Here is a 115,343-nt window from a genome sequence, read left to right on the forward strand (position 1 = left end):
CTAATTTCTTCATCAGATAGTTCATCAGGATTATTATTTCCAACTTTATACTTACCAGTCATTAAGTTTCCTGGTTTGTATTTTTCAGGATTTTTAATCCAGCTTACTAGGTTTTCTTTATTAAAGTCTAAGAAACCAGCGATATGACTACGGTCTCCAAATGCAGATAAGTTTGGTCCCATTGCAGTACCAGATGGCATACCAGTTACTGAAGAAACTGCGTGACATCCTAAACAGCTTGCAGCAAATGTCGCTTCACCTAAGTCTGCAGAATCTTTAGATGCAGTTTGACCTTCAGTTGCTTTCATTGATGCAACCCAAGCGTCAAATGCTTCAGGAGCTAAAGTTTTTACTTTGAAATCCATTAAAGCATGTGATGGACCACAAAGCTCAGCACATTTACCGTAGAATACTCCGTCTTTAAGACCTTCTGATTCTTCATCAAATTCTAAATAGAACTTGTTAATATTTTCAACGTTTGTATCCATTTTACCACCGATTGATGGAATCCAGAAAGAGTGCTTTACATCAGCAGCTAACAAGTTAAAGTAAACTTTTTCACCAGTAGGAACTACAAGCTCTTGTGCTGTTACAATTCCTAAATCTGGATATGCAAACTCCCACCAGTATAATTTAGCAGTAACATCAACTATTAAAGCTGTTTTATTACCATTTTCGTCAACGTGTTCCATTGCAGCTACATCTCCAAATTTATAAGTAGAGATTAATGTAGGAACAGTTAAAATTAATAAAAATACGATTGGAATGACTGTCCAAATTACTTCAAGTGTGTGGCTACCTTCAACTTGCTTTGGCATATAGTCCTCACCTTGTTTTGAGCGGCGGAACTTTAAGAAAGCATATATATATAGTACTGAAACCACAACTACAACTAACGCCATAATAGTAATAGAGAATAGCAATAAGTTAAATTGTTCTTTTCCGACTGCTCCAGCTGGTTTAAGTGTAGAAATATACTCTTCACCACAAGCAGAAAGGAAAACTGTCATAACAGCTAATAGCGAGAACAAACGCCATTTTTTAAGCCCTTTCATCATAGCTTAATAAAACCCCTCTTTCTTTGTTGTATTTTCATGTGTAACTCTGGACTTGGTATTTGCATATATGTGAATTCTATTAAAAGAAGAATCCCCTAAAAACAATTACTTCTAGAATAACCATAAGTTTTTTTCAAACTTAACACTAATCTAAATCGCAATTTTACTATAATACTTTACATAAAGATTGCGAAAATAATCATTAATACAAAGGTGATTGTTAAATAGTTTAATGAATAAACGAACATCTTAGATGCCCATTTAAGATCATCCTCAGTTTTGAAACCTCGAATAGCTAAGATTAGCCATCCTAAATTCAGCAACGTAACTAAAGCAATAAATGCTACACCTAGTTCTTTTAATAGAAAAGGTAATGGGAATAACAGTAGTATCCATAATAACATAGAAACCTTTGTCCGTTTAAAACCCTTTACAACAGGTAGCATTGGAATATTTGCAGCACTATATTCATTTTTCCGTCTCATTGCAAGTGCATAAAAATGAGGTGGTTGCCATGCAAACATAATTAAGAATAATGCTAATGCCCCAAAACTTAATGTTGGCTCTACTGCAGCCCAGCCTATTACAGGTGGAATCGCACCAGAGATACTTCCAATAACCGTGTTGCTTACATACCTTCTTTTAGCCCAAATAGTATAAAGAACTACATAAGCTAATATACCAATTAGTCCCCACATGCCGGCAGAAAATGAAGCCGTAAATAACAAAATTTCACCTACAATTAGAAATGAGAGAGAAATAGTCAATACGACATTTGGTTTAAATCTACCTGTAACTGTTGGTCTATTCTTTGTACGTTTCATAATTGGGTCGATATCTTTGTCTAGAAAATTATTCATAGCCGCAGATCCACCAATAATTAGCGCTGCACCGAAGATTGTGTAAGCGATTAAATTTATGTGCTGTAAAAAGTGACCACCTGTAAACTGAAAAGCCAACCACATTCCAGTAAATGTAGTAACTAAATTAGAATTTACTATTCCAATCTTAATAAGTGCAAGAAAATCTTTAATTATAGATTCAGTTTCAGGACCAGTTTTTCTAGTAGCACTCACAATCTGGCCGTTTGACATTTTACTCCTCCTTTCATTTTTGTAAGCATATTCCGCTAACACTAACTATATCGAAATTCTTTAGTTATTTCTAGATATTAAAGTGAAATTTAAATGAATTCGTCGAAATAGGGTGTTAGCGTGTTGTGTTAACACATTACGTCTATATTATCGCATTTCATGGATTTTTTTGTGAAAGTTACCATACAAAGTTGTGAACAATTTGTGAAATGGACTTGTGCTAACTTAAGTATCAATTGTTTGAAGTTGTCATTTGTCTTTTTATTCGATATCATCATAAAAGCAGAGACAATTTTAATAGTGTTGATAATAAAGTAGGTGGCGCGTTACATGCAATATAAACAAAGTAAAATATTAAAATGGATTGCTGTACTGACTACTCTTGGAATGTTGCTAATTCTATTAGGTGGGGCACTCGTTACAAAAACAGATAGCGGATTAGGCTGCGGTAGACATTGGCCTGGTTGTAATGGTGAACTAATACCAACTACCATTACTCCGGAAGTATTAATTGAATTTTCTCACCGACTAACAACTGGTTCCGTGTCAATTCTAGTACTGATTTTAGTTATTTGGACGTGGAAATCATTAGGACATATCCGTGAAGTTAAATTCTTAGGAGTACTAGCAATCTTCTTCCTAGTAGCTCAAGCATTAATTGGGGCAGCGCAAGTTTTATGGGGACAAGGTGACTTTATTTTAGCATTGCATTTCGGAATATCTTTAATTTCCTTTGCATCTATAATGTTACTAGCAATGATTGTTTTTGAAGTTGATACTAAATTTGATGCTGATAAAGTACATATAGGTAGTAAGTTAAAATGGCATACGATTGGTGTTACATTCTTCTCTTACATTGTTATTTATACAGGTGCACTTGTTCGACATACTGGTTCTAGTTTAAGTTGTTCCGACTGGCCGTTTTGTGATAACAGCCAACCGTTTGCATTACCTAATGGAATGTTTGAATGGGTACAAATGGGGCATCGTTTCGCGGTTCTATTAATTTTTATTTGGATCGCATATATTACCTGGCATGCAGTGAAACATTATAAAGATCAACGTGTAATCTATTGGGGATGGATTGTTGCTTTCATTCTTGTAATCTTACAAATTATTGCAGGAATGCTTGTTGTACTAACAAAGCTTGATTTAATCGTATCTCTATTACACTCATTGTTTATCACATTACTGTTCGGCTTATTCTGTTACAAAATACTATTGATTGCACGTAGCAATCACAACCAAAAGAATAATTAATTAATATGAATGGGGAACCTGCTTTATAGGATAGGGTTCCCTATTTTTATTTTTTACAGATGAATTACTTTACAGGAAATACTAGAGTTGCAATAGTTTTTGTTCATAATTTAGGGATGTAAGTTTCGAATAGCACTACCTTACGTTTCACTTCACTTGTTTTGACGGCTGAATGTTAAATTCGTGAAACCATGTCGATTAAATCAATTTTTCTAGACAGTCTCACAAGTTTTCTCCTAATTCTTTCTAGTAGACCGCTTCTACAAGACATTTCATAAGCAAGGTGCACTTATTATGCCTCATAAACCGCTTCTACTAGACACTTCATTAGCAAATTCCATTTATAATGTCTCATAGACCCCTTCTACTAGACACTTCATTAGCAAATTCCATTTATAATGTCTCATAGACCCCTTCTACTAGACACTTCATTAGCAAAGTCCACTTATTATGTCTCATAGACCCCTTCTACTAGACATTTCATTAGCAAAATCCACTGGTAATGTCTCATAGACCCCTTCTACTAGACACTTCATTAGCAAAATCCACTGGTAATGTCTCATACACCGCTTCTACAAGTCTTTTCATAATCTAAACTCACCATAGTGTCTCGTAACCATTCGTTTCATAAAACTTACTCAGTAAATTCACTTTCAATTATCTCTAACTTAAGTTTGTTGGACGCTTCTCCCTAAAACTAATACCAAAATCCTACTATTACTTCTTAGAAGATTACTATCTTAATTCACAAAAAAAACCGATCCATCATGAAATTCTCTGAAAATAGAATTCATTAAATAGATCGGTTTTTATGCGCCAAAAACAACTACTAATCTATAGCTATTCTTAAACCTTATTCAATCTCTATCAATAAATCGCCAGTTGAAATTGCATCTCCTGCTTGTGCAAAGACTTCTTTTACAACCCCATCTTTTGGAGCTTGTACAGTTGTTTCCATTTTCATAGCTTCTGTGATCATCAAATGATCACCACGCTTGACAGTGCTTCCCTTGGAAACTACAACTTTTAGGACAGTACCTGGCATCGTTGCACCGATTTGATTTGGATTACTTGGATCAGCCTTTAAAGTTATTTTACCATCTACTTCAACTGTCAAATCTTGAATTACTAATTCACGAGATTGACCATTTAATTCAAAATAGAGTGTACGTGTTCCATCATGCTGTGGTTCACCAATTTCAATCAGCTTGATGATTAACGTTTTTCCTTTTTCAATTTCTACTTCTATTTCTTCACCAAGCTTCAGACCGTATAGGAATGTCGGTGTATCTAACACAGAAATGTCTCCAAATGCATCGGTTGCTGCAATATATTCTTCAAACACTTTCGGATACAGTGCATAAGCTAGTACATCTTGTTTTGTTATCGTGCGATTATATTTCGTAGCTAACATACTTTCTATTTTTTCAAAATCAACTGGTTCAAGTAATTCACCCGGACGAACTGTAATTGCTTCTTTATCCTTTAAGACTATCTCTTGTAATTCTTTTGGGAATCCTCCATGAACTTGCCCTATATAACCTTGGAAAAATTCTACTACCGAATCAGGGAAATCAATCGTTAATCCACGAGTAAAAATATTATCTTCATTTAAGTCATTTTGAACCATAAACAAAGCCATATCCCCAACAACTTTAGATGAAGGTGTCACTTTTACGATATCACCGAACATTAAATTAACAGTTGAGTACATCTTCTTCACTTCGTCAAATCGATCTCCTAAACCAACTGCTCTAGCTTGTTGTTGTAAATTACTATATTGTCCACCAGGCATTTCATGAACGTATATTTCAGAGTGCGGACTCTTCATACCACTTTCAAAGTCACTATAGAAGCTTCGCACATCTTCCCAGTAATAAGATAATTGTTCAAGAGCATCGATATCTACTTTTAGTTCACGTTTACTTCCCTTCATTGCATAATATAATGAGTTAATGCTTGGTTGGGATGTAAATCCAGACATAGAACCTAAAGCTGTATCAATAATGTCTACACCTGCTTCGATTGCCTTGGCATACGTGTAAACTCCATTACCACTTGTGTCATGCGTATGGAGATGAATTGGTAAATTTGTTGTTTCTTTCAGCTCTGAAATTAGACGATAAGCTGCTTCAGGTTTTAACAATCCAGCCATATCTTTAATTGCTAAAATGTGTGCTCCAGCTGCTTCTAATTCCTTCGCCATATTTTTGTAATACTGAACGGAGTATTTAGCTCGCGAGTCATCAAGAATGTCTCCTGTATAACAAACTGCTGCTTCAGCAACCTTTCCAGTGTTACGTACTTCATCAATTGCAACTTCCATTCCTTTAATCCAATTTAGACTATCGAATATTCTGAAAACATCAACACCACTATTTGCAGACTCTCTAATAAATTCTCTGATTAAATTATCCGGATAATTTTTATAGCCAACTGCATTTGCCCCTCTAAGCAGCATTTGGAATAATACATTCGGCATTTTTTCTCGCAACGTTTCAAGTCTTGCCCAAGGATCCTCTTTTAAGAAACGATAGGCTACGTCAAATGTTGCCCCTCCCCACAATTCAAATGAGAAGAAATTATGCATCATCCGCGCATTATAGTCTGCAATTTGGTACATGTCTTGAGATCGTACTCTTGTTGCTAGTAATGATTGATGCGCGTCACGGAACGTAGTATCTGTAAGTAATACATCCTGCTGTTCCTTGATCCATTGAACGAGACCATCTGCACCTTTACTATCTAAAATCTGCTTTGTACCTACAGGAATTTCAGATTTTAAATCTAGTTTAGGTTTAGTAGGTTGGACTAAGATCGGTTTTTTACGTTTTTCTATTCCAGGGAAGCCGTTTAAAGTGATATTCCCAATATAGTTTAATAATTTCGTACCACGATCTTTTCGAATTGGAAATTCAAATAATTCAGGTGTAGTGTCAATAAAACTTGTATCGAAATCCCCAGTGATAAATTTTTCATGTAAAACGACATTTTCTAAAAATGGAATATTCGTTTTCACACCACGAATTCGGAATTCACGCAAGTTTCTATCCATTTTGGCAGCAGCATCTCGGAATGTTCTTCCCCATGTAGATATTTTCACTAGTAGTGAATCGTAGTATGGTGTGACAACTGCACCTTGGAATCCATTTCCAGCATCTAGACGAACTCCAAATCCGCCACTTGAACGATACACCATTAACTTCCCTGTATCTGGCATAAAGTTATTTGCCGGATCTTCTGTTGTTACTCGCGATTGAATCGCATATCCAAAAATAGGAATCTCGTTTTGTTTTGGTATATTCATATATTCCGAATAAAGTTCAGAACCTTCTGAAATTTTAATTTGTGCGTGTACAATATCTATTCCTGTAATCATTTCTGTAATTGTATGTTCCACTTGAATACGTGGATTTACTTCGATGAAATAAAACTCGTCACCTGCAACTAAAAATTCTACTGTTCCTGCATTCACATAATTTACATTGCTCATTAATTGAACTGCTGCTGCGCAAATTCGGTTACGTAGTTCTTCACTTAAAGTATTTGATGGTGCAATTTCAACTACCTTTTGGTGTCTACGTTGAATTGAGCAATCTCGTTCATAAAGGTGGATAATATTCCCTGAATGATCACCTAGAATTTGAACTTCAATATGCTTCGGTTTAATAATTGCCTTTTCTACATACACCTCATCGGAACCAAAGGCAGCTTTTGCTTCGGATTTAGCTCGCTCATAGCTACTTTGTAAATCATCTTCAGTTTGGACTAGTCGCATTCCACGTCCACCGCCACCAAGTGCAGCTTTGATCATTAGAGGATAGCCATATTTTTCACCAAAAGTCTTCAATTCTTCGATGGAAGAAACAGGTCCGTCACTACCAGGGATGACTGGAATATCAGCCTCAATTGCTTGTTGTCTAGCTTTCACTTTATCTCCGAATATATCCAAATGGTAAGAAGATGGTCCGATGAAAATTATCCCTTCTTCTTCACATCTTCTTGCAAAATGAACATTTTCAGATAAAAAACCATATCCAGGATGGATTGCATCCACTTCAGCATGCTTTGCAATTTCGATAATCCCTTCAATATCTAAATATGCATCAATTGGTTTTTTCCCAACTCCAACAAGATATGACTCATCTGATTTGTAACGATGATGGGATCCGCTATCTTCCCTTGAATAAATTGCTACTGTTTTAATATTCAACTCATTGCATGCTCGAAAAATACGAATTGCAATTTCCCCTCTATTTGCAACTAATATTTTACTAATCTTCTTCACTTCATCCACCCCTAAGTTTTTTCTTCGATTCAAGCTTCACATACATTGATACGTTTAACAATATACCCATCGCTAAAGACAACATTATAATGGAAGATCCACCATAACTGATATATGGTAAAGTTACCCCCGTTAACGGGATTAAGCCTGATACCCCTCCCAAATTGATGAAGGTTTGTATTGCAATCCAACTAGAGATACCCGCAGCTATCATTCTAGCAAGTGGATCTTCTGTTTTCATAGCAATCTGTAACCCTCTAAAAACGATAAAACCTAGTCCAGCTAATACAAGAATAACACCTAATACCCCAAGTTCTTCAGCAATAATCGCCATGATGAAGTCATTATGTGGTTCAGGTAAATAACCTAGTTTTTGAACGGATTGTCCTAAACCAACCCCTTCTAACCCACCAGCACCAATCGCAATATATCCGTTAATAATTTGGTAACCAGAGCCTGTTTCATATTCAAATGGATTTAAGAAAACTTTCAATCGGCCTAATCGATTTTCTGTGAAGATTTTATCTCCCTTCACTAGTAATATAAACGCGATTAAAAGTCCACCTAGAATTGCAAATACTGAGAAAAACTTTAAATAGGCTTTAAAACTCATTCCACTAGCGGCTATAACAGCAAAAGCAATCCCTGATAAGATCATAACAGCACCGATATCCGGTTCATTGGCAACGCAAAAAATAACAAAAATCCAAATTAGAATGGGATAAATAATATTATTTGGTTGCAAATTTTCTAATGGGTTATTTAAGCTTTTCCTGTAAAATGCACCAGCAAAATATAATATGATAAAGAGCTTCGCAACCTCTGAAGGCTGGAAGTTCATAAACCCTAAATCTAACCAACTTTTAGAACCAGTTTGTTCGAAGCCAACCCCGAAAATCCATAACCATATTAGTACTATGATCATTCCAAGTGTCATCATGACCATTAATTTTTTATTACTATAATGTTTATATGGAAAAAAGGCACCTATAATAAATGGAATTGATGCAACAGTTAAATTTATTAATTGCTTTATATAATAATAATCCGGAGCTTCTTCTTCTTTAACAATCGCCACCATCATACTCGAACTGTAGATCATAATTAGTCCGAACAAACATAAAAAAACATATGTAAAAAACAGTGGATAATCAAAATTTCTAATATAATAACCGATGTATTTTCTCATTGCTATAAAACCTCTTTTTAGAAAAAAAACTCAAATCGCGAACATAGGCGTTTTGAGTTGATTCTATTATTTGTTTGTATATGCTTCATGTAACAAAGAAAGTTCTTTTTCTAGCGTATCCAGAATTTCCTTTCCTCGTTCACGTGTTAATAATCCTAGCTTAACAGCAAAATCAATCTCACGTGATAAGCCAAACATTTGTGTATCAAGTACTTCTTCGTATAATGGACAGGATGGCATCGTTAGATGGTCCATCTGAACTTTTATTAACTTAGCAATTTTATCTGCATCAGCAAGCAATAATTCTAACGCTTTCTCGCTAAAGGAAGCTGGTGATTTCGTATCCACGAGGACGCCCCCATTTTTTTGATATTTCTTCTATTCTATCTTTATAAATTTTATCTTCATAAAGATAAAAAAGCAAGTGAATTCATTAGAAAAGCGAAGAACGCTCGCCCAGCTCCGCGTCGGCGAAAACGCAACTTCCTGTTGCATCGCCGACATGACCCACATCGTGTGGGCCGCAGCAACTGGCCGTCCGTAAACGCGACCTCCTGTCGCACTACCGGCACTCGTACATCCATGTACTTCGGAGAAACCGACAAAAGAGCGCTCTTTGCTCTTGCAGGCGGTTTTGAAGTTGCCGAGGAGCTAGCGTTTGGAGCTAGACAATGTCCAAATTCTCCAAAAATATATACTTTCATAACTACATGAATAATAGCTTTTAAACGATATTTCTTTATTAAATTGTACATGTAGCGGTATACTGTAATATGAGAAATAAATTAGGGGGATTGACTCACACATGGAAACTATCATTCCTATAACAGGTGCTGTAACATATAAAATAACTATAGATCCGACAGTTTGGATTTTTGATGACCGACGTTTAGACTTAAAAACTTACTTTACTCAAAAGGTCGAAGAAGACTCTGAAGATATGAAATACTTATTATCTATGGGTAAACACTGGTCACGCGAAATAATGGAAGGTGCGACATTCCCACCAACATTAAAAACAGAAAGAAAATTTGACCGCCAAGGTATGAAAACAGGTACCTTTGGAATGGAAATTAAATATTTCTTAAAAAATGCTGAAATTCATGAAGATGCAACACGTGTCGTTTTTGAATGTGAAGGTGGAACTGAACATGCATTTTCTATTGAAGATGCTACTCGTTTAATCTTTAAATTTAGTGAAGATGGTAAACCAATACTAGAAGATGGACCTGTACATTTATTATTACCAGATGGTTCAAATGTAGATAATCCTATTAAAAATATCCGTGCCATTCGTGTAGAATAGGAGGAACATAATGCGCGTCAAATGTGTGCTTTGTGATGCAATTAACAACTTAGACGAAGAATTACCGCTCTCAAAAAAATTACGTAATCGGCCTATTCATACTTACATGTGTTCTTCTTGTTATGATCGTATAGCAATAAAAACTGAAGAACGTGTAGCTACGGGTAAATTTCGTTTTTATCGTGATTCTCCAAAAAGTGCTGAGGATTACCTTTAAGAAATTAACCTACAATTATAAAGAAAAAACCTTGAACTTTTTTCGTTCAAGGTTTTTTATGTGCACTTTTTTAAAACTATTCATTTTTTATTAACCTTTTTTCAAGTAATTCTACTAATTGATACATAATGGTTGCAAAGACCGCAATGACGAGTAAAGACAATAATACGAGGTTAAAATTGAATACTTGGAATCCGTAAATGATTAGATAACCTAAACCTTGTGAGGATACGAGGAATTCCCCTACAATAACCCCTACCCAAGATAAGCCTACATTTACTTTCAAAGTTGATATAATCGTTGGAAATGATGCAGGTAATATTGCCTCTTTAAACATTTGTGTTCGTGATGCGTTAAAGGTTTGTAATACTTTTAAATAGTTTGAATCCACCGTTCTAAAGGCTGTATATATTACAATCGTAGAAATAATAACTGAAATTAATGCTCCCATAGTGATAATCGAACTCATTCCTGGACCTAATGCTACGATTAAAATCGGCCCAAGCGCTACTTTAGGCATAGAGTTTAATACTACTAAATAGGGATCCAGAACTTTCGATAAAAATGGAGACCACCATAATATTGCAGCTAAAATTGTTCCTACCAATGTTCCTAATATAAAACCAAGGACCGTTTCAAACAACGTATAGCTAGAGTGATAGAGTAGTGAATAATCAGCTACTTTTTCAACAAATAAATGACCTATTTTTGATGGGGAGCTAAAGATGAGCTGATCAATCCATCGTAATGTGGATGCTACTTCCCAAATTACAAAAAATAAAACTAAAATTAATAGCTGGTAGAAACGAACCCACATTCTTTCTTTTCTCAAACTTGCTTTGTAATCTTCATGAAGTTTATTAATGTTCAAGACTCTCCAGCTCCTTCCAAATAGTCTGGAATAGCGAAGAATACATTGGATTCGCACGCGCTTCAAAAGGCGTTAAATTTCTAACTTCTTCTGGCACTTCAAAGGTTTGATAAAGTCGACCTGGTTTTGCAGAAAATAGGAAAATGCGATCACTCATTGCAATTGCTTCACCTATGTCGTGAGTTACAAGTACTGCGGTTTTTCCATATTCCTTCATTAACTTATGAACTAAATCTTCAAGCTTTAATTTTGATTGGTAGTCAAGTGCTGAGAAGGGTTCATCAAGTAGTAGTATTTTAGGATCTACAGCTAACGTTCTTGCTAATGCTACCCTTTGTCTCATTCCACCGGATAGTTCCCTTGGATACTTCTTTTCGATTGATGGTAAACCTACATCGGCAAGTAGTTTCGAAGCAAGTTTTTCCGATTCATCTTTATTTACTTTTAATAGTTTTAAACCAAGCGTGACGTTCTCCTCAATTGTTCTCCAAGGGAATAAATAATCTTGTTGAAGCATATATCCAATCGACAAGTCAGCATTTGCAAAAACATCTTGTTCTTCAATTAGTACTTTTCCTGCTGTAGGTGGAAATAATCCCGCAAGTATTGATAAAAGAGTCGTTTTACCACAGCCACTAGGACCAATAAACGAAACAAACTCTCCTTTTTCAATCGTTAAATTTATATCTTGTAATGCTTCGGTTGCAGTTTTGCTAGAGAAATACGTATGATGAACTTTGCTGACGGTAAGAAAGCTCATTTTACTTCGACACCTTATCAGCGAAAGTCGTATTCACTAAGTCTTCATACGGTATTCTCGCAGGTAATTCTCCAGCTTCATCCATAATATTTTGTAAGTTATCCCATTCTTCCTGATCTAAAATTGGATCTTTTGCATAAGATTCTTGAGAACGATAACGATCGACAACCGTAGCTATCAAATCAACGTCGGTATTTTCAAAATAAGGAACAATTGCTTTTGCAACTTCTTCCGCAGAGCTTGAGTATACAAAATCTTGTGCTTTTTTAATCGCTCTTGTGAAGGCTTCAATTGTTTCAGGATTTGACGAAATCATACTATCCTTTGTCATAAATACAGTGTAAGGTACATGACCGGACTCTGTTCCAAATGACGCTACGATATATCCAACACCTTCAGCTTCAAAAATGCTAGCAGTTGGCTCAAATAATTGAACAAAGTCACCAGTTCCTGAAGCAAATGCTGTTGAGATATTAGCAAAATCAATATTTTGAATTAACTCTAAATCCGCATGTGGATCAATTCCATGCTGTTTTAATACATACTCCCCTACCATTTGCGGCATACCGCCCTTACGTTGACCTAGGAAAGTAGAATCCTTTAACATATCCCAAGTAAAGTTTTCAATCGGCTCACGGGAAACTAAAAACGTTCCATCAGTTTGTGTTAACTGTGCGAAGTTCTTAATCGGGTCATTTGCTCCTTGCGCTGATACATAAATGGATGTTTCAGCTCCAACAAGTGCTACATCGATGCCATCTGATAATAGGGCCGTCATCGTTTTATCTCCACCAGGAATCGTCGATAGTTCGATTTTTAGGCCTTCTTCCTCAAAATACCCTTTCTCAATTGCTACATATAGTGGTGCATAGAAAATAGAACGAGTTACTTCACCAACCTTTACAGTTTTAAGTTCTTCTTTTCCACCACATGCGGCAAGAACGAGAACCATTAAACTAGAAAAGACAACTAGTAACAAAGGCTTTAACCATCTTTTCACGCACACTTTCCTCCTCTTTATTTCGACTGTTTTATCTAGAGTAGAGTATGCTAGGCAAAGAAAATGTGTTAATTGCCTATATCTAAAGTAATGCGCGCTCACTTAATCTTTTTAAAAAAATTGTCTTCATCTTTTAATACATCACTTTTCAAGTTTGAAAATCGCTCACAGACGGAATTGACATACGACATATTGAAAATTAAGTGCAGTTTGCACATAATTCTGGATATGTCGTGTGTTATTTTTGGAAATACGGATGTTTATGAGAAATAGATCGCCTAGAATAATTGGTTTCTAGACAATTTTTTAATTTTTACTTAGATTTATTCCTTATAATTTATAACTGAGGCTTATCAAAGTCGATACGATTCTAATTTGTTGGGTTATTCAATTGGTCTTGAAGACATAAATTCATTTCCATTAGAATCCATAAAAATACGGGGGGCCACTTTTACTAATTCCATATAAAATTCACCTTCGCCGGTAATATAAAATGTATTACCTTTCGTTGTAATTTTTATATTATCAATTTCCATCTCAATTCGTTTTTGACTTAGTATTTCCTTTTCCTTTTCAGGATTCATTCCAGGTTTATAATTGTTCAAAATCGGATCTTCAATAACCTTTAACTTCCCCTTAAAAAATTCCAATTTATTGTGCTGATCAATTCTCCCAACTAATATGTTATCTTCTAGATCACTTTCTTTAGCTATATAATATGGTTCATTTCCTGTAGTTAGTTGATTTCCTTGATTCATATAGAAATAAATTAAACCAAAAGAAATGAATAGTACCAATGCTACTACTAGTTTAGGAATAAAGAATCTTTTCTTTTGATTCACCTGCAATCGATTATGAACAATCATTTTATCTCTCACTGTAAACTTTGGTTCTGAAAATATTGAGTCATCTAATGCCTGACGCAAGTTCTTTAATTGTTCATCCATTTAAATCGCTCCCTTCTAGTATCATTCTTAAAGATTCACGGGCCCTCATAAGTCTGGATTTAATTGTGTTTTGGTTTTTATTTAATACATTTGATATTTCTTTTATAGATAATTCCTCGTAATAATATAACAAAACCACTTCTCTATACTTTAATGGTAAGGATAAAACAGCTTGAACTAATTTTGACTGTGATTCATGATTTTCATATAGTTTCTCTGGTGAAGGTTGTTTTGATTGGATATGTGAGAAGAAATTATTTAATACAAGCACTCTTCTGAACCAAGCAGTACGTGTTGCATCCTTTGCTCGATTGATAGCAATACGGTAAACCCAAGCTTTATAAGATGTGATTTGCTTATGGTTTTCATAGTGATCATAACAAGTCACAAATACATCTTGTACTATTTCTTGTGCTTTTCCCCAGTCTTTCACATATGTGAATACTAAATTCACAAGAGCATTACCGTACTCATTCATAAGATCTTCCAACCACAATTCAGCTGTATCGAGTACATTTGAGTTTTCACTACGAGGCTGTGATAAGTCCATAATTAACTCAACTCCTCTCCTTGCGTTTCCCCTAAGACGAGTTAGCATTCGTTTTCGTTTCATTTTTTATGTAAATTTTAACAGATTTAGGTTTTCATCTTCCAATTTATTTAATACATCTTCATCACTTTATGAAGACCTTTTCTTTCACATATTTCAATTCAAAAGGTCTTCATCGCCTTATCAAGACCTTTTCCCTCGCATTTTCCAATTCAAAAGGTCTTCATCACCCTTATCAAGACCTTTTCCCTCGCATTTTCCATTTCAAAAGGTCTTCATCGCCCTTATCAAGACCTTTTCCCTCGCATTTTCCAATTCAAAAGGTCTTCATCGCCCTTATCAAGACCTTTTCCCTCGCATTTTCCAATTCAAAAGGTCTTCATCGCCCTTATCAAGACCTTTTCCCTCGCATTTTCCAATTCAAAAGGTCTTCATCGCCCTTATCAAGACCTTTTCCTTCACTTATTCCATTACAAAAGGTCTTCCCCCCTACGAAGACCTTTTCTTTCATATTCCAATACAAATACTTTTCATAACCTTTATGAAGTCTTCCTCCATCTTTATCTCATAACATTCAACAAAGATCGCATTATCTTAAAACAAAAAAAAACCGATTCCCCACAACGAGGAATCGGCCTTAACCAGCTTAATTGCTTTCTTGATTTGCAATTTTTTGTTCGCGTTTTTCACGCCATAATCGAGTTTTATATAGGAGTAATATGATTGCTGCCACAATAAGTCCTTCGATCATTGGCAAGAACAATGCTAAGAAAGTTAAAACGATACAACCTAAAAATAGGAAAATATAGATTACAACATTTTTCCAAAGGGGTAAATCATTTTTTGCAAAACCAAGTTTAAATACGATTGCAGACAAAATAAATACTAAGAAAAAGACAACATAACCAGCCGCTTGATAGGAAGGCATGTTTTCATAAATGTAGCGAGTAACACCCGACATCATACCGAATGCTTGATTCTCTGTCCAATTCAGAGGTGCAGATGCTTGTAAAACATTAAACGAACCTAGCCAGTTCATCTCCCACAACACCTTTCATCATTTCCCTAAAAATTATGCAAAATTAATCTTTATTATTGTTCAGCGTTTTTCATCTTTTTCGCAAGTTTTTCACGTTCGTTTTTATCTAAAATTTGTTTACGTAAACGAATTGATTCTGGAGTTACTTCTAAGTACTCGTCATCGTTTAAAAACTCTAACGCTTCTTCAAGCGACATAATTCTCGGCTTTTTAATGACATTTGTTTGATCTTTATTAGCTGAACGAATATTTGTCTTTTGTTTCATTTTCGTAATATTTACTGTGATATCATTGTCACGTGTATTTTCACCAACAATCATACCTTCGTAAATTTCAGTACCTGGTTCAACAAATAGTGTACCACGGTCTTCTACTTGCATCATACCATAAGTAGTTGCTTTACCTGTTTCCATAGACACAAGTGATCCCTGGTGACGTCCACCTACACGACCTGCAACAACAGGTTGATAAGAATCAAATGTATGGTTGATAATACCAAAACCTTTAGTTAATGACATGAATTCTGTTGTGTAACCAATTAAGCCACGAGCTGGTACCATGAAGATTAATCGAACTTGTCCATTTCCTTCATTGACCATGTCTATCATTTCACCTTTACGGTTACCAAGAGATTCAATAATTGAACCAACGCTATCTTCAGGTACATCAATTTGAACACGCTCAATCGGTTCACATTTTACACCATCGATTTCTTTAATGATTACTTGTGGTTTAGACACTTGTAATTCATATCCTTCACGACGCATGTTTTCAATTAGAATCGATAAGTGTAGTTCTCCACGACCAGAAACAGTCCAAGCATCAGGCGAATCCGTATCTTCTACGCGAAGTGATACGTCTGTTTGAAGTTGTGAAAGAAGACGTTCTTCAATTTTTCTTGAAGTGATCCATTTACCTTCACGTCCTGCAAATGGTGAATTGTTAACAAGGAAAGTCATTTGTAAAGTTGGTTCATCAATACGTAATGGAGGCAATGCTTCTTGCTTGTCTATAGGACAAACTGTTTCCCCTACGTTGATTTCTTCCATACCAGATACAGCAATTAAATCTCCAGGGTAAGCTTCTTGAATTTCTTCACGTTTTAAACCGAAGAAACCAAATAATTTCGTTACACGGAATTGTTTTACTGAGCCATCAAGCTTCATTAATGCAACTTGTTGTCCTACGTGGATTGTACCACGGAAAACACGTCCAATACCAATACGACCAACGAAATCATTATAGTCAAGTAATGCTACTTGGAATTGTAATGGTTCATCGCGTGTGTCGATTGGTGCTGGTACGTTTTCAATAATAGATTCGAATAACACTTGCATATTTTCTTGTTGAGTTGATGGATCTGGATCTAGTGAAGCAGTACCATTTACACCTGAGGCATAAACAACTGGGAAATCTAATTGATCTTCATCTGCTCCTAATTCAATTAGTAAATCGAGAACCTCATCTACAACTTCAAGTGGACGAGCAGCTTCTTTATCTACTTTATTTACAACTACGATAACTTTCAACTGTTGTTCTAATGCTTTTTTCAATACAAAACGAGTTTGAGGCATACATCCCTCATATGAATCAACTACTAGACATACACCATCAACCATTTTTAAAATACGCTCAACTTCTCCCCCGAAGTCAGCATGTCCTGGTGTATCTAAAATGTTGATTCGTGTGCCGTTATAATTTACTGCTGTATTTTTAGCTAGAATTGTAATTCCGCGTTCACGTTCAATGTCACCTGAGTCCATTGCACGTTCTTCAACGTGTTCGTTTGTACGGAAAGTTCCAGATTGTTTTAATAATTGGTCAACTAATGTCGTTTTCCCATGGTCAACGTGCGCAATAATCGCTATATTGCGTAAATCTTGACGTAAATTTGTCATTATTCCACTCCACATTCTTTTTTCGTATGATTAACTGTGTTATTATAGCACAAGATGATGTACTTGTCTTAAGAAGTTTTTTACCAATATAATATTTTAAATTTTTTAACAATTTCTTTACATAGGAGGTAATTTAAGTGAACTTAGCAAAATTAGTAATGTTTATATTTGCGCTAGCTGCAATATTATCAATGGTATCGATAGGCTATGCGATTGCTATCGCAAATGTTTGGGGTGCTATTTTAGCTGTCATCGCACTAGTAGTTGTATTCTTTACAGGATTTATGATGAAACGTAAATTCCGTGAAAGTGGTTTATTATAAGCAAGTAACTTTGCTTGTAATCTTATATTAAGTTATTTATCAAAAATCATGCATCCAAAAGCAAATCCACAATTACTAAGGAAATTTCCTTTAGCAATTGTGGATTTTTCATTTGACTTCAATATAATTATCTAAAATTAACTGGTGAATTGAAGGATTTGCAATAATAAAAGTATCATTTAATAATAAATTGCTGTCGCTACCACTTAAATTCGTTGCAATTGCTCCTACTTCTTTCGCAATAATAGTACCACCTGCAATATCCCAAGGGGACAATCTCATAGAAATATAAGCATCTAATTTGCCGCTTACAACAAAAGCAATTTCCATAGCAGCAGAACCATAGGATCTCGTTCCACGCACTTTTCTTACTAATTCAATTATCTTTTCGTGGTTTACTTTTTTATTAGGTATAACCCAACTAGCATTTATCCCAACAACTGCTTCCTCTATTGTGATAGGTTTTAGTTTCCTTAAAGGTGTATCATTATACCACGCACCTTCGCCTTCAATGGCAGAAAACAAATCTTCTCTCATCACATCAAATATGTAACCTAATTTACCAACACCATCAATAAAAAAACCGATTGAAATCATAAAATGTCGATGTTGTTTAACAAAATTCATAGTGCCATCAATTGGGTCAATGATCCATACAGGACCTTCAAGGGAATCTATTTCTTCTCCCATACCTTCCTCGCCCAAAACTTTATGCTGTGAGTTAAATTGTTTAATCTTTTCGATAAAAAAAGTTTCTGTCTCACGATCAATATTTGTCACTAAATCATTTGCATCTGATTTAGTTTCTACCACCATATCATAGGTAAACGATTCTCGTATTCGTCTTCCAGCTTCAACAATGATGCCCTTTGCAAACTGATCAATTTGATGTAAATCCATTTTCCCCCACCTTCCCACAGACAACTGATTAGCTGTAACCTTATTATAACAAAAAATCACTTGCAATTTTTTATTTTGCAAGTGATTTTTATTGGTTTTTCTGTTGATCATACATATGCATGTAGACCATCTAATTCGTCTTGAATCTCCTTTAGACGCTTTTTACACTTTTCCATCTCTTTCTCGTCATTACCTTGCATAGCGGAATAAAGTGAGGCTAATTCATAATCAAGTTCTAAACGTAAAACATGTTCGTATTGCTTTTCAATGTCGACTTTACGTATAATTTTAATCATCTGTTTCATATGAATCACTTCCCTTTCCTATTTAAAAAACTTTTAACGAAAAGCTATTGTTACAAAATTTTTCCCAAAAACTTAAGAAAATAAACATCATTTTTTGAAAGGTGGTAAGAAAATGTTAAATAATATTCAATGGACTGATGAAGATTTTAATGTTTTTAAAATAGATGGTTTAGAACAAAGAATGGAAGCATTATCTTCGATTATTCGTCCAAAGTTTCAAATTTTAGGTGAAAAATATTCAGACTATTTAAGTATCAATTTAGGAGAGGAATTTTTTCCACATATTGCAAAGCATGCTAGAAGAACGGTGAATCCACCTAAAGATTCATGGGTTGCTTTTTCGTCTTATAAACGTGGTTATAAATCACTTCCTCATTTTCAAATTGGTCTTTGGGACAATTATTTATTCATCATAGTTGCAATTATTTATGAAGCTCCTCAAAAAGATGTAATGGCAAGTCGGCTTCTTGAAGAAATAGAAATATTCAATACTTTGCCAAATCATTTTGTTTTTTCAGGTAATCATATGACTCAAGAAGTAATATCCTTAGAAGTAGGCCTGGAAGAACAGTTGGAGCAAGCACTAAAAAAGTGTCGAGATGTGAAAAAAAGAGATTTTTTAGTTGGACGCTATATTTCCAGAGAAGAGGCTGTTCTTTTATCTTCCGATGAATTTCTTGAACTTACTGAAGAAACTTTTGAGGCTCTTTTGCCAATCTACAACGTGATGGTTAATAAGTAATCTAAAGTTATAGTCTAATTTTTTGTGTTGTATAATTAATATGCACGAATGAATAGGAAACATTACATTATTTCTACTCTTTTACATGATTTATTTTTTATTCACATTTTATTGAAAAAATATAAGAGGGATGTTGTTGCTTTTTGAAAAACAGAACTTGGCCTAAATTAGCCTTTTTGATGTTTTTCAATTTGCGGATACCCCTTTTCAATCCGCAAAAAAGAATCAACAGCATCCCCTTTAATAATGTTATTTCTTTAAAACTTTAATAGTCTGTCCGTTTTCCAATTCTTTTGCTTGTTTCACTACTGTGTAGCTTACATAACCACTTTCTTCTTCGAACTCACGGAAAATAGATTTTTCTTCCGCTTGTGAAGGGACAACCTCTTTGAATTTACGATATCGAGTTAGCATTTCTTCCCGCATAATCCCTTTTTCGTATGCTTTTTCGATTCCCTCAAAAAATTGAACTACGGCTATAATTTCTTCTGTCGACCAATCTGGCGAAATTGGATAAGAATATTCCATAAAAATACCCTGCCTTTACATTTATTGTCCCCATTTTACTCGTATTGTCTCTGCTTGTGCAACCATACGTTGTATTAATTCTGATACAGTAGGAACGTCTTTGATCATTCCTGTTACTTGACCTGCCCAACCATATCCTTTAAATTCATCTCCGTCATATATAAACTTCTTGTTTGCTTCGCCACTAATATAAGCTTTTAAAGCTTCATAAGTAGGTGTGCTTTCTTCAATTTTTAAAATTTCATCTGTAAATGAATTTTTCAATGCACGAGCTGGTGCACCAATGGAGCGTTTTATAACAGTAGTATCTGTCTCACTACTATTTAGTAATGCATCGATGTAAGCTTTAGATGCGTGAACACATTCTTTTGTTGCAATAAAACGAGTGCCCATTTCAATTCCTTCAGCACCCAAAGCGAGTGCAGCCATCCATCCTCTCCCATCACCAATTCCTCCAGAAGCAATTACAGGAATTGAAACACTATCTACTACTTGAGGTACTAGAACCATTGTCCCAACATCATCACGACCTAAGTGACCCCCACCTTCTTGACCAACAACCATCACTGCATCAGCACCAAGTTCTTCCGCTTTTTGAGCTTGTCTTCGCGCTGCAACAAGAACTAACTTTTTTGCATTACTATCTTTTAGCAACTCAAACATCGGTGTTGGATTTCCACCCGTCATCGTAATTACAGGTACATCCTCGTCTAAAACTACTTCAACCATAGGCTCATAACCTTTTCCGTAATTACCAAATGCAAAATTCACTCCGAAAGGCTTATTAGTCTTTGCTCTTACTTTCCTAATTTCTTCTCTAAGTTGTTCTGGTGTTTCTAAAGTAAGCGCTGTTATTTGACCTAGTCCCCCAGCATTCGAAACTGCTGCAGCTAAATCTGAATAGGCTAAATAAGCCAATCCCCCTTGTATAATTGGATACTGTATTCCTAACAATTTCGTGACACGTGTCTCCCAATTCATCTAAAAATTCCCCCATTTTAACTTTTCTATTATCTTACTTGAATAGAAAATAAATTTCCTGTATTTTTATATAGTCACAGAGCTCAAGAGGTGCTATAATTCTTCTTGCTTTGTATTTTTATTTTAAATAAAGTGAGGTGGTACCTGCGTTGTCACAGTTAAACACTCCTTTGTTCGACGCATTACTCAAACATCGAAATAGACAACCAATCCAATTCCATATCCCTGGACATAAGAAAGGTCAAGGAATGGATCCCGCTTTTCGAGAGTTTGTCGGCGACAACGTTTTATCAATTGATTTAATTAATATTGCTCCGCTAGATGATTTACACTCACCAAAAGGTGTAATTAAAGAAGCTCAAAAACTAGCAGCTGAGGCCTTTGGTGCTGATCATACATTTTTCTCTATTCAAGGGACTAGTGGCGCCATTATGACAATGATACTCACCGTTGTAGGTCCTGGAGATAAAATTATCGTACCACGCAACGTGCATAAATCGACTATGTCGGCAATCGTATTAGCAGGTGCCATCCCAATTTTTATAGCTCCAGAAATTGATACAGAATATGGGATTTCTCATGGGATTTCAGCTGAATCGGTAGAAAAAGCATTAGATACTTATCCCGATGCTAAAGCTGTGCTTGTTATAAATCCTACCTATTATGGATTTGCAGCCGACTTGAAGCAGATTGTTGATCTTGCACATTCGCGTAGTATTCCAGTTATTGTTGATGAAGCACACGGTGTTCATATAAAATTTCACGATGAACTTCCAATCTCAGCTATGGAGGCTGGTGCAGATATGGCTGCTACTAGCGTGCATAAACTGGGTGGTTCAATGACACAAAGTTCTGTTTTAAATGTTCGAGAAGGTCTTGTTTCGATTAATCGCGTACAATCAGTATTTTCAATGTTAACTACTACTTCCACTTCATATCCAATCCTAGCCTCATTAGATGCCGCTAGACGTCAATTAGCCGTAAATGGATATGAACTAATCGATGAAGCAATTCGCATTTCAAAAGATGCGAGAAAACGCATTAATAAAATACCGCATTTAAAATGTGCAGGTCGCGATAAACTTAACTCAACTGCTACTTTTGATATGGATCCAACTAAATTGCTTATTAGTGTAAAAGATTTAGGGATTACAGGTCATCAAGCAGAAGAATGGCTACGCCAAAATGCAAATATTGAAGTTGAATTATCTGACCTATATAATATTCTTTGTATTATTACATTAGGTGATACGAAAAAAGAAGTAAACTTACTAATTAATGCACTACAACGTATGTCACAAGCTTATGATTCTGAAGCTACAGTAGTAGAATCGAATGTTCGAGTACCTGATATCCCAGCGCTTGCTATGTCACCTCGTAACGCATTCTATTCTCAAACAGAGATGGTACCATTGAAAGATTCAGCAGGATACATTTGTGCAGAATTTATCATGGTTTATCCTCCTGGTATACCAATCTTTATTCCAGGGGAAATAATTACTGAAGAAAATATTAAATATATTCAAATGAATATCGATGCTGGGTTACCTGTTCAAGGTCCAGAAGATCCGACACTAAAAACAATACGGGTTATTAAAGAACGTATGCCAATATTCTAATTTATATAAAATGGCGTCAGCTATTTAGTTTTATCAAAACTAGATTAGTTGACGCCATTATTTAATGTATTAGGCTTGGATATTTCTAAATAACCTTTTTAAAGATGAACATCGCGATTTCGTACAGTTTGCTTTGACATCCAAATAACTCTTTTTCTACCATATACAATATTTTTTTGTAATTATTTCCACTAATATATATTATATTACCTTAAATTAGTTGTGAAAAGATTTTATTTCAAAATGACTATTTTTTGGACTTAATGTACCTAAAAACTACCCTTTAAATGATAAGAAGTGCAAAGATTGGGCAGATTACCGCTCCAATAATTGCGCTTAGACTCATAGAAACAGAACCAATTGAAAGATCTTCTTCCCCATATTCAATTAGTTTTGATATACCAACACCATGACTAGCACTTCCCATTGCCATACCTCTACTAATCGAAGAATTAATTTTCGCTAATTTAAAAACAGAAGGCCCTAAAATGGCACCAGTAAATCCAGCAACCATAACTAATGCGGCAGTTAAAGGTGCAATACCACCTATCGTTTCACTAACTTGCATCGCAATCGGTGTTGTTAATGATTTAGGTAAAGCGGTTAAAATTAGCTCTTTTTCAATATTAAATAAAGCTAAGAAGACATAAACACTGATTAAACCGCTAATCATTGCGATAAACAAACCAGAAATAATACTATATTTATACTTTACTAATAAATGTCGCTGATTGTAGAGTGGATAAGCAAGACCAACAATTGCTGGCCCTAACAAATGCTGTAACCATTTTCCACCCTCCATATAAACCTCGTACGGTATATTTAAAACTAAAAGTCCAACGATTATTATAATAGAAGCAGTTACTACTGGGAGCAAGAAAGGGTAATTGAAACGTTTATAAACCTTTGCCATCAACAAATAAACTACAATGGTGCTAATGATTGATAGTATTATGTTCATTCTCCCCATCTCCTTTCGTCCCTTTTTCTGCGGTTAGATTTATATCCACTTCAACTTTTGTAGATTTCATTTTTAATAATTCCTCTTTCTTCTCTATTTTTTGTCCTAGAAAACTAGTAATAAATAGAGAAAACAGTGTGCTAATAATAACAGCACCAAATAATATAATTCCAGTTGGAGATAATAATTGTGGATATTCAATTATTCCTATTAATGGTGGAATGTAAAATATTAACATAAAACTTATTAAAAAAGTTGCTCCATCACGTATATATTCAACCTTTACCCAGTTTAATAGTAAACAAATAAATAATAAAATAAATCCTATGACACTTGGAGGTAATGGAATTTTGGTCAATGTAACAATGAATACACCTAAATAGTGAAAGCCATATAATAGTATAACTTGTGCAACTGTACGAATAACATGAATTGTTTTAGATTGAAATGATTCCTTTATAATGACCGACACCCCCTCATATATGGTCATTTTACGCCTGTTCCGGCTATATGTCTATTGACTTTAAAAGTAAACTACTAATGAAAAGTTATGTATCACTTAGTAGAAAATGCAAACAAAAAAATATGGACTCTTGCAATTAAGCAAGAGTCCATCGTCTATTATAATTATTTAGAAATAATATGAATTGGATTGCCAAGTAATACTTCAGCAGCTTCCATTGTAATTTCGCCTAAAGTTGGGTGAGGGTGAATTGTTAAAGAAACGTCTTCTGCAGTCATACCACCTTCAATTGCTAAAGCCATTTCTGAAATCATATCAGAAGCACCTGCTCCAACAATTTGTGCACCTACTAAAAGGCCATCTTCTTTACGAGCAACAAGTTTTACAAAGCCTTCTGTTTGGTTAAGTGCTAGAGCACGACCATTAGCCGCGAATGGGAATTTAGCAGCAATTACTTCTAAACCTTCTTCTTTAGCTTGTTCTTCACTATAACCAACTGTTGCCATTTCTGGATCTGTGAAACATACAGCAGGAATTGCTAAATAATCAACAACTGATTTTTCTCCAGCAATTGCTTCAGCAGCAATTTTACCTTCGTAAGATGCTTTATGAGCAAGTTGTGGTCCCGCAACGATATCACCGATTGCATAAATATTTGGAATATTTGTGCGGCATTGTTTGTCAACTTTAATAAGTCCACGTTCAGCATACTCGACACCGATTTGTTCTAAACCTAATTCATCAGTATTTGGACGGCGACCAACAGTTACTAATACGTAATCTGCTTCGACTTTTTTCTCCTGTCCACCAACTTCATAAGTAACGACAACACCATTTTCAGTTTCTTCTACACCTTTTGCAGAAGCGTTTACTTCAATTGTAACGCCTTTTTTCTTAAGGCCTTTTTTCACGATTTGAGTCATTGCTTTTTCGAAGCCAGCTAAAATGTCTTTTCCACCTTCGATAATTGTTACTTCTGAACCAAAGTTAGCAAATGCTGAACCAAGCTCGGTTCCGATGTAACCTCCACCAATAACAACTAATTTGCCAGGTAACTCCGTTAAATTTAAAGCGCCTGTTGAACTAAGAACGCGTTTAGAAAATTTAAATGTAGGAATTTCTACAGGACGAGATCCTGTTGCTAAAATAGCGTTTTTGAATGTGTATGTTTGAGCTGAATCGCCATTTACTACACGAACTGTATTAGCATCTACAAAATATGCTTCACCTTTTACAGTTTCAATTTTATTTCCTTTTAATAAACCAGCTACACCGCCAGTTAATTTATTTACAACACTATTTTTAAATTCTTGAACTTTTGTAAAGTCAAGTTTTACTTCAGAAGCGAAAACCCCCATATCTTCTGAATGTTTTGCTTGTTCAAAACGGTGACCAACTGAAATTAATGCTTTTGAAGGAATACATCCAACGTTTAAGCAAACCCCACCTACTTCAGCTCTTTCTACAACAGTCACTTTTTGACCTGTTTGTGCTGCACGAATAGCCGCAACGTAACCACCAGGGCCCGCGCCTACTACGAGTGTATCAATTTCAATTGCAAAATCTCCAACTACCATTTTATATTACGCCTCCATTAATAAAAGTTCCGGCTCGGCTAGCAAACGTTTTAAATGATTTAAAGCGTTTTGCGCAGTCGCACCGTCGATCATTCGATGATCAAAGCTCAATGATAATGCTAACACAGGTGCAGCTACAATTTCACCATTTTTTATAATTGGTTTTTCTGAAATTCTACCAATACCTAAAATAGCTACCTCCGGATGATTGATAACTGGAGTAAACCACTGACCACCAGCAGAGCCGATGTTAGTGATTGAGCAAGATGCGCCTTTCATTTCATTTGGTGCAAGTTTGCCTTCGCGTGCTTTAGTTGCTAGCTCATTGATTTCGGCTGAGATGCTAAAAATCGATTTACGGTCGGCATGTTTAATAACCGGTACAAGCAATCCTCTTTCAGTATCAGCAGCAATACCTATATTATAATAATGTTTCTGAATAATTTCACTAGTCGCATCATCAAGTGATCGGTTAAACTCTGGGAATTCACGTAAAGTAGACACTAATGCTTTAACTACATAAGGTAAATAAGTTAACTTAATGCCTTTTTGAAGCGCTACATCCTTGAATTTCTTCCGGTGAGCAACCAATTCAGTTACATCTACTTCGTCCATTAATGTAACGTGTGGTGCAGTATGTTTTGAATGTACCATCGCTTTTGCAATTGCTTTTCTAATACCAGACATTTTCTCTCTTGTTTCAGGGAATTCACCTTCAAGAGACACAGGGATTGGTGTTGGAGCTACTGTCTTGTCTTCTTGTACAACTTCCTGTTCAACAAACTGTTCTACCTCAGGCGTAACATTTCCACCTTTTAGGTAGTTTTTAATATCTTCTTTTAAAATGCGGCCATTTTTCCCTGTTCCATTTACTAATAAAATTTCTACATTGTTTTCACGAGCAAATTTTCGAACAGATGGCATTGCAATAATACGTTTGTTAGTATCAACCGTTGTCTCTGTAGTTGTAGCTACAGGTTGTGGTGTAGGCTCTGGTGCAAGTTTAATCTGTTCATGACTTTGTTGCACTTCAGGTGCTACTACTGGTGTTTCAGAGCGTTCTTCGTGATGGGCATCACCTTTAAGTTTTAAATTCTCGTAACCAGGAGCATCAATGCGGATTAAAACATCTCCAACAACTGCTACGCTTCCTTCACCAACAACGATTTCTTCAATTTTCCCCTCTACTGGAGACGGCATTTCAACAACAGCTTTATCATTTTGAATTTCACATAATACGTCGTCTTCTTTTATCGTATCTCCAACTTTTACAAACCATTTTACGATTTCACCTTCATGTATACCTTCACCGATATCAGGCATGCGGAATTCAAACGCCATAGTTTTCACCCTTTCAATGGTCAAATGTTAGTTTTCTTCCATCTTTTATAACTAGTGGACAAAAAGATTGGAATCTTAGAATGTTAATACTTTTTTCGCAGTTTCTATAATGTCTTTATAGTTTGGTAACCAAACATTTTCCGCTTGAGGGAATGGGTACACTGTATCTGGCGCTGCAACTCGTAAAACTGGTGCTTCTAAACTTAAAATTGCACGTTCTGTAATTTCAGCTACTACGTTCGCCGCAATACCAGCTTGCTTTTGAGCTTCTTGAACAACGATCGCACGATTTGTTTTCTCAACTGAAGCAATAATTGTTTCGATATCAAGTGGTTGTACTGTACGTAAATCAACAACCTCTACAGAATAACCCTCTTTTTCTAGTTCTTCTGCAGCTTTTAAGCTTTCGTGAACCATAAGACCGTAAGCGAAGATCGATAAATCTTTCCCCTCACGTTTTACATCTGCTTTTCCAATTGGAATTGTATATGATTCTTCAGGAACTTCTTCTCTGAATGAACGGTATAATTTTAAATGCTCTAAGAAAATAACCGGATCATTATCGCGAATTGCTGAAATTAGTAATCCCTTCGCGTCGTATGGAGTTGATGGAATCACCACTTTTAAACCTGGTGATTGTGCCATTAAGCCTTCTAAGCTATCAGAGTGCATTTCTGGAGTATGAACCCCTCCTCCAAACGGAGAACGAATTGTTACTGGCGCACTATATACTCCACCACTTCGATAACGCATACGTGCTAGTTGACCGCTAATAGAGTCCATCACTTCAAATACGAAACCAAAAAACTGAATTTCAGGTACTGGTCGATAACCTGTAAGAGCTAAACCTATCGCCAAACCTCCGATTCCAGATTCTGCAAGCGGTGTATCAAATACACGATCTACACCGAATTCTTGCTGAAGTCCTTCAGTAGCACGGAACACTCCTCCGTTTACTCCAACGTCTTCACCAAATACTAAAACATTTTCATCGTTTTTTAATTCGCAGCGAAGAGCATCTGTAATTGCTTGAATCATTGTCATTTGTGCCATAGGTTATCTCGACTCCTTCTCTTTATAGATTGAATATTGCTCTTGTAAGTTCACAGGTAATTCTTCATACATATTCGTAATTAGGTCTGTCACCGTTTGTTTAGGTGTTTCATCAGCGATTTTAATCGCTTCTTTAATTTCTTCTTTTGCTCTTTCAATAACTTCTTCTTCTTTTGCTTCAGACCATAATCCTTTTCCTTCTAAATAATTACGGAAACGAACAATCGGATCCTTAGCTGCCCACTCATTGTCAATATCTGTCGTTCTGTATCGTGTTGGATCGTCACCAGACATTGTGTGTGGACCATAACGGTAACAAACAGTTTCAATTAACGTTGGACCTTCTCCATTAATTGCACGTTCTCTTGCATCACGTGTTGCAACATAAACCGCTAATGCATCCATTCCATCTACTTGAACACATGGAATACCAGCTGCAATACCTTTTTGTGCAAGCGTTTTCCCAGCTGTTTGTAATTCGCGTGGCGTTGAAATCGCGTATTGGTTATTTTGAATGATGAAGATTGCTGGCGATTTAAATGCTCCTGCAAAGTTAATACCTTCATAGAAGTCACCTTGTGATGAACCGCCGTCACCTGTATAAGTAATCGCAACATTTTTCTTGCCGCGTTTTTGCAATCCTAATGCCACCCCAGCAGTTTGGATGTATTGTGCACCAATAATAATTTGAGGTGCTAATACGTTAACACCCTCTGGAGCTTGGTTTCCTACAAAATGACCTCTACTAAATAGGAACGCTTTTGATAATGGTAAGCCATGCCATACAATTTGAGGAACATCACGATAGCCTGGTAAAATCCAGTCTTCTTTTTCTAGCGCAAAATGTGAAGCTATTTGTGATGCTTCTTGACCTGCAGTTGGAGCATAGAAACCAAGTCTACCTTGACGATTTAAAGAAATAGAACGTTGATCTAGAATTCTTGTATAGACCATTCTTGACATTAGTTCTACCAATTCTTCATCAGATAGTTTTGGTTCATTTTCCTCGCTAACAATTTCCCCTTTTTCGTTTAAAATCTGGAACATTTGGAACTTTTCTTCCACTTCATTTAATACCGCTTTTGGATTATATTGATTTGAAAGTTTTTCTCCCATACGACACCTCTCCTTTATCTGTATCAGAATTTTTTCATTTTTTATTGGTACAACACATCTTGAAATTTAGTATATATAAATATTTCCAATCGGTCAATCACTTATTATTCTAATAATCATCATTTTTTTGTACTTAAAGACACTTAATAACTGTTATATATACTTTTATGTCTGTGTTATAACAGACCTGTTTTTCTCCTGCTATTCGTAAACTATATTTTAGAAAATAAAACCTAAACCAACTATATATTACCCTTTAAGGTCAACAATTAAAAAAAATTTCATAAGATTTCTTTTTTTTCATATGTTATTTTATATAATGGAAACCAATAGATTTCGACTTTTATATTTTATATAGTTAGTCAATTTTGAAAGGAAGAATTTTATGATTTTAATGGATAATATAATTCGTGAAGGTCATCCGACATTACGAGTGAAAGCAGAAGAAGTTAAATTTCCTTTAACCGAAGAAGATAAAAATTTAGCAGCTGACATGTTAGAATATCTTATTAATAGCCAAGATCCCGAAACAGCTGAAAAATATGGATTACGTCCAGGAATTGGTCTTGCAGCTAATCAAGTCAATGTATCAAAACGAATGTTTGCGCTTCATTTAGAAGATGAAAAAGGAGAACTATTAAGCTTTGTAGCAATTAACCCTAAAATTGTAAGCCATTCTGTTGAAAAAACTTACTTAACTGGCGGTGAAGGTTGTCTTTCAGTAGATCGACAAGTACCAGGTTATGTACCTCGATACGCTAGAATCACTGCTAAGTTTTTCACAGTTGATGGTAAGGAACAAAAAATGCGTTTAAAAGGATTACCTGCAATTGCTTTTCAGCATGAGTTAGATCATTTAAACGGCATTATGTTCTACGATCATATTAACGAAGAAAATCCATTTGCCTCAATTCCAGATTCAATACCATTTGGTGAATAGTACTCGATCAAATTCGCCTTGGCGTATTTGCACCTGCCGCAAGCTTTCGGTGCAGTCAAAACATTACCGCCCAGATTTTATCGAGCTTAGGCCAACAAAATCCCTTTTGCGACGAGGAGCTACCGCACCGCAGGAGCAGGATGTTGGTCACTTAGACGTTGCCACAGGACGTGGCGCTCTTAGTCTAAAGTTCATTTAATAAACCTTTGAAAATCTGTGGCATCCGCCGGAGGCTATAACTTCATTCAGTCATGGTTTGAATACGCACCCAAAGGTATTTCTTATGCATTAATCTCAACAATGATAGAAGTGGAAGACTTTTACTGAATGAAGTTAAACAAAAATAAGGAGATGCCCAAGCATTTGGCATCTCCTTACTTATAATAGTAATAAGGTTTATATTATTTTTAATTCCTTTAATACGTTAGCAAGTCCATCTTCATCAACATGACCTGCAATTACATCTGCAACTGCTTTTGCTTTCTCATGTCCATTACCCATTGCCACACTTATACCAACAGTTTGTAACATCTCAATATCATTTAAACCATCTCCAAAGCCGTATACATTCTCTAAAGGAATATTCATCTTATCAAGTATCTTTTGAATACCACGTGCCTTCGATCCATCTTTTGGAAGAATATCACAGGAAAACTCATGCCAACGTATAAATTTAACATTAGGGAACTGTTCCATATAAAGCAGCTCATCTTTTTCTTCCATAAAAATTAATGTTTGGTATACATTATTTGATCTATAAAATTGAGGATCAATAATTGGATATGGATGTTTTAAAGTTTCTAAACTAATCGTAATATTAGAATCCCCTTCAACAGAAGCAATCATTTTACTATCATCAATAAAAACAACCGGATGATTCCTTTCATGGCCAAATTCAATAATTTTCGTTAGCTGTTCCGCAGGTATTCCATCAGTAAAAATTACTTCACCTTTATATACAACATATTGACCATTAAATGTAACGTATGTATCTATTTCTAATTCATCGATAATCGGTTGAATCATAAAGGGTGCTCGACCAGTAGCAATCGCTATTTCATACCCATTTTCCCGTGCTTGAATTATAGCTTCTTTTGCAGATTCAGGTATCTTTTTCTCACTATTATATAGTGTCCCATCAATATCAAAAAATAATATTTTAGTCATTTACTAATCCTTTCCATGTATATTTCCTTGTTAACGAAAAACACTTTACATATATATTACTCTTCAATATAATGTAGTTAGGGAGTGATTTGCCATGTTAAAACGACTCAAAAAGAGAATTTTGAAACGATTAAATGGCATCCTCGGAAAAAAATCTATCGCTTAAGCCCTTCATTTAGAAGGGCTTTTCTTTATTTTAAATCAGTCACATGATAATATAAAGGAAATGCATTCTTTTTAACTTTGTTTAGTAAAATTCCCAACATTTTTATTTTATTATATAGCTTCGAAGTCTTGTTTTAAAATAATGTAAAAATGGGTTAGAACTTAAACTAAGCAATTACTATTTGTGAATCAGCAAATGGCAAACTAACTAAAAAACCTATATGCATTACAATAATTTTCAATTTTGGATTTGAATAGATTCACAAAATGTGGAAAAATTGAAAAAGATGCAAATTGTTCGTATCGAAGGAGAGAGAAAATGATTTACAAAGTTTATTATCAAGAAAATGCACATGAAGTACCAGTTCGCGAAAACACACAAAGTCTTTATTTAGAAGCTTCTTCAGAACGAGAAGTACGCCAATATTTAAAAGACCGTAATTACAATATTGAGTATATTCAATTATTAGAGGGCAATTATTTAGAGTATGAGCAAAATAGCCCGAACTTCCGATTGGAGAATGCTTAATCCACATGAAATTTGTAAAAAATGATCAAGCAGCCGTTTTCGCACTCGGCGGACTGGGCGAAATTGGTAAAAACACATATGCAGTACAATTCCAAGATGAAATCATCGTTATCGATGCAGGTATTAAATTCCCTGAGGATGATTTACTTGGGATTGATTACGTAATACCAGATTATACTTACTTAGTGCGCAATGCAGATAAGATTAAAGGTTTATTTATTACCCACGGACATGAAGACCACATTGGCGGTATTCCTTATTTACTTCGTCAAGTAAATATTCCAGTGTATGGTGGTAAATTAGCTCTTGGCTTATTACGTAATAAGTTAGAAGAACATGGTCTACTTCGTACGACTAAGTTAATTGAGATTAAAGAAGACGATGTCATCAAATTCCGAAAAACATCTGTTAGCTTCTTCCGTACAACTCACAGTATCCCAGACGCATTTGGGATTGTTGTTAAAACACCACCTGGAAATATCGTTCACACAGGTGACTTTAAGTTTGACTTTACTCCAGTTGGAGAACCTGCAAACTTAACGAAAATGGCTGAAATTGGCCGAGATGGTGTATTATGTTTACTTTCAGACAGTACAAATGCAGAGGTACCGAATTTTACTATGTCTGAAAGAAAAGTTGGCGAAAGCATCCATGATATATTTAGAAAAGTAGAAGGTCGTATTATCTTTGCAACTTTCGCATCGAATATTCACCGACTACAACAAGTTACTGATGCTGCCGCTCAATACGGACGGAAAATCGCCGTTTTTGGTCGCTCAATGGATAACGCGATTACAATCGGTCGTGAACTCGGGTATATTACAGCACCTAAAGAAACGTTTGTAGATGCGCAAGCTATAAATCGTCTTCCTGCAAATGAAGTAATGATTTTATGTACAGGCTCTCAAGGGGAACCAATGGCTGCGTTATCTCGAATTGCTAACGGTACTCATAGACAAATTCAAATTCAACCAGGTGATACAGTTGTATTTTCTTCGTCACCTATTCCTGGTAACACGACAAGTGTAAACAAAATTATTAACTTATTGTTCAGAGCTGGAGCAGAAGTTATTCACGGATCATTAAATAATATCCACACTTCTGGTCATGGTTCTCAAGAAGAACAAAAACTAATGCTTCGTCTAATCAAACCGAAATTCTTTATGCCTATTCATGGTGAATATCGCATGCTAAAAATGCATACAAATTTAGCGGTTGACTGTGATGTTCCAGCTGAAAACACGTTTGTCATGGAAAATGGAGATGTTCTTTCATTAAGTCCTAACGAAGCACATGTGGCTGGACGTATTCCTTCTGGTGACGTTTATATTGACGGAAGTGGAATCGGAGACATTGGAAATATTGTATTACGAGATCGTCGTATTCTATCTGAAGAAGGATTAGTCATTGTTGTTGTAAGTGTCGATATGAAAAAGCAAAAAGTAGTAGCAGGTCCGGATATTATTTCTCGTGGATTTGTCTATATGCGCGAATCTGGTTCACTAATTAGTGAGGCACAAAAAATGCTTGCTAGTCATTTAAGCGAGACAATTCAAGAGAAATCGACTCAATGGACTGAATTGAAAAACGAAATTAATGATGTATTAGGTCCATATTTATTTGAAAAAACAAAACGACGACCTATGATTTTACCAATCATTATGGAAGTTTAATAAAGAAAAGCGGAGAACGCCCGCTCAGCTCCGCGTCGGCGAAAACGCAACTTATCGCCGAAAACGCCACGTCCTGTGGCATCGTCGATATGACCAACGTCGTGTTGGCCTCTGTTGCATCGCCGACATGACCCACATCGTGTGGGCCTCAGCAACTGGCCGTCCGTAAACGCGACATCCTGTCGCACTACCGGCACTCGTACATCCATGTACTTCGGAGAAACCGACAAAAGGGCGCTCTTTGACCTTGCAGGCGGTTTTGAAGTTGCCGAGGAGCTGGCGTTCGAAGCTAGACATTACTCAGAAATGTTATACATTAACAGATAAAAGGTTTGCATGTTAGATGTCTTTCATCTACATACAAACCTTTTTTGTTTGTCTTCTTTCTTATATTATCCCATTGCTTTTTTTACAAATCGGTTAATATCCACAACCGCACCAATCACAAGCAATATGTCCCCTAATAGAATTTTTTCATCTGCTGTTGGAGAAATGATAATTGAATCATCGCGTTTTATCCCAACGATGTTTATTCCATAATTCGCTCGTATATCTAAATCTTTAATTGAGTAACCTGCTATTCGATCGTTTGCTTTAATTTCCATAATGGAATGCTCATCGGATAATTCTAAATAATCTAGAACATTACTAGACATTAAATTGTTCGCTATTCGAATACCCATGTCACGTTCCGGATGGATGATTTGATCTGCACCTATTCTCCCCAAAACTTTTGCATGATAATCGTTTTGAGCCTTGACTGTTACATTTGGAACACCTAGTTCCTTTAATATTAAGGTTGTTAGAATACTTGCTTGAATGTTTTCGCCAATCGCTACAATAACGTGTTCAAAATTACGAATACCTAGCGATTTAATTACTTCTTCATCTGTCGTATCTGCCACTGCGGCCTGTGTTGCAATTTTTGCGTATTCATCTACTCGTTCGGAATGAGCATCGATGGCCATTACATCGGCGCCAAGGCGAATAAGCTCATGCACAATGCTCCCTCCGAAACGTCCTAGACCAATGACTACGAATTCTTTTTTCATATTATACCTCCGCGAGAAATGAGTTAGTGCAAGAGTATTTTAACCCACACCTACTCCATTGTAAAAATGAGAATTCTATTTTCTGTTAACATAAATATTCCGTTTCGAGTTGTTTCTCAATAAATGCCCCATCAAATGCTGTTACATGATAGGCTTTTGCATTTGGTCTAGAGCTAACAATTTTATTGACTTCTCCATCTAAATAATGAATCCCAACACCATCATCAGCCGCAATACCCGGTTTTAGTCGGTTTGTTTGTATATAGTTTTGATAGGTTGGCCTTCTTAATTCTTCCCCATCATAATGTGGACAATGACTCCCTTTTAGTAATCCTAAACCATTAATAGGGTCTAACTGATCCCCATATGAATCTGTAAGCCCTTCTTCAAACCAGCAGATGGATCCTGCACTTAAGCCAGAAAGAATAACTCCTTGTTCATATGCTAATCTTACTATTTTATCTAATCCCCATTCGTTCCACAACGCGAGTAAATTTTTTGTATTTCCCCCACCCACATATAATATATCCTTTTCTAACACAAATCCCTCTAAATCTCTCGTTGGTGGTTTAAAAAGCGATAAATGAGAAGGTTCACATGGAAGTTTTTGAAACGATTCATAAAATCTAGCTATGTAGCCTTCAGCATCTCCACTAGCAGTAGGGATAAAACATATTTTTGGTTGTTTCTTATTTGATTGTTTAAGTATATATTCATCAAGTGCTAGATTGTTAGGTTCCATTGAAAAACCTCCACCACCAAGCGCAATGATTTGCCGCATTCTATTTCCTCCCTCTAATTAGTCAGTTATTCTTATTCTTTTAGTCCCACCACACAAATCCTTTTATAATCTGCAAGCCACTTCTTTCCGTCAAATAATTTTGGCTTTAATGAGCGTTCAACCTCACATATGATATTTTCTACTTGTTCTTGACTAATACCTTCAAATAACTGATTCCCGAACATTTTTATCCAATTTCTTAATCCATCTTCACCCTCTAAAGGTGTTGGTCGATCATAATGCTTTGCAAATAAAACTCGGAACCCAACACTCTCCATTAAACTAGCATACACTCCAATACTTGGGTAATACCATGGATTGTTTTTTACATCAAATTTATGTCCTGCGTTATTAATTTGCTTAATAATTTCATTTGTAATCGTTTGGACATTCCCCTTACCACCAAATTCTGCTACAAAGCGCCCAGTTACTTTTAAACTGGCATATATACATTCTAACGCCTTTTTAGGTGGTTGAACCCAGTGAAGGGTAGCATTTGAAAAGACTGCATCAAATGCATCTTCATACCTTAGTGATGTTGCATCTTGGATTTCAAACGCAATTTCTGGATACTTTGACTTTGCTTGCCCAATCATGTTTTCTGACTTATCAATCCCTATTACTTTTACACCACAGTCTAGCAATTTTTTCGCCAAATCTCCCGTACCACACCCTAAATCCAAAATGATTTCTCCTGCTTTTGGTTTAAGTAGTTCCAGTAACTGATTTCCATACTTAGATACAAACGAATGGTTCCCATCATATAAATTAGCGTTCCATTGGTCCTTCATTTGTTCGATTTTTTCCACAGTCTTCAAACTCCCATCAAATAAATTAACTTGATTATATTGAAAATTTCTCACAAAATGTAACACTATTTTTTGATGAGTCTTATAACCAAGAGTTATAAGACGAACTCCACTTTTTAGTAAATGAAAAAAGCTATTTAAAAAGATTATTTTCTAAATAGCTTTTTAGTACAAATTTTGAATTTTATTAGTAATGATTGTACTAATAGATATTTAATATCCTCTTAATACGATTTTCTAGCAATCTCATCCCACTTTCTCCTGCTTGATAGTGTCGTAAAACGCCGTACTCATCAAAAAGATAATATGCAGGTACTATTTGATTATCGAAACGATTTGTTATTATCATCTCATTATCAACTAAAATTGGTTGAGTTATGTTTAATCTCTTGGCCATTTCTTTTATATTAGCTAGATAGGTATCTTCGTCCGTTCGGGGCATATGCACTGAAATAACATTTAAGATATCTTTATATTGATCACGTATTTTGTTTATATCTGACATCGATTCTTTACAATAGTAGCAACTAACTGACCAGAAATGAACGAGAGTGGCTTTATCTCCAATTAGTTGTTCACGTTTTACCTCTCCATTAATCCACGTAGTAGGGCCACTTAGCTTTGGTAATGGCGAACGTAACTTCATCTACATGTTCCTCCTTAATAATAGTAAAAATCCAACAACAACAGATACTAATAATAAATTCAAAAACCTAAATTTCTGTTCATCAACTAATTCCAATTATGAATTTTTGGAAAAATTGCTAAAAAACATATTGAATATTACCATATTTTATGTATAATGATAATCGTTATTGTAAACTTTAGGTTTTGTATTTGTAAACTTCTTAAACTAAAAGTTTATGAAGACTAAACTTCGAAGGAGCAAGAATGCATGATGCAAATAGGAAGAAAAATCAAATCATTACGTCTAAAAAAAGGTCTAACACAAGAAGAACTTGGAGAAAGAACAGATTTAACTAAAGGGTACATTTCTCAACTGGAAAGAGATTTGAATTCACCATCCATTGACACACTCTTCAGTATATTGGAGGTTTTGGGAACTACTCCAAGAGAGTTTTTTGATGATTCAACAATTGAAGAAAAAATTGTTTATAACGAAGATGACCAAACAACCTTTTATGATGAAGAAAAAAAATACGAAATTAAATGGCTAATTCCTACTTCAAATGAAAAGGAGATGGAACCAGTCTACATAACACTAGAAAATGGTGGAGAATATAAATTATTTGAGCCCTCACTAGCTGAGACATTTATTTATGTTTTGAAAGGGCGCATTCGCGTCGTTATTGGAGATGAAGAATATATCGCCGGTGAAGGAAATGCAGTGTATTACGAAGCTTCGAGTAATCATCAATTATTCAATGCAAACAACGGAAAAACAGAGTTGCTTCTAGTAGCAACAGAATCATATTTATAGGCTTGGAGGCGAGAATATTGAGTAACACAATTATTCGTTTTGAAAATGTAACAAAATCTTATGATGATGAAGTTGTATTAAAAAATGTAAATTTTGAGCTTGAAAAAGGAAAGTTTTACACATTATTAGGTCCATCAGGATGTGGTAAAACTACCATTTTACGTATGATAGCAGGATTTACTGAACCAACAAATGGAAGTATTTATTTTAATGAAAAGAAAATTAACAATGTTCCAGCAAACGAAAGACAAGTAAATACCGTATTCCAAGATTATGCCCTATTTCCACATTTAAATGTTTACGAAAATGTAGCATTCGGGTTACGAATCAAGAAAATGAAGGAAATCGAAATAAACGAACGTGTATTAGAAGCATTGAAATTTGTAAACTTATCAGGTTTTGGTAACCGTGAAATATCAGAAATGTCTGGTGGTCAACGTCAACGTGTCGCTATTGCACGCGCAATCGTGAATGATCCTGAAGTAATTTTACTAGATGAGCCATTATCTGCCCTTGACTTAAAATTACGTTCAGAGATGCAGTATGAACTTCGCGAATTACAACAACGTTTAGGTAAAACATTTGTATTTGTTACTCACGACCAAGAAGAAGCTTTAGCGATGTCAGATGAAATCTTCGTGCTGAACGAAGGTGAAATTCAACAATCTGGTACACCAGTTGATATTTATGATGAACCAATTAACCGTTTTGTTGCTGACTTTATCGGTGAATCTAATATTGTTAATGGTGTAATGATTGATGACTTTAAAGTTCAATTTAATGGAAAAGTGTTTGATTGTGTTGACCAAGGGATGAAACCAAACGAAAAAATCGATGTAGTTATCCGTCCTGAAGACTTAGAAATTACAACAGTTGATAAAGGTAAATTAGTTGTTAAAGTGGATACTCAGCTATTCCGTGGGGTTCATTATGAATTATCAACTTACGATAGAGATGGTAATGAGTGGCTAGTTCATTCATTGAAAAAAGCAGATGTTGGAAAAGAAATTGGTTTAGACTTCGATCCAGAAGCAATTCACGTTATGCGTTTAAATGAAACAGAAGAAGAATTTGATAAACGATTAGAATCTTACGGGGAAGATGAAAATGGCAAATAAAGCAGCAAAAGGACCTCTATTTCCTTATATTATCTGGATCGCTCTTTTTGTAATCGCACCAATTCTATTGGTCGTATATTATTCACTGTTAGATTTAAATGGTAATTTTACGCTAGCAAACTATGCGAACTTCTTTTCTTCTGCTTATTTAACAATGACTTTAACTAGTTTCTGGTACGCATTTTTAATTACATTATTTACTCTTATCGTTGCTTACCCAACAGCTTACTTACTAACAAAAACAAAGCATAAACACTTATGGCTAATGTTCATCATCATCCCATCTTGGATTAACCTATTATTAAAAACATATGCGTTTATAGGCATCTTTGGATTATATGGCCCAATTAATGCATTTGCGCAAAGTTTTGGGATTGAACCGACACAAATTCTCTTTACAGATTTTAGTTTTATATTTGTTGCAGTTTATATTTTCATACCATTTATGATTATTCCTATTTTTAATGCACTAGACAAATTAAATCCAACACTTGTTTATGCAGCTAGGGACCTAGGTGCAAATCGAATTACAACGTTTCGCCGTGTAATATTTCCGTTAACAATTGAAGGGGTAAAATCAGGTATACAAGTTACATTCATTCCTGCCCTTTCACTATTCATGATTACACGTCTAATTGCTGGTAACCAAGTCATTACTTTAGGTACAGCAATTGAACAACAATTTTTAGTTGCTCAAAACTGGGGTATGGGATCAACAATTGCAGTATTCTTAATTTTATTTATGGTACTTATTATGTTATTCACCGGCCAAAAATCGAAAGGAGGTCGCGTATAGTGACAAAATTATCACCTGGTGCAAGAGTCTACTTAGGAATTGTCTTTATCATCTTATACGCGCCGATCTTCTATTTAATTTTCTATTCATTTAATAGTGGTGGCACGATGAATAACTTTGAATCATTTACTTTGGAACATTACCAAGATGTTTTTGATGATTCAAGACTTTTAGTGATTCTAATAAATACCGTTATTATTGCATTACTTTCAGGTTTAATTGCAACAGTTATAGGGACATTAGGTGCTATTGGAATCGTTTCAGTAAAGAATAAAAAAATGCGCAATTCAATATTGTCATTAAATAATGTGTTAATTGTTAGCCCAGACGTTGTAATTGGTGCTAGTTTCCTTATTCTATTTACAATGATTGGTGTGAAACTTGGATTTACTTCTGTACTTGTTTCACATATTGCATTTAGTATTCCAATAGTTGTATTAATGGTATTACCAAAATTACTTGAAATGAATACATCTTTAATCGACGCTGCGCAAGATTTAGGAGCTTCAAAAAGAGAGGTTCTAACTAGAGTCATTCTCCCTTATATCAAGCCCGGAATATTTGCCGGATTTTTCATGGCAATTACATATTCCCTTGATGATTTTGCGGTAACATTTTTCGTAACAGGGAATGGATTCTCAACATTATCGGTTGAAATTTATTCAATGGCACGTGCTGGAATTACACTAACGGTTAATGCAATTTCAGGTATTGTATTTATTGCCACAGTACTTATTGTTGTTGGTTACTATTTTGTAACAAATCGTACGAAAGTTTGCAATACGGGGGTGCAAGAATGAAATCATTAGTTCAAGCAACAATTGCAATCATTGTTACTTGTGCCCTGCTTTTCTTTGCTGCTCATCAGTTAGAAGCAGGTGGTACGCAAGGTAGTAAAGATACGATTACAGTTTACAACTGGGGAGAATATATCGATCCAGATTTGATTGCTCAATTTACTGAAGAAACGGGCATTAAAGTAATTTATGAAACGTTTGATTCAAACGAAGCAATGATGACGAAAGTTCAACAAGGTGGATCAGCATACGATATCGCTGTTCCTTCTGAATATATGGTGGAAATGATGAAAGAGGAAGATTTACTTATTCCCTTAGATCATTCAAAAATACCGAACATGAAAAATATCGATCCTTACTTCTTAGACTTAGCCTTTGATCCAGGAAACAAATATACAATTCCTTATTTCTGGGGAACTGTTGGTATCGTTTTTAACCCAACAATGGTAGAAGAACATTTAACTTTTGAATCGTGGGAAGATTTGTGGGACCCAACACTTGAAGGCAAAGTGTTTTTAGTAGATGGCGCTCGTGAAGTAATGGGAATGGGCCTCAACTCCCTTGGAGAATCATTAAATGCTAAAGATGATGTACTTTTACGTCAAGCAACGGATAGATTGATTTCTTTATCTCCTAATATTAAGGCAATCATAGGAGATGAAATTACTCCTTTAATGATTAATAATGAAGCAACAGTTGCTCTTACTTGGTCAGGTCAAGCTGCAGATATGATGTGGGAAAATGAGGATTTAGACTTTGCTGTTCCAGAAGAAGGTTCTAACTTATGGTTTGACAGCTTTGTTATCCCAAAAACAGCGGCGAATATTGATGGTGCACATGCATTCATTAACTTTATGTTAGATGCAGATGTATCAGCACAGAATAATGATTATGTAGGATACTCAACACCAAACGCAGCAGCGATGGAATTAATGGACCCAGAGGTTATTGAAGACGAACGCTTCTATCCAAGTGAGGAACTCCGTGAAAAATTAGAAGTATACGAAAACCTAGGTCTTGAATGGTTAGGTAAATACAATGAGTATTTCTTAGAATTTAAAATGTCCTTACGATAAGTAATTTGACTTGATTGGAAATCAAAGTGGCTGTTCTGCAAGCATGAGTAATGAATGACTCGGCTTCAGAGCGGCCTTTTTTATTTTTATGTATATTGTTGGGGTATTTGGAATAACTCGATTTATTCGCGGGTTCTGTTGGGGTAATTGCGAGTTCGTTCTAGTTACGTGCGGTTTCACTCGATTTACTTGCGATATTTGAAAGGTTAATTGCGCTTTAGTATTTATTCGCGAATTTCATCTTCTCATTTACTTAATTTACAAGACACTACATAGAATCTTATAATTACAATCTCCTATTCTCTTTTTAGCTCATTTGCATAATGGTAGTGCTTCCTGTCATTTTATGTTAAGCTAATGAGTATTACTTTTCTATAAAGACAGTTTTAGGATGACCACAAAGGGTAGGTGAACGTAGTGTCTCAAAAAGCCAAAAAGCTTGCCTTAATTATTTTAATGTTCAACATGTTTATCACAATGGGCGGTATTGGAATTATTATTCCTGTATTACCTTCGTATCTCGAGATTTTTGGTGTAGGTGGCCAGGTACTCGGGTTTTTAATTGCTAGTTTTGCATTAGCACAATTTCTATTCTCCCCAGTTGCTGGTGACTTGTCAGACCGCTACGGCAGAAAAAACTTCATCATCATTGGACTTATCATTTATGGTATCTCACAAATAATATTCGGATTAGCAAGTGAAGTTTGGGTCTTGTTCGTTGCAAGATTTTTAACTGGTCTAGGTGCAGCATTTATTATGCCACCAACAATGGCCTTTGTAGCCGATATTACAACACCAGAGGAACGTGGAAAAGGGATGGGTCAATTAGGGGCTGCAATCTCCCTTGGTTTTATGATTGGACCTGGAATCGGTGGTTTTTTAGCTGAAGTAAACTTACATTTTCCTTTTTATGCTTCGGGTATAGTTGCATTAATTACTGCCCTTCTCTCTTTAATCATATTGCCTAATGTACAAACAAAATCACAAGAGCAACAGCTTCAAGTAGATGTACAACGTCCTCCACGTGAAAATCTATTGCAGCAACTTGTACGATCAGTAAAAACACCTTACTTTATTTTATTAATTGTTGTCTTTACGTTTAGTTTTGGAATTGCGAATTTCCAATCTACATTATCCATGTTTTTAAAACTAAAATTTAACTATGCTCCAGCTGATATCGCAATCGTTATTACTGTTGGTGGCTTTGTTGGTGTCATACTTCAAATGTTCATAATCGATATATTATTTAAGAAATATGGTGAAATGAAAATTATATTAATTAACTTAGTTGCAGCAGCCATCACAATGTTCTTAATGATTTTTGTTAACGGCTATTTTGTCATATTAACAGTAGCGACACTTTTCCAAGTGGCGACAATTTTTATCCGTCCTGCCGTCAATACGTTAATATCTAAAATGGCTGATCGTGATCAAGGATTTGCTGCTGGCATGAACAATGCTTATATGAGTTTAGGAAATATGATCGGTCCTGCATTAGCTGGAATACTCCTTGAGTGGAGTTTACCTTCACCATTTATTTTTGGAGCGATTATTTTAATCGGCTGTTTCGTATTAGCCTATGGATGGAATCGAAAAAATGCTCCAACTTTGGTACAGTCAGAAGTGAAATCATAAATTTTATGAAGTTATCTTGAAATCAAATTTCAATGATAGCTTCTTTTTTATACTTTCTAAAACATCTGCTAGAAACTTATCTTCTCTCATAGTATATAAAAACACTATATAAGCACGAGGTGACTTGAATGGGAGAATGCATTAAAAATCTATCGCCTAAAGTTATAGAACAAATATTAGAAACTTCCTTTTCTTGGTTTGTTGTTGTCGATAAAAATGCAAGGATTATTTATATCAATAAAGAGTATTGCGATTTCCTGGAGGTAGAGCGTGAAAATGTAATAGGTAAATATGTAGGAGAAGTTATTGAAAATTCAGAGATGCATCTTGTTATAGAAAAAGGAGTAGCTCAAATTGCTGCACCACATTATATAAAAGGTAACTATATGCTACCAAATCGTATTCCAATTTATGTTGATGGCGAAATTGTTGGAGCATTTGGTAGCGTTATGTTTCGAGACGTCAATGACTGGAAAAAACTAAACTCTCACGTTCAAAAAACTTTAGAAAAAATTGATGAAAATATGAAATCAACAATGGAAAGCCTCAATAGTTTACCCAGTTTAATAGGATCTTCAAATGCAATTCGAAAAATAAAGGAAACAATTTCAATCATAGCACCTACTAAACTTCCTGTTTTAATTGAAGGTGAAATAGGTTCTGGTAAAGAATTATGTGCAAGAAGTATTCACCATTTATCTGATCGGTATGAAAAGCCGTTCGTTAACATTAATTGTTCTATTATTCCAATTGACTTGTTAGAAGTTGAATTGTTCGGGAAGTGGGATGGAACAAACTTAAAGAAAGGTAGACTTTCACTTGCAGACGGCGGAACTATATATATCCAAGAAATTAATGAACTGCCATTTACAATCCAAGCAAAACTATTGAAAATGATTCAAGAAGGCACAATACAACCAGTCGGTACCGATCATGAGATTTCTATTAACACAAGAGTACTAGTAAGTTCCAATATACCACTCTTAGATTTAGTAAAAGCGAAGAAGTTTCGAGAAGACTTATTTTATCGAATTCAATCGATCACGCTACTTGTCCCTCCCCTTCGTGAAAGAATTGAAGATTTACCTGAACTTATTCAAACATTTATTAACAAATTTTGTGCCGAAGCAGGAAGAAGAACGATTAAAGTTCACCGTAAAGTTTTGTGGGCATTACAAAACTATGACTGGCCAGGTAATGTTCGCGAATTACAAAACATCATTCAAGCAATTGTCCATCTAGCGGATGGTGAAGAAATAACCGAAGATTCTTTACCTTTTCATCTACGTCGGAAACCTTCTAATTTTATTCGTTCGAATGGCACATTGGAGGAAATATTAAGCCACGTCGAAGGTCAAGTAATTAAAGAGTATCTCGAAGTTGAAAAAGATAAAAATAAAATTGCAGAACAACTTGGTATTAGTCGTTCCACCCTCTACGAAAAAATTAAAAAACACAACTTATGACCCAATTTCCAATATTCCGGAAGGCTTTCCGAAATGTTGGATTTTTTTTGCTCTTTCTAAATAGGTTTGCAAAATACATCAGCAAAAAACAATCCGGATTTCTGGAATTCCTAAGTAAAACCACGTTCACATTTTTGAAACATATTACTGCATATAGTGGATTATCTTCAATTCAATATCCTTTGTAAGCGTTTCTAATCTAGAAAAGTAAAGGAGTGATTCTCAAAACTAGACTTTAGACAAGCGTAGATAACGTATTGCGAATTTTTCTTACTTATATTCAACAATTATTAAATTTCAAACTGATTTAATTTAAAGGGGGTTTATAAATGGATACTGCTCTTATTTTCAGTATGATTGGGCTAATTGGAGGTCTTATTCTACTTATTTGGCTAACTATGAAAGGTATTAACATTATTATAGTAGGGCCTCTCTCGGCCCTATTTGTCGCAATATTATCTGGAATGCCATTATTTCCACAGTTGGCTGAAGAAGGTATGGCGAACTTTGTAACGAGTTACATGTCAGGTTTTACTGGATTCATAATGTCTTGGTATTTAATGTTTCTACTTGGAGCAGTTTTTGGTAAAGTTATGGAAGATAGTGGTGCTGCAGATGCCGTTGCCAAATTCATCGTCGATAAACTAGGGATGAAATATGCAGTAATCGCAATTGTTGTTGCCTGTGCGGTCTTAACATATGGTGGTGTTTCATTATTCGTAGTAGCATTCTCAGTTTATCCAATGGCAATTTCTTTATTTAAGCAAGCAGATTTACCACGCCGCTTTATCCCTGCTACATTAGCTTTAGGGTCCGTTACATTTACTATGACATCTGCAGGTTCTCCAGAAATTCAAAACTGGATTCCTATCGAATATTTAGGGACAACTCCATATGCTGGTTGGGAAGTTAGTATTATTGTAGCAGTCTTTATGGCGGTATTTGGTTACTGGTGGTTAAAACGCCTTATTCAAAAAGCTGTTGATAAAGGTGAGAAATTTGTTGCTCGTAAATCAGACCCTACATTTGATACGACACGTGCATTACCAAATCCAATAGTTTCATTTATTCCATTAGCAGTTGTGTTAATTATTTCATTTATTTTCCACCATGATTTAGCGCAATCCGCACTAATCCTTGCCCTTTTAGGTGGTATTATTGCGACATTTATCGTTAGTTGGAAATACTTCAAAGATCCTTGGGAAGCTGTATCACAAGGTACAATTGGTGCGATTATTGCTATTGGAAATACGGCAGCAGTTGTAGGATTTGGTGGTGTTGCAAAAGCTGTACCAGCATTTAATGTGGCAGTTGAGGCAATGACAAGTATCCCAGGTTCTCCGTTAATTGGAGCAGCAGTTGCTGTTTCCGTCATTGCAGGGATGACAGGTTCTGCTTCTGGTGGTCAGTTGATTGCTTTACCATTAATTGCACCGGGATATATTGAAGCTGGAGTAAATACAGAAGCTCTTCATAGGGTCGTAGCCATTTCTTCAGGAGCATTAGACTCTTTACCACATAACGGTTATGTTGTAACAACTATTCAATCTGTCTGTGGAGAAAAACATAAGGATGCTTACTGGTCTATGGCTGCAACAACTGTTGTAACTCCAGTAATTGGCGTAATTATTGCAATTGTCTTATTCTCATTTGGTTTAGGTTTATAATTTATTTTAAAATCCGCGCAAAAGTTCTTTTTAGGGGGTATGTTTCAGTTGGTAGAAAATAGAGTTGTGTTCATTACAGGTTCAGCACAAGGAATTGGTTTTGAAATTGCAAAAGCATTTTATTCCAAAGGGGCAAAAATTGTCCTAACCGATAAAAACGAAGAAAAAGTAAAAGAAGCGGCATCTTCACTTGGTAACCAAGCAATTGGTCTTACATGTGATGTAACTAGTGAAGAAGAAATTGTTCAATCTATAAATGCTACCATCGATCATTTTGGGAAGATTGATATATTGATTAATAATGCGGGGATGCAACACGTTGCAATGATCGAGGATTTTCCAACAGATCGTTTTGAACTATTAATTAAAATTATGTTAACCGCACCATTTATGACAATCAAACACGTTCTTCCACATATGCGAAATCAAAAATTCGGACGAATTATTAACGTTGCATCCATTAATGGTTTAGTTGGATTTGCTGGTAAAGCTGCATATAACTCTGCTAAACACGGCGTTATTGGTTTAACAAAAGTTGCTGCACTAGAAACTGCAACAGATGGCATTACAGTGAATGCTATTTGTCCTGGATATGTTGATACACCTTTAGTGCGCAACCAACTATCTGATTTAGCAAAAACTCGTAATGTACCTTTAGAGAGTGTTTTAGAAGAAGTCATTTATCCACTCGTTCCTCAAAAACGTTTGCTTGATGTTTCAGAAGTGGCAAATTTAGTATTATTCATTGCAAGTGAGGATGCAAAGGGCATGACTGGTCAAGCTGTCGTATTAGACGGCGGGTATACAGTGCAATAATAAAAAGGAGAAGAAAACAAACACATATCTGTTTTCTTCTCCTTTGATTATTATAAAGTTCTAAGAAATTGTTCAACGAATTTCGCGTTAACCTGAAGTAACTTTTCATCTGGCGAAATTTTTGCATGATGTAAACCGTATTCACAGTTTGCCCCCGCCCAGAATAGCGCTCCTGGAATTTCTTTTAGGAAATATCCAAAATCCTCCCCTGTCATTGCAGCAGGACTCAAAACAGGTATACAATCTTCAAATTGCTCTGCGAATGATAAAAGTTTATTCGCACATTCCTCATCATTATTCACTTCATAATACATTGAACCATAATCGATAGAAATGGAACATTCAAACGAAGCTTCTATTCCCTTACATATTGCTTCGATTCGTTTTTTCACATCATTCATGGCATTAGCATTTAACGTACGAATGGTTCCTTCTAATCTAGCATTTTCGGCAATAATATTTTGTACAGTTCCTGAAGTCATCTTACCAATAGTGATTACTGCACTTTCCATTGGGTCGACATTTCGACTAATAACTGTTTGTAACTGTAGGATCAAATTTGCCGATGCAATTGTCATATCTCTTGTTTTATGAGGATATGCAGCATGACCACCTAAACCTTTTAAATCGATAAAAAGTTCAGATGTATTTGCAAAAAGCAATCCAGGACGCGTTGCAACTGTACCAACTGGGTGCTCAGGTGCAATATGTAGTGCATATATCTCATCTGGCAAAAGATCAGGACGCTCAAGCTTTATCCATTCAAGCATGGGCTCAGCTCCACCAGGTCCTTCTTCAGCTGGTTGAAAATAAACTATTACGTTTTGGTTTGGTGGATTCAAAGCAAGGGATTTAACTAAGGCTAATGCTATAGTCATATGGAAGTCATGTCCACAAGCATGCATTCTTCCTTCATGAGTTGATGTAAAGGGTAAACCTGTTTCTTCTATAATTGGTAATCCATCCATATCAGTTCGCCAACCAATTGTTTTTGTCGGGTCCTTACCGACTATTTTAACGATAATTCCTGTTTTCCATGTTGTAATAGTTAAATTGTCTTGTGGAAGTTGACTTAGCTGGTCTAGTAAATATTTTTGAGTTTTATATTCTTGAAAGCCGAGCTCTGGTATTTGGTGAAGATCTCTACGTATCTGAATAAGGGAATCCATAGTTTACACCTTCTTATATATTTCTTAGAGCATCGATAATTTCAGTTTTTGATTTTGTTTTTTCGTCGATTTTCTTAATGACTTTCGCTGGTACACCGCCAACTACTGTATAAGGTTCTACATCTTTAGTGACAATTGCTCCAGCAGCTACAACAGCACCTTGTCCTACACGAACACCTTCTAAAACCACTGCATTAGCACCAATTAAAACTTCATCTTCAATGATAACTGGCGCTGCAGACGGTGGTTCAACGACACCAGCTAAAACAGTACCTGCCCCAATATGACAGTTTTTACCTACTATCGCACGGCCACCTAAAATTGCTCCCATATCTATCATTGTTTTTTCACCAATTTCAGCACCGATGTTAATAATTGCTCCCATCATAATAACTGCCTGATCGCCAATTGTAACTTGGTCACGAATAATTGCTCCTGGTTCAATACGTGCATTTTGATATTTTAAGTCAAGTAAAGGTACTCCTGAATTTCTACGATCATTTTCAACGACATAGTCTGTAATCAGATTGGCATGTTGTTTTAAAGCAACTTCAATTGTTGCCCATTCCCCAAAAACAACCGCGCTTGAACCTTCACCGAATACTTTTGTATTTTCACCGTACGATAATTGCGCAACGTTTTCACCTTGAATATATACTTTTACAGGTGTTACTTTTTTAGAATTTGAAATAAAATCAATAATTTCTTGTGCATTTAATTTTCTGTTCACAAAGATGCTCCTCTCATTCTTAAAACATGTTAAGATTGTACAAAAAATCAGTTAAAATAGCACGTATTTTTTTCTATTTTTTTCAATTTAATTCTATTAAATTCCATATTTTCTCATTATTTATAAATTGTACTTGCATGATCCTTTACTACATCTACGAAAGCATCAACTTGTCTTAGTTCAAAAGAAGATTCGTAACCGATTAGCCAAGTATCTCGTGTCAGTCCTATATCTTTCTCACTAGTTGACAATGGTATTTTATTTACATTTTCTTCACCATTTAACGTAATCGAGGGTAATATTGCATAGCCAATACCATTCATTGCCATTTGTTTACAAGTTTCAATTTGGTCAACAATAATTTGTCTACGTGGGTTAGAGGAAAAGTGACGTTGCCACCAAAGTTGAATTTCCTGATAATAATTTGAATCACTCTTAAATTGTATAAATGGCCGATCCGTCGTAAGTACTTCATCAATCTTAGTAATTTCTTGATCGACTAGGTACATCATATCCTGGAATAAATGAATTTTTTTCCCCTTCCACTCTGCTTGTCCTCGTACAATACCAATATGTGCTTCCCCTTCATATAAGGCTTTAACAATTTCAGAACTCCATCCCGTGATTAAAGATATTTTTGCATCGGGATATTTTGTGACGAAATCTTTTAATACTTTCGGTAACCAGTTATGGCCAACAATAGAAGCACACGCAATTTTTAATGTTCCATGTACTTTTGAATTCATTGCTTGGATTGTTTCAAAGACTTCCTCTTTTTTTGTAATCGAATCAATGGCGTATTGGATGACTAACTCTCCTGCTGGTGTTGGAGTTAAGCCTTTTTGAGAACGTATAAATAGCTTTGCTCCCCAATCTTTTTCAATCGATTGCAAACGTTGGGATAAAGCAGGTTGAGTTAAAAATAATCGTTCTGCTGCTTTTCTCATGTTTTTTTCTTCAGCAAGTATTTTTATAATTTCAGCTTCAGTTGTTGTCACTTATGCTCCTCCTATTTGATACTTCTTTAATTTAACCATAATTTTTTGAAATATCGTTTTTTCGTTACATCTTTAATAAATCTTACATTACATAAGGTTATTGTTAAAAAAAATCGACAAAACCTTTTATAGGATTTTGCCGACTCTCTATTTCTTATTCTACTAATCTACTTGATAGATATATTTTTTTAATTGTTTTAAAATCACTCGTCTTGTCAATATCCCAACGAATGTTCCGTCCTCATCGACTACACATAAAAAAGCGTGGTTAATCACCAAATCTAGTGCTCTTTGAAAAGTATCAGTATTTTTTAAATGTACTACATCCGTATCCATCACATCATCAACTTTTATGGAAGGAAGTTTATCATATTCAATTCGTTCTAATCCTAGGATTGATTCTGTAATCATTTTCATACCGAGTAGGCCATGAAGTCTATATTTAACATCTAAGACGGGTATAGATGAATAGCCAGTTTTTGTTAAGACAAGAAGTGCATGCTCAGCACTATTTCCAATCTGCACATGTGCAACTTTCTCCGAAGAAATGATAAAATCACTGATTGGCCGTTCTAATAATGCTTTTGTATTTGTAGAAATCATTTCCCATTACCCCTTTTTGCGTCCTTTTCAGAACTGCTACTACTATTATTATCATATCATATATGACCAATTTATGACCATGACAATAAACCACGGTTATTTGTATACATTGAAAACGTTTTCAAAAAACATTAACAAAAAAAAAACAAGCAATAGAATTCATCAGTGAATGACTTCTATTACTTGTCCTAATATCAAGTTTTATTCATTAACAAAATTAGTACTTGTATCGTGCCCAATAATAGAAAATCATAATGCCTGTAAACAATCCAAAAATAATGTACATAATAATAATTGGGTTCATCAAAATTGGATGTTCACGAACATTTTTACTAATAGGAGTATCCGAGGCTGTCGCTCTATGGGCTGTCCTTTTCATTACACCAACTGTCATATAATAGGATATTCCCACGATTATAACACCAGTAATAATGAGCGGTATTGTCCACATTCCCATTTGTATCACTCTCCTTTTGATTTTATAAGTAGTATTCAACAGGAGTGATTTTTTATTCCGAACCCAAATTTAAAGGAAAACTTTCCATACTAAAAAGCCGACAGATTCTGCCGACTTACATTAGAATTAATTTATTAAATATTCCTCAATAATTTGGTCAACTGGTAGTGGTTTATTGTATAAGTAACCTTGACCCTTTTGACAATTATGTTGTTTTAAGAACTGTTCTTGCAGTTTTTCTTCAACACCTTCAGCAACAACATCCATTCCAAGGTTTTGAGATAATGTAATGATTGCTTTTATAATTGCTTCATTTTTTTCATCTTTGCTAATATCTCTAATGAAGGACTGATCAATTTTAATAATATCAATAGGATATTTCTTTAAGTAACTTAAACTCGAATAGCCAGTACCAAAATCATCAACTGATACAAAGACACCAAGTTGTTTTAATTTAGTAAGGATTGTATGGGTTTCATTTACATTAACCATCGAACTTTCTGTAATTTCTAATTCTAAATATTTCGGCTCGATATTATATTTAGATAACAAATGTTCAATTTTCAACGCAAAGTTTTCCTCTTTAAATTGCTTAGGTGAAATATTTACTGCAATTCTTACCGGGCGGTACCCTTTTTTCTTCCATTGCTGCAAGTTTTTACACACTTGTTCTAATACCCAATCACCTATTTGGATAATTAAACCAGAACTTTCAGCAATTGATATAAATTGTGATGGTGGTACGTAACCAAATTTACGATTATTCCAACGTATTAATGCCTCAAAACTATCAATCATTTTTGTATGCAAATCAATTTGTGGTTGTAGGTGAATGGATAATTCGTTAAATTCAATCGCTCGTTTTAAATGAGCTTCCATTAATACTTCATTAGGAAATGCTTGACTCATTTCACTTCTATAAAATCGATAGTGGAATCGTCCATTTTGCTTTGCATAATATACTGCTTGCTCTGCTTGGTGTAAAACCGATTCTAAGTCATTATTATGGCCAAAAGTACTAAGTGAAATTCCAATCGATGTAGTAATAAAATATTCTTGTTCATCTAGTATAAAAGGATCTTTGAAAGCTTGCAGTATTTTATTTGCTAAAGCTTCGATTTCATCTCTCGAATAATACCTAAGGATAAAAACAAATTCGTCACCATTATATCGATAAATTTCACAAAACTCATTTCGTAATTTTGCGAATCGTCTACTCACCATTTTTAATAACAAATCAGAAGAATTCTTACCTAAGGATTCATTATATTTTTTAAATCGGTCTAAATCGGCAAGAACTAATGCGATGTTTAGCCCATCTTTGAAAGTGCTAATTTCTTCATTCCATTGTTCATTTAATGCTTTGCGATTTAATAGTCCTGTTAACTCATCCTGATAACTTATTAATTGGTATGGACTGCCATCACCAATAAAGAATTCATTAATGGTTTTAAGAATAATATGAATACCGATTAATTGGTTGTTCCAATAGGTAGGAATAGTCATTATATTAAATGACTCTTGAGTGAAATGTTCATGTTTTATGACCAATTTAGGCATCCCCATCGGGAAACCTTTTAAAGTATTTTTAATTAATATATTAAATTGCATATTGTATTCGTCATCAATTATTTTAAATACATTTTGTCCAATAATTGATGAATTATCTTCAAACAGTTTTTCAGACGCAGCATTATTTGTATAAATAACTGTGCCATCTAAATCTATTGTAATAATTGGATCTACATACTGCTCAACAAATAGTAAATGTTTGGCAGTAGCTTTATTTGTTTCTTGGCGGATTATAATTGAAAAATATGGTATTTCTCCAATCATAATAGCTTGTACACAGATTGCATATGTTTGCTCATTTTCATTATGGATGAAGTACTCTACTTCACCTTCAGTTCGATTAAATAACCTCTCATATTGATCCAAATCAATGAAATGGAAGAAATCTTTTGCAGGAATCTCTTTTTCAAAAGAGTGAATTGTCGTTGAAAGTGTTAGAGCTTTTGCGTTCATCATTTCAATTAATAAACTATCGTTGATTTTTTTGGCAAGAACAACAGCATCAAATGGATTTAGTTTAATAATTTCGCTATAAATTTGCTCAACATTTTCTTGGTGTTTATGTGGCATAGATTTTCCTCCAGTAACGGCGAATGAAAGCTTTTAGTAGATTTTTGGACGTAGAACTTAAAATTTTCACTATTTAATTCTAATCCTCGACTATAACTCTACTCATTGCTTCTTCTATAAACAATTCTTGACTATTAATAACAAGGCCATTTCGTTCATCTTTATAGTGATATTTACCTGTTGCATCTTGCACTCTGGCTTTCACATTATCCGATAGCTGAGTAAGTAAGATATTCATTAAGCGCTCTTTTGTTTCTTTTGCATATATAGGGAATAATATCTCAACTCGTTTTACCATATTTCTCGTCATCATATCTGCGGAAGATAAGAAGACTTTTTCTTCACCATTATGGTGGAACCAATAAATTCTTGTATGCTCTAAAAATCTTCCAACAATACTAGATACAGTAATACTTTCACTAATGCCTGGAATACCAGGACGTAGACAGCAAATACCACGAACTAGTAATTCAATTTGCACTCCATTAATGGATGCCTCATACAGTTTCATTATAATATCTTTATCGGTTAAAGAATTCATTTTTAGACGAATATATCCATTTTTATATTTTTTATGGCACTGAATTTCTTCATCAATTAATTTAATAAACTCATCTCTAATATCAAATGGAGAGACAACAAGGTGATTGAATTTAGGCTTTTCAGTATACCCACTTAAATAATTAAAGAAGTTCGTTGCATCCATCCCGAATTCTTTATCTGTTGTTATGATTCCCATATCCGTATATGTTTTAGCCGTTGCATCATTGTAATTTCCAGTTCCAAGGTGGACGAAACGTTCAATTCTTCCTTGGCTTCTACGAACAACAAGTGTAATTTTTGAATGGGTTTTTAAATTATTCATCCCATAAATTACAAGACATCCTGCTTGTTCAAGTTCTTTTGCCCAATGAACATTATTTTCTTCATCAAAACGCGCCTTTAGTTCAACTAGTACAGTAACTTGTTTACCGTTCTCAGCAGCTTGCTTTAATGCTTGGATAATTGGTGAATTCCCACTCACTCGGTATAAAGTTTGTTTTATAGCGAGCACTGTCGGATCTATCGAAGCATCAGCAACAAAATCAACTATCGGTTCAAAGGATTCATATGGATGATGGAAGAATATATCTTGCGTTAACGCTTTTTCGAAAATATCCTCATCCAATTGTAAATCTTTTGGATGTTGTGGTATAAAGCTTTCATAAACCAAATGTTCACGACCAATAGATATCTTCTTCACAAAACCAAACAAAAAAGTAAGATCAAGTGGCCCATCAATTTTATAAACATCAGATTCTTCAATTTCAAATTCATCTAATAGATAATCCAGTACCTCGTCGCTCATTTCGCCATCTCTGACTTCCAAACGGCTTCCGACTCCCCATTTGCGTTTCTTTAATTCTTTTTCAATTTCAACGAGTAAGTCTTGAGCGCCTTCCTCATGAATTGTTAAGTCTGCATTTCTTGTTAAGCGGAAGGCTTGAGTAGATTTCACTCTATATCCATAAAATAATTGGTCAATATGGCTTGTTATGACATCTTCTAATAATACAAAGACTTTTTCTCCATCTTGACTAGGAACTTCAATAAAGCGGTTCAAAACTGATGGTACTTGCACAATAGCTACACGCTCACTATGCTCAATACCCGCACTGTGATCCTCAAGCATTACTAATAAGTTTAGTGTCTTTCCTAATAATGTTGGAAATGGTCTATAGGCATCTACCGCTACTGGTGTTAATACTGGGAAGATTGTTTCCTCAAATAACTCAGCGATATATCTTTTTTGTTCATCGTTTAATGCTCTAAATTCCTTTAAAAATACATTTTCTTTTGGCAATAAATCAAAAATCAAATGTCGAAATACTTCCATTTGTCTTTTTACGAGCTTTTGCGTACGTTCTGCAATTTTAGTTAATTGCTCTGTAGGTGTAAAACCAGCTTTGTTTTCTGGTTTATGGTAACCAGCACGAACTTGATCTTGAAGACCTGCAACTCTGACCATGAAAAATTCATCTAAATTAGAACTAAAAATAGCAGTAAATTTTAATCGTTCTAATAATGGATTACTTTTATCTTCAGCTTCCTCTAAAACACGCTCATTAAATGCTAACCAACTTAGTTCACGATTATTATAATATTCAGGTTTTGCTATTTCGTTTAATATCTTTAGCGAGTGTTCCGAGTGATCATCATTATCTAAACTATCATCATAATCTTTACGTGTATCAATTGAACTTTTTTCAAGTTCCGTATTCATCGTTCTTGCACCCTTTCAAAAGTAAATTGAATCGTTATCGGTTGTTTAAAAAGCCGCTCTAAATGCTTTTTTTGTCGTTCAGCTTGATATTTTTCTGTCCAAGCACTTTTTTCAGCAGTAATCTTTACAGTAATGCCATTTTCGTTTCGCTCTAATTGCAAATATTTTACAATATTACGTTTGGAAATATTTAAAGCATAGACAAATTTCAATAATGCTCCATAGTCCTTAAGCTTTTTCATTTCTTCTTTAGAAATCCAAGACTCAAATGGAGTTGAAAAACGTCTAAAATAATCTCGATTTTTATAAGACGCGAGTAAAGCCAATTTTACCCGATCTTTATGATTCAGTCCTTCAATGGATTGGTTCGTTATAATGTAAAACGTATGTTGACTAGCCGAATCAAGTTCAATATATTCTCCAATTGAGTATATCTTCGCCGCTTTTCTAATCAATTCGTAATCATTAATGTTAAATTCTAATAAATTTAAATCACAGCTCTCCTGATATAACTGGTTTGCTAATGAGATTAAGTTTTTAGATTCTTCTTCAGATCGACCATACTCAAAGGCAAGTCGCCTGGAGTTTTCCTCAAATACATTATACTTATCAAAGGCTCTTTCATTGTCTTGAAGTACGCGATGAATAATAACACCTTCACGCAATCCTTTTTTACTTACTTGAAAGGATTTCGTTCCCACAATATCCATTAGTACTAAAAATACATCCATTGCTACACCAATAATGTCCGCACGATCGGATGATAAGCCATCTAATTGTCTTAACTGCTCAAGACTCATTTTCCCAAGATAATTATTTAAATTGTCTAACTCGTCTTTTGCAATTTCATAATGATGAACACCTGATATTGGGTAGTCAATACGATGCTGATGAATTTGCACAACATTTCTCGCGCTTCCACCAATTGCAACGATTGGATAATTTACATTTTGAATCCAAGGAATACTCTTAAATTGTTCCTTTATAAAATCCCGTAGTAATTTTCTTTCAGAATCATTAATTAAATCGCCACTTATAAAGTTTTGCTTTAGTGACACCGTCCCAAAAGGAAAACTAAATGATTTTTGAAGCTGTTTATCAATATATAATGTTATTTCAGTAGATCCTCCACCAATATCAATTGTTACTGCTGAAGGTGTCTCCATTGAATGGGCTACCGCCAAGAAACCAAAGTAAGCTTCCTCTTCTTCGGATAATAATTCGATTTTTATGCCGGTTTCTTTTTTCATTCTAGAAATGATTTGATTTTTATTTTTTGCTTGACGGATTGCAGCTGTCGCAACTGCTTTAATATCCGTTACTTCATAGTCATCTATAATTTGTTTAAATGAGTTTAATGTATTTGTAAGTAACTGTATTCCTTCTTCAGACATCTTGCCATCTGATTCAATATAGTTCCGCAATCTTGCAACTGTTTTTACATTCCCAAATTCACGTAACCCTTCATTCTTTTCGTATTTATAGAGTACAAGTCGAATTGTATTGGAGCCAATATCAATAATCGCAGTCTTAAGTCTTCTCATACTTTCACTTCTCTCTTTTAACAAAATTTAATATGTATTTTAACTTATGAAGGGTGGACTAAAGCTTAATACATAAGAAATGGTTACTTATAGTCCAATGAAGCTAATTAGCCTGCGGTAAATCACTTTATGTATAGAATAGGGCAATTCTTTCCAAATTAAACTGGTAAAGAACAAAAAGTCGGAAGCCTTAAAAGGTATCCGACTTTTTGTTCAATCCATATAAAATCTATCGACACCCAAATGTAGAAAAATTCATCTTATAAGATAAGTTCATCTACTTTTAATATTAGCTCTGCTATTTCTGGTTTACTAATTTGAGCCTCTGCACCAACTTCAATCCCTTTATGTCTAAGATCGTCTGTGATTAAACTTGAGAAAATAATGACTGGTAGTGCCTGCAAATCAGTATTTGTTTTTATTTTCTTTGTTAAGTGATGTCCGTCCATTTGTGGCATTTCAATATCTGTTACAACTAATTGGACTCTTTCTGTTATTTTAGAACCTGATGTTGTAATAGATTCTAAGTATTGATAGGCATCCTTACCGTTTTCAAAGAACTCTAAATTTACATAACCAGCTTCATTGAACGTATCGTTTAATAATTTTCGGAGTAATGGTGAGTCCTCAGCAACGACAATACGTTTTTCAGAACGTTCACGTTTACCTAATTTCTTAACTGAGTCGATATTAATACCAGAATTAGGATTGATATTCACCATAATTTTTTCAAAATCGAGCATTAAAATCATTTTGTTATTTTGTTTAATGACACCAATTACCTGAGATGATCCACCTTGATACATGTCTGAAGGTCTTTCTATATCTTCCCAAGAAATACGATGGATTTGCGTCACATTATCTACATGAAACACAACTTTTTGTTTATTAAACTCAGCTACTATATATTTTTGTTCTGCACTATAATTCACATTTGGAATTCCTAATACTTTTAACATATCAACTACAGGCAATACTTCACCGCGGAGTTGTACAATTCCTTCAACATGTGGATGTGCGTGAGGTATAAACGTCACAGGAATCGGTTGTATGATTTCTTTAACTTTTATGACATTAATTCCAAAATTATTATTTGCAACATGGAATTCAACGATTTCTAATTCATTTGTTCCGCTCTCTAGTAAAATTCCTTTTGGTTCCACAGGCGAGTGCCCCTTTCTTAATAATACCTTGGACAATTATTATACCTAAATTGTATCATAGGCTAATATTTTCTCCTACAAGCTATTTTCATTACTTTTAACCTGTAAGTGAACAATTAGACCAATAATTGTCATAATTATTAGTGAACCAAAAGCTATTCGACTCGCTAGTGCTCCATATTCCGCAAGAGTAAGCGTAATCGTTCCGTAAATCGCTGGTCCTATTATTGCTGACACCTTACCTGAGAAAGCGAACAAACCAAAGAATTGCCCCCGTTTATCATCAGGTGTCATTTCAACAATTAACGTTCTAGAAGTAACCCACATGGACCCTAAAGAGACACCAAACATACTACCAGCAATCCAAAACATCCATTTTGCATTTGCAAAAACACCAATTGTTAGCGCAATAATCATGATCACTGCAACGATTGAAACGGATCTTCTAGCCCCAATTGATTTTGCAATGTAACCAAATATGAATGAACCTATCACAGAAGCTACCGTACTTACTAAATACAGAATGATAAATTCGCCTGAAGTAAATCCGACGATTGCTGTTGCATATACTGTCATCATTGCAATGGTAGTTGCAATAGCATCGTTTAAGAAAAAATAAGCAATCATAAATATGAAAATAGGTTTGTAGGTTTTCATATCTTTAAAGGTCTTAAATATTTCTTTATAGCCATCAAAAAATCCAATTTTTTTACGTTCACTCTTTGGGACTGGATTATCTTTATTTATAAAAAATAATGGCAGTGAGAAAAGTAAAAACAAAATAGCAGTAGGAATAAATGCACGATGATAGTTTCCATCAGCCACGATTAAATAAACTAATAATCCAACGATTGTTCCTAAATATCCTAATGCAACGCCAAATCCTGAAATTAATGGCATCTCTTTTTTTGTACCGAGATCTCCCATCATGGAATCATAAAATACTAAACTTGAATTATAGAAGAACTTCGCAATAACAAAACTAATAACAACTAGTAAAAAACTTAGTGGAATTCCGCCTACTAAAATATTATTATCAATTTCTGCAAGAATCCCCATTAAGAATGTAAAGAAAATTGAACAAGAAGCAAACCATACAATAAACCGTTTTTTGTAACCTGTTTGGTCAATCCAAACGCCAAATAACGGGGAAAACAAAACAATGAAGAAGCTGGCTACTGCATTCGCATAGGATATAAACGTACTCGCCACTTGTTGCATTACTTCATTTGTTCCTAATACTTCATTCGTATAAAATGGAAAAAATACGGTTGTAATGTTAGACGAAAAGATTGTGTTTGCAAAATCATAAAAAGCCCACGACAATATCGGTAACGACATATACAATGCCAATTGACTTCGTTCACCTGGCATACCTTTTTTAAAAGATTTCCCCAATTGTTTTCGCTCCTCGGTTTATGACTTACTATCATTCTATGAGTGCACAGTTCAATTCAGTTGTAAGTATTAGTCTATATAGTACTTAATTAAGCCTTGCGTACCATAATCACCAAACCCTCGTTCTAATAGAGTGTTATATAATTCCTTAGAAAGTTTAACTCCTGGTAGATTAAGATCCATTCTTTCTGCTTCATCGATTGCAATTTTCATATCTTTAATAAAATGCTTTATATAGAATCCCGGATCATAATTGCCATTAAGCATTTTCGGTCCTAAATTGGATAATGACCAAGAACCTGCCGCTCCAGTAGATATAGATTGCATTACTTTGTCCAAATCAAGTCCAGCTTTTAGTCCATATGAAATCGCTTCACAAACACCTATCATATTTGTAGCAATTAATAGCTGGTTACACATTTTTGTATGCTGACCGCTACCTGCTTCTCCTTGATACACTATGTTCGAACCAAAGTTTTCTAATACCGGCAGAAGTTTATCAAAAGCTTCTTGATCGCCTCCAACCATGATGGATAAAGTTCCATTCTGTGCCCCAATATCCCCACCTGACACAGGTGCATCTAAAGATGAAATCCCCTTTTCCATTGCCAGTGCATAAATTTTCTTAGCTAGAGTTGGTTCTGATGTTGTCATATCAACAACAATTGCTCCTTGTTTTGCAACTTGCAAAATACCATTTTCACCACAATATACATCTTCGACATCCTGTGGAAAGCCTACCATTGTAAATACGATATCCGCCTCTTTAGATGCTTCTGCTGGTGTTTGTGCCCATTTCGCACCTAGGTCGATTAAACTTTGAGCTTTTTCCTTTGTCCGTGTATAAACCGTTACATCATATTGTGAGGCTAGCAAATGTTTTACAATACTAGCTCCCATCACACCTGTCCCGATAAAACCTATTTTCTCTTTTTGTAACATACTTTCACCCCAAATAAATTCGTTATGCTAGTATTTTAGCAAATAATAGTGGCCTTGTTATATATTTCAAAAAATTTACTCGAATTTTACAAAGTGGGCGTCTGAAAAGTCCTTTTGAGACGACCGCTTTGCGCCGAGGATGGTGACATCTTGATGTGACCACCGCAGAAGCATAAATTTTAGATGGTAATTGTTAATAAGGAAAAATGGGGGACTGATAAAATTTTTGAGTAACAAAACAAAAAAAAGAGAGCTGAAAACCAAAGTTTTCAACTCTTAAAGGGGGAAATGAGAATGTTGCTGTGTTCAATTATAATATAGCCAAAAAAATATTTATTAAACATATAAATAAAAGTTTTTTTAACTAAGTGATTCTTTATTATTCATATTTTCCTCATCCTCAAATTGATTCATCATTTGATCTAACTCACGACTTAAACGAATCGTCTTCGGATTTTGCAAACCATTTTCAATCCCAGATTGAATCATCAATTCTCGCTTTATTTCCAGTTTGTCTAAAGCTTCTTTGTTCACAAACTCCCTCCCTTAAAATTGTCATTACTTTTTATGCTCTAGGTGTTTCCATAAATGTATAAACTACATTTCCACCTTGCTTTCCTTCACCGTGGAAGTGTTTAAACAATTCATCCTTTACTAGGATTTCCCTAAATAGCAAAAATTCTTCTTTACTAATTTCGATAGTATTAATTTCCCCATTTTTTAACTGTTCAATCAAATTTTTATACTTTTCCATATAAAAACACCTTTCTTTGAAATTTTAAATTAGTCATTAACGATTAATTATTCAAAAAAGTCTTTACATTTCCAGACTTTTCATGCTAACTTTTTTAATATTATCCCATGAAGGAGCTGCTGGTTATGAAAATAGCTGAAGTAGGAAATATTATTGAGTTTAAAGATGGTCGATTACAAGGAATTGTTGAAAAAGTAAATGAAAATTCCGTAATTGTTGACCTAACTATTATGGAAAATTTCCACGACCTTGAATTAGAAGAAAAAACAGTAGTAAATCATAAAAAATATAAAATTTTAAATAAAGATCTTTTTTAAATTTAGATTTCCCATTACATCGCAAATGATGATTGGGAAGTCTTTTTTTGTGTTAGTATAAGTAACGAGGAGGTATTAACATTTGAAAAAACATAAAAAATTAATCTTACTCCTACTCTCGTTAGTTTTCTTTTATGCGGTTATTTACTACTCATTCGAAGAATCTGAAATTTTTTGGTATTTATATCCGTTTATTATTTTGATTGGAGTAGCTATTTCATTTCTTTCTGCTGAACAAAAAGATGAACTTTCCATCTGGAAATGTTTAATATACGGGATTGGATATGGCGTTATTCTCTATGGAATTACTCGCCTTTTCTATACCATTCTAAAATTGGTTAGCAACGAATTTTCTATTTCTATAACTAAGTATATCTCAACTTTTGGTCCAAGTAATATTTGGCACTATTTACTATTAATTTTCATTATCATCGTAGGAGAAGAAATATTTTGGAGAGGGTTTATACAAGAAACGATTAAAAGTTGGACTTCTCCACTACTTTCAATTGTATTAACTAGCCTGCTATTCGCAGGTCCCTTTATACTCAGCGGATATTTTTCCTACGGGTTATTGACGTTCATTGTTGGACTTTTGTTAGGCTTAATTTACGAATGGAAAAAGAGCATTCCACTTACAATAGTAGCTCATGAAGTATATATCTTATTACTTTTCCTACTAATTCCTTTTTTTTAGTAAAAATCTAAATGCACCAAATCGTTGAAACTTTCATCGAAATGATACGTTTAATTCTTTGAGGAGGTAATCATCATGAAAAAACAATTTAAATTTCTTTCCACACTATGTATTGCATTACTTATGCTCGTTGGATGTGGTACTGCAAAAGAGCAAGATACTACAGAAGTTCCAACAAATTCAGAAGGAACAAATGCAGGTACTGACAACACAACAGTAGAAGAGAAACCAAATGAATCAAGTGAATCATCAGAAAATGACTCAAAAAGTATCACATATACAACGAACAATGTAGAAAAAACTGAAGAAACAACAACAGCAACTAGTAATGAGCAACATTACACTATTCAAATCTTACCAAGCTTTACTTTAACTGCGGAAGAACCAGGTAAAGATATGCTTTATTTAACTGAAAATGACTCTATTTCAATGCGTATAGAAAACATGTCAGTTAACGATTTAACGTTTGAAGATCTACAAAAGAATACTGAAGAAATGATGAGCTTTGTTGCTGAAAATGTTGATTATACAGAATTTGACATTCAATCATATGTTAATGAAAGTATCGTTAAGTATGCAGCATATAAAGTTGATTTAACTGACCAAACTGTCACTGCAGTTATATTTGAAAAAGAAAACCAACTTGTTCGGTTAACAATTTTCGATAACCCTGCAAAAGATTTAACTGATGCAATGATTAAAATGGGATTAACAATTACAAAAACTAATTAGTAAACTGTATGTAAACGAATGCTTGTTCAAATACAAAAAAAGAAAAGTGTCTAAAAATCAATTACCAATGGTTTTTAGACACTTTTTCGCAAAATAAAAGGCCTGTCCAGTGTTCGCTACTCTGGACAAACCTTTTAGATAGTAAATTTAGTCGTTAAAATCATGTTCAAATCGCTAAGTGCGGCAGCGAAAATGAACATTTAACAACTTCACTTTAGAGGCTATTAATAAGATAAATCTTTTATCGATAAACCTAATTTTTTCAACAAGTTAATAGCGATATCTTTTTCTTCTGGTGTCAATGCACTTAACAATTCATGTAAGTGTTGTTCATGTTCTGGAAAAAGTTTATCCATAAAATCAGAGCCTTCTTGCGTGATTTCCGCGTAGGTAACACGACGATCTGTTGGGCAAGATACTCTTGTCAAGAAGCCTCTTTTTTCAAGTTTGTCAATTACATAGGTAATTGAGCCACTAGCGAGCAAAATTTTATTTCCTATTTGTTGTAACGGTTGTCTACCTTTATGATAAAGTAATTCTAATACAGCAAATTCAGTTGGATTTAGGCTGTTCTGTTGAAAAAATTGATTTGTCACTTCGTTAATAGCCTTATTTGCACGTGATAATACGATATAAAGTTTTAAAGTTTGTTTAATTTCTTCTGAAGTCATGACAAATCATCCTTTTTTCCTAATAACAATATTATATCGGCAAGCTATGAGTTTTGTCAAAAATACAATAATCTGAAATTAGAGTAGCTTATCTTTTGCTATTCTTTAAAGAATATTTTATTGATTTGTTACATGTTGGTTGGTAATTCAACAACAAAAGAAGTTCCAACATTCAAAGTACTTTTTACATAAATTATTCCATCATGTTCTTCTACTACCTGTTTAACTAATTGCAACCCAAGACCTGTCCCATCTTTTTTTGTTGTAAAATATGGTTTAAACAAATTAGGAATATCTTCTTTTTCAATTCCTCGTCCTTCATCACAAACAATGATTTGGATTTTTTCTTTCACATTCTTCAATGAAATTGTAATTGAACCACCCTGGCACATTTCTTCAATTCCATTTTTCACAAGATTCATTAGCATTTGTTTTATACGATTAGGATTACCCAATATATTTGAGTCAGAAGGCTTGTCAATCTTTAAGTCTATTGTAATGTTATGGAAATTTGCCAATGGTGACATTATTTCTTTTATTTCATTGATAATTTTTGCAACTGAAACTACTTCAAACTGTCTTTCAACAGGCTTTGATAAATATAGAATTTCCGAGAGGATCTGATCCATCCGATCCAATTCTGATTTAATAATGCTTAAATATTTCTTATTTTCTTCTGTGGAATTTATTTTAAGTAATTCTATAAAACCATTTATTGAGGTCATTGGATTTCGTATTTCATGCGCAATTGTCGCAGCCATTTGACTAAGCAACTTTAAATTATTTTGATGATCTATTTTTTCTTGTAGTTTCACCATTTTTTGAAACACACATCCTTCCAATTGTACTTCCCTTTACCAGAAAATAATTTCATATTTTAAATCTATTATTCTACTTCGAGTAATATGACATTTATTAATATATTTATGTAAATTTTTAACTAATCATAACGTAATTTGTGAAAAGAATTCACTAAATAATGCATTTAAAGATAATTTTTCATTGATGATAATGACAAAAGGCCTAATTAAACTACTAATTTACTATATTAAATTTTTAAAAATAACTATGTATATAGTAGTGTTTATCATCTTTCAATCATATAAATTTTATAAAAGTATGAAAATATTGTCAAATTAATTGTTTTTATATAATTCTGAAAAGTAAAGTAGGTTAGCATTACTTTGCCAACCTACTCGTTTGTCGAATCGTATATGATTAAAAGAGAATGAACACAACTTCTCTAGTTCTTTGTTTTTCTATTAATATATGCCAATGCATAACTAAGTAACTGGATATCATTGTATTCATCAACCTTTTCATGTTTTTCATGAAATAAATTTTCCTTAACACCACGACGGATCATTTCTTTAGCTTCATTACGTCCAGTCTCATTTAAAAATTGTTGAGGCATTTCCTGTACCTCCTTGTTGACAAATGCAATTTTTTTCAACCCCACAAAATTGGCAAAGTTTTGTGCAACCATTCTTCCAACCTTTTCTAGCACTTGGTCATCTCTTAGTTTTTTTATATCAATTCTCGAGTCCATGAATCCACCTTCTATTAGAATAGACGGCATGTTCGTTTCTCGTAATATATGAAAATTCGCTTCTTTGATTCCTCTGTCTCTTAATCCATATGCATTTACCACTGCCGGATGAATTGCTGCAGCAAGTTTCCCACTAGTAGTTGACTTATTTCCTAAGTAAACATAGGTTTCTACTCCCGTCCAATCTCCCCAACGTGAAGTATTAGCATTATGATGAAACGAAATATAATAATCTGCACCCCATTGATTTGCACCATCTGAACGTTCTTGTAATGAAATATCTCTTTGTCCTGTCGGATCATCGAACCTCCTACTAGTTACCCTTTGGTATAGGGCTAATTCATTCGCAAAAGCTTTAGCAACTTTATCGTTAAATGTCCATTCCCTCTCATTATCAGGAGTTCGTTTTCCTAATGTTGTAAGAGCATGCCCAGCATCAAATCCAACTTTTATCATTTTCATCACCCTCAAAATATTATATGTCCATCTACTATTAGGATAAGTACAATTAGCGGAAATTGAGACAATAATAGTAATAAACAGTAAATTACTCCTACTCATTACAAAGTAGCTAAAGTAATAGACATAAAAAATAGGATTAAATGATGTATTCACACCATTTAATCCTATTATTCTTAACCAATAATTACACGCTCTTTCGGATAGTGGAAATTGGTTTTATTTGCTTTACCTCCAAGTGAAAATAAGAATGAAAGGAGCCCTACACGTCCAATAAACATTAAAATCATAATAATAATTTTACCAGCTGGAGACAAGTTTTCCGTAATCCCCAAACTCAAGCCACATGTTCCGAATGCAGAGGTTATTTCAAAGATCACTTGGTTTACCGAAGCATACGGTTCTGTTATCAATAGAAGCATCGTAGCAAACAAAACCATAAATGAAGCTAATATAATAACAACGAACGAGCGATAGACATCAGTCATATGAATTTCTCGTCCAAAAACTTGGATTTCATGACGACCATTTGCAAAATTGATTAAAAATAATATAGCCACTGCAAATGTCGTAGTTCGAATACCCCCACCAACCGAACTTGGAGAAGCGCCTATGAACATTAATAAGCTAAGGAAGATATCAGTCGCTTCATTAAAGGATGAGATATCGTATGTTGCTAGTCCCCCAGAACGTGCAGAAACAGCATGAAACATAGATGCAAACAATTTTTCATGCCAAGGCATTCCTTTAAATGATTGAAACGATTCAACTAAATATATAGTGATCGCACCTACTAAAAATAAGATCCCGTAAGTTGTAGTTGTTATTTTTGTAAATAAGCTAAATCGAAACGACCGATCTTTCCTAGATAAATACTTTTTTATCTCCACTAGCACTGGAAAACCAATTGCTCCTAAAACAATAAGAATCATAACCACAAATTGTACAAAATAATCTGCACTAAATGGCTGGAGACTGTTATAAGTTAAAGTAAAACCTGCATTCGTAGTAGCCGAAATGGAAGTAAAAATTCCATGCTTTAAAGCTTCCCCAAAGCTATCATAATACCTAAGAAAATGAACAGAAAGAACTAAAGCCCCTATGAACTCAATAACAAACAATATCTTAACGATTTCCTTTAATAAATGAACAACACCTGATAAATTATATTGGTTATGGTCAATCATAATTAATTGTCGACCACGCATACCTATTTTTCTACCGAACAAAATCCAAATAAAGGTACCAATTGACATAATTCCTATAGCACCAATTTGAATAATAAAAAGAAAAACAATAATTCCAAATGGCGTAAAAACATCTACAATATTAAAAACGCTTAATCCTGTAACACTAATAGCACTAATAGCAGTAAAAAGGGTATCAATATATGAAACCTCTATTCCTTCTTTGTATACTGCTGGGATACGTAATAGTAGAAAAGATATTGCAATCGCCATAAAGTAAAAAGTTACAATTAATTGAAAAGGTGTAATGGTGTGCTTCCGCTTTGTTATAAGTTTAGCCATTTTGTCGCCTTCTTTGTATTTTCAATAATCGTAATTATACACCTTATATTAGAAATTTACAGTAGAAAAGAGGAACAGGATAACTGTTCCTCTTAAATTATTTGCTATATGAGAATGCTATCTAATGCCCTGTTACCTCTTTTTTCTTTTTGGCAACACTCGTTAACCATGAACCAACTGCAAGGGCAAGTAAGACAACCCAGAAAGTAATTTTCCAAGGAGTTGAATGAGGGAAATCATGTGGTAAAATACCAACACCATCATGAGCTAATGTTAATACCGCTAATTTTACCCCAACCCATCCAACGATTAAAAAAGCACCTGTTTCTAAATCTGGATAGTTGTTTAACACCTTTACAAACCATTGGGCAGCAAAACGCATAATAATCATACCAATGATACCACCAAAGAACATAACACCAAATTGTCCTGCATTAATACCACCAATATCAAAATTACCTAACGCTGGTAATGTAACTGCAATTGCAACAGCAGCTAACATAGAGTCCACAGCAAAGGCGATATCTGCTAATTCCACTTTTGCTACAGTTGCCCAGAAACCTTTACCCTTTTTAGGTGCAGTATCCTCATCGTGGACTTCTTCTTCCGTCTTAAACTTGGAATCATAAATATGTTTTATCGAAATAAATAATAAATAAGCTGCGCCTATCGCTTGAATTTGCCAATAATTCACTAAAATTGTTATTAAGAATAATGCAACAAAACGGAATATAAATGCACCTAATAAACCGTAAAATAATGCTTTTTTCTGTTGCTCGCTAGGAAGATGTTTAACCATTACCGCCATAACAACCGCATTATCTGCTGCAAGTAAACCTTCTAAAAATACTAGTACTACGAGCACCCATAAATACTCTAAAAGAATTGCTTCCACTGTTAAACCTCCTTAGGTTTTGTATACCCAAAATACAGGTATTTCAAAATGTAAAATTTTTCAGTTGAACACCATATTAGGCTAGAAAAGCTTTGTTGCCCAAATAAGTCTGAGTTAATGCCTTTTTAACGGGAATTTTTGCAAAAAGAAAAGACCTCTGCCTATACAGGCAAAGGTCTTGCTAAGCAAATTCACATTTTCGATTACACAAGGTATCCGAAAAAACAGTGCTGTGCTTTCACACCCGATGATAAGTTAATATCATGTAATGACGAATGTGAAGTAAGTATTATGCAATACTTATAGCTACTCCCCTTTGACATAAAGTCAATGGTTATTCAGTTGAACTACTTGTATGATTATATATGAATTTTATTATTAATTGCAAGAATTTTATTTAATTTCTATGTGATACTCTTTTTTATGTTTGTATTTGTTATAATATTTCACCATAGTCGGCATTGTTTCCAAAAAATCCGGACACTTTATCTTTCCTTTTGATAACAGCTTTTTTGCTTCACTACAGTCAAAATACCCTTTCCATGTTAAATAGTCTAAAGTTTCTTTTTCAACACCTAATTTTTTTCTTACCTGTTTTATTTGTAAGAATTTTTTCGTTAAAGTAAGTGGAAGTCTTCCTTTAGGAAATTTATTTGTCATTTGCTTTACCATCATTCGATAAACTTCTAACACTGGATGTGGATGTGGGTCAGTAAGATGTAGGGTTTTCCCAACAGCATCTGGCTCTTGGCTAATATATGCACTTGCCTCGATTACATAATCAATTGGAACCACATTAATAACTGCATTGGAACGACCTACATAAGGAATGTATGGCATGAATTTCACCTTATCGATCATATTTAAGAAGAAATATGGCCCATCAAATTTTTTCGTTTCCCCTGTTAACGAATTTCCTCTCACAATGCCAGGACGAATGATTGTAGTTGGAACGAATGATTTATTTTCTTCTACTAGTAGTTCAGCTTCAAATTTTGTTTCTTCGTAATAGTTTTTGAACGCTACTGGTCGAATAAGTTCACTTTCTAAAATAACCCCTTCTCTTTTCCCAGCAACATATGCAGTACTGAAATACATATATCGTTTTAAATTTGGTAGGAGCTGAACAAATTCATTCACATTCTTTGTACCATCAACATTTACCTTCCATGCAATCTCTCTTGGTACTGCCAAATCATAGATTGCAGCTAAATGCCATGCTACCTCGATTTTATGCATAAATTCATCAAGCGTCTCTTGTGTAATCCCTAATTGAGGTAAAGTAATATCCCCTTCTATTATCGTGATTTTCCTACCAGGAAAAGTTTCCATGATTCGCAAACTCTCGTCTTGTGCCTTTTCTATTTCTGTAGGTAACACAATTGCATAAACATGATCTGCGTAACTTTTTCTAAATAATTCTCGTACTAATTGGCTAGATATTAATCCCGGAAAACCAGTAAATAAATGAACTCCCATAACACTCCCCACCTTTATGTAAGTAATCATTCTATATTGTTTAATTTACGAATTATTTTACCTTTTGTTTCATAAAACGATTAAATATTTTTAAAGTTGCATGATATTGACACGAAATAGATTTTGACCTTTATTTGATGAATGAACTGTGAAATTTCGCTCAAAGATTTCCTAATAGTTAATAACTTTGTATAGGAACTATAATGTTAAAAGGCCGCCCAGAAGTACATATATTCTGAGCAGCCTTTTGATAATTTTATAATAGACTATATAATTTTATGTCCTCATTTTTCTCAGAGAACCAACGCATTGCAAATTCATTTTCAAATAAAAATACTAAATTGTCGTAACGGTCTTTTACTAACATAGAACGGCTTGAAGACATAGATTCTTTTACCGATTCTTCGTTTTCAATCCAACGGGCAATTTTCGATCCAATTGCTTGCATTTGAACTTCAACATTGTATTCGTTTTTCATACGATGTTCGAATACTTCAAATTGTAATTGTCCTACAGCACCAAGAATTACTTCTTCTGTATGAAGGGTTTTATAATATTGGATTGCCCCTTCTTGTACGAGCTGTAGTATACCTTTATGGAATTGTTTTTGCTTCATAACATTTTTTGCAGTAACACGTACAAATAATTCAGGCGTAAATTGTGGTAATTTTTCAAATTGGAATGATTTCTTACCGCCAACGACTGTATCACCAATTTGATAAGTCCCTGTATCATACAAACCAATAATATCACCAGCAACTGCTTCATCCACTGTTTCACGATCATCTGCTAAAAATTGTGTTGACTGGGTAACTTTGAATGATTTACCTGTTCTCGAGAGCATCATACTCATACCGCGTTCAAATTTACCAGATACAATACGAACAAAGGCAATACGGTCACGGTGAGCAGGGTTCATGTTTGCTTGAATTTTAAAGATAAATCCAGAAAAATCATCATGCTCAACTGGTTCAATATATTGTTCATCTTCAGTAAGTCTTGGTTGTGGAGCTGGAGCAAATTTTAAGTACGTTTCTAAGAAAGTTTGTACACCAAAGTTTGTTAAAGCCGAACCAAAGAATACTGGTGTTAGCTCTCCACGACGAATCTTTTCTTCAGAGAACTCATTTCCTGCCTCGTTTAATAATGTTATATCATCCATAGCCTGAGTGTAATACGAAGTTGCCTTCATCGGATGTTCAACTGCTAACTCTCCATCTTCATCAATCGGTAAAAAGCGATTATCTTCATCAGTTCTGAATTGTTCGATACGGTTATTGTAACGATCATATATACCAAGGAACTCTTTCCCCATACCAATTGGCCAGTTCATTGGATAAGCGTTAATACCTAATACTTCTTCCAATTCTTCGATGATTTCAAGAGGTTCTTTACCTTGACGGTCTAATTTATTAATAAAAGTAAAGATTGGAATCCCACGCATACGACAAACTTTAAATAATTTAAGGGTTTGTGCTTCAATCCCTTTTGCAACGTCAACAACCATGACAGCACTATCAACCGCCATTAACGTACGGTATGTGTCTTCTGAGAAGTCTTGGTGCCCTGGTGTGTCTAAAATATTTACGCGAAAACCATCATAGTCAAATTGCATTACTGAAGATGTAACGGAAATCCCACGTTGCTTTTCAATTTCCATCCAGTCAGATGTTGCAAATTTTCCTGTCTTTTTCCCTTTAACTGTACCTGCGTCGCGAATTGCACCACCAAATAACAGTAACTTTTCTGTAATCGTCGTTTTCCCAGCATCGGGGTGGGAAATAATCGCAAATGTGCGGCGCGATAATATATCTTGTTCTAATTTTGAAGTCATGTTTCGAATCTCCTTTTTCTACTTCCTAATAATAAAAGAAAATACCCTTTATATACAACCTTTTTATATTGTGAAAAACTTTTAAAAGAAGAAACCCTCTCTAAGTCATTCATGTGTTAGAGAGGGTCCTCATTTTTAGTTTACAAACTTTAACTGGCCAGCATTAATCGCAATTTCTGCATCGCTGTGTGGATATTTTGTATTACCGATTATTTGATAATCTTCGTGTCCTTTACCAGCAAAAATAATAATGTCACCAGGTTCCGCGATTGCGACTGCATGTCGAACAGCTTCTGCTCTGTCACCAATACACGCATAATTTTCGTGAAGCATACCTTTTGCTAAATCACTTGTAATACTATCATATTCTTCATAACGTGGATCATCTGTCGTTAAAATAACATAATCAGCACGTGATGCTTTTTCAGCCATTGCAGGTCGTTTTGATTTGTCACGATTACCGCCTGTTCCAATTAAAAAGATTAGTTTATTGTCTTCCCCTTTATATGGGTGTGCAGCATTAATTGCCTTCTCAATTGCATCTGGCGTATGGGCGTAATCGATGAAGATCTGAATAGGTAATTCTGTTTTAACTCGTTCCATTCTACCTTTAATTGGATTTAAGTCCTCAATTTGTTCGATAATAGCTTCAATAGGGAAACCGCGTCCATAAAATACAGCAGTCGCCGCTAAAATATTATACACATTAAATTCACCTAATAACTGCATAGATACCGGAAATGTCCCTTCTGGTGTAATCATATCAAAAGTGGTAAATCCATTATCATAGTTGCAATTTTCTGCCCTAAAGTTTGCACTAGTTTTAAGTCCATATGTCCACACTGGATATGGTGTTATGTTTGCATACTTTTCTGACCATGGATCATCTGCATTTAACACGACATATTTATTCTTTGATAAATCTTGACCCATTTGCGAAAATAGTAAACCTTTTGCTTGACCATATTCTTCCATCGTCCCATGAAAATCTAAGTGGTCGTGTGTTAAATTCGTAAAAACAGCAACATCAAAATCAACACCAGCCAATCGGCCTAGTGCGAGCCCGTGCGATGATACTTCCATTACCATTGCACGACAGCCTTCCATTTTTGCACGGAAAATCATTTGCTGTGTACTAAGTGCATCACTTGTTGTGTTTGCAGACTCGTATAACACACCATTTAAATTAAAGCCAATCGTTCCTGTTAATGCAGATTTTTCACCCATACCAATAAGCATATGGTGAATAATTCCTGAAACACTCGTTTTTCCATTCGTACCCGTTACACCAATCATCGTTAAATCTTTTGAAGGATTGTCAAAAAATCTCGCAGCAAGTAATCCTAGTGCTCGATTCGTATCCGCAACAATGACCTGGGCAACTTGACCTTCTAAGTCAAGTTCTTTTTCTGTAACAATAACTGTAGCTCCAGAATCAACGGCTTTTTGTGCATAATCGTGACCATCCACTGTATAGCCTTTAATACATATAAATAGACTTTTTGGTTGCACACTTCTAGAATCGATTGATAAATCTTTCACATTACTTGGTAATTGCCCAATAACCTTTTTTAAAGGGATTACACTTAACAATTCCTCTGTATACATCCTCATTTCCTCCATTCAACACTTCATAAATTACAAATACCGACTACAATATGTATAAAAATGTTTTATAAAATTTTCGAATAAACTTATTTATAAGAAAAGGAATTTTTACTGAATGAAATTAATCATATCAAAAATTCGTTAAATCTACATTATATTTTATTTTCAATTTAATAAATTCCTTAGAAAAACACAACTCGACCAAAATAGGTCGAGTTGATTTCTTTTCTTATGCGGATTACCGTTAAACATATACTTTCCTATCCGCCAAGAAGTGCTAGAACCCTTCTGGGAATTTATTCATTTTAATACCATTCTTACTAGTTTTACTTTTTCTTTATATGGCGGATATAAAAGTTCATTAGTAATCTTTGTGGAACGTTGCATAATCGATTTGGGATGTGTAAAATTCTCAAAGCTTGCTTTCCCATGGTAGGCATTGACACCTGATGGACCAACACCTCCAAATGGTAAGTGGATATTCCCTACGTGAGTAATCGTATCGTTAATACAACCTCCACCGAATGGCAATTGCTCTAAGAAATAATCTATTGCTTTTTCATGCTCCGAGAAAAAATAAGCCGCAAGTGGCTTAGGGAGCTTTCTAACTTGATCTATTGCGGATTGAAGTTGGTCATATGGCATAATTGGTAGTATTGGACCAAAAATTTCATCTTCCATAATTGGACTTGTCCAATGAATGTTTTCTAAAACAGTCGGTTCAATATACCGGTCTTCTATATCATATTTCCCCCCGTAAGTTACCTGTTCTTTTTCAACATTTAATAACTGTACAAGACGTTCAAATTGTTTATGATTGATAATTCTTCCATAATCCTTACTTTTTCGTGCATCTTCCCCAAAAAATTGTTTAATTGTTTTCTTTAACAATTGAACAAACTCACTATAAACAGACTGTTGTACTAAGACATAATCTGGTGCTACACAAGTTTGACCATTATTATTAAATTTTCCCCAAACAATCCGTTTAGCTGCTAATTCTAAATTAGCAGTATGATCGACAATCGTAGGGCTCTTTCCACCAAGTTCTAATGTAATTGGTGTAAGTCTTTCTGCAGCCGCACGCATAATTACTTTTCCAACTCCTACACTTCCAGTGAAAAAAATATAATCAAACGATGAATGAATGAGAGCTGTTACTTCTTCTTTTTCTCCTTCAACCACACTTATATATTGTGGGTCAAAAGTTTCTTCGATTACTTTTTTTATAATAGCGCATGTATGAACTGCTGATTCCGACGGTTTTACAATTGCAGTATTCCCACCAATTATTGCTCCTATTAATGGTTCCATGACTAATTGAAATGGATAATTAAATGGTGCAATAATTAAAGTAACTCCATAAGGTTCTCTAACAATAAAGCTTTTCGCAGGCTGTAATGATAGTGGAGTTTTAACCTCAGTTGGTTTTACCCATTCATCAATATTTTTTAACATATAACGAATGCTACTTAATACAATACCAACCTCATTTGTGTATCCTTCAAATTCGCTTTTTCCTAAATCTAAATTTAAAGCCTTTAAAATTTCCTTTTCATATTTCTTAATGGAATAAGCTAAATTTTCAAGTTGTTTTTTGCGAAATTCAACAGTTCTCTGTTCTCCATTATAGAAAAAAGCTCTTTGTATGGATATTAGGTTTTCAATATCATGAGAAGTAATGGTCAAACGAATCATCCTTTCTAAAATTTTATAATAATACATAAAACAAAATCAGATTGTTCATAATAATAGTGTACATTTACTACAAAATGTAGTGATTATCCTTCTATAGCATAACGTAGGTTTGCTTATTTCAAGCGAATATTACTAAAATACGCCTTGGCGTAAGTAGTGGCCTAAACTTCATTCGGTTGAAAGTATATTCAATTAAAAATCGTATCTTTGGCAAAATCTTATCACAATTATTTAACAAGAGACTACTTCTGGATAGAAGTTCATGCTATAGAGCAAGGGGTACATTTTAAAAAAGGGGGCAATTTTATATGATTTCGACTGATACTTGGTGGGAGCAAATATTTTCTGGACCATTGTCCGTTGGTCTAAATGAGGAAAAAACACATCTATTAGAAGACGAATCTTTTTTATTCTTAACAGAAGAACAATTGCCACATGAAGAAACACAAACTGAATAGACATTGATTAAGTTGATTTTAAAAAATTAATAGGATTTGCTATTATTTCCTCCTCGTTATTAATATAATTTAATATGAGGAGGGATAATTCTGTGAGAAAATTTAATTTAATTTTTATGTTAATATTGACGCTATTTATCGTTGTTGGATTAGTTGGCGTTTTCATTAATGATACAGACCCGTTTACAAATTTAAATGACTTACCAGAGATAGAGTCTATGAATAGAGCACCAGGATATTCTACAATGATGACAGTAGCATCAATTGTTGAAAATGAAATATCTGAAGATGCAATTCTCGATTTGCAAGTGTCTCCAACAGGTGAAGAAGAACATGTGTCGTTAAAACTCCTTAGTAAAGACATTTTAACTGAAGAAAACTTATTAAGAGAAACTTATCCAATTTTACTTCAATCCTCAGAGGTCGAAAAGATTACCTCAATAACAGTGTCATGGAACTTAGATGAAAAACTCACTGTGATGTCCTTAACTTTAGACAAATCTGATTTAGAGCATATTATGTTAGAAAACTACTCTACAATTCCATCTATTGCTGAAAATTATTATAAACATGAATCTATGGACTAAAAAAACAAGGTTCCCTAAGTTTGGGAAACCTTGTTTTATTTAGAGCAAACAGGCTGGGACATAAGTGAAAAGGTGCGGTCCATCAATATAGATTGTATCTTTTTGATATAGTGACGTTCGTTTCCGATGCATGTCTTCGCGCATCCAAGGGAAGCCATGAGCCTCCGGGAGCTAAAGCTCTCCGGGGTCTCATGACTGCTTCTACGTCCTGCAGGACAAGGAATGCTTCCTTGAATAATCATCGCAACGAGAAAATGCTTTAGCATTTTCGAGAGAGTCTTCGCATGCCTCGGAAGCGACGCCTTTCTAATAAAGCGTTAACAGATTTTTATTATACGTAATACGGACTTTTGGTTGAAAACTATCTTTTGTCCCAGCCTGTATCAAATACTTTCTTCGTCTGTATCTAAAGCCACTGGTGGAACATCTGCGAAAGTGTCTCCTTCTTCTTCTAGGTCACGCATATTATGTGCGATTCTAGAGGCAGCACTAGCAGCAATGCTTGCAACAAGATCATCTAAAAATGTATTAACTGATTCTCCGGCTTTTGTATCTAATTTCTTGATAATGCCAATTTTCTCTTTATCTAAATGACCGTAAGTTGTGAGTGCGATGCTCCCATAAGTTAAAACGGATCCAAGTGCTAATGTCTCATCAACACCAAATAACCCCTCATCAGACTCCACAATTTGTTGCAATGGATAAGATAACATTTTCTTTTCTGCAAGTTCATCAAGTTCAACACCAACTAAAACTGCATGTTGAACTTCCCGTTTACGTAAAACCCGAGATACCGATGTGATACAATGCTCCAATTCCAGTCCATCATTGTATTTTTTTTGCATTTCATAAACGATTTCCGCGATATCTTCGATTTTCACACCACGTCGCTCTAGAGCATCTTTTGCAGCTTTCGTAACATCATTTGAATGTACGCGCGAATTTTTATCATCCATTAAAATTACCTCTCTTTAGTTTTATTTAATTTCCGTACATATAGCCTATCTCTATAGTACACGTCAATAATTCAATGTGATACAATTAATCAAATGCGCCTTGGCGTATTTGAGCCCAGATTTTATCGAGCTAAGGCCAACAGGATGTTGGTCACTTAGACGTTGCCACAGGACGTGGCGCTCTTAGTCTAAGTTCATCTTTTCAAACTTTAAAAATCTGTGGCATCCGCCGGAGGCTAACTTCATTCTGTTCGAACCCCCAAGCAAATAGATTTAATGTTTGCATACAACTCACCACTAATAGAAATTAGTAACTTAAGCTGAATGAAGTTAAATAGTACTTATGTAAGGAGGCATGAATGTGGAAAAGGGAACGATTAATGACATTGCTTTTTACAGTGAATCGCTACAAGAAGAAATTGAATTATTAGTATATGTTCCAGCGAATTATACACCTCTAAATAAATATAACATTTTACTTGCTTCTGATGGAAAAGATTACTTCCAATTAGGAGGTATTACAAAATTAGCTGACGAATTGATTAATGAATTTGAAATTGAGAACATAATTATAGTTGGAATCCCATATAAAAATATACATGACCGAAAAAGTAAATACATTCCAACTGGCGAAAAACACGAAGCTTACTTACGATTTTTAGCTCATGAACTTGTACCCTTTATAGATAGAGAATATTCAACACTACAAATGGGGTCAACCCGTGGGCTAATTGGAGATTCGATGGCAGCAACAGTATCATTATTAGCAGCTTTAAAATATCCAAACATATTTAGTAAAACTATTTTACAATCACCTTACGTTGACGAAAATGTATTAGAAATTGTTCAAGAGTCTCAAGCTCATAATCACATCTCGATTTACCACATTATTGGTAAAGAGGAAATTGAAGTACTCACAACAGATAAAACGATCAAAGATTTCTTAACACCAAACAGAAAGCTACATCAACTTTTAACCGAAAAAGGATATAAAACATTCTATGAAGAATTTGAGGGAAATCATACTTGGAAATATTGGAAGCCAGATTTACGAAGGGCATTAATAGAAAATTTTTCTTACTAGAGGGCTATAAATTTCGTATCTAGAGTCACTTTTGTTATACTTAAAATTAAGAAAATTCAAATAAGGAGGTATAGTTATGAAATATGGAATTGTTGCTTTTCCTTCAAAAAAAATCCAGGATTTAGCGAATACTTATCGCAAGCGTTATGATTCACACTACTCTAAAGTAACACCTCATATAACATTGAAAGAAGCATTCGAGGTGGAAGATGTAGATATTCAGGCTATCTCTGAAAAAATATCATCTATTGCAAAAAAATATGCACCGTTAAAAATCCATGCCTCACGCATCAGCTCGTTCTTCCCTATTACTAATGTAATATATTTCAAAATTGAACCTACTGAACAATTAACTAATTTACACGATGAGTTACACAGTGAAATTAAAATCGGTAAACCTAGACATGTTTTTGTACCGCATATTACAATCGCACAAGACATCACTGCATCTGAGCATGATGATGTTTACGGACAATTACGCATGGTTGGTGTTAACCAACAAGATACAATTGACCGTATCCATTTACTTTATCAGCTTGAAGATGGATCATGGACAACTTATGAAACCTATAAGTTAACTGGAGATGAAATTTAATAGTGTATACAGTAGAAAAAGTCGAAACAAAACAACAATTGGAACTTGCCTTTAAAGTTAGAAAAAAAGTTTTCGTAGATGAACAGGGCGTTCCTGAACATTTAGAATTAGATGAATATGATAAAACTGCAACGCATTTCATTATTCTTGATGGCGATCAAGTAATAGCAGCCGCACGTATTAGAGAATATGAACCTAAAGTTGGTAAAATCGAAAGAGTATGTGTGTTATCTGAGTATCGTGGAAAAAGAATTGGTATTCTAATGATGAATGAAGTGGAAAAATATGCAATAGAAAATAATTTTAGCAAACTGAAGTTAAATGCTCAATCATACGCTATTCCCTTCTATGAGAAATTGAGCTATGTCGTTAGCTCTCCAGAGTTTTTAGATGCTGGGATACCTCATCGTTCAATGGAAAAATCACTTTTAGATGCCCATAGTTCCACTGAAAAATTAGCAAATTAATACGCTATAATTTTCTTTGATTTCCCTTTTATAAAAAGCAAAGGCTGCTGCTTAAAAGCAACTGCCTTTTTTTGGTGTGACTAACAATCGCGAGCGCCTTCCACTTTTCGTTTGTCTAGTTCCAGGCGCTAGCTCCTCGAAAACTTCAGAACTGCCATCAAGGGCAAAGAGCGCGCCCTTGTTGGCAGTTCTTCCAGTTTTTTTCGGAGCTGGGCGAGCGCCTTCCACTTTTAGTTATTGTTTCATCATTTTTTCAATTTTGCTGAAATCTAATGCGTTTCCATCTTTTACAATAGATTGCACAATCTTATCTTCTAAATCTCGCGTAATTGGTTTTTTTGCTAATTTACTAACACGTTGAACAATTTTACGAACTTGTTTCTCGTTTTTAAAATCTGCATTTTGAATCGCATTAGCTAGTTCAAAAATATCTTCCATTCCTACGCCTGTTTTATTTTCAATTTGTTTAAAAAAAGGGTTTTGCATTTTCTCCCTCCTAACAATAACCCTACCAGCAAACAACACTTCCAACGATGATTAAAAGAATAAATAATACTACGATTAATACAAACATTGAGTTGTTTTTGCCGCCATGATCACAGTAATCATTCCCCATATCATATGCAGGACTTACTTGATTGCAACCACAAAAATTGTTATTCCACATAAAAAAATCCCCTCCTTTCACTTTTTATCCTATGCAAGGGTCAAAGTAAAAGTCGGGGTATTCGTCTAGTTTGCTTTTCCTTTTGGTTTAAAAATAAATGCTGCGATAAATCCAAATACGATTGCCGCGCTAATTCCAGAGCTTGTCACTTCAAACATACCTGTAAGTACACCTACCCAGCCATGCTTTTGGGCTTCTGCAATTGCGCCTTGAGTTAGAGAATGTCCAAACGAAGTAATTGGGATAGTTGCACCTGCTCCTGCTAGATCAATAAGCGGTTGATATAAACCAAGACCTGAAAGAATCGCACCAGCAACTACTAAAATTGAAAGCGTATGCCCAGGTGTTAGCTTTCCAAAGTCCATTATTAACTGACCAATTAAACAGATGAACCCTCCAATTACAAACGCTAAGAGAAAATCAATGAATATCATGTTTTGCCTCACTCCATCGTTAGTTCAATTGCATGTGCAGTACATGGGATAGATTCACCTTGTTGGAAAGAAAGTGGTGAAAGTAGTGCACCTGTGGCACATAATAATACCCGTTTAAATCGACCACTTTTCAATTGTTGAATAATGTAACTAAAATACACAGCTGCAGAACATCCTGCACCACTAGCACCTGCTTGAAAGGCTTGATCTTCTCCATAGAACTCCGCGCCTGCATCTCTTAGTAACTGTAACTCCTCTGGTGTTACTCCTGCTTGTGCGAACATCGCTTTCAGTATTTTTAATCCAATTTTCCCTAAATCACCAGTCATAATCAGGTCATAATCTTGAAACTTTTGATTTCGCTTTTTCAGATGGGCAACGATGGTATCATAAGCAGCAGGGGCCATTGCGCCACCCATATGAAACGGATTTGTATCTCCATAATCAACTACCTTCCCAACTGTTGCAGCTACAATAGAGGGATATTCTGGATTGTGTTTCCCTACTAACGCATATCCTGCAGCTGTTACAGTCCATTGTGCAGTTGCTGGCTTTTTAGCACCATAATAATTCGGATATCGGAATTGCTTTTCAATCGCATTATGTTGGCTTGCAGCCCCAGCAATAGCTAATTGGGATGCTCCCAATTCTGTTAACAAACTTGCAATAATAACAGAAGAAACTGAAGTAGCACATGCCGAAAATAATCCTATAAATGAAATAGCGAGTTCCCTTGCTGCAAAATTTGATGGTGTCATTTGATTGACTAAATCTCCACTTAGAAAAAAATCGACATCTAAATTTTTAATATTCGCTTTCTTCATGACAATATCACATGCATCTAAAATCATCGTGGAGTGACCTTGTTCGTTAGTCTTTTCATTCCATCGTTCATCTTCGACAATTGAGTCAAAATACGAATAAAAGACACTTTTCTTTTCTAAGGGACCTGCAACAGCGCCATTAGCTAAAATGGAGGGTTTAGATTTAAATTCGATTACCATTGTACAACACCTATCGTTACGAGTATTAGTTTAATGAGGGCAACAAAAAAGGCAGATGCTACCCCAAATAGGATTACTGAACCGGCTAGTTTAAAGATGTTTCCACCTATACCGAGAACAACTCCTTCTGTACGATGCTCAATTGCAGCTGATATTACTGCATTACCGAACCCTGTAACAGGAACCGCACTACCTGCTCCAGCAAATTGACCTAATTTTTTATATAATCCAAACCCAGTTAACAACATTGATAAGAATATCATAGTAGAAACAGTTGGATTACCAACAGTCTTTTCAGTAAAGTCAAAGAAGATGATATAAAAATATGTGATTGCATGTCCTATAGTGCAAATAATTCCACCTACAAAAAATGCTATTAAGGCGTTCTTCATATAAGGTGTTGGAGGAGTAATCTGCTGTTCAAGATTTTTATACTGTTCTTGTTCCATTACGTTTCCTCCTTTTCTAATTCTTTTAATTTCTTTACTTTGTCATTTACTTTTTGTTGATCTTTTTCTTCCATAAGTTTGTTCGCTTCCCAAAATAACTTATAATCTGCAGAAACTAATACATCAAACTCTGTAAAACGTTCTTCAAACTGTTTGGTTAACTCTTTTTCGATTTTTTCTTTTTTATAGTCTAGCCATGGTTTCGCTTGAACGGCTACAAGCAATTGTTGATCTACAAATATTGCAGTTCCACTATAAACATCTTCATTACTATCCAGCACTTCTCGTACTTCAACACGTTTTTGTGCATCATCCAAAACGTCATATACTTCAATCGTTTTCTCATTACCAGAACAGCCTGTTAGTAATAAAGGGACGAAAAAGAAAAATGCCATTTTTTTCAAAATTCAACCCCCTTTTTGTAGTTATTATTCTCGTTTTAGAAAGAATCTATTCTATATATATTTGCAATTACATTTACATAAATATTTAGGCCAAAATTTAGCGCCTATAGTCAAACGCCCTGTTTCAAATTTCAAAACGACATATTGTAGATTGAAGCAAATAACAAGAGGGGTGAATTTAAAATGGGTTGTGGTAGAAACCAAGATAGTAGTTCTTTCCATGGTGATAAACATAATGACCGTGGGTGTGTTTGTGAAGTTGTGAAATCCATCTTAAAAATTCAAAATGCGGCAGTAAGACATGATTGCGATACTTGTGGAACAAGTTGCTTCCTTGAACCACTTGGAGGACTTTCGCATCGTTCAAAAAATGCCGATACACGAGTTTTTATGTTGCTAGATGAATTAGGAAGACCATTTAAAGTAATGGCTAGAAGAGGCTATAACTTCTTCCCTACAATTTTCTTCCGAGTAGAAGATGTATTTGGTGACTGCTGTGCTACTCTACGCGCGCTTGAATACGTAGTAGTACCAAATGGTTCGGCTCCAAGCGGAGGTGGATCAGGTGCAGGTTCAGATATGGCAGACGGTTTTGATGTAGATAATTCTGTAGTTGATCTTGAAAATAATAATATTAATCCAGAGATTTTTGCTGACATTAGAAAATTCAAGAAAACAGAAACTTGTGTAACAGTGGATCTTAATAACTTTACAGCAATTCAGTGTGTTGCAGACTGTGACTTAAACATTTGTGACTAAATTAAGAAGTGGCTAACTCTACCTAGAGTTGGCCCTTTTTATTTATAACTTCATTTCACTTGGTGAGTTTAGCCCGAAAAAAAACGACAAATCCTTTATTTAGAATTTGCCGTTTTACTAATCGTTATTACAATCTATTTGAAATTGTTATTGCTTTTATTTGGTTTCCATTTATTATTTCCAAGTTTGTAGATGTTTTTACTTTTACATTAAGGCCATCCACTTCTACAATAGCACCAACTATTTTCCCACCATCTTCCATATGAAAAACATAATTACGACTTCGATAAAGAGGTTGGGAGAAATAATTTAATTGTCTTAAAATGACATCGTTTTGAATTTTTTCAACTTTTTCTGATCTCGCAATTTCGTAAACTGATGTACTTTCATCAAAGAAAGTATTCTCCTCTCCAGGAGATTCTTTTACTTCCACATAATAGAATGGTGGACTTTGAATAAAAAGTTTTGGTTGTTGCAGTTCCAATTTTGCACATCCTTTTTTTCCTATAAATATGCAAAACGAAATTTTTCGTGACATAAACCTAGGGAAAAAGCTTCTTTCAAAATGTTTTTCTTAACTTATTTGGGAAATAAGGGTAGTTGCTAATCCTAAATAAATTAATATACTCGTAATGTCATTTAATGTTGTTATAAATGGACCAGACGCTACTGCCGGATCTACACCTAATTTGTGTATAAGTAAAGGAATGAAAGATCCTGCTATGGTTGCTACAACTATTGAACAGCATATTGCAGCTCCTACAAGTAAGCCAATAATAAGGGAATGTTGCCAAAAATAAATAATTCCAACTACAACGATTCCACAGACTATTCCAGTAATAAGTCCAGTACAAATTTCTCTAATCAATAATTTAAATTTATTTTTCCCGTCAATTTCACCCGTAGCAATCCCGCGCACGGCAACGGCTAACGCTTGAGTACCGCTATTACCAGAAGTACCTGAGATTAATGGAATAAAAAGTGCCAAAAGTGCAACTTGATCTAAGGTTGCTTCAAATCTAGACATTAATGAAGCTGTTAATGTTCCTAAAAATAGCAACATGATCAGCCAAGGCAATCTTTTTCTTGCAGCCCTAAATGGATTTACATCAACGTCATCTACATCTGAAATACCAGCTAACTTTGAATAGTCATCAGATGCTTCTTCTTCAATAACATCGATAATATCATCAACGGTAATTATTCCAACTAATTCATTATTTTCACTGACAACCGGCAATGCTAAAAAGTTGTAATCTTTAATGAGTTGAGCAACTGATTCTTGATCATCTGTTACTTTCGCAAACACGACACGTTCTTTCATAATTTCTTTTATAATTGTATCTTCGTTTGAAATAATTAAGTCTCTTAATGAAAGAACCCCAGTCAAACGATGGTCATCGTCTACAACAAAAACATAGTATATAGTTTCAGCATTGGGTGCTTCTTTTCTAAGCACTGCCATTGCTGATCGAACCGTTGAATTTTCTAAAATAGAAACATACTCAGTGGTCATAATTGCCCCAGCAGTATATTCCGCATAAGCTAAAAGCTCATGAAATTCTTCAACTGTCTCGCTATCCATCATCTCTAAAAAACTATCACGATGATCTTCATCAAGTTCATTTAATACGTCAACCGCATCATCAGTATTCATGTATGAAAGCATACCTGCAGCATAGGACGTTTCCATCTCATTTAAATACGCTTCATATTCATCATCTTCAATTTCTAGTGCCTCGAAGATTAAGGCCATTTCCTGAGGAGACAAAAATTGATAAATCTTTTGTCGTATATCAGGTCCCACCTTTTCATAGAACTGAGCCTGATCATACTCATGTAGTGTAAAAAAGTTCTCTCTAAATTCCTCTATGTGGTCTAGTTGCAACAATTCCTTTAAGAACTCTTCGTTTAACTCCACAGCTGTATCGTTAAGATTTTCTCTCATACTTGTCCCCTCCTTTCAAATTAGGTTAAATAATCACGAACCTTCGAACAGTTCATTATTTATTAAATTTCTCATAGTTTCAAGTAGTTCACTAGAAAAATTTATTTTATGTTCTGTTAAAGGATGTATGAATTCTAAAAAAACACAATGAAGGGCTTGTCTTTCAAAAAGCTCTCTACTTCCACCATATAGGTCATCACCGACCAAAGGATGACCTATATGCGCCATATGTACCCTAATTTGATGTGTTCTTCCAGTATGCAGTTGTAATCTGACATGGGAAATTGGTTCTCCATTGCAAAAGCCCTTTTGTAGAACCTTTACATCTGTATGCGCATATTGCCCACTGTCCCTTACTTCTCTTTCAATAATACTTGTTTCTTTTCGACCAATCGGGGCAATGATTGATAGCTCAGATTCGGTGACATGTCCATGTACAATCGCTTCATATTGCTTATCGATCTGTTGTTGTTTTTGTTGAACTCCCATTAAATGGTGTACATGACTGTGTTTAGCAATACATACGATGCCTGAGGTATCTCGATCTAATCGGGTCACAATATGAACAGTTGAATGAATCCCTTTTTCTAAGAAATAGCCACAAACAAAATTAGCCAAACTGCCTGTAGGGTGTTCTCTTGAAGGGATTGTATTCATAAAAGCTGGCTTATTGATGATTAAAAATGCATCGTCCTCAAAAATGATGTCCAACTTCCCCTTTTCGGGGATTAATCCATCACTTACTTCCTCTTTGGGAAAGACAATGGTGATTTCATCATCTTTCTTTAACTTATAACGTACTGTTTTTTCTTCACCGTTGACAAGTATATTTCCACCACGATATTTAATCGCCGTTAAGCCACGTTTTGAAATACCATGACGTTCTATAGCTTTTCGGAGAAGTTCACCTTCTTCGTCAGCTGTAAATATAATAATAAATCTTTGATCCATGATTACTCCATTTATTCGTTTGCAATAAATGATTCATGGACACGTTCCCAAAATGGGAATGGTCTGAATCTTGCAAAACGTACTTTTTCTGTGGCAACCTTAAATGTTATTGATTGTAGGTCTGTTTGTTCGAGTTGGATATGATCTACAGTCATCATAAATTTCTGATCCGTAACCGGCCTTAAAATACATTTATGATGTGCAGGTAAAACTAGTGATGAACCCACTGTACGGAATACACGATTATTGATGGATGCCATTTCAGTTAACTGAAATGCTTGTAAAGTTGGGTGGATAATGGCTCCACCCAGTGCTTTATTGTAGGCTGTACTTCCAGAAGGCGTTGATAGACACAATCCATCCCCTCTAAAACGTTCAAAATGATTCCCGTTTAACTCAATATCCATAACAAGAGTTACGTCAGGTGATTTCACTGTGGACTCATTTAGTGCTAAATAGGTATTTGTATCGGAATTATTATGATGTACTTTAATTTCTAATAATGGGTATTCAACGACATTGAATTCTTTTTTCGCAATCGACAAGACTAGTTTTTCTAGTTCAGAAGGTTTCCAATCTGCATAAAAACCTAAATGTCCTGTATGAATCCCTACAAACGCCACCTCATGTAATCGATGTGTATGACGATGAAACGCGTGTAATAACGTTCCATCTCCTCCAATTGAAATAACTATCTCAGGTTCTTCTTCATCAAAAGTAAGACCAAAATCTTGCAAGTATGTTTTTGCAAGATTACTTAATTCATTGGATTGAGAATCTCTCCGTGATTGAATGGAAAATTTCAAGTTTATTCACGCTCCTGTTCTTGTGTAGTAGGAATCGTTGGGTTTGTTGCTTCTTTAACCTCACTAAAGTATGCTTGGGCCTCTTGTATTTCACTACGAATAGATGACATTTCTTCATCTAATTGAAATGCTGCTTCTGCTGCTCTTTGTAAACGATTATTAATTTCCTCTGGAAAAACACCTTGATATTTATAGTTTAGTGAATGTTCAATAGATGCCCAAAAGTTCATCGCTAATGTACGAATTTGTATTTCAGCAAGCACTGAAATTCTCCCATTAATTGTCTCCACTGGGTATTCAACAATCATATGATATGACCTATAACCACTTTGTTTTTTATGAGCAATATAATCAATTTCTTCTACTACTCGCAAATCGTCTCTTTGTCGAATTAACCTCGTAACCGTAGATATGTCATCTACAAATTGACACATAATACGAATTCCAGCAATATCTTGCATTTGCTCTGCTAATTGCTCAGATGGCTCAAAAGGAATTCCCTTTTCGCGCGTTTTGTCGTATATACTCGCTAATGGTTTTACTCTCCCAGTGACAAACTCAATAGGAGAGGTATTGCCTTGTATTCCAAATTGAGTACGCATACCCTTTAATTTTATTTTTAATTCATCAACTGCTTGTTTATATGGACTTAAAAATACATCCCATTGTCCCATAAATTTTCCTCCCAGCAAAAAAGACTGTTCACCATTTCATGATGTTGAGGCACTAATTCCCCGTATTAGTAATCTAGAAATTATGTGTAAAATAAATTATTCTTGTTCATTTGTTAAGAGCGGTTCAAATACGCTTTCAACTGCGCTTACGAAATCTGCTCCGTAGTTGTCATTGCCTTCAATATTAAATAGGAGCGTTCGTAATTCCTCATTAAAGTTGCTTAATTCAATCAACTGATTGCTTACTTGTAAGTAAGGGTCTTGTTCTGTTTTAAGTAGTTCCACTAATGATGGCCAAATTGATTGTGGAATTTTTAAATAACTGTACTTATTTTCTTCTTCAATTAGATAGATGAAAGAAAAATCATCCGAATCAACTAGTACTTGACCTGCAGGTAGAAATTGTTTTTCCTTAGCATCTTCGTTTAAACTAAAGTGAAGTTTGTTTTCTACAAATTGAATTTTTTCGATTATATATGTATTACGCATATGTTAACATCCCTTCATGCTCGCTTTTCAATCATATTTTAACATAGCGCAAAGTATTGCGAAAAAGAATAATGGAAATCATGTGAAATGTTTTTAACAGAAAGGAAGTTAGTTCAAAATTGAGTCAAGAAATTGAAATTGAATTTAAAAACCTTTTAACAAAAGAACAATACGAAAGGTTACTAAAGGAATTCAACATCGAAAAGCATTTAATAAAGCGCCAGGTGAATCATTATTTTGATACGCCTGACTGGCATTTAAGGAAATTATCTAGTGGTTTAAGAATACGTGAAACAATTTCAAAAACTGTTTGCACATTAAAAGAAAAAACATCCGACCATACGCATTTAGAAACAACTGACATTTTAACAGCAGATCAAGCATCACTTATGTTACAAGCAAAAGGCTTTTATGCACCTGATGTCGAGTCAAAATTAAAGCAACTAAATATCCCTATTCACGAATTAACAGTATTTGGTACGCTAACAACTGATCGAGTTGAAATATCCTATGAGGATGGGACACTTGTCCTTGATCACTCATTCTATTTAAATTGCGATGATTATGAAGTTGAATATGAAACAAATAATGAAATTATTGGTTCAACAATTTTCGACAACTTTTTGATAAAATATGAAATAGAGAAACAAACTACCGATAAAAAAATCGCTCGGTTTATGAAAGCACTCCATTCACAGAAAGGATGATTTCTTTGGATGCTACATCTATGAAACGACTTCTTGAAATACAAGCACTTCAATCCATCGGGTCTTCTACAAATCAAGTAAGTAATATAAATGGAAATAGCAACTCAATTTTCACCCAAATTTTAGAAGACTTAACCTTGGATTCTACTAACTCATTAGGCAGTCATGCCTCTGCATTATTGGGTAGTCAATCTTCATCGAATTTAGTTTTTAATCAAGAATCTGATTTAACAAATTTCGAATATCAATACATGTTAAATTCACAAAATCAGTCATACATCCCATCAGCGTATTACAATATGCTAATGGACCGAACTGCTACAACCTCGAATATTAGTTATGACGATATTGGAGAAGATTACCAAGGACATGCCTTTGAAGATATCATCTCGAAGGCTTCTAAAACATATGGTATACCAGAAAATTTAATTGCAGCAGTAATTAAACAAGAGTCCAATTTTAACCCCAATGCGGTAAGTTCAGCAGGAGCTACAGGTTTAATGCAGCTAATGCCTGGAACAGCCCGTTATTTAGGTGTTGCAAATTCAAGTGATCCCGAACAAAATATTATGGGTGGTACAAAATATTTAAGCGAAATGCTTAGTCAATTTAACAATAATATCGAACTTGCACTTGCTGCTTATAACGCAGGTCCTGGAAATGTAAAAAAATATGGAGGCATACCACCTTTCAAAGAAACGGTGAATTATGTAAAAAATATAGTAAACTCTTATCGTGTTTAACAGGACATATAATAGTCTTTCCATTCAAGGGAACATTTCATCATGCGATTTGTTTGTGAAAAAAAGGCTAGGTTGTTAGAATGTATATAACACTTCACAAAAAACTTTATGAAGTAATGTTTTTTTCATAAAAGAAAGAAGGAGTTACACCTATGAATCGAAAATACACGATTCCTTACGAGGAACTTGGTCCTGAAAAACTTAAAGAGCTCATATATGCTTTTTATAGACGTGTTGATAAGCACCCATTGTTACGACCTTTGTTTCCTGATGATTTATCGGAAACGGCACGTAAACAAATTCAGTTTCAGACCCAGTACCTAGGTGGGCCAAATCTATTTACTGAAGAACATGGTCATCCAATGATGAAAGCACGTCATTTGCCATTTAGAATCACACAAGATCATGCACAGGCTTGGCTTGAATGTATGAGTGAAGCAATGGATGAAGTTGGTCTTGAGGGTAAGTTTAGAGAGGTTTATTATAAGCGACTAGTTTTAACTGCTCATCATATGGTAAATACACAGGTAGTAGATGAGGGGGAATTTTAGTGAATAATATCCAATTATTATCTGAACCTATTGCACCTTCACAAATTACAAAGCCTATAGAATTGTATATCTTTATTGATCCCTTCTGTTCAAAAGCAGTAAAAATGCAAACCATCTTAAGAAAGCTTCAAATTGAATACGATCATTACTTTACATGGCGGATTGTAATTAGTACGGATCTTACTACTTTGAATAACAATAGTCGGAGTACAAAAGGTTGCTTTTCAGGTGCTGAACTGGATATTTCACACCCTGTTTTACCTTCTATTGCGATCAAGGCAGCGGAACTACAAGGAAAACGTGCTGCTCTTCGTTTTATTCAAAAACTACAAGAACATATTATTTTACAAACAAAAGATGTTCAATTGTACTCTACACTTATTGACATTGCTATTGAGTGTCAATTGGATATTAAAGAGTTTATTGCAGACTTTGGTTCAAAAGAAGCCTCCCGCGCATTTCAATGTGATTTACACATAACACGTGAGATGGAAATCGATGAAATACCAAGTATTGTCTTTTTCAATGAATGTATTGAAGATGAAGGACTAAAAGTAAGTGGACTTTACGCATACGATGTATACGTTCAAATATTAAAAGAATTACTAAATAAAGAGCTTATTAGAAGTCCGCTTCCATCCTATGATGAGCTTTTTGACCGTTTTAATACAATGTCAACCGAAGAATTTGCAGAAATCTACTCTATGCCTCTAATTGAAGCAGAACGTGAATTAAAGAAACGTATGTTACAGCAAAAAATTGAATGCCTACGTAATGAAGATGTTACCCTTTGGCGTATGAAATTATAAATTTATTTATTCATAGACTCATATATTATTAGATTCAATAAAAAGCAGCCATAATGGCTGCTTTTTTATTTTTACTATGATGTAAACAAACAAAAAAGAGGCGTCATTATTCTGAATAATAATGACGCCTCTTACACAAAGGGGATGGGAGAAATGTTCACGTTCAAACAAAGGGGTGTATGTTTGTTATGTGATTTATTTCACGTATTAAACTTACCATAGATTAAGAGGTTAGTGCAATAAAACGACAACTATTTCACAAATTCGTCAAATAGAAAGCGATTTCATCATATAATTGCGAGAACTTAGCGCAAAATGTCGAATTTTCACGTAAAAAAAGACTACAGATTTCTCTGTAGCCCATACACATTATTTTAATAATAACGATTCAAGTTCAGCTAATTTTTCCTCGAAAACTTTGCAAGCTTCTGCAATCGGTTGAGGTGATTCCATATCAACACCTGCAGCTTTAAGTACTTCGATTGGGAAATCTGAACACCCAGCTTTTAAGAAGTTGTTAATGTAACGATCTACAGCTGGTTGACCTTCTTCTAGAATTTGTTTACTTAATGCAGTTGCTGCACTTTGACCTGTTGCATATTGATAAACATAGTAATTGTAATAGAAGTGCGGAATACGTGCCCACTCTAAACCAATTTCCTCATCAACAGTCATTGCATCACCGAAATACTGTTTATTTAAGTCATAATAGATTTTCGTTAATCCTTCAGCAGTTAATGCCTCGCCACGTGCATCCATTTCATGAATAATATGTTCAAATTCAGCAAACATCGTTTGACGGAACACTGTACCGCGGAATCCATCTAACCACTGATTTAATAAATAAATCTTCATTTGAGGATCTTCTGTATTTTTTAATAAATAGTCAAACAATAATTCTTCATTACATGTCGAAGCCACTTCAGCTACAAAGATGGAATAGCTCGCATAAGGATATGGTTGATTTTGTCTAGTGTAGTAACTATGCATACTATGGCCAAATTCATGCGCTAAAGTATAAAGGTTATTTAAATTATCCTGCCAGTTCATTAATACATATGGGTTTGTTCCATATGTTCCAGATGAATAAGCCCCACTACGTTTCCCTTTGTTTTCAAGAACGTCAACCCAACGGCTATCAAGACCTTTTTTCACTAAAGTTTGATATTCTTCCCCAAGTGGAGCAAAGCTTTTCACCATTGTTTCTTTTGCTTCTTCATAAGGAATTTCAACATTCAATTCTTTTACTAATGGCACGAACAAATCGTACATATGGAGCTCATCCACACCTAATACTTCTTTGCGTAGCGCAACGTAACGGTGTAGAACAGGAAGAAACTCATGTACTGTAGAGATTAGTTGATCGTACACTTTTTCAGGAATATTGTTATTGCTAAGTGCTGCATGTCTTGCGGAATCGTATTTACGAATTTTCGCACTTACATTATGAGATTTCACATTTCCTGAAAGAGTTGAAGCAAATGTATTTTTAAACGTACCGTAAGTTTCATAAACTGCTTTAAATGCTTCACGACGAACATCGCGATCATAACTTTCTAAGAAAGAAATATAGTTTCCGTGAGAAAGCTGTACATCTTCCCCTTTATCATTTTTAATAACAGGGAATTGTAAATCCGCATTGTTTAATGCGCTAAATGTACCGCCTGATGCACCTTTAACTTCTGAGAACTGAGCTAACATTTCTTCCTTTTCCGCAGATAATACATGTGGACGTTGTAAGTTTAACTCTTTTAACATTTGTGAATATAATTGTAAAGGTTCATATTCTGTTAAAAAGCTATTAATTGTTTCTTCATCAACAGAAAGAATTTCTGGAGTCGTAAATGACCAAGCTGCACCTAATTTTGCACCTAATGATCTTACTCTTCCATCCATTGCTTGGTATCTACTGTTTGCAGTATCTTGATCGTGTTTTAAATGACTATAAACATAAAGCTTCCCGAATCTTTGGGATAATTGGTCACTAAATTGCAGTGTTTCATATAAGCTTTTCGCACTTTCAGTTACTTTCCCTTTAAATTTTTCAGCTTCTGGTAACAATTTTTCGATTTCTTTAAACTCGTTTTCCCAATCTTCATCTGTTGTAAAAATCGTAGTTAAGTCCCATGTTAGTTCAGCAGGAACTTCTTCACGAGATAATAGTTTTTTTGCCATACAATAGCCTCCAAACAAATTAGAATAAAACTCTCTATTATTTTCTCAATTTCCAGAATATTATGCAAGAAATTGTGTGTATAACAAATCTATTAAATTTACAGGTTTCATTGAACTATAAACATGTTGAATTTCAATCTGTTTCAACAGCTTACAATAATCTAGAACTAATGCTATGGATTCGTTTGTGTTACTTAGTTTTGCCCAATCTAAAAAATACTGAATCGCTCTTTTATCCAACAAATCTATTTCTAGTTTATTTACATGTGCAAAATAAAATAATGCAGTCTGCCACTCAACTGCAAACATTTTTAAAGATTCATTCCCTTTCAATGGTAATCCAAGAAAAGGTGGTAAAGATGATAAAGATAATCGTAATTCATAAACGCTTCTTAAAAATAAGTCATTAATCCCCTTCTTGCTAATTAATAGCCGATAATTTAAAAAGTTTTCTTTCGAAACAAGATATGTCTTGTAGTAATGCAAAAATTCATTTCTCTTTAAATTTTTTGGCTGATAAAATGGAAATAGTTGCTTTTCCAAAGGTAAATTTTGAACTTTAGTTAGATATAGGTTGTCCTTAATATGGAGCAAATTAGAGAAATAGATAAATTGTTGTTGATGGGGATTGTAGGTTAATAAGTATCGTTGATTTTGCGTTGTTTGAACAAATTGTTGAAGTTGTTCACTTAAGGAGATTTTTAACATTCCAGTAGATAAGTTTTTTCTTGGTGGCGTACTCGGGATCCAGATTGGTTGAATATTTTCAGATTGATAGCCTTTATTCCTCGATAAGAAATATTCTTTTGAAATAGTGCTACATTGGAATTCAATTACAATGCATTTTCCACTTTTCATCATTACAAGTAAATCGGGTCTTTGTTTAAGTGTCGGTAAGTAACTCTCTAACTCAACATCATATCCTAACTGTTGAAACAATTGATATAAATGATGTTTTCCCAAAAGATGAGTGACAGTCTCTCCCTCTGAAAATTGACTCTCGCAATCATTTTTTGTTAAATGGGCAAAGTGAGGGATTTTAATGGATCCAATTTTTAATTGAACATTACTTTTGCATTGGGGACAGAAAAATAGTCTTTCTTTTCGAAGTTGTTTTAGTAGGTTTTTAGACATAGCTGCTTGGAGTACAAATCTTTCATTTTGGTCAGTCATTGCGACTAGCATAATTTCCCTCCTTTTCAACTATTCTATAAACCCGAGTATCTTTTGGCAATGAAATCTTTCATAAACGCTGAAAGTTATGATTTAAGCCATTTTTGAGGCAAAAAAATAAGCCAAAATCCTAAAGAATTTTGGCCGTTCAACTAATCAAAATATTGAGTGACTGTTTGGAAACAATTATCCTGCATTATAAGTTCTCCATATTCCGCAAGTCGATAAATTGATAACTTTGAGCTATTCAAATACTCATTAATAATTGCTTTTATATTTTGACGTAATGTTTTATCTTCAATTGTAGTAAAATCAACAGCAAGGTAATAACTGTTATCAAATTTATATAAAGATGAAGGAATACCGAAAGAAATGGCACGTCTTGCTAAAGGAATTATTTCATCAATATCTCTGAATTTGTAAGTGTAAACGCTCGTGAACTGTTGGTAACCATTTACTGACTCTTCATCCATTGAATCAAATAAAGAATTCTTATCTTTAAAATCCGAGGATTCGTCATAGTTCGGAGGTAATTGAGGGTCACCGTCAGAAGTAATGTTAGCACGAGTTACGATCACTTCTAATCCTGTTTCAGATGCATTGACATGAATCCAAATTGGGCCATCAAGATCAAAATAATCTTCGGTATTGATTTCGCCAATCATATCCCAAAAAAGTTCCTCGCCTTTTGCTCTGTTGTACCATATTTCTTCTCGACTATATCCACGGTCCTCAATATCCCGATAAGAAATAAATAGTTTTAGTGTATTTTCATTCACGCGTTCGATGTCCATTAAACTTCAACTCCCTTCTAGTCTTCGTTGAAAAACACGGAAAGCGTTATTAGTATTTGAAATCGTTAACTTTTATATGTTAACAATTCAAAATAAAGATTGAACCACCAATTAAGAAAAAAGCTATTCTTTTTAGGGGTGATTCTATAACTCTATTGTATGATGTTTGGACTTAAAATGGAAAGGAAAAACATCTATAAAAATAAATTATTTGAATATTGAAATTGTAGTTGAGTATCACTACGAAATCAAGTGATAATTCCATCAAACCATGGTTAAATTTATACAAAATTTCGACATATTTCTATGTATAGAAAAAATCGATAAAACCCTAACGTTTGGATTTTACCGATTTAATTGTTACTAAACTAATTGACCATTTTTTGAGCTTCAAGTAATTGGAAAGCACGTACTTTCCTAGGTAAGAAACGACGAATCTCGTCTTCATTATAACCAACTTGTAAACGCTTCTCATCGATAATAATCGGACGACGTAACAATCCAGGATATTCCTGAATTAACTCGTATAATTGTTGTAAAGGTAAACTTTCAACATCAACATTTAGTTTTTGGAAAATTTTTGAACGTGTTGAGATAATTTCATCTGTTCCATCTTCAGTCATTCTTAAGATTTCCTTAATTTCACTGATAGATAAAGGTTCAGAAAATATATTACGTTCTCTATATGGAATTTCATGTTCTTCTAACCATGCTTTAGCTTTTCTACATGACGTACAACTAGGTGAAGTAAATAAAGTTACGATCATTGTTTACACTTCCTTTCAAGATATGATTATCTATCACAAATTTTTATTAATTTAGAATTAATTTAATTAAGAAGAATGTAATTATTATACAACAATAAACCGCTTTTGAATATAGCAACTTAGAAAAACAACTTGATAAAATTAAAATAATTAACGTGTTTTCTCTTATATAATCATTATTCTTTCTTAACGAACAATTTCACATATTCATTTATACCCTTTTTTTGCTGGAATAAAACATCTAATTTTCCATTAACTTATTCTCAATTAGATTATTTCAATCGAGAAGTATCATAACATTCTGTAAACTTTTATACTTTTTTGGCATATGCTAACTTACTTTAAAAGATTGCCCATTCATACAATTTTTCATTCTTTTGTGATAAAGAAAATTTATTTGCAAACATTTTTAATTTTTTATATAATCGTTTCAATATGGAAAATCGATGACAAAGAGTAGTACATTTGAATTTCGTGCATAGAGAATCTGTGGTTGGTGAAAACAGAGGACGAAACAAATGGAATGGACTTTGGAGTAGCTTTATGAACGTTAGTAGTAAAGCTCGTTAGCTTCACGTTACGAAGTCTAAGTGGTCGAGCAATCGACAAGCTGGGTGGTACCGCGGATTTTAAACATCATTCGTCCCATTACGTTATTACACGTATGGACGCATGATGTTTTTTTTATTTGCGGATATTTATGAACAAAACTTGGAGGTAATTATATGATTAAAAACATTTTTTCAGGTGTTCAACCAACAGGTGTCATTACACTAGGAAATTATATCGGAGCATTTATGCAATTCCCCTCTCTGCAAGATGAGGGCAATACTGTCTATTGTATTGTTGACCAACATGCAATCACTGTACCTCAAGATCCAAACGAACTTAGTAAAAACATTCGTACATTAGCTGCTACGTATTTAGCAACAGGAATTGACCCTAAGAAATCTACTCTATTTATACAATCTGAAGTACCAGCACATGCACAGGCAGGATGGATTTTACAATGTGTAGCTTCTATTGGAGAATTGGAGCGCATGACTCAATTTAAAGATAAATCAGAAGGTAAAGAGTCAGTAACAGCAGGATTATTAACTTATCCACCTTTAATGGCAGCGGATATCTTACTTTATAACTCTCATATTGTTCCTGTTGGGGACGACCAAAAGCAACATTTAGAACTAACAAGAGACTTAGCTGAGCGATTTAATAAGCGTTACGGAGAAGTTTTTGTCATTCCTGATATTCAACTGCCTAAAGCAGGCGCACGTATTAAATCATTACAAGAACCAACAAAAAAAATGAGTAAATCAGATCCAAATACAAAATCAACAATTCGTTTCTTAGATACACCGAAACAAATCGAAAAGAAAATCAAATCTGCCGTAACTGATTCAGATGGCTTTGTAGCTTTCGATGAAGTAAACAAACCAGGTGTTTCTAACCTGCTAACGATCGAGTCAGCTGTTACTGGCCAATCGATTGATGCATTAGTTAAAAAATATGAAGGGCTTGGCTATGGTGCGTTTAAAGAAGGAGTTGCGACAAGCCTAATCGAGCATCTATCACCAATACAAGCACGCTTCCAAGAACTAATTGAATCTCCAGAGCTTGACCAAATTTTAGACGAAGGAGCAGAAAAAGCAAACACAATTGCTAGCGCTACCCTTAAGAGAATGGAGAACGCGATGGGTTTAGGCCGTACACGCAAATAAACAAAAAGATAAACGAACCAACAGCTATATAAAATTCATTGGTACTTAGGATGAACGTCCATACTGCATGCCACGAGTAACCAAGAGCACGATAATTTAAATAGAGAATGATGTTCCCTACTGACATTACACACATTCCATAGAAAAACAAGAAAATCATAAATCGTAATAGAATAAGACCATCCTTTACTTTAATAAGTAGTGTAACAATAATTATTAAATTCCTATACTAAATCATATAAAAAAGCCCTCAGCGATATGCTAAGGGCTTTTATTAACTACCTAGAAAAAAACAACAACCGGGTCTTTTTTGACCTAGTTGTTGCCTTATCGTTAGTCTACTTTTTTCAATAATATACTAGCGTTATGTCCACCAAATCCAAGAGAATTACTCATTGCATATTCAATGTTAGCTTGTCTTGCTTCTCCTGGAACATAGTCTAAATCACATTCAGGATCTGGTTCTGTTAGGTTAATTGTTGGAGGTAAAATTCCCTCTTTTAATGCAAGTGCTGTAAAAATTGCTTCTACACCACCGGCTGCACCTAATAAATGACCAGTCATTGATTTTGTAGAGCTCATTGCTAAGTTATACGCATGATCTCCAAATACTGTTTTTACAGCCATTGTTTCATACAAGTCATTATATTGTGTACTTGTTCCATGAGCATTAATATACCCTACTAGAGTTGGATCTATGCCACCATCTTCTATTGCTTGTTTAATAGCGCGAGCTGCACCTTCACCATTCGGAGCTGGGGCAGTAATATGATAAGCATCTCCTGTCGCACCATAACCAATGATTTCTGCATAAATTTTTGCGCCTCGAGCTTTAGCATTTTCATATTCTTCTAATACAAGAACTCCTGCACCTTCAGCAATAACGAAACCATCGCGATTCGCATCAAATGGACGAGAAGCAGTTGTTGGATCTGTATTTAATGATAATGCAGTACTTGCACAGAATCCTGCAACAGCCATATTCACTATTGGTGCTTCAGCTCCGCCAGTAATCATCACATCTGCATCACCACGTTGGATCACCTTAAATGCATCACCAATTGAGTTTGTTCCAGATGCACAAGCTGTTACCGAACAAGAGTTAATCCCTTTAGCACCTAAATGAATTGAAACTTGGCCAGAAGCCATGTCTGGAATCATCATTGGTACAAAGAATGGACTTACACGGCGAGCACCACGTTCTTTAAATACCTCAAATTGGTTTTCGTACGTCTCCATTCCACCAATTCCAGAGCCAATCCAAACGCCAACACGGTTAGCATTTTCTTCATTAATTTCTAAATTTGCATCTTTTACAGCCATAATAGCAGAAGCTAGAGCATAATGAGTAAAACGGTCCATTCTTCTAGCGTCTTTTCGATCAATAAATTGTTCAATATCAAAGTCTTTTACTTCCGCAGCAACTTTTGCTGAGAATTTTTCTGCATCAACACGTGTTAACGGCCCCACTCCGGATTTACCAGCTTTAACGTTTGACCATGTTTCTTCAGCTGAATTACCTAGAGGAGTGACGGCACCAATACCCGTAATTACTACTCTTCTTTTCATAATCAAGTTTACCCCCTATTTAGTAACCATACTCTAAAATTACTAAATTGATTCTATGAAATCAATTTATTTACCCCATTTGATTACTGCAGCACCCCAAGTTAAGCCGCCGCCGAAACCAACTAAAACTACTATATCATCATCTTTAATATTACCAGATTCAATTTCATCTGTTAAAGCAATACCAATTGAAGCAGATGATGTATTCCCGTATTTGTGAATATGTTTAGATAGTTTTTCTTCAGGTAAATCTAAACGTTCACGAGAAGCCTCCATAATACGTATATTCGCTTGATGTGGAACTAAGAAGTCAACATCTTCTTTTGTTAACCCTGCTTTTTCAAGGACAGATACTGCGGATTCACCCATTTGGCGAACTGCAAATTTGAAAACTTCACGGCCATTCATTGAAATGAAGTTTTGTTCATTTGTCGATAAATGTTTACCACCAGTACCATCTGCACCTAATTCGAATGCTAAAATTCCACGACCTTCTGAAACTTTTCCAATTACTGCTGCAGTTGCTCCATCACCGAATAATACTGCAGTGTTGCGATCTTTCCAATCAGTTATTTTGGATAGTTTTTCAGCACCGACGATTAATACATAATCATACGCACCACTTTCAACAAATTGTTTCGCAGTAGCAAGTGCATAAATGAAACCAGAACAAGCAGCAGAAATATCCATTGCTGCAGCATTTGTAGCATCTAATTTTTCTTGGATTTGACATGCAATCGTTGGAAAAGCTTGATCTGGTGTAACTGTCGCAACTAAGATCAATCCAAGTTGACTTGGAGAGATTTGGGCATTTTCTAATGCTTGAAGGGCAGCTTTATACGCTAAATCAGACGTTTCTTCCCCTTCTGCAATTCTTCTTTCTTGAATACCAGTTCTTGTTCGAATCCATTCATCATTTGTATCTAAAACTTTTTCTAAGTCAAAATTTGTAACCACTTTTTCAGGAACATATTTACCTAAACCAATAATCCCTGCGTTCATATTCTTTCCCCCTCATATAGTCAAAACATTAAACAGGTGTAAAGAACAACAATCAGTAGAAATAACTCCACATTGAAGTTCCCTTCACTTTATGACTAACATTTAGTACTTGGTCTTAATTATAGCTCACATTTTTATAGCCGACAATAGTAATCTTTGTCATAATATGAAAACGTGTTGTTATTTTTTTAAAACATGTGGTATGATATTTTAGGGTAGAAAAGCATTACTTATTTAAAGTTTATTAAGTTAATGTATTTTCTTTCGCGGATTTATAAAAAATATAAAAAACTATTTAAAAAGTTCGTTAGAGGTGAAATCGATGCAATATATCGCAACATTCTTCTGGTCTTTCTTGCTAGTGACAATGTTAAACTATGTAGTAAGTTCAGTATTAGGTGTAAACTTTGATTTCGTTACTGGAGCTATAATCTCACTAATCTTCTCAGTATTAGTATTAATCGTAACAGCGATTATTCCAAATGAGCCAACTCCAGAAGCTGAACATCATTAATCGTTACCTAATAGCTAAAAGATTTTCGCGACCTGTCCTTTTACTAAGTTGATGGACAGGTTTTTTGTATCGAATTACTTTATAACAAAAATAAATCCAGCTTCGTTTTTTATCAACCAAGCTGGATATTTTTATATTATTTTCTTACTTTTAGCTCATCCTTTTCAACTGATACAAAAAGTTTTTCTCCAGGAATTACTTCCCCTTTTAGAAGTTCCTTCGCAACAAGGGTCTCTAAATTTCGTTGGATAAACCGTTTTAGTGGTCTTGCACCAAATTGAGGATCTACTCCTTGTTCTACAACCCAGTTTACAACTGATTCGTCTACTAATAGTGTTATGTCTTGTTCTGCTACACGTGTTTGTAATTGCTTTATATACTTCCATGCTATGGCAGTAAAATGATCAGCATTTAATGCATGGAACATAACAATATCATCGACACGATTTAATAACTCAGGTTTAAAGTGGAGCCTTAATTCAGACATAACCATTTCATTGGAGTCATCACTTGCTGGATCTTGCTCTAATAGATATTGCGATCCAATGTTAGATGTCATTATTACAACTGTATTCGTGAAATTTACAAGTCTTCCTTGACTATCTGTAATACGTCCATCATCTAAAATTTGCAATAAAATATTTGCTACATCAGGATGGGCTTTTTCAATTTCATCCAATAAAATAACGGAATATGGATTTCTTCTAACAGCTTCAGTTAATTGGCCACCTTCTTCATAACCAACATATCCTGGTGGTGCTCCGACTAATCGAGAAACGCTATGTTTTTCCATGTACTCACTCATATCAATTCGAATGAAATGGTCTTCAGAATCGAATAATTGTGCTGCTAGAGCTTTCGCAAGTTCCGTTTTCCCTACTCCAGTTGGCCCTAAGAAAATGAAAGAACCTATTGGGCGATTTGGATCTTGTATTCCAGCACGCGCACGCCAAACAGCTTCGGTAACAAGTTTAACAGCCATATCTTGACCTACTACCCGTTCATGAAGGGTATCTTTTAACCTCAATAATTTCTCTCTTTCACCTTCAACAAGTTTAGTAACAGGGATTCCTGTCCATCTTGAGATAATTGAAGCAATCTCATCGGCAGTTACTTCTTCACGTAAAATTCTTGTCTCAGATTCAATTTTCAGATTTTCCTCTAATTTTACTAATTCCTTTTCTATAGCTGGAATTTTTCCATGACGGAGTTCTGCTGCTTTATTTAAATCATACTTACTCTCAGCATCTTCTAATTCGCGTCTAAAACGATTGAGTTGCTCCCGTTTTTGTTGAATCATTTGTAACCCTTGTTTTTCCTCGTCCCACTGCTGTTTCATTTTTTCATGAGATTTTTTTAAAGATAGTAATTCTTCTTTTAATGTGTCTAAACGTTTTTTGCTCGCTTCATCCTTTTCCTTCGTTAAAGCTTGTTCTTCGATTTCTAATTGCATGACACGTCTTGTCACTGTATCTAATTCCTGAGGCATTGAATCGATTTCTGTACGGATCATAGCACACGCTTCATCGATTAAGTCAATCGCTTTATCAGGTAAAAAGCGATCAGTAATATAACGATTAGACAATTCACTTGCTGCAATAATTGCACGGTCATGTATACGAACTCCATGATGTAATTCAAAACGCTCTTTTAATCCACGTAGTATTGAGACAGTATCTTCAATTGAAGGTTCACGAACTAAAACTTGCTGGAATCTTCGTTCTAATGCAGGATCTTTTTCAATATACAGACGATATTCATCCAATGTTGTAGCTCCTATACAGTGCAATTCACCACGAGCCAACATCGGTTTCAACATATTCCCTGCATCCATTGCCCCATCTGATTTACCCGCACCGACAATAGTGTGAATCTCATCGATAAATAAAATGATGCGCCCCTCTGCTTCTTTTACTTCTTTTAATACACCTTTTAAACGTTCCTCAAATTGCCCACGATAGCTTGCACCAGCAATCAATGCACTCATATCTAATTCATAGAGCACGCAATCCTTTAGCCCCTCTGGTACATCTTTTCGTACGATTCGTTGGGCTAACCCTTCAACGATCGCTGTTTTCCCTACGCCAGGTTCACCAATTAGAACAGGATTATTTTTCGTTTTTCGTGATAATATACGAATAACATTACGAATTTCTTCATCCCGTCCAATGACAGGATCCATTTTCCCATTTTTTACTTCATCAATTAAGTTCCGCCCGAATTTTTCTAAAGGATTACGATCATCTTGTTGTTGAAATTGCATTATTTTCACCTCAACAGTTTATGTTATTTAAATAGTTTGACCTTTATTGACCATTTTTATTATAAGATGATTTGTAAAGATTTGCAAAAAATACTCCCAAAAATTTCACAATTGAAATTAACTGGAGTATGTTATTATTTAAATGAAGTATTTTAAATATATATTTTACATGGAGTCTATTTAATATTTACATTTCCAATGTATTATTAATATCTACACTTAAACTTTTTAAGGAAGTGATGCATTTGGTGGTATTAAATCATACATCATCAATGAATTTCCATACTCTATTTGAAGAACACGGGCAGCTATTGAAGTTTGATAAAGGAATTCAGATTTTTCAAGAAGGCGAAACAGCCGATGATATATATTTAGTAAAACACGGAAAAATCCAAATTAGTAAAGAATCTGAAATGGGTAAAGAGTTAACTCTTCGTATTTGCGGTCGAGGCAGTATTTTAGGTGAGACTACGTTATTTAATAAGGAAATTATCCACTCCACATCAGCAATAGCTTTAACTGGCTCGGAAGTATATCTACTAAGTAAAAGCGCACTAGAATTGTTATTAACAGAACAACCAGCACTCTTGATTGAGTATTTAAAATGGCTACAAAACGAAAATATTAAAAATCAAAGTTTAATTCGCGATTTAGTAATGAATGGTAAAAAAGGAGCTTTATACTCTACGCTCATTCGATTATCAAACACTTATGGTGAAACAATTACTGATAATGTAGTTTATATAAATTTCAACTTAACGAATACCGAAATCGCCAACCTTTGTTCAACGAGTCGCGAAATGATCAATCGGATGTTAAACGAATTACGGAAACAAAAGATTATTACATTAGATAAAGGTTTTATAACTATAAACGATTTGCAATTTTTAAAAGATGAAATTTGCTGTGAAAACTGTCCTTCTTCAATTTGTAGAATTGATTAAAAAAACCGTCTCAGTTTAATTGAGACGGTTTTTTAGTAGATTTAGCATTTTTTAATAGTTAACTTATAATTCGAAATTACTTCGAATTAATAAAAAATCGATTTTTATCGAATGCCTAAAGCCATTTTTGCATATCTTGACATCATATCCTTATTCCAAACAGGTTGCCAAACGATATTAACATCCACTTTTTTAATCTCTGGAAGTTCGCTCAATGCAGTATTTACCTGATCTACAATCACTGGACCTAAAGGACAACCCATTGAAGTAAGTGTCATAGTAACGGTACAAGTACCTTCCTCATCTAAATCTACTTTATATACTAAACCTAAGTTTACAATATCGATTCCTAACTCAGGGTCAATTACATTTTCTAATGCACCTAAAATACTCTCTTGCATTTCTTCACTTACTGCCATGATTGTTTCCCCTTTCATCACACATTAATTTGTCTCTAATTAAAATATACATTAATTGATAATCATTTTCAAAGTTCCTGAACTTTTTCAATCTGTTAATAGTAATATTATATTCAAGACGTGCATAATATATCTGTCCAATATACTAAAAAATATACTGTTACAGCTCAATACTTTGACTGTAAATTCCATTTCGACATAAAATATATTCATGTAAGAGAAAGGAGTTTTCCTTTATGGAAAGACATTTAATTGTTTTAGACTTAGACGGTACATTATTAACAGATCAAAAGACAATTTCAGAAAAAACGAAACAAACTTTAATGAAAGCAAAAGAAGCTGGCCATCAGGTAATGATTGCAACAGGAAGACCATTTAGAGCAAGCTCTCTCTATTATGAAGAATTAATGTTAACAACACCGATTGTTAATTTTAACGGTGCTCTTGTACACCACCCTAAAAATCGCTCATGGCAAATAAAACATTCCCCTATGGATCTAAGTGTTGTATATGACGTAGTTGATTCAGTTGATAAATATCAATATCAAAACCTAATTGCAGAGGTTATGGATGATGTATATATCCATGCAGAAGATAAAACTTTTATGGATATATTTAACATGGGCGACCCAAATGTGTTAATTGGTAACCTTAGAGGAAATTTAAATGAAGACCCAACCAGTTTATTAATACATGCAACAGAGGAAAATGTACCAACAATTAGAAGGCATTTAGAAGATGTACACGCTGAACTAATTGACCATAGACGATGGGGTGCGCCTTTTCACATTATTGAAATCGTAAGAAAAGGCTTAAATAAGGCTGTTGGAATCTCTCATGTAGCAAAAGAAATGGGTATCCCAAGAGACCGAATTATTGCCTTCGGTGATGAAGATAATGATTTAGAAATGATAGATTATGCTGGGATTGGCGTTGCGATGTCAAACGGAATTGACCAATTAAAAAGCATCGCAAATGAAATCACCTTAAGCAATAACGAGGATGGAATAGCGAAAATATTAATTGAACGATTAAAATTGAAATAAAACCGATTGTGGTAAATAATAGAATTACTATTAAATAAATCATCCTAGAATCTCAAATAATAGATTTACAAATGATTGTAATAGTAAGGGGGAAAATAAATGAAAATATTTGCAGACAGTGCTTGTGATTTACCAAAAGAGTTTTTGGAAGAAAATAATGTAGAACTATTTACACTTCGTGTACATTTAAATGACGCTGAATATCAAGATATCGATCCTAAAGAAGTATACGATGCTATGCGTCAAGGGGCTGTACCGAAAACTTCTCAAGTATCACCTGAAGAATTTTTAGTTGCATTTGAACAATTAGCTAAAAATAATGAAGAAGGTATCTATATTGCATTTTCTTCCAATTTATCTGGAACTTATAACACAGCAGTCATGATCGCTACTCAATTGAAAGAACAGTATCCTAATTTCAATTTAAAAATTGTAGATACAAAATGCGCTTCTCTAGGATATGGATTGGTCGTTAAAGAAGCTGTAGCACTTAGAAATAGCGGCTTAAGTTTAGATGAACTGACATCACGTACCGAAACAATAGCAAGCCATATGACTCAACTGTTTACAGTAGAAAAACTTGATTATCTAGCTGCAGGCGGTCGTATTTCAAAATCAAGTGCATTTATTGGTGGATTACTAAGTATTAAACCAATATTGCATGTTGAAGATGGAAAGTTGATTCCACTTGAAAAAATTCGTGGACGTAAAAAGGCCATTCAGCGAATTATAGACATAATGGTAGAACGAGGCGGAGACTTCTCCAACAAAACAGTTGGAATCAGCCACGGCGATGATTTAGAGTTTGCAGAAGAAGTGAAATCTTTAATATCAGTGAAATTAAATCCCAAATCATTTGACATTACTTTAATTGGGGCTGTAATTGGGGCCCACGCTGGTCCAGGAACGATTGCAATCTTCTTTACGGATAAAGACTACAATCCACAATAATATCGTGTTAAAAAGCGTCTAAATCATTTTAGACGCTTTTTAGTTCAACAGTTTTAAATATATTAACTAAAATTGAAAATACCAATATATAATTACAAAAAAGAGACTGTCATGAAAGGTTACCTTTCTAGACAGTCTCTTAATCTTTTAATAACTATTATTTAACTGGGTTTTCAGAAACTAACTCAATTTCATGTAATTCAGTTGGCTCTGAATAGTCAATGCTATAGTTTTTCACACGTTTGTTAACTGGAACGATTTCATAACGGAATTGCATTGGAATTGTTGTTGCCATTTCTTCGATATGCTCTTGGAATGCTTTGAATTGCTCTGCACGCCACTCAGCATCGAATGCTTGTGGTGAGTCAATACCAACTACATATCCTTCTAACTCGTCAGAAGTGTAACGGCTGAAGTTGTATTGGTCAGCTGCACCGTATAATCCTGATGGAGATGGGTTAGTACCTGTACCCCATGCACCCATAAAGATATCGATTTCTGGATCGTCAGCTTGAACTTTGTCATAGAATGAGTTGAACTCGATTAAACGACCTGTAGTTAAAGTTACGTTTAAGCCAACATCTTTCCAGTTTTGTAAGTAGTAAGAAATAATATCTTCTTGTGTAGCGTCACCTGACATTGCAGCAAGTCTAATTTCTAATTTTTCACCATTTGGATCTTCACGTAAACCGTCACCATCAACGTCTACATAACCAGCTTCGTCTAAGATAGACATAGCTTTATCTGGATCATAAGTGTATCCTTTTAATTCAGCATTGTAGAATGACTCAAATACTGGTGGAATTAAAGAGTTTGCACGTTCACGTAAGTTGTTATAGTAAATTTCAGATACTGCTTCAATATCTAAAGCATAACCTAAAGCTTGACGTAATTTAACGTCACCCATTTTTGAACCTTCGAAGTCAGTTACTACTTTGCTATTTTCATAGTCGTATTTACCAACTTTGAAACCTAAATAAGAGTAGTAAAGCTCTGGACGGCCAAGAATTGTAATATTTTCATAGTTTTCAATTTCTGGCATTTTTGTTGCGTTGAATGATGATACGATATCATATTCACCAGAACCAATCGCAACTGAAATTGAGCTAGATGGTACAACTTGAACGATTACGCCATCAAGTTTAGGCTCACCTTTCCAGTAGTGTTCGTTTTTCACGAATTGTACTGATTCACCTGGTACGATTTTATCGAATTTAAATGCACCTAAAGTAACTGGGTTTTTACGTACTGCATCATTTTCAACTAACTCAGCAACTGGAATGTCACCAATTTGGTGAGCTGGAGCTGCATAAGTCCATAGACCATCTCCACCATAGAAGATCGATGGTGATAATGTTTTGAAGCTAATTTCTAAAGTAGTTTCATCAAGTTTCTTTAAACCTGAAATTGTATCAGCTGTACCAGCGTTATACTCTTCAGCACCAATGATGTTTTTGAATTGAGTATCGTAACGTACACCTGTGTAGTCTTTATGACCAATAATTAAGTATGGAAGCATAACGTCTTCGATTGTTAATGGGTTTCCATCAGACCATTTTACGCCTTCACGGATTTTAACTAATACTTTGTTGTTATCTTGGTCAACTTCTAACGTAGCAATACCTTCATCAGAAAGCATGAAGTTACCATCAGCTTCGAATAATGAGTTAGAAGCATATGCCATAATATCAGCATCATAAGCATCTTCATATAACTCAGCTAAGAAGATACCTGCAAATGGCTCATCTTTTACCATAGCTACTTTCAGCATTCCGCCACTAATAGCATCTCCGTCATGTGTAACTGCTAAATCAAATAGTGCATCTGAAGCAGTATCCGTTTCTTCAGGAGTTTCTGTTGTTTCTGTTGTTGTTTCTGAGTCTGCAGGTTTCTCTGTAGTGTCTGCAGGTTTTTCTGTGTTACCACCGCTACAAGCTGCTAAAGCTAATACAAGAGCGAATAATAACGCTAATAGAGACCAACGTTGTTTCTTCATTATAATCCTCCTTTTGTGTATAACGTTGGGATTTGTACCAAAATTCCCAACTATATCTAAACATATTTACCATTTCGATAAATATGATGGTACCAAATACCTTTTTTCTTCCAAATTTACTTTAACCTAAACGCTGTCTTGCATCTGCCGCACGTCTAAATGCTTGACCAACGAAGTTAATTGCTAACATCATGATCAAAATAAATAATGCAGCTGGTAGCCAACACCACCAATATTGTTGAAGTATTAGAGGGTTATTCGCATAACTAACTAATGTTCCTAAAGATGGTGTAGATGGTGGTAACCCAAACCCTAAGTAAGATAAAACAGTTTCGATCCCTATATTTCCAGCAAAATTTAATGTCGTTTCAACAATTAGAATCGAACTTAAGTTGGGCATAATTTCTCGGAAAATGATAATAAAATCATTTGTTCCAAGAGTTTTAGATGCATTTACATAATCTCGTTTACCCTCACTTAGCGCCTTTGATCGGACTAACCTCGCAATACCCGGCCATGCGAATAAACTTATTATCAATACAAGATCATATTGTGAATATTTAGGAATAATCGTAACAAAAACAATGATTAACATTAAAGATGGTATTGTGATGAAGAAGTCTATAATTCTCATAATAATATTGTCAATCCAGCCACCAAAATACCCACAAATTAAACCAACAATAATCCCGAAAATACTTGTAATAATAGTAACGCCAATCGCGATTTCTAGAGAGTTTTTAGCACCAATGACTAGTTGGCCAAAAATATCTCGACCCCCTTGGTCCGCCCCTAACAGAAATTTCTCTCCTGGCGCAGCATACTTATCTCGTAAACTAACTCGCATAATTTCATCGACGTTTATGAAAAGATAAGCCATGATAAATACGTAAGCAGTAACTAGAATAATCCCAATAAGGGAAACTAATGCAAGTTTGTCTTTAATAAACTCTCGGAAAATTACCTGGAATCCTGTTGGTGGAGAACTTGCAATATTGGAATTTTTATCATTTGAAACACTAACCATTAATTCTCCCTCCTTAACTCATATAAGTGTCTATTCAATTCTTATCCGTGGGTCAACGATGCTCATAATAATATCGGATAAGAGACTACCTAATAGCGCTAAGAAGCCATATAACATTACAAGTGCTGTAATGACACTATAATCTCTTGAAAGAATGGCGTTTATAAACAATTGACCCATTCCAGGATATCCAAATATTGTTTCAATAATGATTGAACCACCTAGTAATCCAGTAATTGTAAAGCCTAAAAATGCTGCAATTGGAAGTAAAGAGTTTCTGAAAATATGTTTTGAATACACTTTTCTCATAGGAATACCTTTACTTCTAGCCGTTCTAACATAATCCAATGATTTTGCATCTATGATTTCAGAACGTAAATATTGAATAACCCCAGTAGTACCTAATACTGCAAATGTAGATGCAGGTAAAATTAAATGATAAATTTTATCCCAATACCAAGCTAGAGTACCTGGATCTAGCCCTACACTTACACTACCAACTGTTGGGAACCAGCGTAATGTATACCCAAATAGATATAAGAATAATAAACCTAATACGAATGTAGGAATTGCATATGATATAAAACTATACAGTACAATTGACTTATCTAGTTTTGAGTTATTATATCGACCTGCCAATATTCCTAAAGGTATTGCAATTGAATATAATAAAATCACACTTAATAATGATAACCAAAGTGTATTTGTTGCTTTTTCCCCAATTAGGTCTCCCACACTACGTTGAAAAGTATAACTTTTACCTAGTTCACCTTGAACCAAATTTCCTACCCATCTTACATATTGTTCGTACCAAGGATCGTTAAGCCCTGCCTTTTCACGAAGTTCTTCAATTCTAGCAGGGTCTGTCTCAGGTGTAATTGCCCCTGAATAAGGATCACCTGGCATAAATTGAGCTAATATAAAAACTAGTAAGCTCAGAACAAATAATTGTGGAATCATAATTACTACTCGTCTAACAACTGTTTTCCACATATTAGATGACCTCCTTTATAGTCGGAGATGCTGCTACAAAATGTGTTTCAGTAACTGGTACTAAATCAAATACTCGTCCTTTTTCGTCGAATGATAGATTATGCTCTTTTTGATAATGAGTTTCTACATTCACTCGTTCACGCTTACGCTCTATTCTTCCTATTGGTGATACTTCTGGAATAGCTGAAAGTAAACGTTTTGTGTAAATATGCTGTGGGTTTTCAAAGATTTCCTTCGTATTTCCAGTTTCAACAAAGCGTCCCTTATACATTATTGAAATATGCTCACACATATGCTTTACAACGCCCAAATCGTGAGAGATAAATAAGTAAGTTAAGCCGTACTCATTTTGAATGTCTTTCATAAAGTTTAAAACTTGTGCCTGTACTGATAAGTCAAGTGCTGACACTGGCTCATCAGCAATAATTACTTTTGGATTTGTTGCAATTGCCCTAGCAATTCCAAGGCGTTGTTTTTGTCCACCCGAGAATTCATGTGGATATTTTAACTTTGCATCCTCTGGCATCCCAACGATTGCAAGAAGTTCGTTTATTCTTTTTCGTTCTTCTTGTGGAGATAAGCTTAAAAAATTACGAATCGGCTCTGCTAAAATATCTTGAACACGCTTTCTTGGATTCATAGCAGAATGGGAATCTTGGAATATCATCTGAATATCTCGGTTATATGCCGATTTTCGATCACGGCGTTTGTTTGTTACATCTTCACCTTCATATATGATTTTTCCAGAAGTTATTTTTTCTAGTCCAATAATAGATTTACCAGTTGTTGACTTTCCACATCCAGATTCACCAACAAGCCCGTAAGCCTTTCCTTTTTCAAACTCCATACTGATTCCATCAACTGCATGTACATGGTCTATTACTCTATTAAAAAATCCACCACGTACTGGATAATGTACTTTTAAATTATCAATCTGCATAAACATGATGGCTACCCCCTATATCACTCTTGAAATGGAAATGTTTCCAACAAGTACATCTTACGAAATGACCTGGTGAAATTTCATGTAAAGTAGGGTTATCCTCATGCGCTTCTTCAGGTATCCAAGAAATCCTTGAAGAAAAACGACATCCTTCTCTTGGTAGGTTCGTCAGAGAAGGTACAATTCCTTCAATTACATTTAATCGAGTATTCTCCTGACTCATTTGTGGAATGGAATTAAATAAAGATCTTGTATATGGATGTTTTGGATTACTGAACAGTTCTTCAACTGGAGCTACTTCAATTATTTCCCCTGCATACATTACAGCTACACGATCCGCTATTTCAGCTACAACACCTAAATCGTGAGTGATTAATATAATTCCAGCACCTGTTTCGTTTTGTAAGTCAATTAATAAATCCAGAATTTGAGCTTGAATCGTTACATCAAGAGCAGTAGTTGGTTCATCCGCAATGATAATTTGCGGTTTACAAGAGATTGCAATGGCTATTATTACCCTCTGTCTCATCCCACCAGATAATTGGTGTGGGAATTGACGAGCTACACGTTCAGGATTATTAATCCCCACTTGATTTAACAGCTCAAGTACACGTTCTTTTCTTTGTTCTTTCGTTAACTTTGTATGATAAATCAAACTTTCTTCAATTTGATCTCCAATTCTCATTAGTGGATTTAATGCAGATAAAGGGTCTTGGAAAATCATACTGATATCTAAACCACGAACATCGTTTAGTTCTTCCTCTGTCATTTCTGCTAAATTTTTATTTTTGTATAGTATTTCTCCTTGAATACGCGTTTTGTTTCGATCAAGCAATCCAATGATTGATGTTGCTAACGTACTTTTTCCACAACCAGACTCACCTACGATTGCGAGAATTTCATTTTTGCGAAGTGATAAAGAAACATTGTCGACTGCATCGAAGTATGTATCTTTAATACGAAACCCAGTATGTAAGTTCTTAATTCTCAACAGCTCATCAGTTGTCTTCAAAAAATACTCCTCCTTCCAAACTATTATTTAAATTTTACAAATCTTTTAAATTTATAAAAATTATATTCAAGAAATTTACTTCTTGTCAATGTAAATTACGAGAATTTTTAAAATTTTCGTAAATTCGACAGAATTCGACACAAATATTACCAAAACTTTACATAAATATGATTACAATTAATTATATGTCTCGTTCTAATTTATTATTAAATTCACATTTTTTTGTATGAAATTTAATATTTTAAGAGAGTACCTTGTTTAAATTTCCCTTGTCAAATCTATGTTTATTGCGCTAGTGTAGTAAAGCATAAAATTACAAAAAAAGAGCTTCCTAAAGAGAAAAATCAATTTAGGTAGCTCTTTTAATGAAATTCATTTATTTATTATTTGCTGTTTTATTTCGTTTAGCTTTTCTCATAATTGCAACAATAAAAGCAATAAAAATTATATATACTAGGCCTAAAGCAGCTAGATATGCAACATTAATACCTCTCTCATCAATTACCTGAAAAATCTCTACGATTTCTCTGTCCAGTACGATTGGATATGTACCTTCATCATTTACACGGACAAGCTCTGATTCAAGCATTCCCTGAAGTTCCTTGCCCTCTCCAACCAAATCACCTGATATATCAATTCTTTGTGTCATACCGGTATTATTAATAACTACAATCCATTTTTCAGTGTCAGAAGATCGCATAAAAGTTAATAGACCATTTTCATTTTCTATTAATTTAAATTCTCCGTTTCGCAACGTGTCAGAACTATTTCTTAACGTTTGAACATTTTTAATATAGTCAACCAACTCTGAATCAGTTTTAAAATTGTAGATTTGATGCGATTCCGGACCAGCTTCACCATTCATTGCAATTTCTGTACCATATTGCATTACTGGAAGCCCTGGTAAAAGTAAAGTTGACGCTATAGATAGTTTTACCCTTGTTGGTGGGTGCGCTTCTACATCCATAATGAAGCGATCTGAGTTTGTATGGTCAACCATAAGTTGTGTAGGTTGTCCTTCTCCATTCATAAATGCCTCTAAATTTTTTAATTGTTGTGAGGAATCTTGGTCAACATTTTTATAAATTGAACGGTAAATTTGATACGTGTCATCAAAGTAACTAGCATCAAAATCAGCATCGCTTTGTTCGTTAGAGATGACATAAATAGAAGGATTCACTTCTTTTATAGCCGCAATTAATTCATTGATGAAATCAGTGTTAGCTCCATCTAAATTGGTTAATCTTACCCCACCAATATCGTAAGTAGAGGCAAATTCAACAACTGATTTTAGTAATGCTTGTTGCACATCTACATTCGATAAATCCCATTTTGCTTGTCCATCTGAAGTTTCTAGAACCCAGTTTGCTTTTGATGGGTCTTGAGCCCACTCATGGTTTTCACTCACAAAAGATATTGGGAAGTCAATCATCGTTTTAATCTTATTGTTGTTTAGTGTTGAAACTAATGTTTTAAATTCTTCTTCTGTACCAAATCGTGGTTCAAATCCTGTATAAGTTGTCACAAGGGAACCATCATATTGTTCTGTTGGGAAAACAGATCCTAAAGAAACGACAGTAAAGCCCATTTTAGTAATTTGGGAAAGTTGTTGTATGATCCCCACAAAATCTCCACCTGTAAAGTACGTTGGGTCTTGTGAGTTTGAATCTAGATCGTTTGCACTTGTGCCATTGAAATAACGATCGACTAATAAATCATATATACTTTCATCTGCAATTGTTCTTGTTTCCTCTGCACTCACTATTGGTGCAACTGATAAAGAGGCTGCAAGTACAGTCGCCGCAATGGTACTAATCCATTTTGTAATCTTCAAGAATATCCATCTCCTATCAAATATTGCTCGACACTTTTTTATATAATTTCTGAACAATATTAAATCCATCGTAATTTTACCAAACAATATAGTTAAAGTGCTATTATTTCCAAATAAATTGAGCATTTGCAAAAACAATTGCGACGAAAAGGTGACAAATGGTTGACTGATTAACAATACTGGTGGAGGACATCTCATCTTTAATTTCGCCTCGGATATGTACTTGAGATGTGGCATCAAAGACTTTTCAACTTCATTTTCGTTCGGAAATGTTCTTGAGAAGCGGGATCAAAGACATTTTTTCAGTTGGAAATGTCCTTGAGAGGTCGTATCAAGGACATTTCACCATGGTTTTCAGTCGGATATGTCCTTGAGAGGTCGTATCAAAGACATTTCACCATGATTTTCATTCGGAAATGTCCTTGAGAGGCGGGATCAAAGACATTTCACCATGGTTTTCAGTCGGATATGTCCTTGAGAGGCGGGATCAAAGACATTTCACCATGATTTTCATTCGGAAATGTCCTTGAGAAGCGAGATCAAAGACATTTCATGTTGATTTTTAGTCCCAATTTTCCCTAATCACATTCATGAATGACATTTTAACTGAGTTTCTACTTCCAAATGTTCTTCAGCACCCTGATGAACGACATTTCAACTGGATTTCTTCTTCCAAATGTCCTTAATCACCCTAATGAATGACATTTTAACTGGATTTCTTCTTCCAAATGTCTTTCATCACCCTTATGAACGACATTTTAACTGCGTTTCTACTTCCAAATGTCTTTCATCACCCTCATGAACGACATTTTAACTACGTTTCTACTTCCAAATGTCTTTCATCACCCTCATGAACGACATTTTAACTGCGTTTCTACTTCCAAATGTCCTTCATCATCCACCCTAACTCAAGATTATTGGCTACTCTTTAACCCAAGAAATCGCACCCAAAACATAAAAAAAAACGCAAAGTACATAGTACTTTGCGCAGATAATTAAAATAATTTCGCACCCATTGGTAATTTAAATCCATAGAATAAAGTTGCAAATAAGAATACAGCAAATAAAATCCAGAATATCATTGTTGGCTTATCTTTTGATTTACGAACAAGTACCATTTCCATCATACCAATCGTTAAGATTCCTAAAAGGAACTTGATACCATATTCCATACCCATACCATAACTCATTGTTTTATAGAACAGTGCGCCACCAGTAATAATAATTAAAATATAGAATAATCGTAAAACCATGTGAATCGCTTTTGAACTAGATGCTAGTGCTGCAACTAAAAATAATACGATTGCAATAACCCATGTAGCAATGTGTAAATGTGTTGAGTCAGTTAAAAAACTCATTGTTTCCCCACCTTTATTGTCATATCATTCATATCCTACCAGACTCAAGTTAGGGATTCAAATATAATAGTTTGTCTATATTATATAAAAGTTATGCTATTCAAAGCGGTTTACTAAAGTACCAATTCCCTCGATAGAAATCTTCACTTCATCACCAGCTCGTAAGAAAGTTGGTGGATTCATACCTTTCCCAACACCAGCAGGAGTACCTGTTAAAATAACATCACCAGGTTCTAATGTTACATATTGAGATAGTATTGAAATTAGATCTTCCACAGAGAACATCATGTCTTTTGTTGAACCGTTTTGACGTATTTCACCATTAACTTTTGTTACTACAGTTAGATTTTGTGGATTAGGA

114 protein-coding genes and 1 other annotated feature (2 of these 115 only partly in view) are annotated in these 115,343 nt (G+C 34.6%); of the genes, 36 read left to right on the forward strand and 78 right to left on the reverse strand.

Annotation, left to right across the window (positions count from 1 at the left end; all coding sequences use genetic code 11):
- Positions 1–1,058, reverse strand: partial view of a cytochrome c oxidase subunit II gene (gene coxB / locus CD29_RS00845; protein WP_036181847.1) — the 5' portion only. 43 nt of this gene lie to the left of the window's left edge; only the first 1,058 of its 1,101 coding nucleotides appear in the window; the start codon lies at positions 1,056–1,058; the stop codon falls past the left edge of the window.
- A gap of 176 nt (positions 1,059–1,234) precedes the next feature.
- Positions 1,235–2,152, reverse strand: coding sequence for a heme o synthase (cyoE, locus tag CD29_RS00850; RefSeq protein ID WP_036181849.1), 918 nt, complete (start codon positions 2,150–2,152; stop codon positions 1,235–1,237).
- A 330-nt stretch (positions 2,153–2,482) separates the two neighbouring features.
- Here cyoE and CD29_RS00855 point away from each other — a divergent pair, with 330 nt between their 5' ends.
- On the forward strand, positions 2,483–3,412 hold the full coding sequence (locus tag CD29_RS00855) for a COX15/CtaA family protein (protein ID WP_036181851.1): 930 nt from the start codon (positions 2,483–2,485) through the stop codon (positions 3,410–3,412).
- Between the two features lie 853 nt (positions 3,413–4,265).
- Here the strand turns inward: CD29_RS00855 and pyc are convergent.
- The 3 genes from pyc to CD29_RS00870 all read right to left on the reverse strand — a co-directional run bounded on the left by pyc (position 4,266) and on the right by CD29_RS00870 (position 9,237).
- Entirely contained in the window at positions 4,266–7,700 is a 3,435-nt protein-coding gene (gene pyc / locus CD29_RS00860) for a pyruvate carboxylase (protein WP_036181853.1), read from the reverse strand.
- A gap of 1 nt (position 7,701) precedes the next feature.
- Positions 7,702–8,889, reverse strand: a complete 1,188-nt coding sequence (locus CD29_RS00865; protein ID WP_036181855.1) for an FtsW/RodA/SpoVE family cell cycle protein — start codon at positions 8,887–8,889, stop codon at positions 7,702–7,704.
- A gap of 66 nt (positions 8,890–8,955) precedes the next feature.
- The gene (locus CD29_RS00870) at positions 8,956–9,237 is read right to left on the reverse strand and encodes a YlaN family protein (RefSeq protein ID WP_036181857.1); all 282 of its coding nucleotides are present in this window, start codon (positions 9,235–9,237) and stop codon (positions 8,956–8,958) included.
- A 457-nt stretch (positions 9,238–9,694) separates the two neighbouring features.
- Between CD29_RS00870 and CD29_RS00880 the strand changes: the two genes are divergently transcribed.
- Together CD29_RS00880 and CD29_RS00885 are read left to right on the forward strand one after the other, a co-directional pair.
- Positions 9,695–10,195: a hypothetical protein gene (locus CD29_RS00880; RefSeq protein WP_036181862.1), complete on the forward strand. Its 501-nt coding sequence runs from the start codon at positions 9,695–9,697 to the stop codon at positions 10,193–10,195.
- Positions 10,196–10,205: 10 nt separating this feature from the next.
- Complete coding sequence (locus CD29_RS00885; protein ID WP_036181864.1) at positions 10,206–10,412, forward strand: YlaI family protein; 207 nt, start codon at positions 10,206–10,208, stop codon at positions 10,410–10,412.
- A 76-nt stretch (positions 10,413–10,488) separates the two neighbouring features.
- Here the strand turns inward: CD29_RS00885 and CD29_RS00890 are convergent, their stop codons facing one another.
- The 7 genes from CD29_RS00890 to typA form a co-directional block, all read right to left on the reverse strand.
- On the reverse strand, positions 10,489–11,229 hold the full coding sequence (locus CD29_RS00890; protein WP_081976107.1) for an ABC transporter permease: 741 nt from the start codon (positions 11,227–11,229) through the stop codon (positions 10,489–10,491).
- 43 nt (positions 11,230–11,272) lie between these two features.
- On the reverse strand, positions 11,273–12,043 hold the full coding sequence (locus CD29_RS00895) for an ABC transporter ATP-binding protein (protein ID WP_036181869.1): 771 nt from the start codon (positions 12,041–12,043) through the stop codon (positions 11,273–11,275).
- Position 12,044: 1 nt separating this feature from the next.
- On the reverse strand, positions 12,045–12,995 hold the full coding sequence (locus CD29_RS00900) for an ABC transporter substrate-binding protein (RefSeq protein WP_088322070.1): 951 nt from the start codon (positions 12,993–12,995) through the stop codon (positions 12,045–12,047).
- A gap of 431 nt (positions 12,996–13,426) precedes the next feature.
- Positions 13,427–13,990 (reverse strand): hypothetical protein, encoded by a 564-nt coding sequence (locus CD29_RS00905; protein WP_036181873.1) that lies wholly within the window; start codon positions 13,988–13,990, stop codon positions 13,427–13,429.
- Positions 13,983–14,540, reverse strand: coding sequence for a sigma-70 family RNA polymerase sigma factor (locus CD29_RS00910; RefSeq protein WP_052123929.1), 558 nt, complete (start codon positions 14,538–14,540; stop codon positions 13,983–13,985). Before CD29_RS00910 ends, CD29_RS00905 begins: the two co-directional genes overlap by 8 nt.
- Positions 14,541–15,186: 646 nt before the next feature.
- Complete coding sequence (locus CD29_RS00915; protein WP_036181875.1) at positions 15,187–15,579, reverse strand: YlaH-like family protein; 393 nt, start codon at positions 15,577–15,579, stop codon at positions 15,187–15,189.
- A 53-nt stretch (positions 15,580–15,632) separates the two neighbouring features.
- Positions 15,633–17,477 (reverse strand): translational GTPase TypA, encoded by a 1,845-nt coding sequence (gene typA / locus CD29_RS00920; protein ID WP_036181877.1) that lies wholly within the window; start codon positions 17,475–17,477, stop codon positions 15,633–15,635.
- Between the two features lie 137 nt (positions 17,478–17,614).
- Between typA and CD29_RS00925 the strand changes: the two genes are divergently transcribed.
- A complete protein-coding gene (locus CD29_RS00925) occupies positions 17,615–17,800 on the forward strand; it encodes a DUF5325 family protein (protein ID WP_036181879.1) in 186 nt (61 codons plus the stop codon).
- 108 nt (positions 17,801–17,908) lie between these two features.
- On the opposite strand, the gene CD29_RS00930 is transcribed toward CD29_RS00925, so the two are convergent.
- Together CD29_RS00930 and CD29_RS00935 are read right to left on the reverse strand one after the other, a co-directional pair.
- Positions 17,909–18,700, reverse strand: a complete 792-nt coding sequence (locus CD29_RS00930) for an inositol monophosphatase family protein (protein ID WP_036181881.1) — start codon at positions 18,698–18,700, stop codon at positions 17,909–17,911.
- 107 nt (positions 18,701–18,807) lie between these two features.
- Positions 18,808–19,005, reverse strand: coding sequence for a hypothetical protein (locus CD29_RS00935; protein WP_036181882.1), 198 nt, complete (start codon positions 19,003–19,005; stop codon positions 18,808–18,810).
- Positions 19,006–19,117: 112 nt separating this feature from the next.
- Between CD29_RS00935 and CD29_RS00940 the strand changes: the two genes are divergently transcribed.
- Positions 19,118–19,747 carry a YktB family protein gene (locus tag CD29_RS00940; RefSeq protein WP_036181883.1) on the forward strand — a complete coding sequence of 210 codons (630 nt, stop codon included), beginning with the start codon at positions 19,118–19,120 and terminating at the stop codon, positions 19,745–19,747.
- Between the two features lie 249 nt (positions 19,748–19,996).
- Here the strand turns inward: CD29_RS00940 and CD29_RS00945 are convergent, their stop codons facing one another.
- Entirely contained in the window at positions 19,997–20,275 is a 279-nt protein-coding gene (locus tag CD29_RS00945; RefSeq protein ID WP_036181885.1) for a UPF0223 family protein, read from the reverse strand.
- 21 nt (positions 20,276–20,296) lie between these two features.
- Entirely contained in the window at positions 20,297–21,256 is a 960-nt protein-coding gene (locus tag CD29_RS00950; protein WP_036181887.1) for an NAD(P)H-dependent flavin oxidoreductase, read from the reverse strand.
- Positions 21,257–21,405: 149 nt separating this feature from the next.
- Between CD29_RS00950 and CD29_RS00955 the strand changes: the two genes are divergently transcribed.
- The gene (locus CD29_RS00955) at positions 21,406–22,875 is read left to right on the forward strand and encodes an aminotransferase class I/II-fold pyridoxal phosphate-dependent enzyme (RefSeq protein ID WP_036181889.1); all 1,470 of its coding nucleotides are present in this window, start codon (positions 21,406–21,408) and stop codon (positions 22,873–22,875) included.
- Positions 22,876–23,158: 283 nt separating this feature from the next.
- Here CD29_RS00955 and CD29_RS00960 read toward each other — a convergent pair whose 3' ends face one another.
- The 6 genes from CD29_RS00960 to pdhA form a co-directional block, all read right to left on the reverse strand.
- Complete coding sequence (locus CD29_RS00960; protein ID WP_408056588.1) at positions 23,159–23,836, reverse strand: LrgB family protein; 678 nt, start codon at positions 23,834–23,836, stop codon at positions 23,159–23,161.
- Positions 23,811–24,326 carry a CidA/LrgA family protein gene (locus CD29_RS00965; RefSeq protein ID WP_081976096.1) on the reverse strand — a complete coding sequence of 172 codons (516 nt, stop codon included), beginning with the start codon at positions 24,324–24,326 and terminating at the stop codon, positions 23,811–23,813. Before CD29_RS00965 ends, CD29_RS00960 begins: the two co-directional genes overlap by 26 nt.
- A 137-nt stretch (positions 24,327–24,463) precedes the next feature.
- Positions 24,464–25,876: a dihydrolipoyl dehydrogenase gene (gene lpdA / locus CD29_RS00970; RefSeq protein ID WP_036181893.1), complete on the reverse strand. Its 1,413-nt coding sequence runs from the start codon at positions 25,874–25,876 to the stop codon at positions 24,464–24,466.
- Positions 25,877–25,882: 6 nt separating this feature from the next.
- Positions 25,883–27,217, reverse strand: a complete 1,335-nt coding sequence (locus tag CD29_RS00975; protein ID WP_036181895.1) for a dihydrolipoamide acetyltransferase family protein — start codon at positions 27,215–27,217, stop codon at positions 25,883–25,885.
- Positions 27,218–27,292: 75 nt separating this feature from the next.
- A complete protein-coding gene (locus tag CD29_RS00980; protein ID WP_036181897.1) occupies positions 27,293–28,270 on the reverse strand; it encodes an alpha-ketoacid dehydrogenase subunit beta in 978 nt (325 codons plus the stop codon).
- 3 nt (positions 28,271–28,273) lie between these two features.
- Complete coding sequence (gene pdhA / locus CD29_RS00985) at positions 28,274–29,386, reverse strand: pyruvate dehydrogenase (acetyl-transferring) E1 component subunit alpha (RefSeq protein WP_036181900.1); 1,113 nt, start codon at positions 29,384–29,386, stop codon at positions 28,274–28,276.
- Between the two features lie 385 nt (positions 29,387–29,771).
- Between pdhA and def the strand changes: the two genes are divergently transcribed.
- Entirely contained in the window at positions 29,772–30,326 is a 555-nt protein-coding gene (def, locus tag CD29_RS00990) for a peptide deformylase (protein ID WP_036181902.1), read from the forward strand.
- A 396-nt stretch (positions 30,327–30,722) separates the two neighbouring features.
- Here def and CD29_RS00995 read toward each other — a convergent pair whose 3' ends face one another.
- Positions 30,723–31,493, reverse strand: coding sequence for a Cof-type HAD-IIB family hydrolase (locus tag CD29_RS00995; RefSeq protein WP_036181904.1), 771 nt, complete (start codon positions 31,491–31,493; stop codon positions 30,723–30,725).
- A gap of 484 nt (positions 31,494–31,977) precedes the next feature.
- On the opposite strand from CD29_RS00995, the gene CD29_RS01000 reads away from it, so the two are divergent.
- Both CD29_RS01000 and rnjA read left to right on the forward strand, forming a co-directional pair.
- Positions 31,978–32,187 carry a DNA-dependent RNA polymerase subunit epsilon gene (locus CD29_RS01000; RefSeq protein ID WP_036181906.1) on the forward strand — a complete coding sequence of 70 codons (210 nt, stop codon included), beginning with the start codon at positions 31,978–31,980 and terminating at the stop codon, positions 32,185–32,187.
- Between the two features lie 5 nt (positions 32,188–32,192).
- A complete protein-coding gene (gene rnjA / locus CD29_RS01005; protein WP_036181908.1) occupies positions 32,193–33,860 on the forward strand; it encodes a ribonuclease J1 in 1,668 nt (555 codons plus the stop codon).
- Between the two features lie 392 nt (positions 33,861–34,252).
- Here the strand turns inward: rnjA and CD29_RS01010 are convergent, their stop codons facing one another.
- The 4 genes from CD29_RS01010 to CD29_RS01025 all read right to left on the reverse strand — a co-directional run bounded on the left by CD29_RS01010 (position 34,253) and on the right by CD29_RS01025 (position 37,148).
- A complete protein-coding gene (locus tag CD29_RS01010) occupies positions 34,253–34,912 on the reverse strand; it encodes a potassium channel family protein (RefSeq protein ID WP_036181910.1) in 660 nt (219 codons plus the stop codon).
- An 85-nt stretch (positions 34,913–34,997) separates the two neighbouring features.
- Positions 34,998–35,693 carry a Type 1 glutamine amidotransferase-like domain-containing protein gene (locus tag CD29_RS01015; RefSeq protein WP_036181912.1) on the reverse strand — a complete coding sequence of 232 codons (696 nt, stop codon included), beginning with the start codon at positions 35,691–35,693 and terminating at the stop codon, positions 34,998–35,000.
- Positions 35,694–35,725: 32 nt separating this feature from the next.
- Positions 35,726–36,502 (reverse strand): class I SAM-dependent methyltransferase, encoded by a 777-nt coding sequence (locus CD29_RS01020; RefSeq protein WP_268870967.1) that lies wholly within the window; start codon positions 36,500–36,502, stop codon positions 35,726–35,728.
- 202 nt (positions 36,503–36,704) lie between these two features.
- Positions 36,705–37,148: a TlpA family protein disulfide reductase gene (locus tag CD29_RS01025; protein WP_036181914.1), complete on the reverse strand. Its 444-nt coding sequence runs from the start codon at positions 37,146–37,148 to the stop codon at positions 36,705–36,707.
- 252 nt (positions 37,149–37,400) lie between these two features.
- Here CD29_RS01025 and CD29_RS01030 point away from each other — a divergent pair, with 252 nt between their 5' ends.
- The 9 genes from CD29_RS01030 to CD29_RS01070 all read left to right on the forward strand — a co-directional run bounded on the left by CD29_RS01030 (position 37,401) and on the right by CD29_RS01070 (position 47,314).
- Entirely contained in the window at positions 37,401–37,943 is a 543-nt protein-coding gene (locus tag CD29_RS01030; RefSeq protein WP_036182128.1) for a helix-turn-helix domain-containing protein, read from the forward strand.
- Between the two features lie 14 nt (positions 37,944–37,957).
- On the forward strand, positions 37,958–39,061 hold the full coding sequence (locus tag CD29_RS01035) for an ABC transporter ATP-binding protein (protein WP_088322072.1): 1,104 nt from the start codon (positions 37,958–37,960) through the stop codon (positions 39,059–39,061).
- Complete coding sequence (locus CD29_RS01040) at positions 39,051–39,857, forward strand: ABC transporter permease (RefSeq protein WP_036181918.1); 807 nt, start codon at positions 39,051–39,053, stop codon at positions 39,855–39,857. The genes CD29_RS01035 and CD29_RS01040 overlap by 11 nt, the downstream gene beginning before the upstream one ends.
- A complete protein-coding gene (locus CD29_RS01045; RefSeq protein WP_036181921.1) occupies positions 39,857–40,657 on the forward strand; it encodes an ABC transporter permease in 801 nt (266 codons plus the stop codon). Before CD29_RS01040 ends, CD29_RS01045 begins: the two co-directional genes overlap by 1 nt.
- Complete coding sequence (locus CD29_RS01050) at positions 40,654–41,730, forward strand: ABC transporter substrate-binding protein (RefSeq protein ID WP_036181922.1); 1,077 nt, start codon at positions 40,654–40,656, stop codon at positions 41,728–41,730. The genes CD29_RS01045 and CD29_RS01050 overlap by 4 nt, the downstream gene beginning before the upstream one ends.
- A 417-nt stretch (positions 41,731–42,147) precedes the next feature.
- Complete coding sequence (locus tag CD29_RS01055) at positions 42,148–43,365, forward strand: MFS transporter (protein ID WP_036181924.1); 1,218 nt, start codon at positions 42,148–42,150, stop codon at positions 43,363–43,365.
- 128 nt (positions 43,366–43,493) lie between these two features.
- Positions 43,494–44,831 (forward strand): sigma-54 interaction domain-containing protein, encoded by a 1,338-nt coding sequence (locus CD29_RS01060; RefSeq protein ID WP_036181926.1) that lies wholly within the window; start codon positions 43,494–43,496, stop codon positions 44,829–44,831.
- A gap of 344 nt (positions 44,832–45,175) precedes the next feature.
- Entirely contained in the window at positions 45,176–46,498 is a 1,323-nt protein-coding gene (locus CD29_RS01065; protein ID WP_197061727.1) for a GntP family permease, read from the forward strand.
- Between the two features lie 48 nt (positions 46,499–46,546).
- Positions 46,547–47,314 carry a 3-hydroxybutyrate dehydrogenase gene (locus tag CD29_RS01070; RefSeq protein WP_036181930.1) on the forward strand — a complete coding sequence of 256 codons (768 nt, stop codon included), beginning with the start codon at positions 46,547–46,549 and terminating at the stop codon, positions 47,312–47,314.
- A 50-nt stretch (positions 47,315–47,364) separates the two neighbouring features.
- On the opposite strand, the gene CD29_RS01075 is transcribed toward CD29_RS01070, so the two are convergent.
- From CD29_RS01075 to CD29_RS01130, 13 genes are all read right to left on the reverse strand, one after another.
- A complete protein-coding gene (locus CD29_RS01075) occupies positions 47,365–48,483 on the reverse strand; it encodes an N-acetyldiaminopimelate deacetylase (protein WP_036181932.1) in 1,119 nt (372 codons plus the stop codon).
- Between the two features lie 13 nt (positions 48,484–48,496).
- Positions 48,497–49,213 carry a 2,3,4,5-tetrahydropyridine-2,6-dicarboxylate N-acetyltransferase gene (gene dapD, locus CD29_RS01080; RefSeq protein ID WP_036181935.1) on the reverse strand — a complete coding sequence of 239 codons (717 nt, stop codon included), beginning with the start codon at positions 49,211–49,213 and terminating at the stop codon, positions 48,497–48,499.
- A 116-nt stretch (positions 49,214–49,329) separates the two neighbouring features.
- The gene (locus CD29_RS01085; RefSeq protein ID WP_036181937.1) at positions 49,330–50,211 is read right to left on the reverse strand and encodes a LysR family transcriptional regulator; all 882 of its coding nucleotides are present in this window, start codon (positions 50,209–50,211) and stop codon (positions 49,330–49,332) included.
- A 162-nt stretch (positions 50,212–50,373) separates the two neighbouring features.
- On the reverse strand, positions 50,374–50,814 hold the full coding sequence (gene cbpB / locus CD29_RS01090) for a cyclic-di-AMP-binding protein CbpB (RefSeq protein ID WP_036181939.1): 441 nt from the start codon (positions 50,812–50,814) through the stop codon (positions 50,374–50,376).
- Between the two features lie 217 nt (positions 50,815–51,031).
- Positions 51,032–51,271, reverse strand: a complete 240-nt coding sequence (locus CD29_RS01095) for a hypothetical protein (RefSeq protein ID WP_036181941.1) — start codon at positions 51,269–51,271, stop codon at positions 51,032–51,034.
- A gap of 126 nt (positions 51,272–51,397) precedes the next feature.
- Positions 51,398–53,413 (reverse strand): EAL domain-containing protein, encoded by a 2,016-nt coding sequence (locus CD29_RS01100; protein WP_036181943.1) that lies wholly within the window; start codon positions 53,411–53,413, stop codon positions 51,398–51,400.
- A gap of 79 nt (positions 53,414–53,492) precedes the next feature.
- Complete coding sequence (locus CD29_RS01105; RefSeq protein WP_052123930.1) at positions 53,493–55,676, reverse strand: RNA degradosome polyphosphate kinase; 2,184 nt, start codon at positions 55,674–55,676, stop codon at positions 53,493–53,495.
- Positions 55,673–57,220: a Ppx/GppA family phosphatase gene (locus CD29_RS01110; RefSeq protein WP_036181945.1), complete on the reverse strand. Its 1,548-nt coding sequence runs from the start codon at positions 57,218–57,220 to the stop codon at positions 55,673–55,675. Before CD29_RS01110 ends, CD29_RS01105 begins: the two co-directional genes overlap by 4 nt.
- A 260-nt stretch (positions 57,221–57,480) precedes the next feature.
- Positions 57,481–58,383 (reverse strand): chemotaxis protein, encoded by a 903-nt coding sequence (locus CD29_RS01115; RefSeq protein ID WP_036181946.1) that lies wholly within the window; start codon positions 58,381–58,383, stop codon positions 57,481–57,483.
- Positions 58,384–58,458: 75 nt separating this feature from the next.
- Positions 58,459–59,757 (reverse strand): MFS transporter, encoded by a 1,299-nt coding sequence (locus CD29_RS01120; RefSeq protein ID WP_036182132.1) that lies wholly within the window; start codon positions 59,755–59,757, stop codon positions 58,459–58,461.
- Between the two features lie 93 nt (positions 59,758–59,850).
- On the reverse strand, positions 59,851–60,723 hold the full coding sequence (locus tag CD29_RS01125; protein ID WP_036181947.1) for an NAD(P)-dependent oxidoreductase: 873 nt from the start codon (positions 60,721–60,723) through the stop codon (positions 59,851–59,853).
- Between the two features lie 360 nt (positions 60,724–61,083).
- The gene (locus CD29_RS19850; RefSeq protein WP_268870968.1) at positions 61,084–61,257 is read right to left on the reverse strand and encodes an aspartyl-phosphate phosphatase Spo0E family protein; all 174 of its coding nucleotides are present in this window, start codon (positions 61,255–61,257) and stop codon (positions 61,084–61,086) included.
- Between the two features lie 31 nt (positions 61,258–61,288).
- Entirely contained in the window at positions 61,289–61,477 is a 189-nt protein-coding gene (locus CD29_RS01130; protein ID WP_036181948.1) for a hypothetical protein, read from the reverse strand.
- A gap of 125 nt (positions 61,478–61,602) precedes the next feature.
- Between CD29_RS01130 and CD29_RS01135 the strand changes: the two genes are divergently transcribed.
- From CD29_RS01135 to CD29_RS19485, 3 genes are all read left to right on the forward strand, one after another.
- On the forward strand, positions 61,603–61,794 hold the full coding sequence (locus CD29_RS01135) for a YkvS family protein (protein ID WP_036181949.1): 192 nt from the start codon (positions 61,603–61,605) through the stop codon (positions 61,792–61,794).
- 82 nt (positions 61,795–61,876) lie between these two features.
- Positions 61,877–62,488 carry a CPBP family intramembrane glutamic endopeptidase gene (locus CD29_RS01140; RefSeq protein WP_036181950.1) on the forward strand — a complete coding sequence of 204 codons (612 nt, stop codon included), beginning with the start codon at positions 61,877–61,879 and terminating at the stop codon, positions 62,486–62,488.
- 75 nt (positions 62,489–62,563) lie between these two features.
- Positions 62,564–63,220: a hypothetical protein gene (locus CD29_RS19485; protein ID WP_052123931.1), complete on the forward strand. Its 657-nt coding sequence runs from the start codon at positions 62,564–62,566 to the stop codon at positions 63,218–63,220.
- Between the two features lie 224 nt (positions 63,221–63,444).
- Here CD29_RS19485 and CD29_RS01150 read toward each other — a convergent pair whose 3' ends face one another.
- From CD29_RS01150 to CD29_RS01190, 9 genes are all read right to left on the reverse strand, one after another.
- Entirely contained in the window at positions 63,445–63,891 is a 447-nt protein-coding gene (locus CD29_RS01150) for a MarR family winged helix-turn-helix transcriptional regulator (RefSeq protein ID WP_036181951.1), read from the reverse strand.
- Between the two features lie 128 nt (positions 63,892–64,019).
- A complete protein-coding gene (locus CD29_RS01155) occupies positions 64,020–64,709 on the reverse strand; it encodes a sensor histidine kinase (RefSeq protein WP_169716138.1) in 690 nt (229 codons plus the stop codon).
- A gap of 425 nt (positions 64,710–65,134) precedes the next feature.
- Positions 65,135–65,896: an N-acetylmuramoyl-L-alanine amidase gene (locus CD29_RS19490; protein ID WP_052123933.1), complete on the reverse strand. Its 762-nt coding sequence runs from the start codon at positions 65,894–65,896 to the stop codon at positions 65,135–65,137.
- Positions 65,897–66,075: 179 nt separating this feature from the next.
- Entirely contained in the window at positions 66,076–67,428 is a 1,353-nt protein-coding gene (locus CD29_RS01165; protein ID WP_036181952.1) for a TrkH family potassium uptake protein, read from the reverse strand.
- Positions 67,429–67,549: 121 nt separating this feature from the next.
- The gene (locus CD29_RS01170; RefSeq protein WP_036181953.1) at positions 67,550–68,323 is read right to left on the reverse strand and encodes a TerC family protein; all 774 of its coding nucleotides are present in this window, start codon (positions 68,321–68,323) and stop codon (positions 67,550–67,552) included.
- 393 nt (positions 68,324–68,716) lie between these two features.
- Entirely contained in the window at positions 68,717–69,802 is a 1,086-nt protein-coding gene (locus tag CD29_RS01175; RefSeq protein WP_036181954.1) for an SDR family oxidoreductase, read from the reverse strand.
- Between the two features lie 256 nt (positions 69,803–70,058).
- Entirely contained in the window at positions 70,059–71,636 is a 1,578-nt protein-coding gene (locus CD29_RS01180; RefSeq protein WP_036181956.1) for a peptide chain release factor 3, read from the reverse strand.
- A 135-nt stretch (positions 71,637–71,771) separates the two neighbouring features.
- Positions 71,772–73,244: a UDP-N-acetylmuramoyl-L-alanyl-D-glutamate--2,6-diaminopimelate ligase gene (locus CD29_RS01185; protein WP_036181958.1), complete on the reverse strand. Its 1,473-nt coding sequence runs from the start codon at positions 73,242–73,244 to the stop codon at positions 71,772–71,774.
- Between the two features lie 300 nt (positions 73,245–73,544).
- Complete coding sequence (locus CD29_RS01190; RefSeq protein WP_088322068.1) at positions 73,545–74,933, reverse strand: aldehyde dehydrogenase; 1,389 nt, start codon at positions 74,931–74,933, stop codon at positions 73,545–73,547.
- 317 nt (positions 74,934–75,250) lie between these two features.
- On the opposite strand from CD29_RS01190, the gene CD29_RS20385 reads away from it, so the two are divergent.
- Both CD29_RS20385 and CD29_RS01195 read left to right on the forward strand, forming a co-directional pair.
- On the forward strand, positions 75,251–75,400 hold the full coding sequence (locus CD29_RS20385; RefSeq protein ID WP_169716139.1) for a hypothetical protein: 150 nt from the start codon (positions 75,251–75,253) through the stop codon (positions 75,398–75,400).
- Between the two features lie 92 nt (positions 75,401–75,492).
- On the forward strand, positions 75,493–75,987 hold the full coding sequence (locus tag CD29_RS01195; RefSeq protein ID WP_036181960.1) for a hypothetical protein: 495 nt from the start codon (positions 75,493–75,495) through the stop codon (positions 75,985–75,987).
- Between the two features lie 383 nt (positions 75,988–76,370).
- Here CD29_RS01195 and CD29_RS01200 read toward each other — a convergent pair whose 3' ends face one another.
- On the reverse strand, positions 76,371–76,943 hold the full coding sequence (locus CD29_RS01200; protein WP_036181961.1) for a phosphatidylglycerophosphatase A family protein: 573 nt from the start codon (positions 76,941–76,943) through the stop codon (positions 76,371–76,373).
- A 361-nt stretch (positions 76,944–77,304) separates the two neighbouring features.
- Here CD29_RS01200 and CD29_RS01205 point away from each other — a divergent pair, with 361 nt between their 5' ends.
- The 3 genes from CD29_RS01205 (at position 77,305) to CD29_RS01215 (ending at position 79,089) form a co-directional block, all read left to right on the forward strand.
- Positions 77,305–78,027 carry an alpha/beta hydrolase gene (locus tag CD29_RS01205; RefSeq protein WP_081976098.1) on the forward strand — a complete coding sequence of 241 codons (723 nt, stop codon included), beginning with the start codon at positions 77,305–77,307 and terminating at the stop codon, positions 78,025–78,027.
- A 76-nt stretch (positions 78,028–78,103) separates the two neighbouring features.
- Positions 78,104–78,622, forward strand: coding sequence for a YjcG family protein (locus tag CD29_RS01210; protein WP_036181964.1), 519 nt, complete (start codon positions 78,104–78,106; stop codon positions 78,620–78,622).
- Positions 78,623–78,624: 2 nt separating this feature from the next.
- Entirely contained in the window at positions 78,625–79,089 is a 465-nt protein-coding gene (locus CD29_RS01215) for a GNAT family N-acetyltransferase (RefSeq protein WP_036181967.1), read from the forward strand.
- Between the two features lie 234 nt (positions 79,090–79,323).
- On the opposite strand, the gene CD29_RS01220 is transcribed toward CD29_RS01215, so the two are convergent.
- The 6 genes from CD29_RS01220 to CD29_RS01240 all read right to left on the reverse strand — a co-directional run bounded on the left by CD29_RS01220 (position 79,324) and on the right by CD29_RS01240 (position 82,047).
- Positions 79,324–79,575, reverse strand: coding sequence for a stage VI sporulation protein F (locus tag CD29_RS01220; protein ID WP_036181969.1), 252 nt, complete (start codon positions 79,573–79,575; stop codon positions 79,324–79,326).
- Positions 79,576–79,597: 22 nt separating this feature from the next.
- Positions 79,598–79,756 carry a YjcZ family sporulation protein gene (locus tag CD29_RS19855; protein WP_081976099.1) on the reverse strand — a complete coding sequence of 53 codons (159 nt, stop codon included), beginning with the start codon at positions 79,754–79,756 and terminating at the stop codon, positions 79,598–79,600.
- Positions 79,757–79,821: 65 nt separating this feature from the next.
- The gene (gene spoVAE, locus CD29_RS01225) at positions 79,822–80,190 is read right to left on the reverse strand and encodes a stage V sporulation protein AE (protein WP_036181972.1); all 369 of its coding nucleotides are present in this window, start codon (positions 80,188–80,190) and stop codon (positions 79,822–79,824) included.
- Between the two features lie 8 nt (positions 80,191–80,198).
- The gene (locus CD29_RS01230) at positions 80,199–81,194 is read right to left on the reverse strand and encodes a stage V sporulation protein AD (protein ID WP_036181974.1); all 996 of its coding nucleotides are present in this window, start codon (positions 81,192–81,194) and stop codon (positions 80,199–80,201) included.
- Entirely contained in the window at positions 81,188–81,643 is a 456-nt protein-coding gene (gene spoVAC, locus CD29_RS01235) for a stage V sporulation protein AC (RefSeq protein ID WP_036181976.1), read from the reverse strand. Before spoVAC ends, CD29_RS01230 begins: the two co-directional genes overlap by 7 nt.
- Positions 81,643–82,047 (reverse strand): hypothetical protein, encoded by a 405-nt coding sequence (locus tag CD29_RS01240; RefSeq protein ID WP_052123934.1) that lies wholly within the window; start codon positions 82,045–82,047, stop codon positions 81,643–81,645. The genes spoVAC and CD29_RS01240 overlap by 1 nt, the downstream gene beginning before the upstream one ends.
- Before the next feature lie 183 nt (positions 82,048–82,230).
- On the opposite strand from CD29_RS01240, the gene CD29_RS01245 reads away from it, so the two are divergent.
- The gene (locus CD29_RS01245) at positions 82,231–82,806 is read left to right on the forward strand and encodes a CotY/CotZ family spore coat protein (protein ID WP_036181978.1); all 576 of its coding nucleotides are present in this window, start codon (positions 82,231–82,233) and stop codon (positions 82,804–82,806) included.
- A gap of 127 nt (positions 82,807–82,933) precedes the next feature.
- Here CD29_RS01245 and CD29_RS01250 read toward each other — a convergent pair whose 3' ends face one another.
- The 6 genes from CD29_RS01250 to CD29_RS01275 form a co-directional block, all read right to left on the reverse strand.
- Positions 82,934–83,290, reverse strand: a complete 357-nt coding sequence (locus CD29_RS01250; protein WP_052123935.1) for a hypothetical protein — start codon at positions 83,288–83,290, stop codon at positions 82,934–82,936.
- A gap of 90 nt (positions 83,291–83,380) precedes the next feature.
- The gene (gene mgtE, locus CD29_RS01255; protein WP_036181980.1) at positions 83,381–84,754 is read right to left on the reverse strand and encodes a magnesium transporter; all 1,374 of its coding nucleotides are present in this window, start codon (positions 84,752–84,754) and stop codon (positions 83,381–83,383) included.
- Between the two features lie 33 nt (positions 84,755–84,787).
- Positions 84,788–85,705: an RluA family pseudouridine synthase gene (locus tag CD29_RS01260; RefSeq protein ID WP_036181982.1), complete on the reverse strand. Its 918-nt coding sequence runs from the start codon at positions 85,703–85,705 to the stop codon at positions 84,788–84,790.
- An 11-nt stretch (positions 85,706–85,716) separates the two neighbouring features.
- Entirely contained in the window at positions 85,717–86,511 is a 795-nt protein-coding gene (locus CD29_RS01265) for an NAD kinase (protein WP_036181984.1), read from the reverse strand.
- Between the two features lie 2 nt (positions 86,512–86,513).
- Entirely contained in the window at positions 86,514–87,185 is a 672-nt protein-coding gene (locus CD29_RS01270; protein ID WP_036181986.1) for a GTP pyrophosphokinase, read from the reverse strand.
- Between the two features lie 96 nt (positions 87,186–87,281).
- Complete coding sequence (locus CD29_RS01275) at positions 87,282–87,674, reverse strand: UPF0738 family protein (RefSeq protein WP_036181988.1); 393 nt, start codon at positions 87,672–87,674, stop codon at positions 87,282–87,284.
- Positions 87,675–87,793: 119 nt separating this feature from the next.
- Here CD29_RS01275 and CD29_RS01280 point away from each other — a divergent pair, with 119 nt between their 5' ends.
- The 4 genes from CD29_RS01280 (at position 87,794) to CD29_RS01295 (ending at position 90,484) form a co-directional block, all read left to right on the forward strand.
- Entirely contained in the window at positions 87,794–88,381 is a 588-nt protein-coding gene (locus CD29_RS01280) for a CYTH domain-containing protein (RefSeq protein WP_036181990.1), read from the forward strand.
- A 5-nt stretch (positions 88,382–88,386) separates the two neighbouring features.
- Positions 88,387–89,124 carry a lytic transglycosylase domain-containing protein gene (locus tag CD29_RS01285; protein WP_036181992.1) on the forward strand — a complete coding sequence of 246 codons (738 nt, stop codon included), beginning with the start codon at positions 88,387–88,389 and terminating at the stop codon, positions 89,122–89,124.
- Between the two features lie 152 nt (positions 89,125–89,276).
- A complete protein-coding gene (locus tag CD29_RS01290; protein ID WP_036181994.1) occupies positions 89,277–89,675 on the forward strand; it encodes a globin domain-containing protein in 399 nt (132 codons plus the stop codon).
- On the forward strand, positions 89,675–90,484 hold the full coding sequence (locus CD29_RS01295) for a DsbA family protein (protein WP_036181996.1): 810 nt from the start codon (positions 89,675–89,677) through the stop codon (positions 90,482–90,484). Before CD29_RS01290 ends, CD29_RS01295 begins: the two co-directional genes overlap by 1 nt.
- Before the next feature lie 369 nt (positions 90,485–90,853).
- On the opposite strand, the gene pepF is transcribed toward CD29_RS01295, so the two are convergent.
- The 4 genes from pepF to spxA all read right to left on the reverse strand — a co-directional run bounded on the left by pepF (position 90,854) and on the right by spxA (position 95,390).
- Positions 90,854–92,659 carry an oligoendopeptidase F gene (gene pepF, locus CD29_RS01300; RefSeq protein WP_036181998.1) on the reverse strand — a complete coding sequence of 602 codons (1,806 nt, stop codon included), beginning with the start codon at positions 92,657–92,659 and terminating at the stop codon, positions 90,854–90,856.
- A 60-nt stretch (positions 92,660–92,719) separates the two neighbouring features.
- Positions 92,720–93,844 carry a competence protein CoiA gene (locus tag CD29_RS19495; protein ID WP_052123936.1) on the reverse strand — a complete coding sequence of 375 codons (1,125 nt, stop codon included), beginning with the start codon at positions 93,842–93,844 and terminating at the stop codon, positions 92,720–92,722.
- Between the two features lie 140 nt (positions 93,845–93,984).
- Positions 93,985–94,626: an adaptor protein MecA gene (mecA, locus tag CD29_RS01310; RefSeq protein WP_036182000.1), complete on the reverse strand. Its 642-nt coding sequence runs from the start codon at positions 94,624–94,626 to the stop codon at positions 93,985–93,987.
- Between the two features lie 368 nt (positions 94,627–94,994).
- Positions 94,995–95,390: a transcriptional regulator SpxA gene (gene spxA, locus CD29_RS01315; RefSeq protein WP_170949384.1), complete on the reverse strand. Its 396-nt coding sequence runs from the start codon at positions 95,388–95,390 to the stop codon at positions 94,995–94,997.
- A gap of 440 nt (positions 95,391–95,830) precedes the next feature.
- Positions 95,831–96,044 (forward strand) — a binding site (T-box leader).
- Between the two features lie 77 nt (positions 96,045–96,121).
- Here spxA and trpS point away from each other — a divergent pair.
- Positions 96,122–97,111 (forward strand): tryptophan--tRNA ligase, encoded by a 990-nt coding sequence (gene trpS / locus CD29_RS01320; protein WP_036182147.1) that lies wholly within the window; start codon positions 96,122–96,124, stop codon positions 97,109–97,111.
- 333 nt (positions 97,112–97,444) lie between these two features.
- On the opposite strand, the gene fabF is transcribed toward trpS, so the two are convergent.
- Positions 97,445–98,683 (reverse strand): beta-ketoacyl-ACP synthase II, encoded by a 1,239-nt coding sequence (gene fabF, locus CD29_RS01325; protein WP_036182148.1) that lies wholly within the window; start codon positions 98,681–98,683, stop codon positions 97,445–97,447.
- A gap of 63 nt (positions 98,684–98,746) precedes the next feature.
- Positions 98,747–99,682, reverse strand: a complete 936-nt coding sequence (locus tag CD29_RS01330; RefSeq protein ID WP_036182004.1) for a beta-ketoacyl-ACP synthase III — start codon at positions 99,680–99,682, stop codon at positions 98,747–98,749.
- Positions 99,683–100,004: 322 nt separating this feature from the next.
- Between CD29_RS01330 and CD29_RS01335 the strand changes: the two genes are divergently transcribed.
- Entirely contained in the window at positions 100,005–100,196 is a 192-nt protein-coding gene (locus CD29_RS01335) for a YjzD family protein (protein ID WP_036182006.1), read from the forward strand.
- Between the two features lie 136 nt (positions 100,197–100,332).
- On the opposite strand, the gene CD29_RS01340 is transcribed toward CD29_RS01335, so the two are convergent.
- Entirely contained in the window at positions 100,333–102,459 is a 2,127-nt protein-coding gene (locus tag CD29_RS01340) for an ATP-dependent Clp protease ATP-binding subunit (RefSeq protein ID WP_081976101.1), read from the reverse strand.
- Positions 102,460–102,707: 248 nt separating this feature from the next.
- Here CD29_RS01340 and CD29_RS01345 point away from each other — a divergent pair, with 248 nt between their 5' ends.
- A complete protein-coding gene (locus CD29_RS01345; RefSeq protein WP_235801758.1) occupies positions 102,708–103,403 on the forward strand; it encodes a Crp/Fnr family transcriptional regulator in 696 nt (231 codons plus the stop codon).
- Positions 103,404–103,507: 104 nt separating this feature from the next.
- Here CD29_RS01345 and CD29_RS01350 read toward each other — a convergent pair whose 3' ends face one another.
- Entirely contained in the window at positions 103,508–103,822 is a 315-nt protein-coding gene (locus tag CD29_RS01350; protein WP_036182008.1) for a metal-sulfur cluster assembly factor, read from the reverse strand.
- A 236-nt stretch (positions 103,823–104,058) separates the two neighbouring features.
- On the opposite strand from CD29_RS01350, the gene CD29_RS01355 reads away from it, so the two are divergent.
- Together CD29_RS01355 and CD29_RS01360 are read left to right on the forward strand one after the other, a co-directional pair.
- On the forward strand, positions 104,059–104,868 hold the full coding sequence (locus CD29_RS01355; RefSeq protein ID WP_036182010.1) for a Cof-type HAD-IIB family hydrolase: 810 nt from the start codon (positions 104,059–104,061) through the stop codon (positions 104,866–104,868).
- A gap of 99 nt (positions 104,869–104,967) precedes the next feature.
- Entirely contained in the window at positions 104,968–105,819 is an 852-nt protein-coding gene (locus CD29_RS01360; RefSeq protein WP_036182012.1) for a DegV family protein, read from the forward strand.
- Between the two features lie 157 nt (positions 105,820–105,976).
- Here CD29_RS01360 and CD29_RS01365 read toward each other — a convergent pair whose 3' ends face one another.
- The 8 genes from CD29_RS01365 to CD29_RS01400 all read right to left on the reverse strand — a co-directional run.
- The gene (locus tag CD29_RS01365) at positions 105,977–107,815 is read right to left on the reverse strand and encodes an oligopeptide ABC transporter substrate-binding protein (RefSeq protein ID WP_036182014.1); all 1,839 of its coding nucleotides are present in this window, start codon (positions 107,813–107,815) and stop codon (positions 105,977–105,979) included.
- A 121-nt stretch (positions 107,816–107,936) separates the two neighbouring features.
- Positions 107,937–108,842: an ABC transporter permease gene (locus CD29_RS01370; RefSeq protein ID WP_036182015.1), complete on the reverse strand. Its 906-nt coding sequence runs from the start codon at positions 108,840–108,842 to the stop codon at positions 107,937–107,939.
- Between the two features lie 30 nt (positions 108,843–108,872).
- Positions 108,873–109,835, reverse strand: coding sequence for an oligopeptide ABC transporter permease (gene opp4B, locus CD29_RS01375; protein ID WP_036182016.1), 963 nt, complete (start codon positions 109,833–109,835; stop codon positions 108,873–108,875).
- A gap of 1 nt (position 109,836) precedes the next feature.
- Positions 109,837–110,784: an ATP-binding cassette domain-containing protein gene (locus CD29_RS01380; protein ID WP_036182017.1), complete on the reverse strand. Its 948-nt coding sequence runs from the start codon at positions 110,782–110,784 to the stop codon at positions 109,837–109,839.
- Positions 110,765–111,790 carry an ABC transporter ATP-binding protein gene (locus CD29_RS01385; RefSeq protein ID WP_036182018.1) on the reverse strand — a complete coding sequence of 342 codons (1,026 nt, stop codon included), beginning with the start codon at positions 111,788–111,790 and terminating at the stop codon, positions 110,765–110,767. The genes CD29_RS01380 and CD29_RS01385 overlap by 20 nt, the downstream gene beginning before the upstream one ends.
- Before the next feature lie 376 nt (positions 111,791–112,166).
- Positions 112,167–113,624, reverse strand: a complete 1,458-nt coding sequence (locus CD29_RS01390; RefSeq protein WP_036182019.1) for an alpha-amylase family glycosyl hydrolase — start codon at positions 113,622–113,624, stop codon at positions 112,167–112,169.
- Between the two features lie 995 nt (positions 113,625–114,619).
- Positions 114,620–114,982 carry a YisL family protein gene (locus tag CD29_RS01395; protein WP_036182020.1) on the reverse strand — a complete coding sequence of 121 codons (363 nt, stop codon included), beginning with the start codon at positions 114,980–114,982 and terminating at the stop codon, positions 114,620–114,622.
- Positions 114,983–115,078: 96 nt separating this feature from the next.
- On the reverse strand, positions 115,079–115,343 hold the final stretch of the coding sequence (locus CD29_RS01400; RefSeq protein ID WP_036182021.1) for a fumarylacetoacetate hydrolase family protein. The gene runs 638 nt beyond the window's last position; 265 of the gene's 903 nt are visible here — the last part of the coding sequence; its start codon lies beyond the right edge, outside the window; its stop codon occupies positions 115,079–115,081.

The sequence above is a fragment of the Ureibacillus manganicus DSM 26584 genome, assembly GCF_000772945.1.
Classification (GTDB): Bacteria; Bacillota; Bacilli; order Bacillales_A; family Planococcaceae; genus Ureibacillus; species Ureibacillus manganicus.

What these genes read in the sequence shown, in the direction of transcription:
- spoVAC (WP_036181976.1), bottom strand. Translation starts at nt 81,643, where the DNA reads ATGGAACAAGAACAGTATAAAAATCTTGAACAGCAGATTACTCCTCCA.
- CD29_RS01040 (WP_036181918.1), top strand. Translation starts at nt 39,051, where the DNA reads ATGGCAAATAAAGCAGCAAAAGGACCTCTATTTCCTTATATTATCTGG.
- CD29_RS19495 (WP_052123936.1), bottom strand. Translation starts at nt 93,844, where the DNA reads ATGCTAGTCGCAATGACTGACCAAAATGAAAGATTTGTACTCCAAGCA.
- CD29_RS01275 (WP_036181988.1), bottom strand. Translation starts at nt 87,674, where the DNA reads ATGCGTAATACATATATAATCGAAAAAATTCAATTTGTAGAAAACAAA.
- CD29_RS01335 (WP_036182006.1), top strand. Translation starts at nt 100,005, where the DNA reads ATGCAATATATCGCAACATTCTTCTGGTCTTTCTTGCTAGTGACAATG.
- CD29_RS01175 (WP_036181954.1), bottom strand. Translation starts at nt 69,802, where the DNA reads ATGGGAGTTCATTTATTTACTGGTTTTCCGGGATTAATATCTAGCCAA.
- CD29_RS01360 (WP_036182012.1), top strand. Translation starts at nt 104,968, where the DNA reads ATGAAAATATTTGCAGACAGTGCTTGTGATTTACCAAAAGAGTTTTTG.
- CD29_RS00905 (WP_036181873.1), bottom strand. Translation starts at nt 13,990, where the DNA reads ATGGATGAACAATTAAAGAACTTGCGTCAGGCATTAGATGACTCAATA.
- lpdA (WP_036181893.1), bottom strand. Translation starts at nt 25,876, where the DNA reads ATGGTAGTTGGAGATTTTGCAATTGAAATTGATACACTCGTAGTAGGC.
- CD29_RS01270 (WP_036181986.1), bottom strand. Translation starts at nt 87,185, where the DNA reads ATGGGACAATGGGATGTATTTTTAAGTCCATATAAACAAGCAGTTGAT.
- CD29_RS01355 (WP_036182010.1), top strand. Translation starts at nt 104,059, where the DNA reads ATGGAAAGACATTTAATTGTTTTAGACTTAGACGGTACATTATTAACA.
- CD29_RS20385 (WP_169716139.1), top strand. Translation starts at nt 75,251, where the DNA reads ATGATTTCGACTGATACTTGGTGGGAGCAAATATTTTCTGGACCATTG.
- CD29_RS01210 (WP_036181964.1), top strand. Translation starts at nt 78,104, where the DNA reads ATGAAATATGGAATTGTTGCTTTTCCTTCAAAAAAAATCCAGGATTTA.
- CD29_RS00885 (WP_036181864.1), top strand. Translation starts at nt 10,206, where the DNA reads ATGCGCGTCAAATGTGTGCTTTGTGATGCAATTAACAACTTAGACGAA.
- CD29_RS01150 (WP_036181951.1), bottom strand. Translation starts at nt 63,891, where the DNA reads ATGACTTCAGAAGAAATTAAACAAACTTTAAAACTTTATATCGTATTA.
- CD29_RS01100 (WP_036181943.1), bottom strand. Translation starts at nt 53,413, where the DNA reads ATGCCACATAAACACCAAGAAAATGTTGAGCAAATTTATAGCGAAATT.
- CD29_RS00995 (WP_036181904.1), bottom strand. Translation starts at nt 31,493, where the DNA reads ATGACTAAAATATTATTTTTTGATATTGATGGGACACTATATAATAGT.
- CD29_RS01200 (WP_036181961.1), bottom strand. Translation starts at nt 76,943, where the DNA reads ATGGATGATAAAAATTCGCGCGTACATTCAAATGATGTTACGAAAGCT.
- rnjA (WP_036181908.1), top strand. Translation starts at nt 32,193, where the DNA reads ATGAAATTTGTAAAAAATGATCAAGCAGCCGTTTTCGCACTCGGCGGA.
- CD29_RS01010 (WP_036181910.1), bottom strand. Translation starts at nt 34,912, where the DNA reads ATGAAAAAAGAATTCGTAGTCATTGGTCTAGGACGTTTCGGAGGGAGC.
- CD29_RS00865 (WP_036181855.1), bottom strand. Translation starts at nt 8,889, where the DNA reads ATGAGAAAATACATCGGTTATTATATTAGAAATTTTGATTATCCACTG.
- CD29_RS00980 (WP_036181897.1), bottom strand. Translation starts at nt 28,270, where the DNA reads ATGGCACAAATGACAATGATTCAAGCAATTACAGATGCTCTTCGCTGC.
- CD29_RS00950 (WP_036181887.1), bottom strand. Translation starts at nt 21,256, where the DNA reads ATGAATTGGGAGACACGTGTCACGAAATTGTTAGGAATACAGTATCCA.
- CD29_RS01030 (WP_036182128.1), top strand. Translation starts at nt 37,401, where the DNA reads ATGCAAATAGGAAGAAAAATCAAATCATTACGTCTAAAAAAAGGTCTA.
- CD29_RS19855 (WP_081976099.1), bottom strand. Translation starts at nt 79,756, where the DNA reads ATGTGGAATAACAATTTTTGTGGTTGCAATCAAGTAAGTCCTGCATAT.
- CD29_RS19490 (WP_052123933.1), bottom strand. Translation starts at nt 65,896, where the DNA reads ATGATAAAAGTTGGATTTGATGCTGGGCATGCTCTTACAACATTAGGA.
- CD29_RS01000 (WP_036181906.1), top strand. Translation starts at nt 31,978, where the DNA reads ATGATTTACAAAGTTTATTATCAAGAAAATGCACATGAAGTACCAGTT.
- cyoE (WP_036181849.1), bottom strand. Translation starts at nt 2,152, where the DNA reads ATGTCAAACGGCCAGATTGTGAGTGCTACTAGAAAAACTGGTCCTGAA.
- CD29_RS00960 (WP_408056588.1), bottom strand. Translation starts at nt 23,836, where the DNA reads ATGAACATAATACTATCAATCATTAGCACCATTGTAGTTTATTTGTTG.
- CD29_RS01105 (WP_052123930.1), bottom strand. Translation starts at nt 55,676, where the DNA reads ATGAATACGGAACTTGAAAAAAGTTCAATTGATACACGTAAAGATTAT.
- CD29_RS01340 (WP_081976101.1), bottom strand. Translation starts at nt 102,459, where the DNA reads ATGCAATTTCAACAACAAGATGATCGTAATCCTTTAGAAAAATTCGGG.
- CD29_RS01095 (WP_036181941.1), bottom strand. Translation starts at nt 51,271, where the DNA reads ATGGGAATGTGGACAATACCGCTCATTATTACTGGTGTTATAATCGTG.
- typA (WP_036181877.1), bottom strand. Translation starts at nt 17,477, where the DNA reads ATGACAAATTTACGTCAAGATTTACGCAATATAGCGATTATTGCGCAC.
- CD29_RS00880 (WP_036181862.1), top strand. Translation starts at nt 9,695, where the DNA reads ATGGAAACTATCATTCCTATAACAGGTGCTGTAACATATAAAATAACT.
- CD29_RS01350 (WP_036182008.1), bottom strand. Translation starts at nt 103,822, where the DNA reads ATGGCAGTAAGTGAAGAAATGCAAGAGAGTATTTTAGGTGCATTAGAA.
- CD29_RS00910 (WP_052123929.1), bottom strand. Translation starts at nt 14,540, where the DNA reads ATGGACTTATCACAGCCTCGTAGTGAAAACTCAAATGTACTCGATACA.
- CD29_RS01290 (WP_036181994.1), top strand. Translation starts at nt 89,277, where the DNA reads ATGAATCGAAAATACACGATTCCTTACGAGGAACTTGGTCCTGAAAAA.
- CD29_RS01120 (WP_036182132.1), bottom strand. Translation starts at nt 59,757, where the DNA reads ATGCCAGGTGAACGAAGTCAATTGGCATTGTATATGTCGTTACCGATA.
- CD29_RS00945 (WP_036181885.1), bottom strand. Translation starts at nt 20,275, where the DNA reads ATGGAATATTCTTATCCAATTTCGCCAGATTGGTCGACAGAAGAAATT.
- def (WP_036181902.1), top strand. Translation starts at nt 29,772, where the DNA reads ATGATTTTAATGGATAATATAATTCGTGAAGGTCATCCGACATTACGA.
- CD29_RS00915 (WP_036181875.1), bottom strand. Translation starts at nt 15,579, where the DNA reads ATGAACTGGCTAGGTTCGTTTAATGTTTTACAAGCATCTGCACCTCTG.
- CD29_RS01365 (WP_036182014.1), bottom strand. Translation starts at nt 107,815, where the DNA reads ATGAAGAAACAACGTTGGTCTCTATTAGCGTTATTATTCGCTCTTGTA.
- CD29_RS01015 (WP_036181912.1), bottom strand. Translation starts at nt 35,693, where the DNA reads ATGCGGCAAATCATTGCGCTTGGTGGTGGAGGTTTTTCAATGGAACCT.
- CD29_RS00965 (WP_081976096.1), bottom strand. Translation starts at nt 24,326, where the DNA reads ATGACCATATATGAGGGGGTGTCGGTCATTATAAAGGAATCATTTCAA.
- cbpB (WP_036181939.1), bottom strand. Translation starts at nt 50,814, where the DNA reads ATGATTTCTACAAATACAAAAGCATTATTAGAACGGCCAATCAGTGAT.
- CD29_RS01245 (WP_036181978.1), top strand. Translation starts at nt 82,231, where the DNA reads ATGGGTTGTGGTAGAAACCAAGATAGTAGTTCTTTCCATGGTGATAAA.
- CD29_RS01395 (WP_036182020.1), bottom strand. Translation starts at nt 114,982, where the DNA reads ATGAGTTTTTTAACTGACTCAACACATTTACACATTGCTACATGGGTT.
- CD29_RS01050 (WP_036181922.1), top strand. Translation starts at nt 40,654, where the DNA reads ATGAAATCATTAGTTCAAGCAACAATTGCAATCATTGTTACTTGTGCC.
- CD29_RS01060 (WP_036181926.1), top strand. Translation starts at nt 43,494, where the DNA reads ATGGGAGAATGCATTAAAAATCTATCGCCTAAAGTTATAGAACAAATA.
- pepF (WP_036181998.1), bottom strand. Translation starts at nt 92,659, where the DNA reads ATGGCAAAAAAACTATTATCTCGTGAAGAAGTTCCTGCTGAACTAACA.
- CD29_RS00900 (WP_088322070.1), bottom strand. Translation starts at nt 12,995, where the DNA reads ATGGTTCTCGTTCTTGCCGCATGTGGTGGAAAAGAAGAACTTAAAACT.
- CD29_RS00975 (WP_036181895.1), bottom strand. Translation starts at nt 27,217, where the DNA reads ATGGCGTTTGAATTCCGCATGCCTGATATCGGTGAAGGTATACATGAA.
- mecA (WP_036182000.1), bottom strand. Translation starts at nt 94,626, where the DNA reads ATGGACATCGAACGCGTGAATGAAAATACACTAAAACTATTTATTTCT.
- CD29_RS01155 (WP_169716138.1), bottom strand. Translation starts at nt 64,709, where the DNA reads ATGGTGAAACTACAAGAAAAAATAGATCATCAAAATAATTTAAAGTTG.
- mgtE (WP_036181980.1), bottom strand. Translation starts at nt 84,754, where the DNA reads ATGAGAGAAAATCTTAACGATACAGCTGTGGAGTTAAACGAAGAGTTC.
- CD29_RS00890 (WP_081976107.1), bottom strand. Translation starts at nt 11,229, where the DNA reads ATGTGGGTTCGTTTCTACCAGCTATTAATTTTAGTTTTATTTTTTGTA.
- CD29_RS01260 (WP_036181982.1), bottom strand. Translation starts at nt 85,705, where the DNA reads ATGGATCAAAGATTTATTATTATATTTACAGCTGACGAAGAAGGTGAA.
- spoVAE (WP_036181972.1), bottom strand. Translation starts at nt 80,190, where the DNA reads ATGATATTCATTGATTTTCTCTTAGCGTTTGTAATTGGAGGGTTCATC.
- CD29_RS00930 (WP_036181881.1), bottom strand. Translation starts at nt 18,700, where the DNA reads ATGGATTTACATCAAATTGATCAGTTTGCAAAGGGCATCATTGTTGAA.
- CD29_RS00895 (WP_036181869.1), bottom strand. Translation starts at nt 12,043, where the DNA reads ATGAGCTTTCTTACCGTCAGCAAAGTTCATCATACGTATTTCTCTAGC.
- CD29_RS01330 (WP_036182004.1), bottom strand. Translation starts at nt 99,682, where the DNA reads ATGAACGCAGGGATTATTGGTTTAGGTAAATATGTTCCTGAAAAAGTG.
- CD29_RS01370 (WP_036182015.1), bottom strand. Translation starts at nt 108,842, where the DNA reads ATGGTTAGTGTTTCAAATGATAAAAATTCCAATATTGCAAGTTCTCCA.
- CD29_RS01025 (WP_036181914.1), bottom strand. Translation starts at nt 37,148, where the DNA reads ATGAAGTTACGTTCGCCATTACCAAAGCTAAGTGGCCCTACTACGTGG.
- opp4B (WP_036182016.1), bottom strand. Translation starts at nt 109,835, where the DNA reads ATGTGGAAAACAGTTGTTAGACGAGTAGTAATTATGATTCCACAATTA.
- CD29_RS00855 (WP_036181851.1), top strand. Translation starts at nt 2,483, where the DNA reads ATGCAATATAAACAAAGTAAAATATTAAAATGGATTGCTGTACTGACT.
- CD29_RS01185 (WP_036181958.1), bottom strand. Translation starts at nt 73,244, where the DNA reads ATGTATACAGAGGAATTGTTAAGTGTAATCCCTTTAAAAAAGGTTATT.
- CD29_RS01135 (WP_036181949.1), top strand. Translation starts at nt 61,603, where the DNA reads ATGAAAATAGCTGAAGTAGGAAATATTATTGAGTTTAAAGATGGTCGA.
- CD29_RS01130 (WP_036181948.1), bottom strand. Translation starts at nt 61,477, where the DNA reads ATGGAAAAGTATAAAAATTTGATTGAACAGTTAAAAAATGGGGAAATT.
- CD29_RS01180 (WP_036181956.1), bottom strand. Translation starts at nt 71,636, where the DNA reads ATGACTTCAAAATTAGAACAAGATATATTATCGCGCCGCACATTTGCG.
- CD29_RS01125 (WP_036181947.1), bottom strand. Translation starts at nt 60,723, where the DNA reads ATGTTACAAAAAGAGAAAATAGGTTTTATCGGGACAGGTGTGATGGGA.
- pdhA (WP_036181900.1), bottom strand. Translation starts at nt 29,386, where the DNA reads ATGGGAGAAAAACTTTCAAATCAATATAATCCAAAAGCGGTATTAAAT.
- CD29_RS01165 (WP_036181952.1), bottom strand. Translation starts at nt 67,428, where the DNA reads ATGGCTAAACTTATAACAAAGCGGAAGCACACCATTACACCTTTTCAA.
- CD29_RS01110 (WP_036181945.1), bottom strand. Translation starts at nt 57,220, where the DNA reads ATGAGAAGACTTAAGACTGCGATTATTGATATTGGCTCCAATACAATT.
- CD29_RS00935 (WP_036181882.1), bottom strand. Translation starts at nt 19,005, where the DNA reads ATGAAACAGATGATTAAAATTATACGTAAAGTCGACATTGAAAAGCAA.
- CD29_RS00940 (WP_036181883.1), top strand. Translation starts at nt 19,118, where the DNA reads ATGTTAAATAATATTCAATGGACTGATGAAGATTTTAATGTTTTTAAA.
- CD29_RS01075 (WP_036181932.1), bottom strand. Translation starts at nt 48,483, where the DNA reads ATGGATTCCCTTATTCAGATACGTAGAGATCTTCACCAAATACCAGAG.
- CD29_RS01220 (WP_036181969.1), bottom strand. Translation starts at nt 79,575, where the DNA reads ATGCAAAACCCTTTTTTTAAACAAATTGAAAATAAAACAGGCGTAGGA.
- CD29_RS19485 (WP_052123931.1), top strand. Translation starts at nt 62,564, where the DNA reads ATGAAAAAACAATTTAAATTTCTTTCCACACTATGTATTGCATTACTT.
- CD29_RS01230 (WP_036181974.1), bottom strand. Translation starts at nt 81,194, where the DNA reads ATGGTAATCGAATTTAAATCTAAACCCTCCATTTTAGCTAATGGCGCT.